Below are 113,119 nucleotides of genomic sequence, written 5' to 3'. Positions count from 1 at the left end.
GCGGCGGCACCCGCGCGGCGCCGAGCCAGCGCACCACAGCCGGCCGACGAGGCATGCCGACGGCTGCGCGCCACGCTGGCACAGGCCATCGCAGGCCAAAACCCGCTGCGGGCCACGGGCACATCCGCCGACGACGCCGACGGTGCCTATGCGCTGCTGCACCAGCGCCACCTGGAACTGCAGCGGCAGATGGAATTGCGCGTCGACGCACTGCGCGACCACCTGCGCCAGACCTTGTCCCAAACCTCCCCGCCGCTGGCGCGGCTGGCCCTGCTCGACACCCTGCTCAACGAGGCCCTGGGCGTGCGCGAACAGCGCCTCTTTGGCGCCTTGCCGCAGTTGCTGGAGCGACGCTTCGCCCTGCGCCAGCAACAGGCCCGGCAGACCGACGATGGCCCGCCACGGGAGGGTTGGCTCGCGGACTTCGTCAAGGAATGGCAGGCGGTGCTGCTGGCCGAACTCGACGCCCGCCTGCAACCCGTCGTGGGGCTTGTCGAAGCCCTGCGCAACCACACTGGAACGCACGCATGAAGATGAACCACCCCATCCTGATACTGGCCTTCGCCATCGGCCTGGCCACCGTGGCCTGGGTCTGCTGGTCGGCCACCAGCGCGCTGGCCGTGGCCATGACCCTGGTCATCGGCGCGGTGTACCTGTTCGGTGCCCTGGAGGTCCGGCGCTTTCGCACGGACACCGCCGCCTTCACCCGCGCACTGGCCAACGTACCCCAACCCCTGGAGGATGTGCAGGCCTGGCTGAACACCCTTCCCGCCTCGCTGCGGCAGACGGTGCGCCTGCGCCTGGAGGGTGAACGCGCCGCCCTGCCCGCGCTGGCGCTCACCCCGTATCTGGTCGGCCTGCTGGTGATGCTGGGCATGCTGGGTACGTTTCTCGGGATGGTGGTCACCTTCCAGGGCGCGGTGCTGGCGCTGGAGAGCTCTGCCGACCTGGCGGCCATGCGCGCGGCGCTGTCCGCGCCCATCAAAGGCCTGGGGCTGTCCTTCGGCACCTCGGTCGCGGGCGTCGCCTCCTCCGCCATGCTGGGCCTCATGGCCGCCATCAGCCGCCGCGAGCGCCTGGCGGCCACCCGCACGCTGGAGTCCCACCTGGCGACCGCTCTGCACCCGTTCTCCCACGCCCACCAGCGGCAGGCCGCCTACGAAGCCCTGCAGCAACAGGCGCGTACGCTGCCCGCCGTGGTGGACAGCCTGCAGGCGCTGGTCGAGCGCATGGACCAGCGCAGCGAGCAGCAGCACACGCAGATGCTGGAACGCCAGAACCTGTTTCACCAGGACGTGGGCCAGGCCTACAACCGGTTGGCCCAGTCGGTGCAGACCTCCCTGCAAGACACGCTGGTGGCCAGCGCACGCGCCGCCAGCGAAAGCCTCAAGCCGGTGGTGGAAACCGCCATGAACCGCGTGGCCCAGGACACGACGCAACTGCATGAACGCACCGTCAACGCGCTGCAGACCCAGCTTGACGGCCTCTGTGCCCGCTGGGCAGAGACGGCCCACGCCACCGCCGAAGGCTGGCGCGGCCACCTGCAGCAGCAGACGCAGGCCCAGCAGACGCTCGTGCAGGAACTGGAACACGCGCTGGAAGCGTTCAGCGGTCGTTTCGAACAACACGCCACCCATTGGCTGACCGACACCCGGGAGGCGCTCGCACAGAGCGCGCAGCAGGCCGCGCAAGCCCACCGCGAGCAGGCCGGGCAGACGCTGGAGCGCATGGCACGCCTGCAGGCCGGCGTCGAAGAGCTGGCCCGATCGCGCATCGAGGCCGAAAGCCGATGGATCTCCAGCCACGACCAGCGTCTCGACGAGATCGCCGCGCTCTGGCGCAACGGCCTGGCGGAACTGCGCAACGACGAAGCCCTGCGCGGACAGGCCGCGGTGGACCGCCTCTCCAGCCTGCAGGCCGAGGTGGCCCAACACCTGGCCGACCTCGGCACCGCGCTGGAAGCCCCCCTCGACCGGCTGCTGCGCACGGCGGCCGAAGTCCCCGAGGCCGCGGCCGGCGTGATCAGCCAGCCGCTCCCGCATCTCGCGGGTGCTGAAGGAGTTCTTCCCTCACACTGACGCGCGCCGCATGGCAACCGTCAGCACTGTTCAACATCCGGGGGACGCCGCTAGGCAAATCCTGCCGTATGGGTTCGTTCAGTCGCCGCTGTTGGCTTCGCTCGCACTACACAAAAGCGCGCTCGGAAAGTACCTTGACGAACTGCACAGCGACAAGCGGTTTGTCGTGACTGTCTACGTGGACGACATCATCATCTCGGGTATGCCTTGCCGGTTTCGTTCGCGCGCGTATCGAGCCGCTGCGCCGTCGCACAAACTCGCCCGTGGTGTCGCACTCGGCGGCACGCGTCGGGATAGCCGCTGCAGACTGGAACGACCTGCGCAGTGCGCTTAGTGCCATACCCCCATCATGCTCCCGAGATGAGTGGGTCCGCACTGGATTCGCGTTGAAGGCCCAAGGCGAAGCATCCGGACAGGCAGAAAGAGCCCATGAGATGTGGCGCGCCTGGAGCGCTGGCGATCCGACCAAGTACCCCGGCGACAAGGCAGTCGCACAGCAATGGGGCAGCTTCCAAAGTGACAAAGAGAACGCCGTGGGTCCAGCGTCAATTTTTCATCTGGCGCAGCGCTACGGTTGGACTCGGCCACAGCTTGACGTTTCGGAGATGTTCACCGCCAGCGCCGCAGCGCCGTCGAATGAACCACCCCCGCATGCAATGTCGATCGTCTTCGCCGATGCCCTTCCTGAGGCTTTCCAGCCGCCTGATGAACTCATCCAAGGACTGCTACCCTGGCAACCTTTTCCCCGTTTTGCAGTTCGACAGGGCAACCGCCGTGGGTTCTGCAGGGGTCTAGTCATGTGCAATCGGTGCATTCATGTGCATGCACTGTGCGCACAAAGGGCAAACAAGTGTGCGTGCAGTGCACCACCCTATAGGGGGTGCACACATGCACATGCCCAGCACTAGGGTTTCATCAAACCCAATGGGTTGCACCCTCCCACAGTCGTGACAGAACTACCATGCGCGCGCGAGGGAGCGAGTCAGCGGCACGAGTTGCGAGCCAGAATCCACATAGGTTCTGCGGTGACTTGCCTCATCGCATCGTTGACCGCTGCCCCCGTCTCTGTAGCCTTAATCTGGGCAGCCCTGGCCTGCGACACGTACACGCGCCGCGAGCAGTCAAGCTGCTCCCACAGTGCGAGTTTCGATTCGACGCGCCCGCCGAAGCTGTTGACCGTCTGCGTCTGCTTCTCGCGCAAACCCGCGTCGAAGGACTGAATCCATTCGGGGTCAGAAGCGGTGGCAAAGGGTGCAGGCACGAGGCTACTCGTCGATGCGCACCCGGCAGCCAACAGTCCGGCGAGCGCGGCCCCCAGAGACTTAACCATGTCGAATCTCCTGAATGTTGCAATGCATCCGAGGCTCTCGCGCGACGATCACTTCTGAATGGTCACCTGAGGCAGAGTGCACGTCAATATGTGCTGGGCGAGCCTGGAAAAGTGCACATCGAGACTCTTCGCCACATCGCGCTCGCCCGGTAACGCGAGCCAAAGCTGTGGAATAGCTGACCTACCTACACCTCCCGTTGCGACGAGCGCAGCGATGTCGTCATAGAAATCCTTTTCGAGGATCGTCGCAGTGAGGAACACCCACTGCATTGAGGGAGCTATCCGTGACTCTTTTTGCTTGGTGAGGAACAGCAGCGACTCGCGGACACTGTTTGCATGGAGCTTCGCACTTCTGAGAGCGTATTCGTGCGAGGACCTGGCTCGAACGTGTCGGGCCACATCCGCGTTCAACTCTACGTTCAACCATTCATCTTCACGCGGCGAGAGGGATGCGATGGCTTGCTCCAGAGCAGTGAATTCGTCCAGCAACTCTCGTGCAAGCTTGCCCGGGTCATCGTGAAGCTTCAGTGTCGGCAGTTTTGAATAGTGACATAGCGCAGGCTGAATGGTCTGCCCTAAAGCACTGCTCATCGCCAAAATGTAAATCGTCGCCGCCCAAACTAGCGGTCGGAACGTTGCAGCGTTGGTGGCGCTGCTTCGCCTCTGGGGGTGCGAGGTGGGAGACTTCATTTGGCGCCGCAGTAGATGCGGAATGATTCAGTTATTTTTTAGAATTTTCAGGCCCACTGGGTCTGGTAATTCAAATTTTTTTGCAGGACCGGCGCGCTACCTCCTGCTCGACTCCGTTACGCGCCGGCTGGGGCGGTGCCCCCCCTCTCTTCGATTCTGCCGGATCGAAGCAACCCCGGGCATCGGGAAATCTTTTCTTGTGCGGCGTGGCAGTGTGCGCTTGGGCGTCTCAGGCCTGGGCAGATGCGCGAACACATCACCTGCGCACCACGAGCCAGCACCCATGCCTCGAAGCACCCTGAACCGGCGCGTCTGCCTACAGATTGCCTACAAGCAGCACCAAAAGAAAAAGCCTGCTACCGATTCGATAGCAGGCTTTCCAGTGTTGGTATGGGGTGGCTGATGGGGCTCGAACCCACGACAACAGGAATCACAATCCTGGACTCTACCAACTGAGCTACAGCCACCGCAAGCTCGCCATTATAGCGTGGTGTTTGCGCTCAGCGCAGGGGCGTTGCCGGCTCGGGCACGAGGATGCGCACCTTGAAGCGTTGCTTGAGTGACTCGAGGTAGGCCTCGTTCTCGGCTGCGGTCCACCACTGGTTGTACTGCTGCACTTCCTGCGCGAGCTGTTGTGCGTTGCGCGTGTCGCGGGGCAGCACCTTGTCGATCTTGATGACGGCGTAGCCCTGGTCACCCAGGCTCACGCCGGTCCAGGCGGGCAAGCCCTTGGGATCGGCGCTCAGCGCGGCGCTCAGCATCTCCTGCGTCAGGCCCTGCGGGTTCTCACGCGACGCCACGACGGCCGCGGCCAGGCCTGCATCGCCACCGTTACCGGCCTTCCAGGCCTCCAGGCGCTTCTCCCCCTCGACGCGGGCGAGCTCGGCCGAACGCTGCACCACCAGGCGCTCGCGCACCTGCTCGCGCACTTCGGCCAGCGGCAGGGTGCGTGCCGCGGCATGCTGCACCACACGGGCGGCGGTGAGTTGGCCAGAGCCGGTGTCGATGGCTTCGGTGTTGCGCTTCTTGTCGATGGCTTCGTCCGAGAACAGGGCCTCCAGCAGGCGCGGGCTGGCCAGAGGGCCCTGGGCACCGGGTTGAGGCTGGCGCTGCACGCCCTTGGCGGTGCGGATGGTGAGCTTGAGGCGGTCGGTTGCGGGTTGCAGGCTGTCGGCCTGTTCATAGACCAGGTTGCTGAAGGTGTCGGCCGCTTCGGCGAACTGGCGCTGCGCTTGCTGCTTGCGCAGGTCGCCTTCGATCTGTGCGCGCACCGACTCGAAGCTGCGCGGCGGCGGGCTCTTGATGTCGTTGAGCTGGATGATGTGGAAACCGAAGTCGCTCTCGACGAGGTCGGATATCTGGCCTTTGCTCATGGAGAACACCGCGTCCTCGAAAGGCTTGACCATGGCGCCGCGGCCGAAATAGTCCAGATCACCGCCATTGGCCGCGGAGCTCGGGTCCTGCGACTCGGCCTTCGCGACCTCGGCAAAGGTGCCCGGGGTCTTGCGCACTTTCTCCAGCAGGGCCTGCGCGCGCTGGCGCACGGTGTCCTTCTGTTCCGGCGTGGCACCGGAAGGCACGGTCAGCAGGATGTGGCTGGCACGGCGCTCCTCGTTGCCGGAGAGCCGGCCCACGTTCTGGTCGTAGTAGGCGCGCAGGTCGGCTTCGTTGACGGTCACGTTCTTTTCCAGAGCGGCCGCATCGAGCACCAGGTACTCGATGTCCATCTGCTCGGGGGCCTGGAAGCTCGCCGTGTGGGCGTTGTAGTAGGACTCGATCTCCGCGTCGGTGGGTTTGACCTGGGCGGCAAAGTCGCGCGCGGCGAACTGCGCCACGCGCACCTCGCGGCGTTCGAAGAAGGCGTTGAGAGACAGGTTGGCCAGTGCCGTCGGCGCGAAACCCGAGGCCAGCAGCCCCATGGAGACCTGGCGCTGCGAAAGATCGGCGCGCACGCCGGCCTCGAAACCCTCGGGCGACAGGCCCTGGCGGGCGAGCAGGGCGCGGTAGGCCTCGACGTCCAGCGAACCGTCGGGACGCCGCAAGGTCGCAATCACCTCGTTCTGTTGCAGCTCACGGGCCAGGCGCTCATTGCTGGTGTAGAGGTGGAAGTTCTGAGCCGCGGCGGCCAGCAGGCGTTCACGCACCAGCCGCTCCAGCGTCGCATAGCGCGCAGCCTCTCCGTCCAGCAGCGCCGCGTCGATGGTGGGCATGGCCTGGCGCAGGCGTTGCGACTCCTGCTGGTGGGCCTGATCCCATTCGGCCTTCTTGATGTCCTTGCCGTCCACCGTGGCCACCGCCACGGAACCTTCGTTGAAGCGGGTATAGCCTTCGATGCCGAACAGCAGGAAGGATGGGATGACCAGGATCGCCAGGAAGCCCATGAGGTACTTCTTGTGATTGCGGATGGAATCGAACATGCGTGAACCCTGCTACTGACGAAACCGGCGGCACGAGGCGCTGCCAGTGGAGACAACAAAAAAGGCGAACCCGGGTTCGCCTTTTCGATGGTGGTGGGTGCTGACGGGGTCGAACCGCCGACCTACGCCTTGTAAGGGCGCCGCTCTACCAACTGAGCTAAGCACCCCATCGGTACATCATCCGGTGACGGCCTCAGTTCAGAGCATCCTTGAGGGCCTTGCCGGGGCGGAACTTCGGAACCTTGGCGGCCTTGATTTTAATCTCGGCGCCGGTGCGGGGGTTGCGGCCCTTGCGAGCGGGGCGCTTGGTCACGGCAAACGAGCCAAAGCCAACCAGCGAAACGGTGCCGCCCTTCTTCAGCGTGGTCCGGATCGCGGTGATGGTGGAATCCAGTGCACGCGTCGCGGCCGCCTTGGAAATATCGGCGTGCTTGGCAATGTGTTCGACGAGTTCTGTTTTGTTCACAAATAGCCCCTCATGAAATGGAATGAATGTTTCGTGATATCGGGTTTTTCCGAGGGCGGCGGGCAGGCCGTGGGCAAAAACCGGATCGCTCTGAACCGAAGGACGCGGCCCACACAGTGAGTGACTCGCGCTGAGTGATTAGACCCACTGGGCACGACCCCTGTCAATACGTCGCAGGTCGCGTCCAGCCTAGGCGGAACAAGAGGCGAGATTCTAGACGCTTTCATTTCCCGCTCCGCCCGCGGCTACAAAATGTCGCAATGCCGTGGCGCGCGCCAGCTCAGGTGGCCACGGCCTGGGCAATGGCGCGCCCGACATCCGACGTGCCCGCGGAGCCTCCGAGGTCCGCCGTGCGCGGTGCACCGCTGCCGGGCTGCAACACCGCTTCGATGGCACGCATCACGGTGTCGTGCGCGTCCCGGTGGCCGAGGAAATCCAGCATCATCGCGCCGCACCAGATCTGTCCTATGGGATTGGCGATGCCCTTGCCGGCGATGTCCGGCGCCGAACCATGCACAGGCTCAAACAGCGATGGATGCATGCGCGTGGGGTTGAGGTTGGCGCTGGGTGCGATGCCGATGGTGCCGGTACAAGCGGGTCCCAGGTCGCTGAGGATGTCGCCAAAGAGGTTGCTGCCCACCACCACATCGAAGAAGTCGGGGCGCTGCACGAAGTGCGCGGTGAGGATGTCGATGTGGAACTTGTCGACCCGCACGTCCGGGTAGTCCTTGGCGATCTCTGCCACGCGCTCGTCCCAGTAGGGCATGGTGATGGCGATGCCGTTGGACTTGGTGGCGCTGGTCAGGTGCTTCTTCGGGCGCGAGCGCGCGGTTTCAAAGGCGTAGCGCAGCACGCGGTCCACGCCGACGCGGGACATCACGGTTTCCTGCAGCACGATCTCGCGTTCGGTGCCGATGAACATGCGTCCGCCCACGCTGGAGTACTCGCCTTCGGTGTTCTCGCGCACGATGACCATGTCGATCTCGCCGGGCACGCGAGGGCTGCCGTCGCGCCGCACCACGGGCGCGGTGACGCCGGGCATGAGGCGTGCAGGCCGCACGTTGACGTACTGGTCGAACTCGCGGCGAAACAGCAGCAGTGAGCCCCAGAGCGAGACATGGTCGGGCACCTTGTCGGGCCAGCCCACTGCGCCAAAGTAGATGGCGTCGTGGCCGCCGATCTGCTCCTTCCAGTTGTCGGGCAGCATCTTGCCGTGACGCTCGAAGTAGTCGCAGCTGGAGAAATCGAAGTGATCGAATTGCAGGTCGAGGCCATGCTTCGAGGCGGCGGCCTCCAGCACGCGCAGGCCCTCGGGCATGACTTCGGTGCCGATGCCGTCCCCGGCGATGACGGCAATGCGGTGCTTGTGGCTCATGGTGACTCCTGGAAAGTGGACAAAAAGGACAAGGCTTCCTGCAACAGGTGCCGCGGCGATTCCTCGGCGATGTAATGGCCGCAGGGCAGGCTCTGGCCCGACACCTGGCTGGCGCGCTCACGCCAGAGAGCCAGCACGTCAAAACAGCGCGCGACGGTGCCGTGCTCCCCCCACAGGACGCGCAGCGGTTGTGCCAGCACGCGACCGGCAGCAACGTCGGCCCGGTCGTGATCGAGGTCGATGCTGGCGCTGGCACGGTAGTCCTCGCAGATCGACGCGGCCGTGCCCGGGATGGCCGCGCAACGGGCGTATTCGGCCAGCGCGGCGGCGTCGAAGGCATCCAGGCCCGCGTGGCGGCTGCCCATCACGCTGCGCACGTAGCGCGCGGGGTCGGACTCGATCAGCACCTCGGGCAAGGGCGGTGGCTGGATCAGGAAGAACCAGTGCCAGTAGGCACGGGCAAAGGCCTCGCCGGTGTGTGCGTACATGGCCAGCGTGGGCGCGATGTCCAGCAGCATGAGACGCCGCACGGCAGCGGCATGGTCCATCGCAAGGCGGTGCGCAACACGGGCGCCACGGTCATGGGCGAGCACGTCGAAACGGGAAAAACCGTATGCAGCCATGACAGCCAGCGCGTCGAGCGCCATCTCGCGCTTGCTGTAGGCGGCGTGCGCCGCGTCGGACGCCGGGCGCGCCGAATCGCCGTAGCCACGCAGGTCCATCAGCACCACGGTGAAGTGCCGCGCGAGTTCGGGAGCGACCCGGTGCCACATGGCCATGCTCTGTGGGTGCCCATGCAAGAGCAGCAGCGGCGGCCCTCCTCCCCCCGCGCGGGTATGCAGCGCCACGCCATCGCGGTGCACGGTGAGAGGCTGGAAGTCGTTCAGCATGGGCGCCAGCATAGCGGCACATGCGGCAATAATTCGTCAATGGATTGCTTCCTTGAAAGAAACAATTGGACCGCCCTGACCTGGAACTTGTGATTGCCGTGCGCCAACACGGCAGCCTTGTGATGGCCGCACGCGCCTTGCGCGTCACGCCATCGGCTGTCACCAAAAGGTTGGCGGCGCTGGAGGCCAGCCTGGGGCTGCGCCTGTTTCAGCGCACCACGCGGCGCGTGAGCCCCACTGCCGAAGGCGAGGTGCTGTGCGAACGGGCGGTGCATCTGCTGCACGCGTTCGACGAGGTACAGGCCGAGCTGCGCGAGCGGCAAGCCGAACCGGCGGGTCCGGTGCGCCTGGCCGCCACCTTCGGTTTCGGCCGGCTCTGGGTCGGCCCGGCGTTGGCGGCGTTCCAGGCACGCCATCCGGGCATCCGCATCCAGTTGCAGCTCACCGAACAATTGCCCGACCTCGCGGTGCAAGGTTTCGATGGCGCCATCTGGCTCTGGAATGCACCGCGCGAGCGCGCGGCCGAGTGGGTGTCGCGCAAACTCGCGGCCAACCAGCGCGTGCTGGTGGCCGCCCCGGGCTATCTGGAGCGGCATGGAACACCCCGTGGCCTGCAAGACCTGGCGATGCATGCCTGTCTGGTGGTGCGGGAGAACGACGGAGGACCGGACCAGCGCTTCGATCACTGGCGCTTGCGCCGAACGGCCGATGCCCAGGTCACGCACGTTCCGGTCAGCGGCCCGCTGTCCAGCAACTCCGGTGAACTCGTGCGCGACTGGTGCCTTGAGGGCCGCGGCATCATGCTGCGCAGCCTGTGGGACATTGCGCCCCATCTGGCGAGCGGAGACCTGGTCCGCGTGCTGCCCGCCTACGCCATGCCAGATGCCGATGTGCACTGGCTCGCACCCTATCAGCCGCGCGTCCCGCGACGCATCCGCCTGTTGGTGGACTTTCTGGCAGAGCGTTTCCGCGGGGAACCGTGGAAGCGCTTCAGCGCGCCGACCGCACCACGAGGCTCACGCCGAACGCAGTGAGCGCCGTGCCGGCAATGGTGGCGGTCGTGATGGGTTCGGAAAACAACACCCAGGCGATCAATGCCGTGCAGGGCGGCACCAGGTACATCAGGCTCGTCACCGAGGCCGCCGCGCCACGCTGGATCAGCATGTAGAGCAGCGAACTGCCACCCAAGGTGAGGCCGAGCACGGACCAGGCCATCGCACCGATGAGCTCGCCATTCCAATGCATGGCTTCGGCCTCCAGCAAGGTCAGCGGCAAGGTGACCAGCAGCGCCGCCATGAGTTGCACCGCGTTGGCGGTGCGCACGTCGCAGGGAGCAACGAAGCGCTTCTGGTACAGCGTGCCCACCGTGATGGCCATCAGCGCCATCACCGCGAACGACAGGTTGAGCCAGTTGGCCTGGTCGCCCGGCCCGCCCGCGCCGAACTTGCGCGAGACCACGAGCACCAGGCCGGCGAACCCCAGCACCAGACCCAGCCACTGGCGGCGCGAAACGCGTGAGCCGGTGCCCGACAACCAGATCGCGGTGAGCACCGGCTGCAGACCGACGATGAGCGCGGAGAGACCCGACCCCATGCCGGCCTTGACCGCCGCCCACACGCCGCCCAGGTAGCCCGCATGCATGAGCACGCCCGTCACCGCGAGGTGCCACCACTGCGCGCGGCTGGCTGGCCATTTCACCCCGGCCAGGACGATCCAGGGCAGGAAGCAGAGGATGGACAGCGCATAACGCACCGCGAGGAACTTCATGGGTGGCGCGTGCGGCATGCCGTAGCGGGCAACGATGAAGCCCGTGCTCCAGATCAGCACGAACACCCAGGGCATGGCGCGCAGCCAGGCGTTGTCTTGCGGGGAGGCGGCCTGGTTCATGGCCGGGCTCAGCGTGCGCGTGCGCGGATCTCGGGCAGCGCCTTCTGCAGGTAATAGACCATGGACCACACGGTCAGCACGGCGGCGGCCCAGATCAGCCAGGTGCCCCAGAGGTGCGTGTCGATCACGCCCAGCACCCGGCCGTCGTAGAGCAGGAAGGGAATCGCGACCATCTGCACCGAGGTCTTGACCTTGCCAAGCATGTGGACCGCCACGCTCTTGGTCGCGCCGATGATGGCCATCCATTCGCGCAGCGAGGAAATGGCGATCTCGCGGCCGATGATGATGAGCGCGACGAACACGTCGGCCCGCTCCAGGTGCACCAGCACCAGCAGGCTGGCACAGACCAGGAACTTGTCGGCCACGGGGTCCAGGAAAGCGCCAAAGGCCGAGGTCTGGTTGAGCCGGCGCGCCAGGTACCCGTCGGCCCAGTCGGTCAGCGCGAAGACGATGAACATCGCCGTGGCGATGAGGTTCTGCCGAGCCGGGCTCACACCTTCCAGGTAGAACACACCCACGATCAGCGGAATGGCCACGATGCGGGCCCAGGTGAGCAGGGTGGGAAGGTTGAAGAACATGATGCCCTGGATTATGCGTTGCCCCGCGCGGCCCCGGCGCCTGCGGGGAATCAGTGCAGCGCGCGGTAGATGGCGTCGGCCAGGTCGGCCGAGATGCCCTCGACCGTGGCCAGGTCTTCGACGCTGGCGGCGGCCACGCCGCGCACGCCGCCAAAGCGTTGCAGGAGGCGCGCACGCTTCTTGGGGCCCACACCGGGAATGTCCTCCAGCCGGCTGCCGCCGGTGCGCACCTTGGCCCGCTGGGCGCGCATGCCGGTGATGGCGAACCGGTGCGCCTCGTCGCGGATCTGGGCGACCAGCATCAGGGCCGCCGAATCGTGCCCCAGGTAGACCTTGTCGCGGCCGTCGGCGAACACCAGTTCCTCCAGGCCGACCTTGCGGCCCTCGCCCTTTTCCACGCCCACAAGGATGGAAAGGTCCAGTCCCAGTTGCCCGAACACCTCGCGCGCCACCGTCACCTGGCCTTTGCCACCGTCGATGAGCACCAGGTCGGGCATGCGTGGACCGCCGGTGGATTCGGCCGTGGGTTCCGGCAGCGGTTCGTCCGCCGCATCGGCGCTCTGCGGCTCCGGCGCCGCCGCCTGGGGCTCCAAGGCGTCCTGCTCGCGCATCGCCTCGGCGATGCGGCCGTAGCGGCGCAGCAGCACCTGGCGCATGGCGGCGTAATCGTCGCCCGGCGTGATGCCTTCGATACGGTAGCGGCGGTACTGGCTGTTCTGCATCTTGTGGCCTTCGAACACCACGCAGGAGGCCTGGGTGGACTCGCCCGCCGTGTGCGAAATGTCGAAGCACTCGATGCGCAGCGCATCGAGCTGGTCATCGGGCAGATTCAGCGCATCGGCCAGCGCGCGCGTACGCGCCTGCTGCGAGCCCTCCTCGGCCAGCAAGCGGGCCAGTGCGATCTCGGCGTTCTTCTGCGCCATCTCCAGCCAGATGCGGCGGTGCTCGCGCGGCTGGTGCACGGCATGCACCCGGGCGCCGGTCTGCGTGGTCAATGCCTCGAGCAGCGCTTTGCCCACCGGATGGCTGGTCACCAGCGTGTGCGGCATGGCCACGCCCAGGTAGTGCTGGGCAATGAAGGCTTCAAGTACCTGCACCGCGACACGCTCGGCGGGATCCACCACCACAGCCTCTTCGGCCAGTGCGTGGTCGATCGCGGTGGCGTCCTCGACGTGTGCCGGAAAGTATGGGCGGTCGCCCAGGTGCCGCCCGCCCCGGACCATGGCCAGGTTCACGCAGGCGCGCCCGCCGTGCACCTTGACGGCCAGCACGTCCACGTCTTTGTCGGAGACGTTGTCCACCGCCTGCTGGTGCAGCACGCGCGAGAGCGCGGTGATCTGGTTGCGCAGTTCGGCCGCCTGCTCGAACGCCAGTTTTTCGGCGTGGGCCATCATGCGCTGCTCCAGGCCGGCCAGCACCGCCTGCGTCTCGCCGCGCAGGAAAGCCTCGGCGTCGGCCACGTCGCGCGCATAGGCCTCGCTGTCGATCAGGTCCACGCAGGGCCCGCTGCAGCGCTTGATCTGGTAGAGCAGGCAAGGGCGCGTGCGGTTGGCGAACACGGTGTCCTCACAGGTGCGCAGGCGAAACACCTTCTGCAGCAGCGTGATGGACTCCTTCACCGCCCAGGCGCTGGGGTAAGGGCCGTAGTAGCTGTGGCGGCGGTCCACCACGCCACGGTAATAAGCCATGCGCGGGAAGGCCTGCGCGGGCGTGGGCACGCGTGCCGCGCCCGCGCGTCCTCCACCCTCGCGCGTGCCGGTGATCTTCAGGTAGGGATAGCTCTTGTCGTCACGGAACAGGATGTTGAACCGCGGGTTGAGCGTCTTGATGAGGTTGTTTTCCAGCAGCAGCGCCTCGGCCTCGGAGCGCACCACCGTGGTCTCCATGCGCGCGATCTTGCCCACCATGTGGCCTATCCGCGTGCCATCGTGGTTCTTCTGGAAGTAGCTCGCCACACGCTTCTTGAGGTTGCGCGCCTTGCCCACATAGAGCAGTTGCCCCTGGGCGTCGAAGTACCGGTACACGCCGGGCAGCGCGGGCAGGGCCGCCACTTCGCTGAGCAACTGGTCGGAGTGAGGGCTGTCGGACATGGGAGCGTATTGTGGCCCGGGCACGTCCGTGCGGGTTTGCGGCAAGATCGCACCCCATGCAAGAGTCCGCCCGCGCACCCGACCACCCCGCCCCCATCCGGCCGTGGGACGTGTTCTGCCACGTGGTGGACAACCTCGGCGACATCGGCGTGTGCTGGCGGCTCTGCGCCGACCTGGCCCGGCGAGGCCAGCAGGTCCGGCTCTGGATCGACCAGCCCGAGCCGCTGCGCTGGATGGCGCCGGGCGCTCTGGAAGGCGACGTGGCGGGCGTGCAGGTGCTGCGCTGGCGCGCGCCGCTGACCGCCGCGCAACTGGCACTGCCACCGGCGGGCGTCTGGATCGAGGCCTTCGGCTGTGAACTGCCGACCGAGTTCGTGCACAGCGACGTGGCACGCCGCACCGGACCGCCGCCGCGCTGGATCAACCTGGAATACCTGAGCGCGGAACCTTACGTCGAACGCTCGCACCTGCTGCCGTCGCCGGTCATGAGCGGTCCGGCACGCGGACGCACCAAGGTCTTCTTCTACCCAGGCTTCACTGGCCGTACCGGCGGCCTGCTCCGCGAGGCCGACCTGGCCAGCCGCCAGGCCGGCTTCAACGCCCACACCTGGCGCGAGCGGATGGGGCTGGCCGACGGCTCGCCACCCGGCGCGCGCTGGGTCAGCCTGTTCTGCTACGAACCCGCCGCCCTTCCCTCCGTACTGGCGCAGGCCGGCCAGGCCGACAGGCCCAGCGAATGGCTGGTCACGCCAGGCCGTGCCTGGCAGGCGGTGCAGGTCGCACAGGCCGGGCAGGCAGCGCCCGGCCCAGCCTGCCGGCTGCACGCCCTGCCCGCCCTGACCCAGCACGACTTCGACCACCTGCTGTGGGCCTGCGACCTGAATTTCGTGCGTGGGGAAGACTCGCTGGTGCGCGCACTCTGGGCCGGACAGCCGTTCGTGTGGCACATCTACCCCCAGCACGACGACGCCCACCACGCCAAGCTGGCGGCCTTTCTGGACTGGCTGGAGGCGCCCGCTTCCCTGAGGGCCTTCCACCTCGCCTGGAACGCCATCGGCACGGCCCGGGCGCACTGGCCTGCGGACGAGACCCTGGCCGATTGGCGCGACTGCACGCTGCGCGCGCGCGCACGCCTGCTGGGGCAGCAGGACCTCGTCAGCCAGTTGCTGGGATGGGTCGCAGAAAGCCCGTAAAATCACGGGTTTTGCGAAATGCCGGTCCCCAGTGCCCGGCCCGTGGGCTGGACAGCAGGCTCACCCTTCGCTCCAGCCCGAACCCGCTGCGGTTCCAACCATTGCTCACACCATGAAAATCGCTCAAGAAATCCGCGCCGGCAACGTGATCATGCACGGCAAGGACCCCATGATCGTCCTGCGCACCGAATACAGCCGTGGAGGCCGCGGCGCTGCCACCGTGCGCATGAAGCTCAAGGGCCTGCTCGGCAACATCGGCACCGAAGTGGTGTTCAAGGCCGACGACAAGATGGACCAGATCATCCTGGACCACAAGGAGTGCACCTACTCCTACTTCGCCGACCCGATGTACGTGTTCATGGACGCCGACTACAACCAGTACGAAGTCGAGGCCGAGAACATGGGCGACGCCCTGAACTACCTCGAAGACAACATGGCCGTCGAAGTCGTGTTCTACGAAGGCAAGGCCATCTCGGTCGAACTGCCGACCAGCGTGGAACGCGAGATTTCCTGGACCGAGCCGGCCGTCAAGGGCGACACCTCGGGCAAGGTGCTCAAGCCCGCCAAGATCGCCACCGGCTTCGAGGTCGCGGTGCCGCTGTTCGTCTCCCAGGGCGATCGCATCGAGATCGACACCCGCACGGGCGAGTACCGCAAGCGCGTCTGAGGCGCCGCACACACCAGGCATGAAAAAAGGCTCCCGTGGGAGCCTTTTTCCGTTTGACCCCACCGCCCTTCCCATGGATCTGCTCAGCCGCATCGCAGACGTCATCATCCCGGTCTTCCTGATCGTGGCCGTAGGCTATGCCTACGCGCGCCGCGAGCAGCCAGACCTCACGGCCTTCAACCGCATCGCGCTGGACGTGCTGGCGCCCATGCTGGTCTATTCGGCGCTCGCGGCAAAGGACTTCGAGATCCAGGCCCACCTCACCTTGCTCGTTGGCGGGGCCGTGGTAATCCTTGCGGGTGGCCTGCTGGCCTGGCCGCTGGCGCTCGCGTGCCGTGTGCAGCCGCGCACCCTGGTACCGGTGGTCATGTTCAACAACTGCGGCAACATGGGCCTGCCGCTGGCGCTGCTGGCCTTCGGTCCCGCGGAACTCGGTGCGGCGGTAGCCCTGTTTGCCGTCAGCATGCTGCTGCACTTTTCCGTCGGAGCCCGCATCACCAGCCAGCGCGCCCGTACGCGCGACCTGATGACCAGCCCGCTGATGATCGCCACCGTGCTCGGCTTTGCCAGCGCATTCACCGAGGTGCGACCGCCCGAAGCACTGCTCTCCGGCATGAAGCTGCTGGGCGACGCCATTCTGCCGCTGATGCTGTTCGCGCTCGGTGCCCGGTTGACGTCCCTCACGCGCGCCGGGCTGGGCCTGGGCCTGCTCGGCGCGCTGGCACGCCCCCTCATCGGACTGGCCATCGGCCTGCCTCTGGCCTGGGCTCTTGGGCTGGAGGGCGTAGCGCGTGGCCAGTTGCTGCTGTTCGCGGCGTTGCCGCCCGCCGTGATGCAGTTCATGCTCGCGGACCGCTACCACCAGGAGCCCGAGAAGGTCGGTGCCATGATCATGCTGGGCAATGCGCTCGCCGTGGTCTTCGTACCCCTGGCCCTGGCCCTGAGTTTCTGACCCCGAACCGGTCAAACCGCCCCAGAAGGAACCCCGATATGGAAGCCACCCAAGACCTCAACGAACGCCGGCTGGCCGATGCCTGGGCCGAACTGCAGGCGCATTCCAACGACGGCCATGCCCTTCAGGCCGACGCCTACCGCCTGGCCTTCGCCGACCCCGAGTTCCTGCTCAGACGCGAGACGCGCGGCATCCGCTTCCAGCTCGAGATGCTCAAGCCGGACCTGGCGCAGCGCGATCTCGGCATCGAGAACACCGTGGTGGTTTTCGGCAGCGCCCGATTTCGCGACACCGCCGAAGCGAGCGAACTGCTGGCCCAGGCGGAGCGCCATGGTGAACCGCATGCCATCGCCCGCGCCCGCACGCTGCTGCGCAACGCCCACCACTACGAAAACGCGCGAGAGTTCGCGCGCATCGTGGCCCGCTACAGCCAGCGCTGTCCTCACGCCGACCAGTTGTTCATCTGCACCGGCGGTGGCCCGGGCATCATGGAAGCCGCCAACCGGGGGGCCCACGACGAGGGGGCGCTCAATGTGGGCCTGAACATCGCCCTGCCCCACGAGCAGTCCGCCAACCCCTACGTGTCACAGGAGCTGAGCTTCAAGTTCCACTACTTCGCGCTGCGCAAGATGCACTTCATGATGCGCGCCAAGGCCCTCGTCGCCTTCCCGGGGGGCTTTGGCACGCTGGACGAACTCTTCGAAGTCATCACGCTGGTGCAGTGCAAGAAGGCCAAGCCGGTGCCCATCGTGCTGTTCGGCAGCGACTACTGGAAGCGCCTCTTCAACCTGGAGGTGCTGGTCGAGGAAGGCACCATCTCGCCCGAAGACCTGAACCTCTTCAAGTACGTGGACGAACCGCAGGCGGCCTGGGCGCACATCGTCCAGTTCTACGACCTGAAGACCTGACCATTCGCCGCGCTTTGCGCGCCCCTGGAGGGCGCGCGCGTCACACCGGCGTGTCCCGCCTGCTCGGGCAACACGACGACGGCTGCATAAGCCGCGTCAGTTCTGCGTCCAACCGCCGCCCAGGGCTTTGTAGAGCGCAACCTGGTTCTGTTGCTGTGCCAGCCGTGTCTGCGCCAGCGCCTGCTGGGTGGCAAACAGCGAGCGTTGCGCGTCCAGCACATCCAGGTAACTGGCGACGCCATTGCGGTAGCGCAGTTCGGCGAGGCGGAAACGATCGGCTTCGGCATCGGCCTGGCGCTGCTGGGCGGCCAGTTGGTCGCCCAGCGTGGCGCTGCCGGCGAGGGCGTCGGCCACTTCGCGAAACGCGGTCTGGATCGTCTTCTCGTACTGCGCCACCGCGATGTCGCGGCCGACCTCGGCCGCGTCCAGGTTGGCGCGGTTGCGCCCCGCATCGAAGATCGGCAGCAAGGCTTGCGGCGCGAGCGTGAAGCCCCACGACCCATCCTTGAAGAGACCAGAGAGTTCCGAACTCGCGGTACCGACGCTGGCGGTCAACGAGATGCGCGGGAAGAAAGCCGCGCGCGCCGCACCGATGTTGGCGTTGGCCGCGATCAGTTGCTGCTCGGCCTGCCGGATGTCGGCACGGCGCGTGAGCAGGTCCGAGGGCAGGCCGGCCGGCACGTCGCGCAGCATGTTGGCGGGCGTTCCCATGGTGGGCACCACACTGGTGTCCTGTGGCACGGCGACCGGCGCCGGCAGCAGGTTCGCCGGCGGCGCCTGCCCCACCAGCAGGGTCAGGGCATTGATGTCGAGCGCACGCTGGCGCCGCTGCTGGGCCAGGGCCACCTGGGCCGCGGCGGCGAGCGATTCGGCCTGGCGCAGGTCCAGCGCGGACGCCGCGCCGTTGTCAAAGCGCAGCTTGCTCAGGCGCAGCGAATCGTCTCGCGTGGCCTGGGTGCGCTGCGTCAAAGCCAGCAGTTCCTCATTGGCCTGCAGGCTGAGCCAGGTGCTGGCAACCGCCGCCACCAGACTGGTCTGGGCGGCGCGCCGGGCCTCCTCGCTGGCGAGGAACTGGGCCAGGGCAGCCTCCTTGAGGCTGGCGATGCGGCCGAAGAAATCGATCTCCCAACTGCTGAGCGCCAGGCCCACGCTGTAGGTGCTGGCAATCCCGCCGGTGCCGTTGGGCTGGCGGTTGCCCGTGGCGGCGGCATTGACGGTAGGGAACTGGTCGGCCTGGCGCACCTGGTACTGCGCGCGCACCTGCTCGATGTTGAGCGTGGCCACGCGCAGGTCGCGGTTGTTGGACAGCGCCAGCGCAATGAGTTCGCGCAGGCGCGCATCGCCCACGAAGTCGGTCCAGGCGATGTCGGCCGCCAGCGGCGTTTGCGGCGCAGCCGAGGATGCCGCCACCGGCCACTGCGCCGCGACCGGCGCCGCCGGCCTTTCGTAGGTGGGGATCAGCGAGCAACCGGCCATCACCGCCAGGGCGATGAGGCCGAGCGGAGCGCGCAGGGTGAACACGAAAGAGCGCTTAGGCATCATTGGAAGAGGCTCCATGACCATGGTGGCGGGCTTGCTCGGCGTCGTGCAGGCGCTGCCGCTCGCTGCCCTTGAAGATGCTGCGGACCACCACAAAGAAAATGGGCACGAACACCACCGCCAGCACGGTGCCGGTGATCATGCCGCCGATCACCCCGGTGCCGATGGCGCGCTGGCTGGCCGATCCGGCGCCGGAGGCGATGGCCAGTGGCAGCACGCCCAGTGTGAAGGCCATGGACGTCATGACGATGGGGCGGAAGCGGATGTGGGCAGCGCCCAGCGCCGCCTCGATCACGCTCTTGCCCTGGGCCTGCAGATCCTTGGCGAACTCGATGATCAGGATGGCGTTCTTGGCTGTCAGGCCGATGATGGTGATCAGCCCCACCTGGAAGTAGACGTCGTTCGAGTAGTTGCGAAGCAGTGTCGCCAGGAGCACGCCGAGCACGCCCAGCGGCACCACCAGGATGACCGAGAGCGGGATGGTCCAGCTTTCATAGAGGGCGGCCAGGCACAGGAACACCGCGAGGATGGCGAAGCCATAGAGCACCAGCGCCTGGGCACCGGCCAGCTTTTCTTCACGCGTCTGACCGGTCCACTCGTAGCCGAAGCCCTGGGGCAATTGCGCCGCCAGCCGCTCCATCTCGGCGATGGCCGCGCCCGTGCTGTAGCCCGGCGCCGCGCTGCCGCTGATGCGCATGGAGGGGTAGCCGTTGTAGCGCACGGTCTGCATGGGCCCGGTGACCCAGTGGGTGCTGGCAAAGGCCGACAGCGGCACCGCCTGGCCCTTGTTGTTCACCACGTTCAGGCGCAGCAGATCGTCGGGCTGCATGCGCGCGGGCGCATCGGCCTGCACCACCACGCGCTGCAGGCGGCCGGCGTTGGGAAAGTCGTTCACGTAGCTGGAGCCCAGTGCCGTACCGATGGCGGCATTGATCACGTCGAAGCCCACACCCAGCGCGTTGGCCTTGTCGCGGTCGATGTCGATCTGCAACTGCGGCGCGTCCTCCAGGCCATCCGGGCGGACCTGCGTGATGACCTTGCTTTGCGAAGCCAGACCCAGCAACTGGTTGCGCGCGGCCAGCAAGGCCTCTCGCCCCTGGCCAGCGCGGTCCTGCAGACGGAAATTGAAGCCCGACGAAGCACCCAGTTCGGGAATGGGTGGAGGACTCAGCGGGTAGATGAAGGCATCGCGGATGCCCGAGAGCGCACCGAAGGCCCGTCCCGCCAGCGCCTCGGCCGAGCTGCCCGGCGCATGCCGTTCGGCCCAGTCCTTGAGCGTCACGAACGCCAGCGCGGCGTTCTGCCCCTGGCCGGAGAAGCTGAAGCCCAGCACGCCGACCATGCTCTGCACCTCGGGCTGCTGCAGGATGAAGCCCTCGACCTTCTTCATCACCTCCAGCGTGCGCTCCTGCGTCGCGCCCGGCGGGAGTTGCACGTTCACCAGCATCGTGCCCTGGTCTTCATTGGGCAGGAAGGAGGTGGGCAGGCGCATGTAGACGACGGCCGCGGCGGCGACGATGGCGAGGTAGACGATCAGCGTGCGACCGGCACGCGGCAGCAACGCGGCGACGCCGCCCTCGTACCGCCTGGCCGTGCGCGTGAACGCGCGGTTGAACCAGCCGAAGAAGCCCTTCTTTTCGTGGTGGTGGCCCGCTTCGACCGGCTTGAGCAGCGTCGCGCACAGCGCTGGCGTGAGCGAGAGCGCCATGAAGGCGGAGAACGCGATCGACACCCCCATCACCGCCGAGAACTGGCGGTAGATGTTGCCCACGGAACCGCTGAAAAAGGCCAGCGGCACGAACACCGAAATCAGCACCACCGTCACGCCGATGATGGCGCCGGAGATCTGGCCCATGGCTTTGCGTGTGGCCTGCAGCGGTGGCAGGCCTTCCTCGCTCATGATGCGCTCGACGTTCTCCACCACCACGATGGCGTCGTCCACCACGATCCCGATCACCAGCACCATGCCGAACATGGTGAGCACGTTGATGGAGAAGCCCATGGCCAGCAGCGTGGCGAAGGTACCCAGCAAGGCCACCGGCACCACGATGGTGGGAATGATGGTGTAGCGGAAGTTCTGCAGGAACAGGAACATCACCAGGAACACCAGCAGCATCGCCTCGCCCAGGGTCTGCGCGACCTGCTGGATGGAGATCTTCACGAAGCGCGAGCTGTCGTAGGGAATCGACCAGCTCATGCCGTGCGGAAAGAAGCGCTCCAGCTCCGTCATCTTCGCGCGCACCGCATTGGCGGTGGCCAGCGCGTTGCCGCTGGGCGAGAGCTGCACGCCGATGCCGGTGGAGGGCTTGCCATTGAGGCGGGCCGAGGTGGCGTAGGCCTGCGCGCCCAGTTCGATGCGCGCCACATCCTTGAGGCGCACTGTCGCGCCGTCGGTGCTGGCGCGCAGCACGATGTTGCCGAACTGCTCGACATTGGCGAGCTGCCCGTTGACCACGACGGTGGCCGAGATGCTCTGGCCGCCCACGTTGGGCAGCGCACCGATCTCACCCGCCGACACCTGTGCGTTCTGCGCCCGGATCGCATTGGTGACGTCGGCCGCGCTCAGGTTGAAACCGAGCAGCTTGGCCGGGTCGATCCAGATCCGCATGGCGCGCTCGGTACCGAAGAGCTGGGCCTGTCCCACACCGGGCAGGCGCTGCAGTTCGGGCACCACGCTGCGCGAAGCGTAGTCACCCAGCGCCACCGGGTCCCAGGCCGGGTCGTCGCTGGAGAGGATGGCAAACAGCAGGAAGTTGCTGCGCGACTTGTCCACGCGCACGCCCTGCTGCGTCACCGCCGCGGGCAAGCGCGGCGTGGCGCGGGACAGCCGGTTCTGCACATCCACCTGCGCCAGATCGGCATTGGTGCCGGTCTCGAAACTCAGCGTGATGCTGCCGGTGCCGTTGGCCTGAGCCACCGATTCCATGTAGATCAGGCCGGGCGAGCCGTTCATCTCCTGCTCGATCACCGACAACACGCTGTCTTCCAGCGTGGCGGCCGACGCCCCCGGGTAGGTGGCGTTGATGATGATGGCCGGCGGTGCCACCGGCGGGTACTGCGCGATCGGCAACTGGGTGATGGACACGCCGCCCATCACCATGATGAAGAGCGCGATCACCCAGGCAAAGATGGGCCTGTCGATAAAGAACTTCGCCATGTCCGGCGCTCCTTAGCTCGACGCACCGGGCGCTGCGGGCGCCGCCGTCGCGCCGGTACCCGGCTGCTGCCAGGGCACCGCCTTCACGGGCGTGCCCGGCGGCATCATCTGCAGCTTCTGGAAGCCATCGACCATCACCTGCTCCCCGGCCTTGAGGCCATCGACGATCACCCACCGGCCATCCTGCTGGCCACCCACCCTGACCTTGCGCTGCGCCACCTTGCCATCGGCGCCAACCACCGACACCGTGTCGCCCTGGGCCGAGCGCGTCACCGCCTGCTGCGGCAAGGCAATGGCATTGCCGGCCTTGGCCTGCTCCAGGCGCACCCGCACATAAAGTCCGGGCAACAGCGTGCCCTTGGGGTTGGGAATCTCCGCGCGCAACGTGATCTGGCCCGTGGTGCTGTCCACCGTCAGGTCCGAGAACAGCAGGCGCCCGGGGCGTTCGTACACACTGCCGTCCTCCAGCACCACCTGCACGCTGGCCGCCTCGCCGCCAGCACCCTTGAGCTGGCCGGCCTCCATGGCCTTGCGAAGCTGGTAGACCTCCGCCGCGGACTGCGTGAAGTTCACGTACATGGGGTTGATCTGCTGGATCACCGCCAGCGGCGTGGCCTCACCCTGTCCGACCAGCGCCCCCTCGGTCACCAGCGCGCGGCCAATGCGACCGGAGATGGGAGCGGTCACGCGCGCATAGCCCAGATTGATGCTGGCCGTCTGCACGGCGGCACGGCCCGCGGCCACATCGGCCTCGGCCTGCTTCTGCGCGGCAACGGCGCTCGCGTACTCCTGCTGGCTGATGGCGTTTTCCTTCACCAGCGGGGCATAGCGCTCCGCCAACGCGGTGGCCTGGGTCAGATTGGCCTGCGAACGGGCCAGGCTGGCCTGAGCACTTTGCAGTGCGGCGGTATACGGCGCGGCGTCGATGCGGAACAGCGACTGGCCCGCCTTGACCTCGCTGCCCTCACGGAACAGGCGCTCCTGCAGGATGCCCGCGGCGCGCGCCCGTACCTGGGCCACGCGGGAAGCCTCCAGGCGGCCAGGCAGTTCGTTCGTGAGCCCGACATCGCCCGGCGCAACGGTGATCACACCCACCTCCGGCGCTGGCATGCCACCACCCGGCGCAGCCGCGGCGGCGGATGGATCGGAGCGGCCACAAGCCGCCAGCAAGGCAGCGAGCGCGAGAACCGAGCAACCCATGAACACGCGGGAACGGTGGCGCGAAGTCGGCGTGCGGCGCACGGTAGGCTCGGGCTTGATGTGGCTCAAGACGGGCATGGGAATCCTTGGGTGAAATGGTTTGTGCGGAGACGGCAAAGCCATGCGGTGGCGCCTGCCGCAAAGCCGCGCAGTATACATACACTCAAGAATGTATGTATAGTCCCGGCATTGGGCCCTGGCTTGTCAGGGTCTTGCCTGCATCCGACGACAGGAGACACCCATTATGGTTCGACGCACCAAGACCGAGGCGCTGGCCACCCGCAACAGCCTGCTCGATGCTGCCGAACATCTGTTTCAGGCGCGTGGCGTCTCGCGCACCTCGCTCAACGACATCGCCACCGAAGCCGGCACCACGCGTGGCGCCATCTACTGGCACTTCAAGGACAAGGCCGACCTCTTCAACGCCATGATGGAGCGCGTCACCATGCCGCTGGAGTGCTCGCTGGCCGACACCGCGCTGGCCACGGACGACCCGCTGCGGGCCTTGCGCGAGTCCATGATGGGGGCATTGCGCCAGACCGCGACCGATGAGCAGACCCGACGGGTGTTCGAGGTGGCCACCCACAAGGTGGAGTACGTGCCTGAAATGCAGGCCGTGCGGGACCGCCATTTGCGCGTGCGCAACGAGTGCATGGCCATGACCCAGGCCGCATTGGGCGAAGCGGTGCGGCGCGAGAAGCTGCCACTGGCCATCCCCCTGCCTGCCGCGGCCCTGGGGTTGCATGTGATCGTGGACGGGCTGATTCAGAACTGGTTGCTGGACCCGGACGCATTCGACCTGGTGCAGTGCGGACGCGAAACCGTGGATACCTACCTTGCAGGACTGGGATTCCGGCATCCAGCCGCGTCCACGGCGACCGAAGCGGCTCCCTCCGACGCCACCGCCTGAAACCTGACCGGCTCAGGGCTGCACGCGGTGAGGCTCCTGCCCCGGGGTACGCAGACGCCAGGCCAGCGGTGAACCCAAGCCCACCAGAGCCCCAACCACCCAGAACACCGCACCCGCACCCACCACCACGCCGGCCGAACCGAACAGCAGCGGCATGACCACACTGGAGCCATTGATCGCCATGGCCCTCATGCCCAGCGCTTCCCCGTGGCGGTGGTGCGGCGTGATCTGGTGCAGGGCACTCATGATCATGGGCTGCACGCACCCCAGCGCCATGCCCAGCAGCACCGACAGCACGCCCATGGTCCAGGCCGTAAGAGCCAGCGGGTAAATGGAGAACAGCGCAGCGGTGCTCACCATTGCGGTGCCGATCACCTGCGACTCGCGCAACCGCGCAGCCAGCCAGGGCATGAGCAATCGGATGGCGGTGGCCGCCAGCGCGAAGCCGCCCAGGATGGTACCGATGGCGGTCGCGCTGAGGCCGCGCTCATGGCCGAGCACAGGGACCATGAAGGTATGCACATCCCAGCAGGACGAGAGCATCCAGTTGATGGCCATGAGCTGCCTGAAGCTCTTGTCCCGCAACAGGTTCCACGAGGAACCACTGGCCTGGCGCAGTTCCGGCGCCACGGGTTCGTGCTCCACGGTGCGCCGCACCCAGAACCAGGCCAGCGACGGCAGCAGGGCCAGCAGCACGAAGGCGCTGCGAAAGCCGAAGGCGTCGATCATGATGCCGGTGACGAAGGGCCCGAGAAAGTTGGAGATCGACGGGCCCAGCGCCATCCAGCTGAACACCTGGCGCAAGGCCATGGGGTCGCGCGCCATGCGCCCGACATGGCGTTGCAGGGCGATCATGGCCAGGCCGGTGGCCGCACCACAGGTCAGGGCCGTGACGCACAGGACGGGAAACACCGGGAACGCCACCGACAGCGCCGCGCCCAGTGTGGCGACCCCGACGGAGATGGCCACTGGTTTGCGCAGGCCACGGCGGTCTGCATAGCGGCCGGCAGGCAGTCCCAGAAACACCGGTGCAAGCGCGAAGAGCGCCAGCAGGAGGCCGACCGCCACAGGGCCATAGCCTTCGCGCAGCGCCAGCAGGGGAGCCGCGAGGCGAAAGCCGGTCATGCAGGCGTGCAGGCTGATCTGGGCCCCGATCAGTTTCACCAGTTGGGTCTGCATGCCGGGCATGCCCTCAGGTTTCGCCGCGGTCGGCCGGGTCCAGCGGCAACAGCGTGCTGGCCTGGTCCTGCGGCAGCGCCTCCACCGTCTTGAGCGCGCGGCCCATGGCGCGGCTGCGGGTCTCGGCGGCATCGAGCGTGTTGAGCACGGTCTGCGTCTGGCTCTTGACGCGGGCGAGCACATCGCCGAACTTGGCGAACTCGGTCTTGACCGCGCCCAGAACCTGCCAGACCTCGCTGGAGCGCTTCTCCAGCGCCAGCGTGCGAAAACCCATCTGCAACGAGTTGAGCATGGCCATCAGGGTGGTCGGGCCGGCCAGCGTGACGCGGTGCTCGCGCTGCAGGAACTCCACCAGCCCGGGCCGCCGCAGCACCTCGGCGTACAGACCCTCGGTGGGCAGGAAGAGGATGGCAAAGTCGGTGGTGTGCGGCGGTTCGAGGTACTTCTCCGCCATGGACTTGGCCTCCAGCCGGATGCGCTGTTCCAGCGCCCGGCCCGCAGCGTCCGCGGCCTCCGCGTCGGCACGCTGTTGTGCGTCGAGCAGGCGTTCGTAGTCCTCGTTGGGAAACTTGGCATCGATGGGCAGCCAGCACGGGGCGCCATCCTCGCCTCGGCCCGGCAGCTTCACCGCGAAGTCGACCGCGTTTCGGCTACCCGGACGCGTGCTGACCTGGGCCGCGTACTGGTCGGGCGCGAACACCTGCTCCAGCAGAGCCGCCAGCTGCGCTTCGCCGAACATGCCACGCGTCTTGACGTTGGTGAGCAGGTGCTTGAGGTCGCCGACACCCTGCGCGAGCGTCTGCATCTCCCCCAGCCCCTTGTGAACCTGTTCCAGCCGATCGGCCACCTGCTTGAAACTCTCGCCCAGGCGCGCCTGCAGCGTGCTCTGGAGCTTCTCGTCCACGGTGGCGCGCATCTCGTCGAGCTTGGCGGCATTGCCCTGCTGCAGTTGCTGGAGTTGCGCGTCCAGCGTGGTGCGGATTTCCGCGAGGCGGCGTGCATTGCTCTCGGCCATGTCCTGCAACTGGCGCGTCAAGGTGTCACCCAGGGTGCCGCGCAGCAGAACCAGCTGCTGCGCAAAACCGTCGAGCTGGGCATTCTGGGTGCGCGTGGTCTCCGCCGACTGGCCAGTGATCGTCTCCTGGAAAGTCGCCAGGGTCTGCTGCATCTCCCTGCGGCCGTCCCGGGAGGACTCGCCGATCTCACGCCGCAGCTCACTCTCCACCCGCTCCATGCGCTGGCCTTGCTGTTGCAACTGCGCGAGCAGCAGTTGCCGGTGCGCGAGCGCGTCCGCATCCACCGGCGCGCGCCGCAGCAGCAGCCACAGCAGCAAGCCCAGGATGAGCAGGAGCAGCGAGAGCAGCACCCATGGGAGCAGGGTCGGACCGTCCATGTCGCGCTCAGCCCTTCTGGAGCACCTGGGGGTTGAGCGGCGTGAGCGCGCGACCCTCGGTCAGGTAGGCGATCACGTTGTCCGCCGCCAGCATGGCCATGGCCTTGCGGGTGGCCATCGTGGCACTGGCGATGTGGGGCGTGAGCACCACATTGGTCAAGTCCAGCAGGTCTGGATGCACCCGGGGTTCGCCTTCGAACACATCCAGGCCTGCGGCAGCGATGCGCCTCTCTCGCAAGGCCTGCGCCAGTGCGGCGTCGTCGACGATGCCGCCGCGTGCAATGTTGACCAGCGTGGCGGTGGGCTTCATGCATGCCAACTCCGCCGCGCCGATGGCGTGGTGCGATTCCGCGCTGTAGGGCAGCACCAGGATCAGGTGGTCGGCAGTGCGCAGCAGTTCGTCCTTCTCCACGTAGCGGGCCTTGCAGTCGGCCTCGGTGGCCGCATCCAGCCGCGAGCGGTTGTGGTAGATCACCTGCATGCCGAACCCGTGAGCGCCACGCCGCGCAATGGCTTGACCTATGCGGCCCATGCCGAGAATGCCCAACGTGCTGCCGTGCACCTCGGCACCGGCAAACATGTCCAGGCTCCAGCGGTTCCATTGCCCGGCGCGCAGGAAATGCTCGCTCTCGGTCAGGCGGCGCGCGGTCGCCAGAATCAGCGCGAAGCCGAAGTCCGCCGTGGTTTCGGTCAGCACGTCGGGGGTGTTGGTGGCCAGCACGCCTGCGGCGGTGATGGCCGGCATGTCGAAGTTGTTGTAGCCCACCGCGATGTTGGCAACCATGCGCAACTGCGGGCAGGCGGCGAGCAGCGTCGCGTCCACCCGCTCCGACCCCGTGGTGAGCACAGCGTCCTTGCCCTGCAACTGTGCCATCAACTCCTGCGGGCTGTACACCGCATCGGTTTCGTTCATGGTCACGTCGGCATGCGCCTGCAGGTGCGCCACGACCTCCGGGAACACGGTGCGGGCGATCAGGACAGCGGGGCGCTGGCGGGTCATGGGTGTCTCCTTGTCCGTGGGTCAGATAAACCAGATCCAGGTCACGACCGCGAACAGCGGCAGCAGGATGCCGAATGACCAGAGCATGTAGCCAAAGAAGCTGGGCATGCGCACGCCCCGGTCTTCGGCGATGGCCTTGACCATCAGGTTGGGCGCATTGCCGATGTACGTGTTGGCGCCCATGAACACGGCGCCCGCCGAAATCGCCACCAGCGTGGGCGCCATCGCGGTCATGAGCACCTGCGGGTCGCCGCCTGCGGTGTTGAAGAACACCAGGTAGGTCGGCGCGTTGTCCAGAAAGGAACTGAGCGCACCGGTGATCCAGAAGTACATGGCCGGGTTGGGCGAGCCATCGGTGTTGGTCACCGCGCGCACCACCGTGCCGAACGGACCGTCCACACCGGCCTTGAGCATGGCGATCACCGGAATGATCGTGAGGAAAATGGCGGCAAACAGCTTGGCCACCTCCTGCATGGGCCCCCAGCCGAACTGGTTGTTGTCGTGCACGGACGGCGGCGTGACGCGCAGTGAAGCCAGCGTGACGGCCACCAGGCCGGCATCGCGCAGCAGGCTGGGCAAGGCCACTTCCGTGCCCCACAGATTGAACACGACGGACGACTTCCACAGCCCGCTCATCAGCACCAGCCCCACCACCACGGCCAGCAGCACGAAGTTGATGCCGCCGTCAAAGCCGACGCGCGCGCTGTCGGGTGTTGGGTCGGCCGCACGGACCTCGCCCTGGCTGCGGTAGAGCCAGCTGTCGATCAGGAAGAAGATCAGCAGCAGGGCTCCGACGATGAAGCCCGTCTTGAGGTAGAGGTTCTCCAGCGTCCAGAAGAAGTCCACGCCCTTGAGAAAGCCCAGGAACAGCGGCGGATCTCCCAGGGGCGTCAGCGCGCCACCCGCGTTGGACACGATGAAGATGAAGAACACCACCACGTGCACCTGGTGCTTGCGGTTGTCGTTGGCGCGGATCAGGGGACGGATGAGCAGCATCGAGGCGCCCGTGGTGCCCATGAAGCTGGCCAGCACGGCGCCGATGCCCAGCAGGCCGGTGTTGAGCAGGGGGCTGCCATGCAGGTTGCCGCGCACATAGATGCCGCCTGCAACGGTGAAGAGCGCGGTCAGAAGAATGATGAACGGGATGTACTCGGCCACCATGGCATGGACCACACTGGTCCAGGTCAGGCCGGGCCCCAGGAGCACGGCAAAAGGCAGCAGGAAGGCGAGCGCCCAGGCGGCGGACACCTTGCCGAAATGGTGGTGCCAGAAGATCGGTGCCACCAAGGGCAGCAGCGCGATCGACAGCAGCACCCCCGCAAAAGGCACCCCCCACCACACTGAGAGCTGGCTGCCATCGAGATCGGCTGCCTGCGCCAACCCGGGCAACAGTGCCATGACCAGCACCAGCCATGGCACGGTTCGGAATTTCATGCTTGTCTCCTGAGACCCCCGCAGACCGGGGACAACACGGTGTTCGGAATTCGGAACGGGTTCAGACAGCCAACAGTTCGACCTCGAACAGCAGCGTCGCATTCGGCGGAATCACGCCACCGGCGCCGCGCGCACCGTAACCGAGCGCCGCCGGGATCACCAGGCGCCTCGTGCCGCCCACGGCCATGCCCTGCACGCCCTCGTCCCAGCCACGGATCACATGGCCTGCGCCCAGGGCGAACTCGAACGGTTGGCCTCGGTCCTTGCTGGAATCGAACTTGGCGCCTTGCACACCGTCGTTGTAGAGCCAGCCGGTGTAATGCACCTGCACCGGGCGACCGGCCCGGGCCTGTTCGCCTTGGCCCATCACGGTGTCTTCGTATTGCAGGCCGCTGGGGGTGGTGATCATGGGAACTCCTGGTTATCTGAAAAGGAAATGCAAAAAAAAGAGGCTGCGATTATTCCAGCCACTGCGTGAACGAGGCGACGGGCTCGCGCGGCGTGTGAAAGCCGTTGACGGCCTCGTCGGGGTCGGCATAACCCAGCGACATGCCGCAGACGAGCATCTCGTTGTCGCCAGCGCCGATGTGCGGCAGGATGATGCTGGCGTACCCGTTCCAGGCCGCCTGCGGGCAGGTGTGCAGACCATGGGCACGAGCCGCCACCATGATGTTCTGCATGAACATGCCGTAGTCCATCAGGGAACCGCGTCCCATCACCCGGTCGATCGTGAACATCAGCCCGACCGGTGCATCGAAGAAGCGGAAGTTGCGCTGGTGCTGGGCATGCATGCGGTCCTTGTCGCCCTTGGTGATGCCAAGCAGGCCATAGAGGCCCCAGCCATTCTCGCGGCGGCGATCCACGTAGGGGCTGATCCACTTCTCCGGGTAGTAGTCGTACGCCTCCTTGTACTGCGCGGCCAGCGACGGGTCGGCCCGCAGTGCATCGTGCGCCGTGCAGACCTTGTCCACCAGCGCGTCGCGGCTGCGGCCTTGCAGCACGTAGACCTTCCAGGGCTGCGTGTTCGTGCCCGAGGGCGCGCGGCTGGCTACCGCCAGCAAGTGCTCCAGCGTTGCGCGTGGCACCGGCCGGGGCAGGAAGGCACGCACCGACATGCGGCTGGTGATGGCGGCCTCCACGCTGGCGGTATCGATCGCAGGCAACTCGGTCTGGGGGTTCAAGGTCATCGGAGCGTCTCCAGGACAGATTTGAGAGAGTCGGGCAGCGGCAAGGGACGGCGGCTGTCACGCCCGACATACACATGCACGAAATGGCCACACGCGGCGCAGAATTCCTCGCCCTCGGCGAACAGGCCGACTTCGTAGCGCACGCTGGAAGTCCCCAGGTGCGACACCCTCAGGCCGGCCTGAACAGTTTGCGGGAACGCCAGCGGCGCGAAGTAGTTGCACTGCGTCTCGATCACCAGGCCGATCACCGACCCTGCATGGATGTCCAGCACACCCTGCTCGATCAGGAACGCATTGACCGCCGTGTCGAACCAGCTGTAGTACACCACGTTGTTCACGTGCCCGTAGACGTCGTTGTCGCTCCAGCGGGTGCCGATAGGGCGAAACACCCGGTAGTGGCCACGCGGCTGGGCGCTCGGACGCGGGGAACGGGTGACGGTATTCATGCGCCGGCATTGTGCCAGCGCGCCCAACTGTCCAGCGCCGCGCGGTAGGTGTTCACCTGCACTTGTACGGTCGCCTCCAGGTCGTGGCCATAGCCGCCGCCCATGGCGAAAACCAGCGGCAACCGCCTGTGCAAGGCCCAGTCCATCACGCGCCGATCCCGCGCTGCAAGGCCCTCGAAGCTGAGCTTGAGGCGCCCCAGCCGATCCCCTTCATGCGGGTCTGCACCCGCCAGGTAGAGCACAAGATCCGGTTCAAAGCGCTGTTCCAGCGTCTGCAGGGCGGACTCCAGCGCCTCCAAATAGTCACCGTCCGTACAACCATCGGCCAATTCCACGTCCAGATCGCTGGGCTCCTTGCGGAAAGGAAAGTTCTTGGCTCCATGCAGGGACAGCGTGAAGACCGAATCGTCCTCCGCAAAAATGCGCGCCGTCCCGTTGCCCTGATGCACATCCAGGTCCACGATCGCCACCCGGAGACGCTCTCCCCGGGAGGCTTGTTCCGCCTGCATCAACCGGGCAGCCACCGCGAAATCATTGAATACGCAGAAACCACTGCCCTTGTCCGCGTAGGCGTGGTGCGTACCACCGGCCAGGTTGGCCGACAGGCCGGCTCGCGCATGCATCACGCTGCGGCACGCCTGCAGCGTGGCGCCTACCGAACGCCTCGCCCGCTCGGCCATGGCGGGGCTCCAGGGGAACCCGATCTCGCGCTGCGCGGCAGCGGACAGGGTGCCGCGCATCACTGCGTCGACATAGGCCGGGGAATGCACCAGCGTGAGTTCCTCATGGGAAGCGGGCAATGCCTCGCACAACCTCACCACAGGCAGCTCCGCGGCCAGCCGTTCACGCAACCGGGCGTACTTGGCCATGGGAAACCGATGGCCCTCGGGCAAAGGCAGGACGAAATGGTCGGCGTAGAAGGCTTGCACGGCAATGGGAGTCAGGGAGCCGACTGGGGAGGAAATGGATTGTCCTTGGGAGCCCTTTCCGCTGCCTGGCCCTCGGGTTTTAGGAGCGCCCATCTAGAATGTTGCATCGCAACAAAAAAGGCTTGCAAGCCCCTTCAGCTTCCCTATAATCGAGGCCATGTTGCAGTGCAGCAAAGAGAACGAGAACAACAGCGTCCAGACAGCGCGGTGTTCCCAGCAGCCCTCAACTACAACCCATCCGCATTCTCAAAATTCAGGAGTATGAATATGTTGACCGCTGAACAAATCGTTGCCGCCCAGAAAGCCAACATCGAAACCCTTTTCGGCCTGACCCAGAAGGCCTTTGAAGGCGTGGAAAAGCTGGTGGAACTCAACGTGCAGGCCACCAAGGCCGCACTGTCCGAGTCCGCCAACAGCGCCCAGGCCATCCTGAGCGTGAAGGACGCGCAAGAACTTCTGGCCCTGCAAGCTTCCCTGCTTCAGCCGCTGGCCGAGAAGACCGTGGCCTACAACCGCCATCTGTATGACATCGCCTCCGGCACCGGCGCCGAGTTCAGCAAGGCCGCCGAAGCGCAGGCCAGCGACACCCAGAAGAAATTCCTGGCTGTCGTGGACAACGCCGCCAAGAACGCGCCTGCCGGCTCCGAAACCGCCGTGGCCGTGATGAAGAGCGCTGTCTCTGCCGCCAACAACGCCATCGAATCGGTGCAGAAGGCCGTCAAGCAAGCCACCGAAATGGCCGAAGCCAACTTCAACACCGTGGCGACCTCCGCCGTCAACGCGACCAAGACCACTGCCAAGAAGCGCTGAACATCGCCGCGATCACACCGTTGATCGGGTTGTGCGGCACAGCGCCGCACAGCGTCTCTAGCATCAAAACCGGTTTTTCTGGTTGTCTCCTCGGGTCCTTTTCGAAATTCGGTTTCATCGGACCCCTTAAGCCCTCTCTGCAAAGCGAGGGCTTTTTTTATGCGACGACCCGTCCTGGCCTGAGTGGCGTGGCTGGTCCCCAGCGCGGTGCGAGATCCTGCCTAGCGCTGGGTGGCACGCAACCGCTACCGCCTGTTTGGCAGATCCGTCCATTGCATGCTCCCGCCCCAGCGGACAGCCCACCGCTTTCTCGACTGAGGGCAGCGTGCTCAGGACACTGGCACGCGCCGCGCGAGTTGCGCACGCAGTTGCGGCAGCGCCGCCTGCATGGCCGCCCTGCCAGCCTCTATGGAGCGCTTGCGCGCCGCGAAATCGGCGCTGCCCACCCCGCTGAGTGCGGGACGCACCACCACATCGGCCGTCGACAGCTCGTGCCGGTTGATGCTCTGCCCCATGATGGCAAAGGTCTGCAGCAGCACCTGCAAGCTGCCAGAGGCGGCATTGCCCTCGGGCACGCTGGAGATGTCGATGGCCAGCACCACTTCGGCCCCCATGTCGCGAGCTTGGCGCACAGGCACTGGAGCGACCAGACCGCCATCGACGTACTCGCGCCCAGAGATGCCCACCGGCGCGAACACGCCCGGCACGGCGCTCGAAGCCCGCACCGCCTGCGCCGTGTCGCCACGGCGGAACAACACGCCCTGCCCTGTGGCCAAGTCGGTCGCCAGCACCCCCAGGGGCAGGGACATGTTTTCCAGCAGCTTGCCGTGCACCGCCTGGCGAACGTAGCGCGCGAGCGCCTCTCCGCGCAGCAGACCTCGACCCAGGATGGGCAGACTCCAGTCGGTCAGCATGGCCTCGTCGATCCCCAGCGCGGCCGCCTCAAGCTGGGCGGCGGATTGCCCGCTGGCATAGAGCGCAGCCACCAGGCTGCCCGCCGATGTACCCACGACGAGGTCGGGCCGGATGCCATTCTGCTCCAGCACCTGGATGACGCCCACGTGGGCAAAGCCGCGCGCCGCACCACCGCCCAGCGCCAAGCCCAGGCGCGGTGCGCGCGTGTGCACTTCGGGAGAGACGGCCGGCGGTGTCACCGCCGGAGAAACCGGTACGTCAGGCGGTGGCGGCGTGTGCGGTGAGGTGGAGCAGGCCGTCAGCAGAACCACCAGGAAAGCAGCGGCCAGATGGGCCCATGTCTTATTAAGAACCATTCGCGTTTGTGTTAGCATCCCTGGAGAATTATCCCTGCCGTGCCCCCTCGGATTCTGGCGCGTACAACTCTCCACGCTTTTTTCATTTGCCCTCAAAAGGATTGTCATGAACCAGTTCTCCAAGCTCTCGCAAGTGGTGCTGGCCATCGCGGCCACGCTCGGGGCCCATGCCGCGGCCACTGCGCAGGACAAGGTGCTCAACCTCTACTCTGCCCGTCACTACCAGACCGATGAGGTGATGTACGAGACCTTCACCAAGACCACCGGCATCAAGATCAACCGCGTGGACGCGGACGATGCCGGGATTGTGGCGCGCCTGCGCGCCGAAGGCTCGGCATCGCCGGCAGACGTGGTGCTGATGGTGGATGCCGCTCGTCTGGCGGTGGCGGATGCACAAGGCCTGTTCCAGCCGATCAAATCGGCCAAGCTGGATGCGGCCATCCCGGCCAACCTGCGCGCCGACGCGACCGCCGATGGCGTGACCTGGACCGGTTTCTCCACCCGCGCCCGCGTCATCGTGTACGACCCCATGCGCGTGAAGCCGGAAGACGTGGCCACCTACGAACAACTGGCCGACCCCAAGCTCAAGGGCATGGTGTGCACCCGCTCTGGCTCGCACCCCTATAACCTGTCGCTCTTCGCCACCGTGGTGGAGCGTCTGGGCGATGCCAAGGGAGAAGCCTGGCTCAAGGGTGTTGTGGACAACATGGCGCGCGCGCCCAAGGGCGGCGACACCGACCAGATCAAGGGCGTGGCCTCGGGCGAATGCGGCGTGGCACTGACCAACACCTACTACTTCGCGCGCCTCATCAAGTCCAACAAGCCGGAAGATCGCGCCGTGGTTGAGAAAGTGCGGGTGGTATTCCCGAACCAGGCCACCAGCGGCACGCATGTGAACATCGCCGGGGCGGCCGTGGCGAAGTACGCCAAGAACCGCGACAACGCGGTGCAGTTCATGGAGTTCCTGTCCAGCCCCTACGCCCAGGACTACTTCGCCAACGGCAACAACGAGTTCCCCGCCGCCAAGGGACTCAAGGCCGACAACCCGGCCATCAAGGCCATGGGCGGCGACCACTTCAAGGCCGAAACCGTGCCGCTGGGCGTGGTGGCCAAGAACCTGACCAAGGTCCAGCAGATGCTGGACCGCGTCGGGTACAAGTGATCTCCCCCCCGCGCCGCGCCTGCGGCGCGTCACCCCCCCAGGGGGGCGGCATCTGCGGCCCGGCAAAGCCGGTTCCGCGATGCCCTGGGCTGGGAAGCGCCACCTCTCCGGCGCGCGGGGGATCAGAACACCTGTGGGACGTGGATTTCGCCGGGCACCTGGTGGCGGCGGTAGCCTTCGTGCCGCACGCGCTCAGGCAAGGTGATGGCCGGTCGTTCGACCTCGGTGTAGGGCATCTGCTGCAGCAGGTGGTGGATGCAGTTCAGGCGTGCCTTCTTCTTGTCATCGGCAGGCACCACCCACCAGGGCGCCTCTGCGATATGGGTACGCTCGAGCATGACTTCCTTGGCCTGGGTATAGAGCTCCCAGCGGCGACGGCTCTCCAGGTCCATGGGACTGAGTTTCCATTGCTTGAGAGGATCGTGGATGCGGCCGAGGAATCGCAGGTGCTGCTCCTCGTCCGAGATCGAGAACCAGTACTTCAGCAACTGGATGCCTGAGCGCACCAGCATGCGTTCGAACTCGGGCACGGAGCGGAAGAACTCCTCGTACTGCTCGTCGTTGCAGAAGCCCATCACGCGCTCGACGCCAGCGCGGTTGTACCAACTGCGGTCGAACAGCACCATCTCACCCGCAGCGGGCAGGTGCGCCGCATAGCGCTGAAAGTACCACTGGGTGCGCTCGCGGTCGTTGGGCGCGGGCAATGCCGCCACGCGGCACACGCGCGGGTTCAGCCGCTGGGTGATGCGCTTGATCACCCCGCCTTTGCCGGCAGCGTCGCGGCCCTCGAACACGATCACCACCTTGTGCCCGGTGGCCACCACCCAGTCCTGCAGTTTCACCAACTCAGCCTGCAGGCGGAACAGCTCACGGAAGTACAACTGCCGCTGCGCCCTGTGCTGCTCATGCGCCTGGGCATCCGGGGTCGCCGGGACCAACAGGTCCACATGGCGATCCTCCAGTTCCATTTCCAACTCTTCGTCGTACCCGTCCATCAGGTCATCGTGAATACGGCGCATCCATTCGTCCCGCGAATCGATCATGAATGAGGCCTCCATGCTCTGAACAAGCCCACGAGCCTAGGAAGACTGCGTGACAGTGACGTGACAACACCATGTCGCATAATTCGCGCTGAGTTGACGTTTACGTCAACGTAAATCCTTCATTCACCTGAGGAACACTCCATGGACATTCAAGGCAAGGTTTTCATCGTCACCGGCGGCGCGTCCGGCCTGGGCGAAGGCACGGCGCGCATGCTCGCGGCCAGCGGCGGCAAGGTCGTGATCGCCGACATGCAGGTGGACAAGGGCGAAGCCGTGGCCCGCGACATCGGCGGTGCCTTCGTCAAGTGCGATGTCAGCAGTGAGGCCGACGGCCAGGCCGTGGTCGCCAAGGCCGTCTCCATGGGCAAGCTGATGGGCCTGGTGAACTGCGCGGGCATCGCGCCGGCAGAGAAGACCGTGGGCAAGAACGGTGCGCACAACCTGGGCGTGTACACCAAAACCATCATGGTCAATCTGGTGGGCAGTTTCAACATGATCCGCCTGGCCGCCGAAGCCATGAGCAAGAACGACCCCGAACCGACCGGCGAACGGGGTGTGATGATCTCCACCGCCAGCGTGGCCGCCTACGACGGCCAGATCGGCCAGGCCGCCTATGCGGCCTCCAAGGGTGGCGTGGTCGGCATGACACTGCCCATCGCGCGAGATCTGGCCCGCAGCGGTATCCGCAACATGACCATCGCCCCCGGCATCTTCGGTACGCCCATGCTGTTTGGCATGCCGCAGGAGGTGCAGGACGCCCTCGCTGCCAGTGTCCCCTTCCCCAGCCGCCTCGGCACGCCCGCCGACTACGCGAAGCTGGCCAAACACATCATCGAGAACGACATGCTCAACGGCGAGGTGATCCGGCTGGACGGTGCCATCCGGCTGGCACCGAAGTAAGCCAACCGCGTCGTGACCGCGCCCCGGTCGCCCGGCTTCCCTGGATGAACGACACTTCACCGATGAAGCCGCACATGAAACGTCTTGCGTGGATCGCCCTGCTGGGTCTGCTGGGAGCCTGCGGCGCACCGCTCCCCGTCGTGCAGCAGCCTGAAGGGGCCTCGGGCTATACCGCAAAGCCGGGCTGGACCTTCGAGCGGCAAGCCGTCGCTGCGGCCCATCCGCTGGCCGCCGAGGCGGGGGTGGGCATTCTGCGCGCCGGCGGCAGTGCGGTGGATGCAGCGATCGCGGTGCAGATGGTGCTCACCCTGGTGGAGCCGCAGTCCAGCGGTATCGGTGGCGGGGCGTTTCTGCTGCATTTCGACGGCCAACGCGTACAGGCCTTTGACGGCCGCGAGACCGCGCCGGCAGGTGTTGACGAGAACCTCTTTCTCGATGCTCGCGGTCAACCACGGCCCTTCATGGAGGCCGTGGCCAGCGGGAGTTCTGTGGGGGTTCCAGGGGCGGTGATGATGCTGGCCATGGCGCACAGACAACACGGCAGGCTGCCATGGGCGCGGTTGTTCGAGCCCGCTATCGCCCTCGCCGAAAGCGGCTTTCCAGTGAGCCCGCGCCTGCACACGCTGTTGCGCGAGGAAAGTGCCCGGCTCCGCATGGACCCCGTCGCGGCGGCGTATTTCTACCAGGCCGATGGGCAGCCCCATCCGGTAGGCCACCTGCTGCGCAACCCGGAGTTGGCGCTGGTGCTTCGCAACCTGGCCGTCCAAGGCCCCATCGCCTTCTACGAAGGCCCGGTGGCGCGCGCCATGGTGGACAAGGTGCAGAACCACCCTACCCTGCCCGGTCGGCTCAGCCTGGAAGACCTGAAGCGGTACCAGCCGCGTGAGCGCGATGCCCTGTGCCACGATCAGGTGATCGCGCAGCGCGCCCTGCGGCTGTGCGGCTTCCCGCCGCCCAGTTCGGGCGCGCTGGCCATCGGGCAGATTCTCGGCCTGCTGGCCCGTACGCCCCAGGCTGCCGCCCCATTGGTGCAAGGCCTGCCGACCACCGATTGGCTGCACAGCTACGCCGAAGCCTCGCGCCTGGCCTTTGCCGACCGCGCGCAGTACGTGGCCGACCCGGACTTCGTGCCGCCGCCCGCCGGCCGCTGGCTCAGCCTGCTGGAGCCAAGCTACCTCGACGAGCGCGCGCGGCTCATGGGCCCTGCCCGCATGCGCGACGCGCCCGCCGGTGTGCCAGATGGCCAGCCCTTGGCGTGGGCGCCCATGCCGGCGCAGGAAGAGCATGGCACCAGCCATATCAGCATCGTCGATGCCCAGGGCCATGCGCTGGCCATGACGACCACCATCGAGTCGGCCTTTGGCGCGCGGCTGATGGTGAACACCGACCCTCGAAGGGGCGGCGGTTTCATGCTGAACAACCAGCTCACCGACTTCAGCTTTTCGCCGCGTGATGCCCAGGGCCGGCCGGTGGCCAACCGGGTCGAAGCCGGCAAGCGGCCCCGCTCATCCATGTCGCCCACGCTGGTGTTCGACCGGACCACCGGCACGCCCCTGCTGAGCACAGGCAGTCCGGGCGGCGCGCTGATCATCCACTACACCGCCAAGACATTGCTGGGCACGCTGCAGTGGGGACTGACGCCCCAGGAGGCCATCGATCTGCCCAACTTCGGCACGCTGGGCGGCCCGCTGCTGCTGGAGCAGGGCCGCTTCCCGCCGAGCACTGTGCAGGCCTTGCGGCAGCGGGGCCACACCGTCAGCGAACTGCCCATGCCCAGCGGGTTGCAGGCACTCATGCGCAGGGCCGAGGGCCGCGGCGCGGTCTGGTCCGGTGGCGCCGATCCGCGACGGGAAGGCGTTGTGCAGGGCAACTGATCCCGTCCCGTGGCCAGCGGAACGCATCGGTCAGAATACCCTGGTGGCGATCCCCCAGACCTTCATCCAGGAACTGCTCAACCGCGTGGACGTGGTCGACGTGGTGGGCCGCTACGTACAGCTCAGGAAGGGCGGCGCCAACCTGATGGGCCTGTGCCCCTTCCACGGCGAAAAATCCCCTTCATTCAGCGTGAGCCCAAGCAAGCAGTTCTACCACTGCTTTGGCTGTGGCGCGAACGGCAACGCCATCGGCTTCCTCATGGAGCATGCCGGCATGAGCTTCATCGAAGCGGTGAAGGATCTGGCGCAACAGGCCGGCATGCAGGTTCCCGAGGACGAGGCCTCGCCGCAGGACCGGGAACGCGCAGCGCGCCAGCGCGAGAAGCAGGTCACCCTGACGGACGTGCTTGAGAAAGCGGCCGCGGCGTACATCAAACACCTCAAAGGCTCGCCACGCGCGGTCGACTACCTCAAGGGCCGGGGTCTCTCTGGGCAAATCGCCAAGACCTTCGGGCTGGGCTATGCGCCGGAGGGATGGCGCTCGCTGGCCAGCGTGTTTCCCGACTACCAGGACCCGCTGCTGGTGGAGTCGGGCATGGTGATCGAGCACGAAGACGAGAAAGGCTCTGACGGACAGGCCCGCCGCTACGACCGTTTTCGCGACCGCATCATGTTTCCCATCCGCAATGTCAAGGGCGAGTGCATCGGCTTTGGCGGCCGGGTGCTGGACAAGGGCGAACCCAAGTACCTGAACTCACCCGAAACGCCCGTGTTCAGCAAGGGCCGGGAGCTCTACGGCCTGTTCGAAGCCCGCACCGCCATTCGCGTGGCCGGCTACGCGCTCGTGACCGAGGGTTACATGGACGTGGTAGCCCTGGCACAACTCGGCTTTGCCAACGCCGTGGCCACGCTGGGCACCGCGTGCACGCCCGACCACGTGCAAAAGCTCTTTCGATTCACCGATGCGGTGGTGTTCAGTTTCGATGGTGATGCCGCAGGCAGGCGCGCCGCACGCAAGGCTCTGGACGCCGCGTTGCCCCTGGCCACCGACACGCGCAGCGTGAAGTTCCTCTTCCTCCCGACCGAGCACGATCCGGACAGCTTCATCCGCGCCCATGGCGAGGCCGCGTTCGCGCAGTTCGTCAAGGAAGCTCTTCCCCTCTCCCGCTTCCTGGTCGAATCCGCCGGCGCCGACTGCGACCTCTCCACCGCCGAAGGCCGCGCGCGCATGGCCGCCCAGGCACGGCCGCTCTGGAGTGCTCTGCCCGACGGCGCACTCAAACGCCAGTTGCTTGGCGAGCTGGCGGACGCCGTTGACCTGGACACCCAGGACCTCGAGCAACTCTGGCAACAACCCACACGCGGCGGCACCCGTTCGCAGCCTGCGGAGACCAACCGGCATCGACCCCGGGAACGCGAGCGCGGCCCGGATGCGCCGCCCGTCCGCCGCACCGTGTCCCCCAGCGGGCGGCGCTCGGGTGGCAGCGGCCATCGACGGGGCGTGGCCAGCCGGGCCGATCGCGCCGTGGGCCTGCTGCTGGCCAATGCCCAGGCGTGGGATCAACTGTCCGCCGACGACCATGCGCTGCTGGCACACCTGGATGCACCGCACGGGCCGGTGTTCGCTTGGCTGGAAACACAACTGCACGAGCATGGACCCCAACCCTGGGCCGCTCTGCGCGAGGCCCTGCGCGGCCATGCGCACGAGGCCTTTGCCTGCGCCCAGGCAGAGCCGGTGGCACTGGCGGGAGACGCCGAAGACGAGGCGCTGGAACTCCAGGAAGTGATGACGCGGCTGCGCATCGAGCACCTCAAAACCCAGGAAAGCGAGGCCATTGCCCGCGCCGCGGAAGACCCCGGGCAACTGGCCCGCTACCGGGATCTGCAGGCGCTGCGCAAGGCCCTGGAGCACAAAATAGGCGGCCCTGCGGTATAATCCACGGCTTTGCACCGCAAGCGCGACAGCAGCACCTCCGGCACGGCCCGGCCCTCACGCACAGGGCTATATGGACACCTCTCCTGGCCACCTCGGTAGCCCCCCAGGGCACCGGCGGAACCCCGCAAGGACTGCACACCAAATGTTCGCCCCCACAGCTTGCAGGCCCGCTTTTTCCGGCAAGAAGCGGGTGTCGTGCCAGACAAGATCCCCGGAGCGGTCCGCCCAGCGCGGCCTTCTGGCGTCTTGCGTGTGATCTGCCGGTTCCTGTTCGACATTTTTTTGAGGTCCTCATGCCCGCGAAGAAATCCAGTACGCCCGCCGTGTCCAGCGCCAAGACAGCCCAGAAGGCCAGCGCCCGTGGTGCCGCCGCCGCACCGGCCAAGCCCCCGAAGAAAGCCCCCGCTGTGACCCAGAAAACCCCTGTCAAGGCTGCCCCGAAGGCCGCTGCCCCCAAGAAGACCACCAGCAAGACCAAGCCCGAGGCGGCCGACACCGAATTGCTGGACGAAACCCCGGCCAAGAAGAAAGCCGGCCGCCCGGCCAAGGCTGCCGCACCGGCAACCGCCGACAAACCCGCCGCCAAGCGAGGCCGCAAACCGAAGGCCGATGCCAAAGGCAAGGGCAAAGCCGATGCGGACCTGGACGACGACGCGGACCTGAGCGACATCGAGGACGATCTGGCTGGCGAGGAAACGGAAGCCGAAGCGGTCGATACCTCCGCCTCGCAGGTGACCGAAAAGGTCAAACCCCTGCGCATGAAGATCAGCAAGGCCAAGGAACGCGCGCTGATGAAGGAGTTCGGGCTGGACGAGACCATCCTGTCCGAAGAAGAAGCCCGCAACCGCCGGGAGCGCCTCAAGACCCTGATCAAGCTGGGCAAGACGCGCGGCTACCTGACGCACGGCGAGATCAACGACCACCTGCCCGACAAGCTGGTGGAAGCCGAGACGCTGGAAGTGGTGGTCTCGCTGCTCAACGACATGGGCGTGGCCGTCTACGAGCAGACACCCGACGCCGAGACCCTGCTCCTGAACAACACCGGACCGACCGCCGCTACCGAGGAAGAGGCGGAAGAGGAAGCCGAAGCCGCCCTGTCCACGGTGGACAGCGAGTTCGGCCGCACGACCGATCCGGTGCGCATGTACATGCGCGAGATGGGCACCGTGGAACTGCTGACGCGCGAGGGTGAGATCGAGATCGCCAAGCGCATCGAAGGCGGCCTCAACGACATGATGGCCGCCATCAGCGAGAGCCCGGCAACGATCGCCGAGATCCTCGCGATGTCCGAGGATATCCGTGAGGGCAAGGTCGTGATCTCCACCGTGGTGGATGGATTTTCCGATGCCGACGAGGCCGACGACTACGTGGCCGAGGAAGACTTCGACGACTACGACGAAGCCGACGACGACGACGGCAAGGGTGGCTCCAAGGCACTCACGCGCAAGCTGGAGGAACTCAAGCGCGAGGCGCTGTCGCGCTTCGACACCATGCGCGTGCAGTTCGAGAAGCTGCACAAGACCTACGACAAGGAAGGCTACGGCAGCCCGACCTACCTGAAGACGCAGAAGGCGATCACCGAGACGCTCATGTCGATCCGCTTCACCGCGAAGGCGATCGAGAAGCTGTGCGGTACGTTGCGCAGCCAGGTCGACGAGGTGCGCAAGAAGGAGCGCGAGCTGCGCCGCATCATCGTCGACAAGTGCGGCATGCCGCAGGAGAAGTTCATTGCCGAGTTCCCGGTCAACCTGCTCAACCTGAAATGGGTGGAGAAGCAGGCGGCCGCCGGCAAGGCCTGGAGCGTGGTGATGGAACGCAACATCCCGCCGATCCAGGAACTGCAGCAAGGCCTGATCGACATCCAGAGCAGCGTGGTCGTGCCGCTCACCCATCTCAAGGACATCCACAAGCGGATGAACGAGGGCGAGGCGACTTCACGCGATGCGAAGAAGGAGATGATCGAGGCCAACCTGCGCCTGGTGATCTCCATCGCGAAGAAGTACACCAACCGCGGCCTGCAGTTCCTGGATCTGATCCAGGAGGGCAACATCGGTCTGATGAAGGCGGTGGACAAGTTCGAATACCGCCGTGGCTACAAGTTCTCGACCTACGCCACTTGGTGGATCCGCCAGGCCATCACGCGCTCGATCGCCGACCAGGCGCGCACCATCCGGATTCCGGTGCACATGATCGAGACCATCAACAAGATGAACCGCATCAGCCGCCAGCATCTGCAGGAGTTCGGCTTCGAGCCCGATGCGTCCATCCTGGCCGAAAAGATGGAGATGCCCGAGGACAAGATCCGCAAGATCATGAAGATCGCGAAGGAGCCGATCTCGATGGAAACCCCCATCGGTGACGACGACGATTCGCACCTGGGCGACTTCATCGAGGATCAGGCCAATACCGCCCCCATCGAGGCGGCCATGCAGGCTGGCCTGCGCGAAGTGGTCAAGGAGATCCTGGACAGCCTCACGCCGCGCGAAGCCAAGGTGCTGCGCATGCGCTTCGGCATCGAGATGTCCACCGACCACACGCTGGAAGAAGTGGGCAAGCAGTTCGATGTGACGCGTGAACGCATTCGGCAGATCGAGAGCAAGGCGGTGCGCAAGCTCAAGCACCCGAGCCGTTCGGACAAGCTGCGCAGCTTCATCGATACGCTGTAAGCACGGCACTGCGCCGCGCTGGGCGGCGTCACATGCGGCCACATGCGAAGAGGGAGCCTCATGGCTCCCTCTTGCTTTTTCTCGCTACCGCACCCCCAGCATCCAGCCTTCCAACTCGGCCACGCCACGCTCCATCGAACTCAGCGGTGGATCGAAACAGGACGGCAAGGCGCCGCGCTCAGCCATGTCGGCCATCCAGCGCGCGGTGGCGTACGCATCGTGCTCGTCGCTGTCGCGCGGGCCCTGCGGATACCGCCTGCGAAACAACGCGGGGTGCACCTCGACGACCACCGGTCGGTCCGGCGGCAGGCGCCAGCCGTCGAAAGGCCAGAAGTGAATGCCCTCGCCCACTTCGTCGCGCAACCACTTGAGCCAAGGAATGCCCGCGTGGGCTGCCTTGGCCACGGCACCGTGCGTACCGAACAGAAAGACGCTGCGGGCCGCAGGCGTCCACCGTTCGGTCAACCGAAGTCCGTCACCGTGCGCGGCTGCGGTCGGGATCGCCCCGCGCTGTCGCTGCAAACGCCTTCGCAGGGAATCCACCACCACACGCTCCTGGTGGGTAGGCCAGTACGTGGTGAAGTTGTTCAGAAAGGCGGGCCAGGCCTTGAGCTGGTGCTGACCAAAGTGTGAGAGCGGCATGGAAAAGCCATGCCCAATGCCGGCCAGGAAACGGTTACCGCGCCGCGCCTCGTTTCGCAGGCATTCCGCCACCTCGCGGCGATTCCAGAAGGCTGCCCCGCCCTGCACATTGAGAGCCGGGCTCTGCCAGCACTGGGCGCCTTGGGCTCCGGGAAATGCCGCAAACACCTGCAGCCCGCGCAGGCGTGTGAGAGCGGTCTGGGCCCCCGAATAGTCGATGCCGATGAAACAGTCAAACATGGCCTTCGCCCCTCTCGGGCGCCAGCGACGCCCGGTCGATGAGTGCATGCAGCCGGCGAGCCGCTGCCGAGCGCAGCCCCGGCTCGCCCAGCCGCAGGAGGTCCAGCAAGGCGAGCATTTCGTGGAGCTTTTCATCCTGCAAGGCGGCGTAAGGCGCACTGGGGTGCAGCGGCTCCACCCCTTCCCCTTGCGCCGGACCCTGCGGATGCGGCCAGACCCAGGCGTCCGCGCCGCCCCCCACCTCGGGAAGACCCAATGCCTGAACCACCGCCATCACACCCAGGCCGGTGGGCACCCCAGGCCCGCCGGGCTGGCGCACGGCGGCGAAGGCGTAGCGCGCGCCGTGCACGGCGAACTCGGCCAGATGGGCCTCATGCGCACGCACGGGGTTGTCGTCTGCCGCACCGGCATCGTGGACCGACCCTGGGCGCACCGGCGAGCGACGCGCGCGCCTGGGGCGCACCCCTACGTGGTAAGCCGTGCCGGGCTCGCTCAAGAGGGCCGACTCCGGAGCCTGCACCGCCGGCCAACCCGCGGCGGGCTCCATCAGCAGCCCCGCCTGCAACCCACGTTTCACGCAGGCATGGACTTCGGATGCGCTCAGGCCGAGCTCCTGCGCGAGACTGGCATAGGTCCAGCGCCGGCCCGCGCAGGCAATCAGTTTCAGGGATACCAGAAGGTCTTGAGGTTTGAGCTGCATTGAATTCTGTATTCTTAAATCAAGAATACAGAATGTACGCAATCATCAGACAACTGGCAAGCAGAATTGTTTTGGATCATGGTTCATGTCACGAATAGTGGGTTCTCGATCAGTGAACATTACCACACCATGCGCGACACATGTCCCTCCTGCGTCAATCCTTCGGCCAGCGCGTACGCGAACTGCGCCTGGCAGCCGGCCTGAAGCAGGACGAGTTCGCCGACCGCTGCGGTTTTGCGCGTTCCTACATGTCGCGCATCGAGACGGGAGGTGCCAACCCCTCCCTGGATGCGATCGAGGTGCTGGCCGCCGCGCTGCGGGTCTCCGTCCGCGACCTCTTCCCTCCCGCCTGATTCAGGCGGCTTCCAGCGCCATCACCGCCGTCGCGGTGTTCGAGATCGGGATGTGGTAGTTGGTGTGCAGACGCCGCACACGAGGCCCGGCGGCGGTGAGCGCGCCGCGCATGGCCAGCCACTGGAGCAACTCCACGCCCTGGGTACCGGCTTTCTCCACGATCTCGTGGCTGCTGAACTGCGTGGCCCATTCTGGGTTGCTCTCCAGGCTGTCCAGGAACTGCAGGTCGAACGCCTTGTTGATGAAGCCCGCGCGTTCGCCATCGAGCTGGTGGGACAGCCCGCCCGAGGCGATCACCGCCACCTTCTTGTCGCTGTCCCAGTTGCAGATGGCTTCGCCCACCGCCTTGCCCATGGCGTAGACGCGCGAGGCCTTGGGCAAGGGAAACTGCACCGTGTTGATGCACACCGGCACCACGCTCACCGGGCAATCGCCGTCCGGCCAGAACAGTTTGAGCGGCAGCGTACAGGCATGGTCGACCAGCATTTCCTGGCAACTCACGATGTCGAACTCTTTCTCCACCAGCGCGTCGATGAGGTGCCAGGACAGCGCCGGCTCTCCCTTGAAAGGCGGCAGCGTGGGAATGCCCCAACCCTCATCAGCGTTGTGGTACTCGGCGGCGGCGCCGATGGCGAAGGTCGGCATCTTGTCCAGGAAGAAGTTCAGGCCGTGGTCGTTGTAGAACATGACCACCACATCCGGCTTCTCGCGGCCCAGCCACTCGCGTATGGGCGGAAAACCGTCGAAAAAAGGTTTCCAGTACGGGTCCTGCTGCAGTCCCTTGTGGATGGCGCCGCCGATGGCGGGAATATGGGAAGTGCCGAGGCCGCCGATGAGTGTTGCCATGGTGTGGGTGCTCCGTGGTGTGGGGGTTATTGCAGATTGGCGGCCACCAGCTTGGCCTTGAACTGCTCCTTGGTCAGGCCGGTCTGCTGTGCACCGATGTCCTGCATGTCGAGCTTGAAGATGCCGGCGAACTTGGCCAGGTAGTAGGCGTTGCCGCCGGCCGCGAGCAGTTGCAGCACATTGCGCGAACGGATGGCGGCGGCCTGCTGTTCGTTCAGGCCATAGCGGCGCATATAGCCCTCCTCGTCGGCGAGGAAGGCATTGCGGTTGACCTCCTCGTTGAACGAGAAACACATCTTGTTGAGGGCATATCCCTTGCGGGCCTGTTCACCGTCAAACAGCACAGTGCCAGGGATGGGCGTCTGAGAAGGATTCATGGGCGTCTCCGTGAGGTGGAATGGCCTCAGTATTCCCAACCCATTGCCAAAGATAAACAGATGAATAATCATCAGACACATGAGCAAATTCGATTGGTCAGATCTGGACGCCCGTCTGTTGCAACTCCTCGTGGCGGTGGTGGAAACCGGCTCGGTCACCGGAGCCGCACAGCGACTGGGTGTCACGCAGTCGGCGGTGAGCCACCTGCTGGACAAGCTGCGGGGCATCACCGGGGATGCCCTCTTCGTGCGCAGTGGGCGTGGCATCGTGGCCACTGCACGCGCGGAAGCCCTGGCGGTGCGCGCCCGCGAACTGCTGGGCGACCTGGAGCGCTTCGCGCGCTCGGGGGCCTTCGCTCCCGCGCAGTGGCAGGCCACGTTCACCATCGCTGCGAACGACTTTCAGCGCGACCTGCTGTTGCCCAGCCTTCTGAGCAGGCTGCGCGAGCAGGCCCCTGGCGTGGCCCTGCGTGTGGTGCCTTCGAACATCCCGTCGCTCGACATGCTGCGCCATGAGCACTGCCAACTGGCCATCACCCCGCGCCCGCCAGACGGAGGCGACATTGTCCAGAAGCGCCTGTTCGAGGACCGCTACCGCGTGTTCTACGACCCGGGAAGTCGCGAGCCCCCTCGCACCAGGGCCGAGTACCTCGCCGCGGACCACGCCACCGTGGTCTATGAGCCCCGGCGGGCACTGGACATCGACCAGCACCTGCTCGCGCACGGCGTGCACCGCCGCTTCGCGGTCATGGTGCCGGGCTTCGCGGGACTGCCACCCTTTCTACTGGGCAGCAAGCTGCTGGCCACCGCGCCTGGCCTGTGGCAGCGCTCGCCGCTGATGCGGGGACTGGCCAGCGCGCGGGTGCCCGTGCCCTGCCCGACCATGCCGATGTACATGGTGTGGCACCTGCGCCATCAGCACGACCCGGCCCACCAGTGGCTGCGCACGCAGCTCGAGGCCGTGGCACAGCCACTGCGCGGGCTCAGCCAGGCAACGGCAGGCTCACGCTGACGGCCAGTCCCGGGTACGCATTGCGCACGGCGAAGGTGCCGCCGTGGGCTTGCGCAACCAGCCGGCACAGGTACAAGCCCAGGCCCACGCCACCCGCGCTGCGGGTGCGGGCCGCGTCCGGACGGAAGAAGGGCTGAGCCAGCTGGGGCAACTGGTCCTCGGGCACACCGGGGCCGTGGTCACGCACCTCTATCTGCACGCCGCGTCTCGCGCCGGCCTCCTCGAGCCGGATGTGCAGTTCAACCGGATGAGGCGCGGCGGCGCTGTGACGCAGCGCGTTGTCCAGCAGATTGCGCAACAGCAGGCGCACGCGCACGCGGTCCACTGACAGCACCGGCAGGTCGGGTGCGATGTCGAGCCGGACGCCACGGGCGGGCGGCTGCGTGATGGCCAGTTCGTCGATCACTTCTCGCGCCAGCGTCCCGAGCCCCGTGGACTCGCGGTGCAAGGCCTGGTGGCGCCCCGCCAGGCGTTCGCTCTCCAGCAGATCGCTGATCAAGCGAGCCATGTCGCCCAGATCCCTGAGCAAGGCCTCGCGCTGTGCCAACACGTCGCCGGTCTCCGGCAGCAGCTCGGTATTGAGCCGGGCACGGGTGAGCGGACTGCGCAGCTCGTGGCTGATGGCCAGCAGCAGCGCGCGCTGGGCTTCCAGCATCTGGGCAATGTCGCGCCCCATGGTGTTGATGGTGCCGGCCAGCTGGCCCAGTTCGTCGGGTCCTTGCGGATGACGCACTGGAATGGGTTGGCCGAACTCGCCGGCCCCGAACCGCTGCGCCCCCTGGCGGATGTCGTCCAGCGGACGCAGCAGATGCCGCACATACAGGTAGGCCAGCAACGTGAGTGTGAACAGGATGGCCAGCGCGTAGCCGATGATTTTCGGGCGACGCTCGAAGGTGTCTTCATGGATGCCGAACTCGATGCGGTGACCGTCCGCGGTCGTGCGGCTCAGCAGCAGGTTCCAGTCGCGCCCGTCGCCACCTTCAAGGCCGGCACGCTCACGCCTCCAGTGCGGCCGCTCCTGCCCTGGGTGAGAACGCCAGTTCACCACCGGTCCGCTGATGTCCACCGTGACCGGCAGCCGCTGCGTGAGCGCGCGCGCCTTTTCCACATCCGGCACGCCACCAGCGGAGATGTCCGCTGCCAGACGGTCCACATAGTCCATGAGCAAAGGGCGCGCCGCCTCGCGCCAGCCCACGGAAAACGCCTTCTGGGCTCCACTGATGAAAGTGAAGGCCATGCCCATGGCCAGCAGCAGGAACACCAGCACCAGGCGCAGCTTGAGCGAGCACCGCAGCGCAGCAAGCGCACGGCGGTACCAAGGCGTCGCCGGCACCGTGCTCATGGCGCTTCACGCCGCAGGGCCAACGAATAGCCAGCGTTGCGCAGCGTCTTGATGCAGTCCAGCGGCTCCAGCTTGCGCCGCAAACGGCTCACCACGATGTCCACGGCGCGGGTATAGAGCTCGGCATCGTGGCCGCGCAACTGGTTGAGGATGTCGTCGCGGCTGAACACGCGCCCGGGCTCGCGCGCCAACAGATGCAGCAGCTCGAACTCGGTGCCCGTGAGATCGACCACCTCGCCCTGGCGCGTCACGCTGCGGCGAGCCGGATCCAGCGTGAGGCCTTCGAACACCAGCACATCCGGGGCGGCCGGCACGGCCGAAGGACCGTTCTGACCGCGGTGCCGCCGCAGCACGGTCTGTATGCGCGCCACCAGTTCACGCGGCTCAAAGGGCTTGGGCAGGTAGTCGTCCGCACCGAGCTCCAGTCCCACCACGCGGTCCATCACGTCGCCACGCGCGGTCAGCATCACCACGGGAATGTCGCTTTCCTTGCGGATGGTGCGGCACAGCTCGAAGCCGTCCATCTCCGGCAGCATCACGTCCAGGATGGCCACGTCAAAGCCCCCGCCGCGCAGCCGCGCCAGCCCTTCACTGGGCTTGAGCGCATGGGTGAGCGCCAGCTCGAACCGCTGGAAATAGGTCGCCAGCGGAGGACCCAGCTGTTCGTCGTCGTCAATCAGCAGGACACGGTGCATGCGGCATTCTCACACCATCGCACCACCGTCCGGGCGGCTCAGCGCACGGTGGCGCAGGATGAGCCGGCGCAGGCGTTGCTGGGACGCGCGGTCCAGGGCATCGAAGCGATCGGCCACCGACAGGATGGCTGGCAACGTGAGCACCGCCGCGGCCGGCTGGCGCCGTGAAAGCCGGGCCCACAGGCCCAGCGCGTGTTCGCGGTCGAAGCGGGGGCCCCACACCAGGGCCAGCAGTTCGTCGTGCGGATCATCGGCCTGCGCCAGCAGCGCAGGCCCATGCTCACGCAAGGGACGCCCGATGGGCTCCAGCATCATGGACATGGCCACCCCGACCGGCTCAGCCGCGCGAGAACCAGCCATGGCGCTTGGACAGTCGCTCGCGCACCTCGGCCTGCTGGGTGGGGTTGAGGCTGTCGTAAAAGTCGGCCAGCGCGGTGATGACCTCGGGGCTGGTGACCTGCACCACACGGGTCTTCTCGTCGAGCAGGCTCAGGGCCCGGGCGCGGTCGAACTTGTCACCCGCCACCAGTGCGCCCATTTCGGCGCGCGGATTCGTGGTCTGGCCGATGAGCGCGGTGCGCTGCGCCTGCACCTTGTCGGCCAGCACGCCCAGTTTCTGTTGCTGCTCGGCGTTGAGGTCGAGCTTGCGTGTGATGCGATCCACCACCTTGCCACGGATCTCGGCCGCGCGCTCCGCGCTCATGGGGCCGGACTCGTGGTGACCGCGCGACGAGCAAGCGGCCAGGCCGCCGATGGCGATGGAGATGCCGGTGAAGGCCATGAGGGAGCGCTTGATCCAGGGTTTCATGACGGTGTCCTTTGTGAAGAGGGGTTGAACATGTCCGTCATGGTGCCGCGGCCTCTCTCAGCCGGGGTTTCGACGCGGTTTCGGTTTTTTTCGGTTTGTTTCAGCCCCCGCCGAACGAACCCGGGCCAGGTAGTCCTGCACGTGCTCACCCAGGCGCTCGGCCACCATGCGCGCGATGCGTGGCAGCGCGCGCCCCGCGCTCACGGCCACGCCCACCGTCTGCGGCTGCGCGCTGCGGTCCTTGAGCGGCACGAACCGCAACTGCCCGGCGAGGATCTCCGGCCCCGCGTCCAGCTCGGAGGTGAGCGCGACATGGCTGCCACTGCGCACCAGGCTTTTGACGAGCTGCAAGGAGTTGGTCACCAGCGGTGGCCGCGCTTCCTGCAGCAGCCAGTTGTGGCGACGCTCCAGATAACGGCGGATCGCCAGCACGCGGCTCTGCGCCGCCAGCGGCCAGGCAGCGACGTCCTTGAAAGTGGCATGCGGCTCGCCCGCCAACGGATGGGAAGGAGCAACCACGCAGCCCAGCGGCAGGTCTGCACTGGTCACCAGATGCAGTTCGCGCGAGGGCTTGAGGTTGAAGGCCACGGCGATGTCCACCTCTCCCGCGCGAAGGTGCTGCACCGCCTCGTCGGTGCTGACGATCTCCACTTCCAGCACGATGCCAGGGTGTTCGCTGGCCACCGCCTGCACGAACTCGGGCAGCAGACCATTGACGTGGCTGTCCATCGCGGCCAGCCGCAACTGCCCCTGGCTGACACCTTGCAGGTGCTTGATGTCGGAGAGTGTGCGGTTGAGATCGGCCTTCCAGCGCAGCGACAGCGCCAGCAGCAGTTCGCCAGCGGCCGTCAGCCGCATGCCGCGCGGCTGGCGTTCGAACAGGGGCACGCCCAGATCCTCTTCCAGCAGCAGGATGTGCCGGTCGATGGCGGACGCGGAGATCGACACCTCGCGCGCGGCCGCCTGCACCGAACCCAGTTGCGCGACCGCCGACACGTAGCGCAGCGCCTTGGGATGCAAGAGGTTGTTGAGCTTGCTCATCCGTTCTGAAAATTGGAATGGAACGTGGCGAATTATGCGATGGACAGCAACGCAATGGCGACGCACACTGCGGCCGAAATGAACACCTCGCGGACCCCGCCACTGAACTGGAGCGCCTTCGCCGCGCTGGACCGGGAAGCCTTTTCCCGGCACCTGGCCTCGGTGGTGGAACACGCCCCATGGGTGGCGCAGCGCGCCTGGGCGCGGCGGCCCTTTGCCGACTGGCAGGCCCTGTTCGAGGCGATGTCGGCCGAGATCCAGAGCGCGAGCGACGCCGAACAACTGGGCTTGCTGCGCGGCCACCCGGAGCTCGCGGGCCAGGAAGCGCGCGCCGGCACCATGACGCCGGATTCGCAAGGCGAACAGGGCCGCCTGGGCCTGCTCGCCCTGGATGCGGAGACGGTGCAGCGCATAGACACCCTCAACCAGCGCTACCGCTCGCGCTTTGGATTCCCGTTCATCGTGGCGCTGCGCCTGCACCCCTCTCTGGCGTCGGTGCTGCAGGCCTTCGACGAGCGCTCGCGCCACGACCCCGACACCGAACGCCGGGAAGCCCTGCACCAGGTCTGCGAAGTGATGCGCGGACGCCTGGCGCACGCCGTGGCCACCGCGCTGCCCACCACCGATTCCCCGTCCGCCCCCCCGCCCGCCCATCACCTCGCAGGAAACCCGTCATGAACCTCCTCCGCCGCGCCTCCCTGGCCGTCGCAGCCGCCACGCTGCTGCCCCTCCTGGTCACCACCCCATCTGTCGCGCAGGCCCAGGCCTGGCCGCAGAAGCCGATCCGCATCGTCGTCACCTTCTCGCCCGGCGGCTCGTCCGACATCGTGGCCCGCCTGCTGCAGCCAGGCCTGCAGGAAAAGCTCGGCCAGACCGTGATCGTGGAAAACAAGCCTGGTGCGGGCAGCACCATCGGCGCCGCCGAGGTGGCGCGCGCCGCGCCCGACGGCTATACCCTGCTGCTGTCCAATACCGCGCCCATGAGCATTTCGCCGTTCATGATGGACAAGGCCCCCTACGATCCGGTCAAGAGCTTCACCCATGTCGCCTACATCGGCTCGGTGCCCAATGTCTTCGTGGTCCACCCCTCGGTTCCGGCACGCACCATGCCCGACCTGGTCAAGTGGATCAACGCGCAGTCCAAGCCGGTGAACTACGGCTCCGGCGGCGTGGGCTCGATCGGACACATCGTCGGCGAAATGTTCAAGCAGCAGTACAAGCTCAACATGGAACACGTGCCTTACAAAGGTTCGTCGCCGATGCACAACGACCTGCTGGGCGGCACGCTGCAGTTCGCCGTGGACACCCTCACCCAGAACGTGCCCTACATGAAAGACGGCAAGCTCGTCGGCCTGGCCATCACCTCGCGCAGCCGCGCGGCCATGTCGCCGGACGTGCCCACCGTGGTGGAGGCGGGCTATCCCAAGCTGGTGGCGGAGAACTTCCTTGGCATCTCGGCGCCCGCCGGCGTGCCGCGCGAGGTGGTCGACAAGGTGCACAAAGCCATGGCAGAGGTGGTGGCCCGGCCCGACGTGGCCAAACGCCTGGCCGACCTGGGCGTGGTGCCCGAAGCGATGACGCCGGCCGAGTTCACCCGCTTCGTCACCGACCAGGTGACAGAATGGGCGCCCGCCGTGAAAGCCTCCGGCGCGCGCCTGAACTGAAAGGAACCCTCATCATGAGCAGCGGCGGACTCTCCATCCATTGTGTGGACGTGGCCAGCGGCCGGGTCGCCGAAGGCCTGCAGGTGCGCGTGCTGCGCCTGGATGCCACCGGCCAGCCGCAGGAGCCGGCCCTGGCCGAGGGCCGTGTGGGTCCCACCGGGGTGTTTCAGCATCCGGCGCTCATGAGCGAGGCGATCACGGCTGGCGGCTACGAGGTGCGTTTCGCCGTGGGCGACTTCTACCGCAGCCAGGGGGCCCAGGTGCCCTCTCCCGCCTTCCTTGAAGCCGTGCCCTACCGCTTTCACATCGCCGACGCGCGCCAGCACTACCACCTGCCATTCAAGTTCACGGCCTGGGGCTTCTCCCTGTTCCGCGGCGGCGCCTGACGGGCCTTAGTACGTCTCCGTGTCGACTTCGCGGTTCGACTGCTCGGCGTAGCGGTTGCCGCTCACCGTGCGCTGGTTGATCAAGGCGTCCAGGCGGGCCAGCACGTCCGCGCTGAGCTTCACGCCATCCGCACCGAGGTTCTCGCGCAGGTGGTCCTCGCGCGAGGTGCCCGGAATCGGCAGGATGTCATCGCCCTGGTGCAGCAGCCAGGCGATGGCCAGTTGCGCCGGGGTACAACCCACCTCGCGCGCGATCGCCTGGTAGGGCGGCAGCAGCCTGAGGTTGGCCGCGTGGTTCTCCGGCGTGAAGCGCGGCATGGTGCGGCGGATGTCCTTGGCGTCCAGGGTGGCGAGGTCGATCTCGCCGCAGAGGAACCCTCGCGCCACCGGGCTGAAGGCCACGAAGGCCACGCCCAGCTCGCGGCAGGCCTGCAGCACCGCGATCTCGGGGTTGCGCGTCCACAGCGAATACTCGGTCTGCACGGCGGTGATGGGGTGCTCCGCGTGCGCCTTGCGCAAGGTGGCCGCCGAGACTTCGGAAAGGCCGATGCTGCGGATCTTGCCCGCACGGATCAGGTCGGCCAGCGCACCCACGCTCTCCTCCACCGGCACCTGCTTGTCCCAGCGGTGCAGGTAGTAGAGATCGATCACGTCGGTCTGCAGGCGCTTGAGCGCGGCCTCGCAAGTGGCGCGCAGAGTCTCGGGTCGGCCATCGATCACACGCACCAGCTTGCCGTCGCCCGCCACGTCCACGCCCTGCATGCCGCATTTGCTCGCCAGCGTGAAGCGGCTGCGGTGTGCGGAGAGCGTCTTGCCGACCAGCGTCTCGCTGGCTCCGAAACCGTACAAGGCAGCGGTGTCGAAGTGGGTCACGCCCTGGTCCAGCGCGCTGAGCAGCAGCCGCTGCGCATCCGCCGGTGGGATGGGTGCCCCGTAGGCGTGGCAGATGTTCATGCAGCCCAGGCCGATGGCCGAGACCTGGAAGGGGCCCAGTTGGCGTTGTTGCATTCGAAACTCCCGAAGTTCAAGGAAACGCCGCCGCCAGAGCACCCCGGCGGCACACGCCTTCCCGGGGAGCAGCGGTGGAGCGCGGGACTTACTTCAGCTGCTGCTCCAGCTTGTGCAACACCTCGTAGCAGGCGAACACCTTGGCCACGCTGGAGTTGGGCTCACGGCCTTCGCGGATGGCGGCGAAGAACTCACGGTCCTGCAGCTCGATGCCGTTCATGCTCACATCCACCTGGGACACATCGATCTTCTCGTCTTTGCCGGTGTACAGGTCGTCGTAGCGTGCGATGTAGGTCGCGGTGTCGCCGATGTAGCGGAAGAAGGTGCCCAGCGGACCGTCGTTGTTGAAGCTCAGGCTGAGCGTGCAGATGGCGCCGTTGGCGGCCTTGAGCTGGATGCTCATGTCCATGGCGATACCCAGCACCGGGTGGATCGGCCCCTGCACGGCGTTGGCCTGCACGATGGGGCTGTTGGCCTGGTAGGCGAACAGGTCCACGGTGTGCGCGGCGTGGTGCCACAGCAGGTGATCGGTCCAGCTTCTCGCCTGGCCCAGCGCGTTGGTGTTGGTGCGGCGGAAGAAGTAGGTCTGCACATCCATCTGCTGGATGTTGAATTTGCCGGCCTCGATCTGCTTGCGCACGTACTGGTGGCTGGGGTTGAAGCGGCGGGTGTGGCCGCACATGGCCACCAGACCGGTCTTCTTCTGTAGCGCCACCACGTCCTGCGCGCCCTTGAGGCTGTCGGCCAGGGGGATCTCCACCTGCACATGCTTGCCGGCGTTCAGGCAGGCGATCGTCTGCTCGGCGTGCATCTGCGTCGGCGTGCAGAGGATGACGGCGTCCAGCTCCTTGAGGGCGAGCGACTCGGCCAGGTCGGTGGTGACGTGGTCGATGCCGTACTTGGCGGCCACTTCCTTGGTCTTGTCGAGCTCACGCCCGATCAGCGAGATCACCTCGACGCCGTCGATGTTCTTGATGCCGTCCAGGTGCTTGACGCCGAAAGCGCCGGCACCGGCGAGTGCGACTTTGATGGTTTTGCTCATGAGGATTCTCCTGTTCAGGCCGAACGGGTGTGGTTGCGAAGGGTCAGGTGTTTTCTAGGATGAGGTGGCCGACGGCGGTATTGCTTGCAGGCACGTGGTAGAAGCGGTGCGCCACCTTGGGTGGCTTGCCCCCGGCGACATCGTCCATCGCGCCGCGCGCGATCAGCCACATCACGAGCTCGATGCCTTCGCTGCCCGCTTCGCGCACGTAGTCGATGTGCGGGATGTCGGCGGCGGCCTCGGGGTTGTCGATGAGCTTGTCGAGGAAGGCGTTGTCAAAGGCCTTGTTGATCAAGCCGGCGCGCGGTCCCTGGAGCTGGTGGCTCATGCCGCCGGTGCCCCAGATCTGCACATTGAGGTCCTTGTCGAAGCTGTCCACCGCCTTGCGGATCGCCTTGCCCAGGTTGTAGCAGCGCCGGCCGCTGGGCACGGGGTACTGCACCACGTTGACCGCGAACGGGATCACCGGGCATGGCCAGGCCTCGGGTTGGCCGCACATCAGCGACAGCGGCACGGTCAAGCCGTGGTCCACGTCCATCTTGTTGACGATGGTGAGGTCGAAGTCCTGCTGGATCACCGACTGCGCGATGTGCGAGGCCAGTTCGGGGTGGCCGTACACCTTGGGCACGGGGCGCGGGCCCCAGCCTTCGTCGGCGGGCTGGTACTCGGCCGCCGTGCCGATGGCGAAGGTCGGGATCATCTCCAGGCTGAACGCCGTCGCATGGTCGTTGAAGACCAGGAAGATCACATCGGGCTTGTGGTCCTTCATCCACTGCTTGGAGAAGTCGTAACCCTTGAAGACCGGCTGCCAGTAGGCCTCCTGCGTCTTGCCGAGGTCCAGCGCCGCGCCGATGGCGGGCACGTGCGAGGTGTAGACGGATGCGGTAATGCGTGCCATGGTCAGTTGCCCTTGTTCTTGCCGGCGGCGCCCTGCGGCTGGCGGTGCGCCTGGGCATCGCCGTCTTCGCCGATCACGCGGTTGCCTTCGGCCGAGCGGCCGCCCGCGATCATCATGTTGCGGTATTCCTCCTCGGTCATGCCCGTCATGGAGCCGGCCATCTGCTGGAAGCTCTTGCCGTCGGTGGCACCGATCTTGGCCAGGAAATAGATGTTGCCGCCCAGGCGAATGCACCAGTTGAGGTCGCGCGCGAGGACGGCCTGCTTCTGCTCTTCAGACATCGGCCACTGGTCCAGGTAGGCGCGCTCGTCGGCCTTGAACTTCTCGCGGTTCTCGGCCTTCATGAGGCTCATGCAGAACTGGTTGAGCCAGTAGCCCATGCGGCTCTGCTCGGCGTCGAAAATGGTCGTGCCGGGCACGTCCAGGTACGGTTTCTCAAGAGCCATGATCAGGCCTCCCGCCGGGCCGCCCCAAGGGCGGTCTGCTCCCCCTTGGGGGGCTGCGAATACACGAAGTGATGAGCGTGGGGGTTCATTGCTGCTCCTCGGGCCAGTACAGGCGCATGGGGTTGTCCACCAGCAGCTTCTTCTGCAGCGCCGGCGTGGTCGCGACATGCGGGATGAAGTCAACCAGCAGCCCGTCGTCGGGCATGTGGTCCTTCAGGTTCGGGTGCGGCCAGTCGGTGCCCCAGAGCACGCGATCGGGGAACTCCTCGACCACGCGGCGCGCGAAGGGCACCACGTCGCGGTAGGCGGCCTGCTCGCCGTCCAGCGCCTTGGGGCCGGTCACGCTCAGGCGCTCGGGGCAGCTCACCTTGCTCCAGACGTTCTGGTGCTCGCGCATGAATTTCAGGAAGAGCTCGAACTCGGGTCCGTCCACCGGCTTGCTCACATCGGGACGGCCCATGTGGTCCACCACCACGGTGGTGGGCAGGCTGGTGAAGAAGTCCCACAACTCGGGCAGGTCCACCGCCTCGAAGTAGATCACCACGTGCCAGCCCAGCTTGGCGATGCGGCCGGCGATCTCCATCAGCTCGTCCTTGGGCGTGAAGTCGACCAGTCGTTTGACGAAGTTGAAGCGCACGCCACGCACACCGGCGTCGTGCAGTTCCTGCAGTTCCTGGTCGGTGATGCTGCGGCGCACGGTGGCCACGCCACGCGCCTTGCCACCGGAGGCACGGCAGGCATCCACCATGGCGCGGTTGTCGGCACCGTGGCAGGTGGCCTGCACGACCACGTTGCGGGCGAAGCCCAGGTGGTCGCGCAGCGCGAAGAGCTGCTGCTTGCTCGCGTCGCAGGGCGTGTACTTGCGCTCGGGCGCATAGGGGAACTCGTCGCCGGGGCCGAAGACGTGGCAATGCGCGTCCACGCTGCCGGGCGGCAGCTGGAAGCGCGGCTTGCTCGGACCGTTGTACCAGTCCAGCCAGCCCGGGGTTTTCTCAAACTTCATGCGTTGGTGCTCCAGGTATGCCGTTCGCCCTGCGCCTGTCGGAAGGTTCACCCATGGGGCGAGGGCTTCGACGGGCTTGGCGAACGGGGTCAGTCGATGTATTTCAGTCCCGCGGCGGCCAGCGGCTCGCGCATCTTGTACATGTCCAAGCCCAGCACGCCGCTGGCCAGCTTGGCGCGCTTCTCGCCTTCGTTGGCCTCGCGCGCGCGGGCGGCTTCCAGCGTCTTCTGCACCAGCGCGCGCGGCACCACCACCACGCCGTCGTCGTCGGCGACCACGGCATCGCCGGGGTTGACGATCATGCCGGCGCACACCACCGGGATGTTGACCGAGCCCAGCGTGGCCTTGATGGTGCCCTTGCTGCTGATGGCCTTGCTCCACACCGGGAAGTTCATCTCGGTGAGCGTCTTCACGTCGCGCACCCCTGCGTCGATGATGAGAGCGCGTGCGCCCCGGGCCTGGAAGGACGTGGCCAGCAGGTCGCCGAAGTAGCCGTCGGTGCACTCCGCGGTGATGGCCGCGACCACCACGTCACCGGGCTGGATCTGCTCGGCCGCGACGTGCATCATCCAGTTGTCGCCGGGGTGCAGCAGCACCGTGACCGCCGTTCCGGAGATCTGCGCGCCGGCATAGATAGGACGCATGTAGGGCTTGAGCAGGCCCACGCGGCCCATGGCCTCGTGCACCGTGGCCGAGCCCAGGGCGGCCAGCGCGTCGGTGGCCGCGCGGTCGGCGCGGGTGATGTTGCGGTAGACAACGCCAAGTTCGTACATGAAAAGACTCCTTACAGGCCCTTGGCCTTGAGACGCGCATCCAGGCGCGGGAAGACGCGGCGCACATTGCCTTCGTAGATCTGGTGCTTGTCGTCCGCACTCAGGATCTTCGACGCCTCGATGTAGCGCTTGGTGTCGTCGTAGTAGTGCCCCGTCGTGGGGTCGATGCCGCGCACCGCACCGATCATCTCGGAAGCAAACAGCACGTTCTTCACCGGGATCACGGTATTGAGCAGGTCGATGCCCGGCTGGTGGTAGACGCAGGTGTCGAAGAAGATGTTGTTGAGCACGTGCTCGTCGAGCAGGGGCTTCTTCATCTCCTGGGCCAGGCCACGGAAGCGGCCCCAGTGGTAGGGCACCGCGCCGCCACCGTGCGGAATCAGGAACTTCAGCGTCGGGAAGTCCTTGAACAGATCACCCTGGATGCACTGCATGAAGGCCGTGGTGTCGGCGTTGAGGTAGTGCGCGCCGGTGGTGTGGAAGCAGGCATTGCAGCTGGTGCTGACGTGGATCATCGCCGGCAGGTCGTACTCCGCCATCTTCTCGTAGATGGGATACCAGTGCCTGTCGGTCAGCGGCGGGCTGTTCCAGTGGCCGCCAGAGGGATCGGGGTTGAGGTTGATGCCGACCGCGCCGTACTCCTTGACGCACTTCTCCAGCTCGGGAATGCAGGTCTTGGGGTCCACGCCCGGGCTCTGCGGCAGCATCGCCACCGGCACGAAGTTGTCGGGAAACAGCGTGGAGACGCGGTAGCAGAGTTCGTTGCAAATGGCGGCCCAGGTGCTGGAGACGTTGAAGTCGCCGATGTGGTGGGCCATGAAGCTGGCGCGCGGCGAGAACAGCGTGATGTCGCTGCCCCGCTCCTTCATCAGGCGCAACTGGTTGGTCTCGATGGACTCGCGCAGTTCGTCGTCGCTGATCTTGAGATCGGCCGCCCTGGGCATGGCCGCAGGGTCCTTGATGCCGGCGATCTGCTGGTTGCGCCAGTTCTCCAGCGCCTTGGGGGCCGTGGTGTAGTGACCGTGGCAATCGATGATGAGGCTCATGCGTTCTCCTGGGTGTGATTCTGGGATGCGGGCTCCATGCCCTGACGGCGTTTGGCCTCGTCGGCCTGCGGCGAAGCCATGAAGTCCAGCATGGCGGCCACGGCGTCGGCCTGGCCGGTGGCCACGGGCACGCCGGCTGAAAACGTGGTGACGATCTGGATGGACGGCGGCAGCGCCCCCACCACCGTGATGCCGGGGACATGCAGCAGCTCGCTGAGCTGCTGGAAACCGAGTTCGACCTCGCCGCGCGCCACCAGCGAGCCCACCGGCACGCCGGGCGGTGCCTGCACCATGCGCGGCGCGATCTGCTCGGCAATGCCCCAGCGCTCGAACAGCCGGGCCAGCGCCACGCCGCTGGGGCCAGTGGAATAGCTGATGCTGCGCGCGGCCAGCACGGCTTCACGCACCGACGCTTCCGAAGACAAGTCGGGCAGCGCGGCACCTTGCTGCACCGCCACAGCCACGCCCGAACGCACCAGGTCCACCCGGCTGCCCACGCGCAGATGGCCGCCGGCAATGAGCTTGTCGATCGCGTCCGAGGCCAGGATCACCACGTCGAAGGGTTCGCCGGCCTGAACGCGCTTGGCCGCGTCCACACCACCCACCGATTCGATGTTCACCGCGGTGCCCGGCGCAAGCCGGCCGTAGCCGGCCACCAGTTCGGCCAGCACCTGGCGCGTGGCCATGGACGAGATTCCGCGGATTTCCTGGGACATGGGACCTCTGTGTCGGATGGAAAACGGGCATTGTGAAGCGACACCAGCCTGATGAAAAGTCACATGGCAGGCTATCAGCTAGAACAAAAAAACATAACTGACTATGATCGCCCTCTTCATGGACCTGAAGCAGATCGAGTACTTCGTGCGCGTTGCCGAACTGGGCAGCTTTACCCGGGCGGCGGTGGCACTGAACGTGGCGCAACCCGCGCTCTCCCGCCAGGTGCGCCTGCTGGAGGTGGAACTGCGCCAGAACCTGCTGGTACGCAACGGTCGGGGCGCCACGCCCACGGAGGCCGGCAAGCTGCTGCTGGCGCATGGCCGCGGCATCCTGCACCAGGTGGAGCGCGCCCGTGAAGAGCTGGGCCGGGTGCGCGGTGCGCTGGCCGGCCACGTCGCCATGGGCCTGCCGCCCAGCCTGGCGCGCGTGCTGGCGGTGCCGCTCACACGCGCCTTCCGCCGCCAGTTGCCAGAAGCCAGCCTGTCCATCAGTGAAGGCCTCTCGGCCACCATGCAGGAATGGCTGGCCACCGGCCGGCTGGACATTGCCGTGCTCTACAACGCCCGGCCCGCGCCCGACCTGGAGATCCACCCGCTGTACGACGAGGACCTGATGCTGGTGGAGCCGCGCCCGCCGGGCCTGCCCGAAGACCCCCCTCCGCCACCGGTCCCGCTGCGGAACGTGGCGCGCCTGCCGCTGGTGATTCCCAGCCGGCCCAACGCAATCCGCATGCACGTCGAAGCGGAGATGGCCAACATCGGCTGCCGGCCGACAGTGGCCCTGGAAATCGACGGGGTGTCCGCCATCCTGGACCTGGTGGCCGACGGTGCCGGCGCCGCCCTGCTCTCGCGCAACGCGGTCGCCAGCTCGATCCGGCCGTCGGCCTACCGCATGCGACCCGTCAGCGACCCGCCGCTGCGCACCCGCCTGTGCCTGGCCGTGAGTTCGCAGCGCCCCGCCACGCTGACCCAGCAGGCCACGCTGGCGCTGATCCGCAGCACGCTGGAGCAGCTCAACGCCCGTTGACCCGCACGTACGCGCTCAAGCGGCGCTGCGGCCCTGGCCGTCACTGCTTCTGGATGCCCGCACGCTCGATCACGCGGCTCCAGCGCTGAATGTCCCCAACCAGCAGCGCCTGGGTCTGCTCGGGCGTGGACGAACGTGGGTCGATGTTGAGTTCGCGCAGTTTTTTCTGCACCTCGGCATCGGCCACGGACGCGGCGATCTCGCGCTGCAGGCGGTCCACCACCGCGCGCGGCGTCTTCGCGGGAACCGCCAGCGCATTCCAGGACGAAGCCAGGAAACCACCGACGCCGGCCTCGGCCGCCGTGGGCACGTCGGGCAGCACCGTCGAGCGCTTCTCGCTGGCCACAGCCAGGGCCTTGAGCGCACCGCCCCGGATCTGCGCCAGCACGGGCGCCAGGATCTCCACGCCGACGTCGACCTGCCGGCCACGCAAGGCACCGATGAGGTTGGGCGTGCCGTTGAACGGCACGATCTGGCCATCGATGTCGGCACTGCTCTTGAACAGCTCGGCAGCGAGGTGCTGGGTGCTGCCGATGTTGATGCTGCCGATGTTGAGGCGGCCCGGGTTGGCCTTGGCGTAGGCCAGCAGTTCGGCAAAGGTCTTGAACGGCGCCTCGGGGTGCGCGACCACGGCGATGTCGAAGAAACCGAGCGTGGACACCGGCGTGAAGTCCTTGACGGTATCGAACGGCAGCGACTTGAACAGGCTGGCGGTGACGGCCGTTCCGTTGGACATCAGGAACAGACTGTGGCCGTCGGGTTCCGCGCGGGCCACGCTCTCGGCAGCCACCACGCCACCGGCGCCAGGGCGGTTCTCGATCACCACCGGCTGACCCAGGCGCTCGCCCAGTCGGGCCGCGACGATGCGCGCCGTGAGGTCGCCCACGCCACCGGCGGCAAACGGCACCACGATGCGCAGGCCTTTGGAAGGAAAGACGGCTTGCTGCGCCTGCGCGGGACCGGCAAGCACCGCGCCGATTGAAATGGCAGCTCCAAGCAGGCTGCGGCGAGGCAGGTTCATAGACGCAGGACAAACAAGGTGATGGATGGGAAAGCCACCAGGATGGCGGTGCGGATCATGTCGCTGGCCACGAAAGGCATGACGGCACGGTAGGTCTGCGTGATGGGCACGTCCTTGGCCATCGAGTTGATGACGAACAGGTTCATGCCCACCGGCGGCGTGATCAGCCCGACCTCCACCACGATCAGCACCAGGATGCCGAACCAGATGGCGAACTCCTCGGGCGGCAGGCCAAAGTCCAGCGCGGTCACGATGGGGAAAAACACCGGGATGGTGAGCAGGATCATGGACAGGGAATCCATGAAACAGCCCAGGATGATGTACAGCACCAGGATGGCCACCAGCACCAGCCAGGGGTTCAGGCCGGAACCCGCCACCAGTTGCGCCGCTTCCTGCGGCAACTGCGACAGCGCGAGGAAGGTGTTGTAGAGGCCGGCACCGAGAACGATCATGAAGATCATGCCGGTGGCGACGGCGGTCCCCATCACGGCGCCCATCAGCGTCTTGCGGTTCAGGCCGCCACCCACCCAGGCGGCAATACCCGTGCCGAAAGCACCCACGGCCGCACCCTCGGTGGGCGTGAATACGCCGGTGTAAATACCGCCGACGACCACCATAAAGATCACCAGAACCGGCCAGACCTTGGCCGTGGCCACCCACCGCTCTTTCATTGGCAGGGGCTTCATGCTGCCCACGTCCTGGGGCTTGAGCCTGGCATAGATGGCCAGAACGATCATGTAGCCGATGGCGGCCAGGATGCCGGGAACGAACGCCGCCAGGAAGAGCTTGGCGATGTTCTGTTCCGTCAGGATGGCATAGATCACCAGCACCACCGATGGCGGGATCAGGATACCCAGCGTGCCACCCGCTGCCAGCGTTGCAGTGGAAATGCCACCGGCATAGCCCGCGCGCTTGAGTTCGGGCAGGGCCACCTGTCCCATGGTGGCCGCCGTCGCCAGAGAGGACCCGCAGATGGCGCCGAACCCGGCACACGCACCCACCGCGGCCATGGCCACACCCCCTTTGCGGTGCCCGATCCAGGCCTCGGCCGCCTTGAACAGCGCCTGCGACAAACCACCCAGCGCGGCAAACTGCCCCATCAACAGAAACAGCGGAATCACCGAAAGGTTGTAGTTGGAGAACGTGCTGTAGGAAATCTGCTTGAGCTGATTCAGGATGGGATCGGCGCTGCCATAGATGAGCCAGGCCCCGCCGAGCCCGCACACCAGCATGGACAAGCCAATCGGCACACGGATGAAGATGAGCAACAGCATGATCGGAAACGACCATGCGGCGAGTTCAACGCCAGACATCAGTGGCCTCCTTCGTTGGCTTGAACGGACCAGCCGGCCGGTTCGGATGCGAGACCCAGTTCAGTCAACGTCTTGGCGATGTAGCTGAGGCAGCCGATGACCGCCCCCACCAGACACAGCGCATAGGCCCACCAGATCGGCATGAGCAGGATGAAGGTGGTCTCCAGGTACTCCTTCTTCTCCAGCATGCCTTCATAGAGCTTCCAGGTCATCACCAGCCAGACCACCAGCATCAACACGTCGCTCACGATGTTGACCGTCTTGCGGGCGGCAGGGGGCATGTAGCTGTACAGCAGATCCACGGTGGCATGCCCGCCGCGGAGGTAACACCAGGGCAGGAAGAAGAACACGGCAACGGCCGTCCCCACCTCCACCAATTCGAAGTCCCCGGGCACCGGGCCCAGGCCGATGCCGATCAGCGCACGTCCTGACACGCTCGCGACGACCATGAGCGTCAGGGCACACAGCACGATGCCTCCGACAAGCGCCGACCACCAGGCCAGCCGGTACACAAAACCAATCATTTCGCGCTCTTTCAGAAAGAAGTCCCAAAACACCGACCCGAATTGTCCACCATCATCTACTTCTGCCTCACAAAAAATGGCCGCCCCCTCGGGGACGGCCATGGATGGATGGAATCCGAGCGCTCAGCGAGCGTACTTGGCGATCAGGGCCCGCGCCTCGGAGGCGAGTTTGGCACCATCGACACCCTTGCCTTTCATCTCGTTGATCCAGTCGGTTTCCACGGTGGCGGCGGTTCGGCGCCAGCGCTGTGTCTCCGCGGCGTCCAGCGCGACGATGTTGTTCTTGGCCTTCTCCGCGATCTCCCTGCCCGCCTTGTCGCCTTCGTCCATCGCCCTGCCAAACATGGCCGCGGCCTCGATGCCCGAATTGGCGTCGATCACCTTTTTCAGGTCCGCCGGCAGCTTGTCGTACGACGCCCTGTTCATGGCAAATGCGAAGGTCTGTGTGTAGAGCCCCTGAGCACCCGCGAACGTCGTGTGGTTCTTCACCAGTTCCGTCACCTTCAGCGAGGGCGTGACTTCCCAGGGAATGGTGGTGCCATCGATCACGCCCTTGGACAAGGCCTCGGTCACCGCGGGCACCGGCATGCCAACGGGCGTGGCACCCAGCTTGGTCAGCATGTTGTTGATGATGCGCGAGCCGCCGCGGATCTTCATGCCGCGCAGGCTCTCCAGTCCGGTCACCGGTGTCTTGGTGTGGAACAGGCCGGGACCATGGGTGTGCACCGCTATCAGCTTCACGTCCTTGAACTCGTCGGCAGCGAACTTGTCGACGTACTCCTGAAAGGCGCGCGAGGATTGTTCGGCCGATCCGCTCATGAAAGGCAGTTCGAACACTTCGGACTTGTTGAAGCGCCCCGGCGTGTAACCCAGCACGGTCCAGGTCAGGTCCACGACGCCGTCACGCGCCTGGTCGAACAGTTGCGGCGGCGCGCCGCCCAGTTGCATCGCGTGAAAGAGCTGCACCTTGATGCGGCCGCCGGAATCGGCCTCGACCTTCTGCGCCCAGGGCACCAGGGCCTTGGCGGGGATGGTGGCCTGCGGCGGCAGCATCTGGTGCAACCGCAGCGTGACCACCTGCTGCGCCATGGCGTTGCCGGTTGCCGCGGCAAGCGCCACGGCACCCAAGGCGCACAGAGTGGTACGGCGTTTGAAAAGGCTCATGCTTGTCTCCATTCTTGGGTGGGTTCCGGTCCTTGGGCGTGCGGGCGAGCCTGGAAGCCGGATGTAGGAAGAAACGCCATGCCCACACAGGGAAACGCTGGGTCGTGCCGGACAAGGCTCAGGCGTGCTCGGCGCGCCATGCGGTGTCCAGCGTGATGCTGCCCTCCACGCGGGACACGCAGGCGCAGATGCGCCGGTTGTCCCTCTTTTCCTCGGTGCTCAGAAACACGTCGCGGTGGTCGATACGGCCTTCCAGCCCCAGCACGTCCAGCGCGCACAGGCCGCATTCGCCGCGGCGGCAATCGCTCATCACCTCGATGCCAGCGGCCTCCAGCACCTCCAGCAGAGGTTGATCGGCGGGTACCTCCAGGCGGACCCGGTGGCGCGGCAACTCGACCTTGAAGCCGGTGCTCTGCAGCCGGCCGCCGCTGCCAAAGGTCTCGAAGCGCAGGCTGGGCAAGGGCCGGCCTGCAGCGAGCCAGTGCGAGCGCACCGCGTCCAGCAGCCCTGCGGGGCCGCACACGTAGGCCTGCGCACTAGGCGGCAGCGCGTCGATCTCCGCCGCCAGGTCCAGCCGTTCGCCGCGCGAGGAAACACAGGTGCTCAAGGCATCGCCCAGCAGCTCACGCAGCGTCTCGCCATAGGCCAGTTCGCTCTCGCTGCGCGCCGCATACAAGAGCCGCACCTGGTGACCGCGACGTGACAGGGCCTGCGCCATGGAGACCATGGGCGTGATGCCGATGCCGCCGGCCACCAGCAAGGTGGCAGGGGCCATGAAACCCAGCGGAAAGTGGTTCTGCGGCGTGCCCACCTCGATCGCGTCGCCTACACGCAACTGCCACATGGCGCGCGAGCCGCCGTGGCCATCGTCCAGCCGCTTCACCGCAATGCGGTAACCGGCCACCTCGTCGGGCGAACCCACCAGCGAATAGCTGCGCACCTGTCCGCGCCCGCCCACCTCCAGCCGCACCTGCAGGTGCGCGCCAGGCGACCAACGCTCGGTCGCCCCTTCGAGCGGCGACAGGATGAACTCACGCACCGTGGGAGTCAGGTCACGCAGACCGACCACCGACGCGCCGTGCCAGGAAAGCGTACTTTTCATGGGAAGAAGAAAAAGGAGAGAAAGGCCGGGGAGCGGCGCGAAGAGAGCATGTCCACTACCTCCGCCGAATGAGCTTGAGCGCCGGCATGGCTCCGGGCGCATGCACCGTGGCAGGACCGGCCAGCACATCGCGCAGGTTGCGTTGGGCCAGGCGCGAGTGCTCACGCATGATGGCTTCAGCGCGCGCACCTTCGCGCCGCTCGATGGCATCGAGCACCTGGCGGTGCTGGTCCTGTGCGACGACGAGCATGTCTCGCGCCCGGCTGGAATGTGCCTGCACCACCACGAAACCGGAAGGCGATGCAAAAGGCAGGGTCAGCACCTTTTCCAACTGGCGAAGAATGGTGGGGCTTTCGGCCATCTCCCAGACCAGCGTATGGAACTGGCTGTTGAACGACACGTAGGCGGTGAAGCCCTCGTCGTTGAGCGCGGGCGCCGCCAGCACTTCGTCAAGCCGGTCCAGGCAACGCCGCGCCTCGGCCAGCACCACGCCGGGCGCGCCTCGCTCGGCCGCCAACCGGGCGAGCAGGCCTTCCAGCGTGCCGCGCAACTCGATCGCATCGGCGATATCGCGCTCGGAAAACGTCTGCACCACATAGCCGCCGTTGGGCAGCGCCTGCAACAGGCCCTCCTGTTCAAGCCGCATGAGGGCGGCCCGGATGGGCGTGCGCGAGACGCCCAGGCGTTCGACGATGGCCAGTTCGGCGATGCGCGAACCACCGGCCAGTTCGCCGGACAGGATCAGCTCGCGCAGTTGCAGCAGCGCGCGCACCTGCGCGCTCTCCGTCCCGGAACTCTCGCTGGACGGCGTGGACACGGCAGGGGTCTGCGACATGCTCAGCCGGCCCTGCGAATGGGGATGACGGTGGCGCCAGGCCGCTCCTGCTCCACCAGCTTGTCGATCAGGCGGCGCGCCCACATCGCACCCGCGTCGATGTTGAGGTTGTAGAAGCGGTGGTCGGGGTGTTCTTCGATCGCCCTCTGCTGCGCCTCCAGCACCAGCTCGTCCTCGCGGAAGATGCTGGCCACCCCTTCGCGCAGCTGGTGCGTCAGGCGCTGCTCTTCCAGGCAGTAGTTGCGCGCAAAAGCCCAGAAGTACAGGCAGCTGTTGCCCGTCTCGGGCGTGATGGTGTTGAGCACGTAGCCGTTGACGCCCTGGCTGCGATCGCCCTGCGGAGCGCCACTGCCGGCAGGGGCCACGCCCACGTCGATCGCCACCGTGCACGGCGCCTCGAACCGGATGATCTGCCAGCGGTCCACCGGACCGCTGTAGCCGCGCGCCTGGCGGATCTGTCCGGCCCAGAACGGTGGCGCCTCGATGTTCTCCATCCAGCGCGTGACGGTGGCGGTGCGCTCGCCGTGGGTGGCCTGGAAGGGGGCCTCGGCCACCGCGCGGTTGCCGATGCTGCTGCCGTGCACGAAGGTCTCGTGCGTCAGGTCCATGAGGTTGTCCACCACCAGGCGGTAGTCGCACTTCACCCGGATCATCTTGCCGTCGGCCGCCCAGGCCGGGTCGTGGTTCCAGTGCAGGTCGGGCACCAGCGCGGGATCGGCCAACGCGGGATCGCCGGGCCAGATCCAGACAAAGCGGTGCTTCTCCACCACCGGAAACGACCGCACGCAGGCCGTGGGGTTGAGCGTCTCCTGGCTGGGCATGTGGGTGCAGCGCCCCTCGGCGTTGAAGACCAGGCCGTGGTAACCGCAGACCAGTTCGTCGCCTTCGAGCCGCCCCATGGACAGCGGCAGCAGGCGGTGCCAGCAAGCGTCCTCCAGCGCCGCCACCGCGCCATCGGTCTGCCGGTACAGCACAAGCTTCTGGTTGCAGATGGTGCGCGCCAGGAGACTGCGCCCCACCTCGACGTCGTAGGCGGCGGCGTACCAAGCGTTGAGCGGGAAATGCAATGGCGTGGTGTTCATGGGATACGCACTGTATACATAAACTCCGAATTTTCAAGACTTTAAGCCAATAATTGGGGTTTTCCATAGGTTTATGTATTCATGAAAGACTGGCAAAGTACTTTCGATACCCCGTCCACCCCTTCACAGGATCTCTACATGACCCAGCGCACCCGCCCCCCCTTCCGGGCCGACCACGTCGGCAGCTTCCTGCGTCCCGCCTACCTGCTGGAGGCCCGCGAGAAAAAGGCGAAGGGGGAGATCAGCCCGGCCCAATTGCGCGAGGTGGAAGACCGTGCCATCACCGAGATCGTGAAGTTCCAGGCCGACGTCGGCCTGCAGTCCATCACCGACGGCGAATTCCGCCGCACCTATTTCCACATCGACTTCCTGGAGCAGCTGGGCGGCGTGAAGACCGACATCCCGGTGACCATCCGCAAGCCGGACGGCACGGAGGAACTCGCGCCGCCGGTCATTCGCGTCATCGACAAGGTGCGCCACGCGAAAAACATCCAGCTCGCCGACTTCGAGTACCTCAAAGCCCAGGTCGCGGCACTCGGCCTGCCCGCGCTCACCCCCAAGGTCACCATCCCCTCGCCCACCATGCTGCACTTCCGGGGTGGCCGCGCGGGCATCAGCAAGGAGGCCTATCCCGAGCTGGACCCGGCCTTCTACGACGACGTGGCCAAGGCCTACGGCGAGGAACTGCAGAGCCTGGCCAACGCCGGCTGCACCTACGTGCAGATGGACGACACCAACATGGCCTACCTGTGCGACGAGCGCATGCGCGAGGCCGCCCGCCAGCGCGGCGACGACCCCAATGAGCTGCCGCACCGCTACGCGAACTTCATCAACAAGGTGGTGGCCCACAAGCCCGCCGGCATGACGCTGGCCATGCACCTGTGCCGGGGCAATTTCAAGAGCACGCACGCCGCCGCCGGCAACTACGAGCCGGTGGCCGAGGCCCTGCTCTCGGAAATGAAGCTGGACGCCTTCTTCCTCGAATACGACGACGACCGCTCCGGCGATTTCCGCCCGCTGCGCTACCTGGGCAAGGACAAGATCGTCGTGCTGGGCCTGGTCACCACCAAGTTCGGCCAGCTCGAAAGCAAGGACGACCTGAAACGCCGCATCGACGAAGCCGCGAAGTACGCACCGCTGGAGCAGATGTGCCTGTCGCCCCAGTGCGGCTTCTCCAGCACCGTGCACGGCAACAACATCGCCGTGGAAGACCAGCGCAGGAAACTGGCCCTGGTGGTGGAGACGGCCCACGAAGTCTGGGGATAAGGGAAGCCGATGACCATCGGCGCCATGCCTTCGCCGCTGCATTTCCATTTCGACTTCATCTCGCCGTACGGCTACCTGGCCTCCTTGCGCATCGAATCGCTGGCCGCTCGCCATGGACGCCGCGTGGAATGGCACGCCATGCTGCTGGGCGTCTCGGTGCTCAAGGTCATGGGCCTCAAGCCCCTGATGGAAACCCCGCTCAAGGGGGACTACATCGCGCGCGACGTGCCGCGCTGCGCGCGCGAAGCCGGCGTGGTGCTCGGCCGCACGCCCGGCGCGGCGGTGATGAACCCGCTGCCTTCGGCGCGCGCCTTTGCCTGGGTGCGACGGCACCACCCCGCGCAGGCCGCGGCGACCGCACACGCCATCTACCAGGCGTACTGGGGCGAAGGCCGCGACCTCTCCACACCGCAGGCACTGCAGGCCATCGACGTTCCTGGCGGGCCCTCTGGCCACGCACTGGCCGATGCCGCGGGCAGCGATGAGGCCGCCGCGCTGCTGCGCGCCGACGTGGAGGCGTCTTTGCAAGCCGGTGTGTTCGGCTCACCCACCGTGGTGGTGGACGGCGAGATGTTCTGGGGCCTGGACAAGCTCGACCAACTCGACCGCTGGCTCACACGCGGCGGCTGGTGAGGCCTGGCGCCGCGCTCAGCCAAAACGCAGCACCACCTCCACCGCGATGGCCGCCAGGCTGGCGCGCAGGCGCTCGGCCAGGGCCTCGTCCCCCGCACCCTCCAGCACCACCTCCGCGCGCTGGCGCCCGCCCTGCTCGCTCGCCCTCACCTGCGCGCGACGATCCGGCGCGGTTTCGGCCAGCAGTTCGCGCAGCTTGATCTCGATCGCACGCAGGCGCAGATCCGGCTTGAACACCTTGCCAATGGCGGTCATGGGCAGGGCATCGAGCACCACCACACGGCGTGGACAAGCCGGGCGTTCGTAGACCGTGGGTGCCACCGCGGCCAGCAAGGCCTGGGCATCGACGTCGGCACCGGGCTTGAGGGTGACGAACGCCACCGGCAGTTCGCCCGCGTAGGCATCGGGTTCGGCGACCACCGCGCACAGGGCCACCGCCGGATGGGCGAGAAACGCGTCCTCGACCAGGCCGGGGTCGATGTTGTGCGAACCCCGAATGATCACGTCCTTGGCGCGGCCGGTCACATGGACGCGACCGGCCTCGTCCAGATGGCCCAGGTCGCCAGAGACGATCCAGCCCGACTCGAACATGCCGGCATCGCGGGACGCATCGGTGTAGCCCGGGCTCACATGCGGTCCGCGCAGCACCAGCACACCGGTCTCGCCAGCGGCGCAACGTTCGTGCAGCCTCGCCGAGCCATCGCGCCATCGCACCGCGTGCACCTCGGTGTACGGCAGGCGCAGACCCGCCGAGCCGGGCGTGCGTGGACCGCGCAAGGGTTCGATGCTCACCAGCCCCGCACATTCGGTCATGCCCAGGATGTTGCGCACGGCAATGCCCGTGGCCGCTTCGAAGCGCTGCGCCAGTTCGGCCGGCAGCGGCGAACCGCCTGTGTAAGCCGCCCGGACGCTGCGCACGTCCGCATCCAGCGGAACCCCCAGCAGGGTGGCCAGCACGGTGGGCACACAGGCCAGGTGCGTCACCTGCTCGCGTTCGCAGAAGCGCCAGTAGGCGCGCACGAACGCGGTGTTGCGCATGCCTGAAAGCGTGGGCAGCACCTGGCGCGCGCCTATGGCCAGCAGCGCCAGGCCGTAGACGAATGCCCCCGCGACGTGGAACAGCGGGAAGCCGTTGATTTCGACCGCGCGCTCGTCCATGTCGTAGAAGGCGTGCGCAAACCAGGCCGTGTGCGCCTCGTTGCCCTGCGTGTGCTGCGCCAGCTTGGGCGCGCCGGTGGTGCCGCCCGTGTGAAACAACGCCACCACCCGGTCGGGATCCAGATCAGGCTCGAACCCCAGCGTTTCCGACTGCTGCGCCAGCAGCTCCTGCAGCACCGGCACGCCTTCGGCCAGCATCTCGCCGGCACGTATCTGCAACAGCGGCAGCGGGTGCAGAGCGCGCACCTGCTCCGCCACCGGCCAGACCGCCAGTTCGTCGCTGGGGCCGAGAGCCACCAGCAGCCTGGCGTTGGACGCCCGCAGCAGGCTGGCGATGTGCCCTGGCTGCAGCAGGTAGTTGATCGGGCAGACCCGGCCCGCCAGTTGCGCGCCCCAGAGGACCATGTGCGCCTCGGGCGTGTTCGGCGCCAGCAAGGCCACGGTATCGCCTGGCCCCACGCCCATGGCGCGAAACAGGTTGGCGGCGCGGTGGACGCCAGCCAGAAAAGTGCGGTACGTGATGCGCCGCGGCGGCGTATCCAGCGCGGCGTCGGGCAGAAAAGTGAAGGCTTCGCGCTCGGCAAAACGATGCGCAGCCGCGCGGATCAGCGCATACGGACTGCGGTGCGGAGCCACCTCTTCGCGCCCGGTGAGCTCCAGGCGCTCGATGTCGGCAAGCGAAGCGAAGGCCTGCATGGCCCGCCCCTCAGGCGGCGCCCAGCCCGAGCAGGCGCACCGCGTTGCCCTTGAGAATGCCGGGCATCACCTCGGGTTTGAAACCAGCCACCTCGAAGTCCTTCATCCAGCGCTCCGGCGTGATCAGCGGGTAGTCGCTGCCAAACAGCACGCGGTCCTTGAGCAGCGTGTTGGCGTACTGCACGAGTTGCTTGGGAAAGTACTTCGGGCTCCAGCCAGAGAGATCGATCCAGACGTTGGGCTTGTGCGTGGCCACGCTGAGCGCCTCGTCCTGCCAGGGGAAGCTGGGGTGCGCCATCACGATCTGCATGTCGGGGAAATCAATGGCCACGTCGTCCAGGTGCATGGGGTTGCTGTACTCCAGCCGCAGGCCGCCGCCGCAGCGCATGCCCGAACCGATGCCGCTGTGCCCGGTGTGGAAGATGGCCGGCAGCTTGTGCGCGTTGATCACCTCGTAGATCGGCCAGGCCATGCGGTCGTAAGGGTGGTAACCCTGCACCGTGGGGTGGAACTTGAAACCCTTGACCCCTTCTTCCCGGATCAGCCGCTCGGCTTCGCGCGCCCCCATCTTGCCCTTGTGCGGATCGATGCTGGCAAAGGCCATCATCATGTCGCTGTTCTCGCGCGCCGCCTGTGCGATCTCCTCGTTCGGGATGCGGCGGCGCCCCAGTTGGGACTCGCTGTCCACCGTGAACATGACCAGGCCGATCTTTCGCTCGCGGTAGTAGGCGATGGTCTCCGCAATGGTGGGCCGACGGTTGCTGCCGAAGTACTTGTCGGCCGCACGGTCGTACTCCTCGCCGTAGTTGTCGAATGGATTCCGGCAACTCACTTCCGCGTGGGTGTGGATGTCGATAGCGACGAGATTCTGGTGGTCCATGGATGTCTCCGTTGATCGGACCCTAGGGTAAACACGGGGGTCCGGTGTGGGGGTTCGGGCTTGTTTTGGTTATTGTTTATAACAATAATGCCGACCTACATCAAGCACTCCTCATTGTCCCCATGTCCACCCATTCCAATGACATCCGCCTGAGTCTGCAAGGGGCTTCGTCCGAGATCGCGGTCATCGCACTCAACCGCCCCACCAAGCGCAACGCGCTCAACGACGGGCTGGTTCTGGGTATCCGGGACATCTTCCAGAACCTGCCCGGCAGCGTGCGTGCCGCGGTCATCCATGGCGAGGGCGAGCACTTCTGCGCCGGCCTGGATCTCTCCGAACTCAGCGAACGCGACGCCGGCCAGGGCCTGATGCATTCGCGCATGTGGCATGCGGCACTGGACTGCGTGCAACACGGCCCGGTGCCGGTGGTGGCGGCCATGCATGGCGCGGTGGTGGGCGGCGGACTGGAGCTGGCCAGTGCCTGTCACATCCGCGTGACGGACGAGTCCAGCTTCTTTGCGCTGCCCGAGGGCACGCGCGGCATCTTCGTCGGCGGCGGCGGTTCCGTGCGCATTCCGCGCCTGATCGGCGCCGCGCGCATGACCGACATGATGCTCACCGGCCGCGTCTACAAGGCCGCCGAGGCCGAGCGCATCGGCCTGGCCCAGTACCTGGTGCCCACGGGCACCGCCCTGGACAAAGCTCTGGAACTGGCCACCCGCATCGCCAGCAATGCACCACTGACCAACTACGCGCTGATGCACGCGCTGCCGCGCATCGCCGAACAACCGGCCGACCAGGGCTTCTTCACCGAAGCGTTGATGGCGGCCATCGTGCAGAACGCGCCCGAGGCGAAGGCGCGGGTGCGTGATTTCCTGGAAGGCCGCGCGGCCAAAGTGAAAAAGGAGTGAGGGTACCCCCGCGCCGCCTTCGGCCTCCCTCCCCCGGGGAGCGATGCCGGCGGTCCGACGGAACCGGTTGCGCATCCCTGGCGGGTGCAAGTACGCCGACACACCTGCGCTTTGCGCCCCTTGCTCATCGTCAGACAACCCACACATGCCGGAGACAGAATGACTGCAGCGAAGTACCGTCCCTTGAAGTTCGGCGTCACACGGGCCGTGCTGCGTGACGGCCCCGAGGGTGTGCACTACCTGCGGGCCGCGCAGGACTTGCCAGCCTTCCCCGAGCGCATCACCGACCGGCTGGTGCACTGGGCCCGGACGCGCCCGGAGCAGACCTTGTTCGCCCGGCGCGCGAAGCAGGCGGACGGGAGCACGGGCGATTGGCAGCACATCAGCTTCGCCCAGGCGCTGGACGCGGCGCGGCGCATCGGCCAGGGTCTGCTGGACCGTGGACTGTCTGTCGAACGGCCGGTGCTGATCCTGAGCGAGAACGACCTGGAACATGCGCTGCTGGCGCTGGGCTGCATCTACGCGGGCATTGCCTACTGCCCGACGTCGCCGGCCTACTCGCTGATCAGCCAGGACTTCGACAAGCTGCACCATGTGGTGAAGACGTTGACGCCGGGCCTGGTGTTCGCCGCCGATGCGCAGCGCTATGGCCGCGCCATGCTCGCCACGCTGGACGAGAACGTGGAGCTGGTCACCACCTCCGGCACCGTGCCGGGCCGGGCCACCACGTCCTTTGCATCGCTGCTGGCCACCCAGGCAACGCCTGCCGTGGACGCGGCCATGGCCGCCACGGGCCCGGACACCATCACCAAGTTCCTATTCACCTCGGGCTCGACCAAGATGCCCAAGGCGGTGATCAACACCCAGCACATGTGGTGCGCCAACCAGCAGCAGATGACCGAGTCCATGCCGGTGCTGCAGGAGCAGCCTCTGGTGCTGGTGGACTGGCTGCCGTGGAACCATACCTTTGGCGGCAACCACAACTTCGGCATGGTGCTCTACCACGGTGGAACGCTGTACATCGACGACGGCAAGCCCACGCCCGCGCTCATGGGTGAGACGCTGCGCAACCTGCGTGAGATCGCACCCACGGTGTACTTCAACGTGCCCACCGGTTTCGAGGCCATCGCCAACGCGATGAAGACCGACGACGCACTGCGCAAGACGCTGCTCTCGCGCGTGAAGATGTTCTTCTACGCTGGCGCGGCCCTGGCCCAGCCGGTCTGGGACGCGCTGCACGCCGTGCAGGAGCAGGAGATCGGCGAGCGCATCGTGATGGGCACGGGCCTGGGCATGACCGAGTCAGGCCCCTTCGGCATCTTCGTCACCAGCCCGGATGTGCGCGCGGGCGACCTGGGTCTGCCCACGCCGGGCCTGGAACTCAAGCTGGTGGACATCGACGGCAAGACCGAGGTGCGCTACAAGGGGCCCAACATCACGCCGGGCTACTGGCGCATGCCAGCCGAGACCGCCGACTCCTTCGACGAGGAAGGTTTCTTCAAGACCGGCGACGCGGTGAAGTGGATCGACGAGACCGACATCCACCAGGGCCTGAAGTTCGACGGCCGCATCGCCGAGGACTTCAAGCTGGCCACCGGCACCTTCGTGAGCGTGGGTCCGATGCGCGCCAAGATCATCGCCGCTGGCGCACCCTACATCCAGGACGTGGTGCTCACCGGGTTGAACATGAAGGAGGTCGGTGCCATGGTCTTCCCCACGCCGGCGGTGCGCGCGCTCAGCGGGCTGCCGCCGGAAGCCTCCATGCACGACGTGCTCAACGCCGCGCCGGTGCTCGCGCACTTCCAGGGCGTGGTCAACGAACTGGCCCGAACCGCCACCGGCAGCGCCAGCCGCATTGCGCGCCTGTGCCTGCTGGCCGACCCGCCCACCATCGACCGCGGCGAAATCACCGACAAGGGCTCCATCAACCAGCGCGCCGTGCTCAGCCACCGCGCGGAGACCGTGGCGCATCTGCACGACGACTCGCTGCACGCGATCATCAAACCCGAGTAAAGACACGATATGGCTTCCCGAGGATTCTTCAACGCCTTCGCCGACGTCTGGCTGCTGGACGGCGTGCGCACGCCGATGGTGGACTATTGCGGTGCGCTGGGCCATATCTCTCCCACCGACCTGGGCATCAAGGCCGCGCGCGCAGCGCTCGAACGTGCCGGCGTTCCAGGCGAGCATATTGGCTCGGTGATCACCGGCAACATGGCACCGGGCGACTTCGACCAGTTCTTCCTGCCGCGCCACATCGGCCTGTACGCGGGCGTGCCGGTGGAAGTGCCGGCCATCATGGCGCAACGCATCTGCGGTACGGGTTTCGAACTGTTCCGGCAGGCGGGCGAGCAGATCCAGGGCGGTGCCTGCGAAGCGGCGCTGGTGGTGGGCACGGAGAGCATGACGCGCAACCCGATCGCGGCGTTCGACCACCGCACCGGCTTCAAGCTGGGTGCGCCGGTGGGCTTCAAGGACTACATGTGGGAAGCGCTCAAGGACCCGGCGGCCGGCATCAACATGATCCAGACCGCCGAGAACCTGGCGAAGAAGTACGGCATCACCCGCGAAGCGGTGGACGAATTCGCCAGCGCCTCCTTCGCCAAGGCCGTGGCCGCACAGGAGAGCGGCTTCCTGGCCGGTGAGATCGTGCCGGTGGTCAGTGAGAAATTCGAGCTCGAAGGCTACAAGGCCCGCGGCATCCGGCTGCAGGGCAAGGTGACGGAAGTGGCCACGGACACCCACCCGCGCACCTCGCCGGTGGAGGTGCTGGCCAAGCTGAAACCGGTGTTCGACGGCGGGGTGCAGACCGGTGGCAACAGTTCCGCGCTGGTGGACGCCGCAGCGGCCTGCGTGGTCAGCTCGGGTACCTACGCCAAAGCCCAGGGCAAGAAGGCGCTGGCGCGCGTGGTCGCTGCCGCGGCGGTCGGCGTGCCGCCCGAGATCATGGGCATAGGCCCGGCGCCGGCCATCCGCCTGTTGCTCGATCGCACCGGCTTGCGGCTGGACGACATCGCCCGCATCGAGGTCAATGAAGCCCAGGGCGCGCAGACACTGGCCGTGGCCAGGGAACTGGGCATGGACCTGGCCCGCCTGAATGTCAACGGCGGCGCGATTGCCCTGGGCCACCCGCTGGCGGCCACCGGCGTGCGCCTGACCCTCACGCTGGCGCGCGAACTGCAGCGCAGCGGCGCCCGGTACGGCATCTCCAGCGCCTGCGTCGGCGGCGGACAGGGCATGGCCCTTCTCATTGAAAACACCCAGGCCTGAAAGGACCACATTCATGAACATCCAAGGACAAGCGGCGCTGGTCACCGGCGGCGGATCGGGACTCGGTGAAGCCACCGCCCGCGAACTCGCGCGCCAGGGCGCCAAGGTGGCCGTGCTCGACGTGAACCTGGACAACGCCAGGCGCGTGGCGGCCGACATCGGCGGCGCCGCCTTCGCCTGCGACATCACCAACACCGAGAGCCTGCAGGCCGCACTGGATGCCGCCACGGCCGTGCATGGGCCGGCCCGCATCCTGATGAACATCGCCGGCATCGGCACGGCCAAGCGCGTGGTGGGCAAGGACGGCAGCGCCGCGCCGCTGGAGGATTTCGCCAAGGTCATCAACGTCAACCTGGTCGGCACCTACAACGCCAGCCGGCTGTTCGCCGCGGCCTGCGCCAAGCTCGACCCGCTGGCCGATGGCGAGCGCGGCGTGATGGTCTTCACCGCCAGCGTGGCGGCTTTCGATGGCCAGGTGGGCCAGCAGGCTTACAGCGCCTCCAAGGGCGGGCTGGTGGGCATGACGCTGCCCATGGCACGCGACCTGGCGCAGCACGGCATCCGTGTCTGCACCATCGCGCCCGGCCTGTTCGCCACGCCGCTGATGAAGCAGTTGCCGGAAGCGGTGCAGCAGTCGCTGGCGGCGAGCATCCCCTTCCCGCCGCGCCTGGGCAAGCCCGAGGAGTTCGCGCAACTGGCGGCCCACATCGTGACCAACACCCACCTCAACGGCGAGGTGATTCGCCTGGACGGCGCCCTGCGCATGGCCCCACGATGAGCAAAGTGGTTGTCTACGAGGTGGAAGTGATGTTCGGGGACTGCGATCCCGCCGGCATCGTCTTCTTCCCGAACTTCTCCAAGTGGATGGACGCGTCTTCGCTGAATTTTTTCGTGAAGTGCGGCGTTCCGCCCTGGCGCGAACTCGTGAAAACGCGCGGCATCGTGGGAACCCCTCTGCTGGAAATCCACACCAAGTTCATGCGACCGGCCACGTACGGCGAGCGCCTCCAGGTGCACACCAGCGTGACCGAGTGGCGCGAGAAAGTGTTCATGCACAGGCACGTGGTCCAGCGCGGTGACGACGTGCTGTGCGAAGGCACCGAGACCCGTGCGTTCGTGATCCACCCGCCAGAGGCGCCTGACCGCATCAAGGCCATCCCGGTGCCCGAGGACATCAAGGCCCTCTGTTCCTGAAACCGTTTCCCACCCGCCCTTTCCACCAACCCCAGAAGGAGACACCATGAAAGCAGCCAAAACCCTCGTCGCCATCGCCATCACGGCACTTGGCAGCACCGCCGCGCTGGCCGACATCAACATCGGCGTGAGCCTCTCGCTCACCGGCCCCGGCTCCGGCCTGGGCATTCCGATGCAGAACCAGTTCAAGCTTTTCCCGCAGACCATCGCAGGCGAGAAGGTGAACCTCATCATCCTCGACGATGCGAGCGACCCAGGCAAGGGTGCCGCCAACGCGCGGCGCTTCGTGACCGAGGACAAGGTCGACCTGATCATCGGCTCCTGCCTCACCCCGGTGGCCGCGGCCATCACACCGGTGGCCACCGAGGCCAAGACGGTGCAGTTGGCGGCATCCCCGGTCGGCTCGCCTCCCGGCGCCGATCAATGGCTGTTCCGCCTGCCGCAAGGCAACGACGTGATGGCCCATGCCATGGTCGAGCACATGAAGAAGCAGGGCATCAAGACCATCGGCTTCCTTGGCTACACCGATGCCTATGGCGAACTGTGGCTCAAGGCCATCACGCCGGCTGCCGAGAAGGCCGGCATGAAGGTGGTGGCGGTCGAACGCTTCGCCCGCACCGACACCAGCGTGACGCCACAGGCGCTCAAGCTCAGCTCGGCCAACCCGGATGCGATTCTGGTCGTCGCTTCTGGCTCGGGTGCCGCGATGCCGCACAAGGCGATCGTGGAGCGCGGCTACAAAGGCAAGATCTACCAGACGCACGCCGCGGCCACGCCCGATCTGGTGCGCATCGGTGGCAAGGACGTGGAAGGCTCCTACGTGGTGTCCGGCCCGGCCGTGATCGCCGAGCAGTTGCCCGACAGCCATCCCTCCAAGAAGCTGGCCGTGGACTTCGTCACCCAGTACGAAAAGCTGGTCGGCCCGGGTTCTCGCAACCAGTTCGCCGGCCACAGCTACGACGCGGCCATTGCCCTCGCCAAGGCCGTGCCGATCGCCCTGAAGAACGGCAAGCCCGGCACGCCGGAGTTCCGCGCCGGATTGCGCGACGCCTTCGAAACCATGGGCCGCACGGTCTTCGCGCACGGCGTGATGAACTGGACCAAGGACGACCACTGGGGCTACACGAACGAAACCGGCGTGATGCTCAAGGTGGTTGACGGCAAGTTCAAGGTGGACTGATTCGGAGTTCCCCCAGCGCCGCTGCCGCGGCTTCCCCCCTTTGCGGCGCGTCTTTGGCGCTTCGAGGGGGGAAGGCACCTGGGGCCGGTTCCGCCGGCCCCGGGTGTCCCTGGTTTCAGCGTGCCTGCGTTTGAGGTTTTTTTGAGCGCTTCCTTTTCTCGCTAAGGCTCCATATGGATTTCTCGATCGCCAGCATCCTGGCGCTGGATGGCCTCACCAACGGCGCGGTGTATGCGCTGCTGGGGCTGGCCATTGTCCTGGTGTTCACCGTCACCCGGATCATCTTCATTCCCCAGGGTGAGTTCGTGGCCTACGGCGCGCTCACCCTGGCCATATTCCAGACCGGCAAGGTGCCCGGCACCGTGTGGCTCCTGCTGCTCTTGTCGGTGCTGGCCGCGCTGATGGAGCTTGCGGAGCGCTGGCAGCACCAGCGCAACGCACTGCTCGCCACCAAGGCCGCGGGCCGTCTGCTGATCGCGCCGCTGGCGGTTTCGGTGGTGGCCATCTGGGCCGCGCCCCAGCAGTTTCCGCTGGTGGTACAGGCCGCACTCAGCGTGCTCGTGGTCACCGCGTATGGCCCTCTGGTCTACCGTGTGGCCTACCAGTCGCTGGAAAGCTCCACACCCCTGGTGTTGCTCATCGTCTCGGTGGGTGTGCATTTCGCCATGACCGGCCTGGGCCTGCTTTTCTTCGGAGCCGAAGGCTTCCGCAACCCGTCCTTCTGGGATGAACGCTTCCAAGTCGGCCCTGTCATGCTGTCCGGGCAGACCCTCATCACCGCGCTGGCCACGGTGGCCCTCATCGTGATGCTGTGGCTGTATTTCGAGCGCTCGCTGCGCGGCAAGGCCCTGCGGGCGATCGCGGTCAACCGCACCGGCGCGCGCCTGATGGGCATTTCCTCCCAGGCCTCGGGCCAGTTCACCATGACCATGGCGGCCTTCATCGGCGCCCTCTCGGGCCTGCTCATCGGCCCGACCACCACGGTGTTCTACGACTCGGGCTTCCTGATCGGTCTTAAGGGCTTCGTGGCCGCCGTCGCGGCCGGCCTCTCCAGCTACCCCGGCGCACTGATCGCCGCCATGGGTGTGGGCGTGATCGAGGCCTTCGGCTCCTTCTGGGCCAGCGCCTTCAAGGAAGTCATCGTGTTCACGCTCATTCTTCCGGTCCTGCTGTTCCGCTCGCTGCGCAGCAAGCATTCCGACGAGGACCACTGACATGCCCAAGAACCAAACCCTCGGCCTGCTGATCCTGGCCGCCGCGATCCCGCTGATCGCCGTGCTGCCGCTGCCCGATTTCTGGATCACCCAGCTCAACTACATCGGCATGTACAGCATGACCGTGCTCGGCCTGATCCTGCTCACCGGCGTGGGCGGCCTTACCTCGTTCGGGCAGGCGGCCTTCGTGGGCATCGGCGCCTACACCACGGCCTGGCTCACGCTCAACACCGGCATGTCGCCCTGGCTGACGCTGTTCGTCGGCCTGGGCCTCACGGCGGGCAGCGCGCTGCTGGTGGGCCTGCTCACGCTGCGCATGTCCGGCCACTACCTGCCGCTGGCCACCATCGCCTGGGGCCTCTCGCTCTATTACCTGATGGGCAACCTCGACGCACTGGGCAAGTACGACGGCCTGCTGGGCATCCAGAGCCTGTCCATCGGCGACTTCGACATCGGCCAGGGGCGCGCCTTCTTCGTGTTGACCTGGGCCATCCTGCTGGCCTTCGTGGCGGCCTTGCTGCACCTGCTGGACTCGCGGGCCGGCCGCGCCATCCGGTCGCTCAAGAGCGGCTCTCAGATGGCCGAGGCCATGGGCATCAGCACCTTCCGCTACAAGGTCACCATCTTCGTGCTGGCCGCGCTGTTCGCCTCGGTGGCGGGCTGGCTGCTCGCGCACTTCCAGCGCACCGTCAACCCGTCGGCCTTCGGCTTGAAGATGGGCATCGAGTACCTGTTCATGGCGGTGATCGGCGGCGTCGGCTACGTCTGGGGCGCCATCGTCGGCGCCGGCCTGATCCGCGTGCTGGAAGACCAGCTGCAGGTGCTGCTGCCCAGGCTGATCGGCACCAGCGGCAGCTACGAGGTGATCGTCTTCGGCATCGCGCTGGTGGTGGTGCTCAAGTACCTGCCGGACGGGCTGTGGTCCCTGGTTGGCCGGCACCGGCCACCGCGTCCGCGCAAGGTCGACTGGCAGGATGCCCCGGCACTGCCTGAGCGGGCCCGCCCGGCGCGCGGCGAGCTCGTGCTCGATGTGCGCAAGGCGCGCATGCAGTTCGGTGGACTGGTCGCCGTCAACGACGTGAGTTTCCAGATCCGCGCCGGCCAGATCGTCGGCCTGATCGGTCCCAACGGGGCGGGCAAGTCGACCACCTTCAACCTCATCACCGGCGTGCTGCCCGCCACCGCGGGCGAGGTGCACTTCCAGAACGAGAACATCGTGGGCAAACCCTCGCGCGAGATTGCCCGCATGGGACTCGCGCGCACCTTTCAGCACGTGAAGATGATCCCGGACATGACGGTGCTGGAGAACGTGGCCCTGGGCGCCTACACGCGCGGCCGCAAGGGTGTGCTGCCCGCCATGCTGCGCACCAACCGCGCCGAGGAGCGCCAGCTCTTTCGCGAGGCCCAGCGCCAGCTCGAACGCATCGGCATGGGCGAGTACCTGCACGAACAGGCCGGCAATCTGGCCATGGGCCCGCAGCGCCTCATGGAAATCGCACGGGCCCTGTGCGCGGACCCCACGCTGCTGCTGCTCGACGAGCCCGCCGCCGGCCTGCGCCACAAGGAGAAGCAGGCCCTGGCCGATGTGCTGCGCCAGCTTCGCAACGAAGGTATGAGCATCCTGCTCGTCGAGCACGACATGGACCTGGTGATGCAGATCTGCGACCACCTGGTGGTGATGGAGTTCGGCACGCTGCTCACGCAAGGGCCGCCCGCGCAGGTGCAACAGGATCCGAAGGTGCGCGCCGCCTACCTTGGAACAGAACACTGACGAGGCACCAGACATGAGCAACCCCATTCTCCAGGTCAAGGGCCTGCGGGCAGGCTACGGCCGCGCCGAGGTGCTGCACGGCATCGACCTCCAGGCACAACCCGGCGGCGTGATCACCGTCATCGGCCCCAATGGCGCCGGCAAGTCCACGCTGCTGAACACGCTCATGGGCGTGCTGCCCGGGCAAGGCGTGATCGAGTTCCGCGGCCAGGACATCAACACGCTCACGCTGGAAGAACGCGTGATGAACGGCATGGCGCTGGTGCCAGAGAAACGCGAGCTGTTCGGCACCATGCCGGTGGAAGACAACCTGCTGCTGGGGGGCTTCCGCCAGATGCGGCTGGGCAACAGCCGCTGGCGCAGCCGCCTCGACGAGGTGTACACCATCTTCCCACGCCTCAAGGAGCGGAGCACCCAACTCGCCGGCACGCTCTCTGGCGGCGAGCGCCAGATGCTGGCGGTGGGCCGCGCGCTCATGTCGGGCCCGGACCTGCTCATGCTCGACGAACCCAGCCTGGGTCTGGCGCCACTGATCGTGCGCGAGATCTTCGCCATCATCGAGCGCCTGCGCCAGACCGGCGTGACCATCGTGCTGGTGGAGCAGAACGCCCGCGCCGCCTTGCAGGTGGCCGACCACGGCTATGTGCTGGAGATGGGTGAACTCAGCGCGCAGGGGCCGGCCAGCGAGCTCGCCAACGACCCGCGCGTGATCGAGACCTACCTGGGCACGTCGCGCCAGGCCGCCTGAGCCACCAGATGTATCCGTCAAGGGGATTCGCCATGCAGACCTCTGCCGCTACCACCCGCCTGGGCATCGCCACCACGCTGGGCCTGCTTCTGGCGGCCTGCGCCACCCCGCCATCGCCGCCGGCAGCGCCGGCCCAGCTCTCCGCGGCCACGGGCGCCAGCCTGCGCCAGTGCGAAGCACTGGCGGGCCAGTTCCGGCATGCGCAGACCGTGATCGATTCCGCGGCGCCGGCGCCAGCCGGGGCGCTGCAACTGGCGGGCCAGCCGGTGGCGGCACACTGCCTCGTCAAGGGCCGCATGCAGCCGCGCAAAGGCAGCGACGGGCGCGACTACGCCATCGGCTTCGAGATGCGCCTGCCCCAGACCTGGAACGGGCGCTTCTATTACCAGGGCAACGGCGGCCTGGATGGCTCGGTGCGCCCGGCCGAGGGCGCGCTGGGCGGCGGCCCGCTCACCGGGGCACTGGTGCAAGGCTTCGCCGTGATCAGCTCCGACGCCGGCCACACCGGCGCACAGACGCCCTACTTCGGACTCGAACCGCAAGCCCGTCTGGACTACGGCTACCAGGCCGTGGCCCAGCTCACGCCGATGGCCAAGGCGCTGATCGCGAGCGCCTACGGCAAGGCACCGGACCGGTCTTACATCGGTGGCTGCTCCAACGGCGGACGGCACGCCATGGTGGCCGCGAGCCGGCTGGGGGCCGAATACGACGGCTACCTCATAGGCGCCCCCGGCTACCGCCTGCCCAACGCGGCGCTCGCCCAGCTCTGGGGCGCGCAGCGCTGGGCGCCACTGGCCACGCCAGGCGCAACGGTGAAGCACCCGCTGAACCCGAACGCGAACATCCCGGACCTGGCCAGCGCGCTCAGCCCGGCGGAGCGCCAGACCGTGGCACGCGCCATCCTGGGCCGCTGCGATGCGCTCGATGGCCTCTCCGACGGCCAGGTGCAGGCCACGCAGGCCTGCCAGGCTGCCTTTGACGTGGTGCGCGACGTGCCGACCTGCAGCGGCGCACGCGACGGCAGTTGCCTCACGCCGGCACAGAAGAGCACGCTGGCGCAGGTGCAGGCCGGCGGCAAGACCGCCAGCGGCCGAACCATCTACAGCGCTTTCCCGCACGACATCGGCATTGCCGGAGCCAACTGGGCCACCTGGAAATTCGTCAACGCCGTGGCGCTGGACCCGCTGTCGGTGGGCACCGTGTTCACCGCGCCGCCGGCCGCGCCGGTCAACTTCGCCAGCGCCGACATCGACGCGCTGCTCCCCGCCATCTCGGCCACCACGGAGACCTACCGCGAATCGGGCCTTTCGCTCATGAGCCCGCCCGGCCACGAACAACCGGACAACCTGCTGCCGCTGCGCGCGCGCGGGGCCAAGATGGTGCTGTACCACGGCGTGAGCGACGCCATCTTCTCCGCCGAGGACACGCGCCAGTGGCTGGAGCGAGTGAACCGCTCGCAAGGCGGACGGGCGAGCGACTTCGCACGCTACTTCCCGGTACCGGGCATGAACCACTGCAGCGGCGGTCCTGCCACCGATCAGTTCGATCTGCTCACGCCGCTGGTGAAGTGGGTCGAGCAAGGCGTGCCGCCCCAGGCCGTCACCGCCAGCGCACGCGGCGCAGGCAACGCCGGCGGCACCAACCCCGAACTGCCCGCGGACTGGTCCGCCTCCCGCACCCGTCCGCTGTGCGCCTACCCCACGGTGGCGCACTACAACGGCTCGGGCCCCATCGAATCCGCATCCAGCTTCACCTGCCGCTGAGTCCCCTGCCATGAACGCCTACCAACCCCGCGCCAGCGAGCACGCCCATGTGCTGTTCGACGTGCTGCGCGCCCGGGATACCCTGGCCACCCTGCCCGCTCTGGCCGAACACGCCGACACCGATCTGCTGACACAGGTCATCGAGGAAGCCGGCAAATTCGTCGGTGAAGTCGTGGCACCGCTCAACCGCGAGGGCGACGAAGTGGGCGCGCAGTGGAAGGACGGCAGCGTCACCATGCCGCCAGGCTTCCGGGACGCCTACCAGGCCTTCTGGCAGGCCGGCTGGCCCTCGCTGTCCAGCGCGCCGCAGGACGGTGGCCAAGGCCTGCCGGCGGTGATGGAGGCGGTGCTCTACGAGATGCTCAGCGCCGCCAACCACGGCTGGACCATGGCGCCGGGCCTGCTGCACGGTGCCTACGAATGCCTGCGCCACCATGGCAGTGAAGCCATCCGGGCGCGCTACCTGGGCAAGCTGGGCAGCGGCGAATGGCTGGCCACCATGTGCCTGACCGAGCCGCACGCCGGCAGCGACCTTGGCCTGGTCCGCACGCGCGCCACGCCGCGGCCCGATGGCCGCTACACCCTCAACGGCACCAAGATCTTCATCTCCGGCGGCGAGCACGACCTGTCCGACAACATCGTGCACCTGGTCCTGGCCCGCCTGCCCGACGCGCCGCCCGGGCCCAAGGGCCTGTCGCTGTTCGTGCTGGCCAAATTCGACGAGCATGGCCAGCGCAGCGCCGTGCACTGCGACCGCATCGAGGAGAAGATGGGCCTGCACGGCAGCCCCACCTGCGTGATGCGTTTCGACGACGCCGTGGCAGAGCTCGTGGGCGAGCCCGGCAAGGGCCTGAACGCCATGTTCGTGATGATGAACGCGGCGCGCCTGCACGTGGGTCTGCAAGGCATCGGCCTGCTGGATGCCGCATGGCAGAAGGCCTGTGCCTATGCGCAGGAGCGGCGGCAGATGCGCGCCCCCGGCAGCCGGGAAGCCGCGGACCTGATCGCCCTGCACCCGGCCATGCAGCGCATCCTGCGCACGCAGCAGGCCTGGATCGCGACCGGCCGCGTGGTGGCGTACCGCACCGCGCTCGAACTCGACGTGCTGAAGCACCACCCCGACGCCACCCGGCGCGAAGCCGCCGCGCGCTGGTGCAGCCTGGTCACGCCGGTGCTCAAGGCCGCCTGGACCGAACAGGCCTTCACCGGCGCCAGCGCCTGCCTGCAGGTTTTCGGTGGCCATGGCTATGTGCGCGAATGGGGCATCGAGCAGCACGTGCGCGATGCCCGCGTGGCCATGATCTACGAAGGCACGAACGAGATCCAGGCGATCGACCTGCTGCTGCGCAAGACACTGCCCGACGGCGCGGTCGCCCTGCTCGCGCTGCTCGACGAGCTGCATGCCGACCTCGACGGCCTACCCCACGCGGCTCGGGCACAGGATGCGCTGCGCGGTTTCGGCAGCTTCGTGCGGGAACGCCTGCTGCCCGGCACCCGGGCGGCGGACGCGCCGGCCGACCGCGCCCACTGGCTGGCCGACGATTTCCTGCGCGCCTGCGCCCTGCTGCTCATGGCCTGGGCCGCCACGCGCCTCACGGCCTGCGCCCGGGACGACGAGGCGTCCGCCGCCTTCTGGCGCTTTGTCTGGCCGGAGTTCGGCATGCGCCTGAACCTGCTCGACGCCACGCTCGACGGTGCCTGAACCCCGCATACTCAGACCATGCCCGACCTCTCTGCCGCCAACGCCCTGCGCCGCCCACGCGGCCCTCGCAAACGCCCCGCGCCGCGCCTGGCCACACCGGCGCCGGACACCGGCGGCACGCCGGCCGCCGAGGCACCCGAGGTCGACACCAGCTACCTGCAAACCCTGCTGGGCTACAACGCCAGGCGGGCTGCGCTGGCGGTGATCGCCGTGTTCCTGCGGCGCATGGCGCCCTACGACCTGCGACCGGTGGACTTCTCGGTGCTCTCCGTCGTGGCCTACAACCCCGGCGTCACCTCACGCCAGATCTGCGCCACCCTGGACATCCTGCCACCCAACCTGGTGGGCATGATCAAGAGCCTGCACAAGCGCGGCCTGATCCTGCGCAAACCCCATCCCACCGACCGTCGCGCCCAGGGCCTGCACCTCTCCGCCGCCGGGCAGCGGCTCTACCGCGAGGCCCAGGCCACGGCCACCGAACTGGAACAAGGCGTCGCCCATGGCCTGAACGCCGACGAAGTCCAGACCCTCATCACCTTGCTGCGCCGCGTTTACCAGCGCTGAAGAACCGCTCCGCACGCCCAAGGTCCAGCGCAATCAGGACAAATCCCGATCCTTGGCCTTTGCACCACATTGCTGCACCGCACGCAGCCAGCAAACTGGTAGCGCGCCGGTTTCCTGCCTATAGTGCCTGAGCCTCAGAGGCCACGCCAGGAGACCGCGCATGAGTGCCAAGGACAACGCCGCCGTGATCCAGTTGCTCGATCTGCTGGAGTCACGCTACGCCATGCGCATCATCTGGGCCCTGAGCGATGGCCATCCCCAGACCTTCCGCCTGCTGCAGGACAGCGTGGGCGGCGTCACGCCCAACACGCTCAACACCCGCATCAAGGAACTGCGCGCGGCGCACCTGGTGGACCACCACGGGGGCAGCGGCTACCGTCTCACCACGCAGGGGGCGGATCTGGCCCGCCGGCTGGCCGAGATACAGCCCTTCGCCGGCAAATGGTCGCAGCAGCAGGCCCGCAGCGGGACCGGGCGTCTCGGCGGGACATAGAATCACCCCCCGGGATCGCCGCCGCAAGGCCTGCTCCCGCACGCGAGCCCAGCCGCACCCCGGCGCCGGCAGCCGGGACGCCCCGGCCGCAGACCTGCCCCCCTTGAAGTCGGCCAGACCGGCCCCAACTGACGTCAACGGCCAGCCTGGCCAACGATTTCACGCCACCACAGAACCATGAGTCAGACGCCCCCCCAGAACGAGCAACCCGACCAGAACCCGCCCATGAGCGCGGAAGAACAACTGGCCGCCGAGGCCGCCAGCGAGGCCGATGCACAAGCCGCCCTGCAGCAGGAGTTGGCGACCCTCAAGGCCCAGAACGCCGACCTGGCCGACCAGTTCCTGCGCGCCAAGGCCGAAGCCGAAAACGCCCGCCGCCGCGCCGAGGAAGAGATCGCCAAGGTGCGCAAGTTCGCGGTGGAAAGCTTTGCCGAAAGCATGCTGGCCGTGGCGGACAGCCTGGAAGCCGGCCTGGCGGTGCAGGAGGCCACGAGCGAGCAATTGCGCGAAGGTTCGCAAGCCACGCTGCGCCAGCTCAAGAGCGCGCTGGAGCGCCACAAGGTGCTGGAAATCAACCCCGCCGCCGCAAGCCGCTTCGACCCGCACCAGCACCAGGCCATCAGCATGGTGCCGGCCGACCAGGAAGCCAACACCGTGGTGACGGTGCTGCAGAAGGGCTACCTGATCGCCGACCGGGTGCTGCGCCCCGCGCTGGTGACCGTGGCCGCGCCGCGCTGAGAAACCCAGGGCCAAGGGTTGGCTGCGACACCCCACGCTCCACACCCAACCCCCTTGAAATCCCCAGACTTATCCACACCTCTTCAACAGTTCAACTTACCTCTCTCGGAGTCACAACATGGGACGAATCATTGGCATTGACCTGGGCACGACCAACAGCTGCGTGTCCATCATGGAAGGCAACACCACCAAGGTGATCGAGAACGCCGAAGGCGCGCGCACCACGCCCTCCATCGTCGCCTACCAGGAAGACGGTGAGGTGCTGGTCGGTGCTTCCGCCAAGCGCCAGGCGGTGACCAACCCCAAGAACACGCTGTACGCGATCAAGCGCCTGATCGGCCGCAAGTTCACCGAAAAGGAAGTGCAGAAGGACATCAACCTGATGCCCTACTCCATCGTGGCGGCCGATAACGGTGACGCCTGGGTGGAGGTGCGCGGCAAGCAGATCTCCGCCCAGCAGGTCAGCGCCGACATCCTGCGCAAGATGAAGAAGACCGCCGAGGACTACCTGGGCGAGGCCGTGACCGAGGCCGTGATCACCGTGCCGGCCTACTTCAACGACGCCCAGCGCCAGGCCACCAAGGACGCCGGCCGCATCGCGGGCCTGGACGTCAAGCGCATCATCAACGAGCCCACCGCCGCGGCCCTGGCCTTCGGCCTGGACAAGCAGGAAAAGGGTGACCGCAAGATCGCCGTGTACGACCTGGGCGGTGGCACGTTCGACGTGTCCATCATCGAAATCGCCGACGTCGATGGCGAGAAGCAGTTCGAGGTGCTCTCCACCAACGGCGACACCTTCCTGGGCGGCGAAGATTTCGACCAGCGCATCATCGACCACATCATTGCCGAGTTCAAGAAGGAACAAGGCGTGGACCTGAGCAAGGACGTGCTGGCCCTGCAGCGCCTGAAGGAAGCGGCCGAGAAGGCCAAGATCGAGCTGTCCTCGTCCGCCGCCACCGACATCAACCTGCCCTACATCACCGCCGACGCCTCGGGTCCGAAGCACCTGAACATCAAGCTCACGCGCGCCAAGCTCGAAGCCCTGGTGGAAGAACTGATCGAACGCACCATCGCGCCCTGCCGCACGGCCATCAAGGACGCCGGCATCAGCGTGTCCGACATCCACGACGTGATCCTGGTCGGTGGAATGACGCGCATGCCCAAGGTGCAGGAAAAGGTCAAGGAGTTCTTCGGCAAGGACCCGCGCAAGGACGTCAACCCCGACGAAGCCGTGGCCGTGGGCGCCGCCATCCAGGGCCAGGTGCTTTCGGGTGACCGCAAGGACGTGCTGCTGCTGGACGTGACGCCGCTCTCGCTGGGCATCGAGACCATGGGTGGCGTGATGACCAAGATGATCCAGAAGAACACCACCATCCCGACCAAGTTCAGCCAGGTGTTCTCCACCGCCGAGGACAACCAGCCGGCGGTGACCATCAAGGTGTTCCAGGGTGAGCGCGAGATCGCCTCGGGCAACAAGCTGCTGGGCGAATTCAACCTCGAAGGCATCCCGGCTTCGCCGCGCGGCATGCCGCAGATCGAAGTGACCTTCGACATCGACGCCAACGGCATCCTGCACGTGGGCGCCAAGGACAAGGGCACCGGCAAGGAAAACAAGATCACCATCAAGGCGAATTCCGGCCTCTCCGAGGCCGAGATCCAGCAGATGGTCAAGGACGCCGAGCTCAACGCGGCCGAGGACAAGAAGAAGGTCGAGTTGGTGCAGGCCCGCAACCAGGCCGAAGCCATGGTGCACAGCGTGAAGAAGTCGCTGGGCGAGCATGGCGACAAGCTGGAGGCGGCCGAGAAGGACGCCATCGAAGCCGCGATCAAGGACCTGGAAGAAGCCGCCAAGGGCGACGACAAGGAAGCGATCGAAGGCAAGACCGAGGCGCTGATGACGGCCAGCCAGAAGCTGGGCGAGAAGGTGTACGCCGCCTCGCAGGCCGAACAGGCCGCCGCTGCTGGCGGCGCCGACACCACGGCGCAGGCAGGCGGCAAGCCGACCGACGACGACGTGGTCGACGCCGAAGTCAAGGAAGTGAAGAAGGGTTGAGCGAACGGCGTTCAGCGTTCGGCGTGCGGAACTACCGCGAACTCGTCGCCTGGCAAGTGTCTTTTGCGCTTGCCAGGCGCATCTACGAGATCACGGAGGCTTTTCCGCGCAACGAAATGTTCGGTCTGACATCGCAGCTCAGGCGCGCGGCGGTCTCGATTCCGAGCAACCTCGCCGAAGGCGCGGGTCGTTCGACTCGAAAGGAGTTCGCGCATTTCGTCACCATGGCGCGCGGGTCGCTCAACGAGATGGAAACGCAAGTTCTGCTGGCAAAGGAATTGGGATTCGTCCAAGGGGCTGACGACCTGGCGCTGGATATTGAACGCTTGTTCGCACTGCTCAACGGACTTCGCAACTCGCTCAACGCACAACGCATAACTCAAAACGACCATGGCTAAACGCGACTACTACGAAGTACTCGGTGTTCCCAAGAACGCCTCGGACGACGAGATCAAGAAGGCGTATCGCAAGCTCGCGATGAAGCACCACCCTGACCGCAACCAGGGTGATGCGGCCAAGGCGGCGGAAGAGAAATTCAAGGAGGCCAAGGAGGCCTACGAGATGCTCTCCGATCCGCAGAAGAAGGCCGCCTACGACCAGTATGGCCATGCTGGCGTGGACCCCAACATGCGGGGCGGCCCGGGCGGGGCCGAGGGCTTCGGCGGCTTCAGCGATGCGTTCGGCGACATCTTTGGCGACATCTTCGGCGGAGCGCGCGGTCAGCGCGGTGGCCGCCAGGTCTACCGGGGTGCCGACCTCTCCTACGCAATGGAGATCTCGCTGGAAGAAGCCGCCGCCGGCAAGGAGACGCAGATCCGCATCCCTTCCTGGGACGACTGCGAAACCTGCAAGGGCACGGGCGCCAAGCCCGGTACCAGCGTCAAGACCTGCACGACCTGCCATGGCCAGGGCGTGGTGCAGATGCGCCAGGGCTTCTTCAGCGTACAGCAGACCTGCCCGCACTGCCACGGCAGCGGCAAGATCATCCCCGAGCCCTGCACCACCTGCCAGGGCCAGGGCAAGATCAAGCGCCAGAAGACACTGGAGATCAAGATTCCCGCGGGCATCGACGATGGCCAGCGCATCCGCAGCACCGGCAACGGCGAACCGGGCCAGAACGGCGGCCCTTCGGGCGACCTCTACATCGAGGTGCGCCTGCGCAAGCACGACATCTTCGAGCGCGAAGGCGATGACCTGCACTGCCAGGTGCCGGTGAGCATGACCACTGCGGCGCTGGGCGGCGAGATCGACGTGCCCACGCTGCAGGGCAAGGCCACGATCGACCTGCCCGAGGGCACGCAGAGCGGCAAGACCTTCCGGCTGCGCGGCAAGGGCATCAAGGGTGTGCGCTCGAGCTACCCGGGCGACCTCTACTGCCATGTGGCGGTGGAAACGCCGGTGAAGCTCACCGAGCACCAGCGCAAGCTGCTCAAGGAGCTCGACGAGTCGTTCCGCAAGGGCGGCCACAAGCACAGCCCTAACGACAAGGGCTGGTTCGAGAAGGCCAAGTCCTTCTTCAGCTGATCGCGCGCCCAGGCGCCCGGGACCATGGCGACGAAGAGCGACCGGCACAAGCCCGACGACCCGCTGCTGGACGTCAAGCTGCTGCGCTTCTTCGATGCGCTCTACACCTTGCGGCGCCTCGGCCGCGTGGCCGAGCAACTGGGCCAGAGCCCGCCGACGGTGAGCATCTGGCTGTCGCACCTGCGCACCGCCCTGCAGGACCCGCTGTTCGTGCGCACCGCCACCGGCATGCAGCCCACGCCGCGTGCCGATGCCCTGATCGGCACGGTGCGCGAAGCGCTGGCGGCGATCCGCAGCCTGAGCGAGGAGCCTCCCGACTTCAACCCCGCGCAGGACGCACGTGGCTTTCGCCTGTGCATGTCCGATGGCGGCATGCTCACTTTGCTGCCGCAGTTGCTGGCCCACATGCGCGTGCATGCGCCGCAGGTGCGGCTGGAAGCGATCAAGATCAGCCCGCAGACCGCCGCGCAACTGGAGTCCGGCGAGGCCGATCTGGCCGTGGGGCTGGTGCCTGACCTGGACAAGGGCTTCTACCAGCAGGCCTTGTTCGACCAGGTCTGGGTCTGTCTGGTCAACCCGGAGCACCCACGCCTGCGCAATACCCTGGACCGTCAGGCCTACATGCGCGAAGGCCACGTCAACATCGTCTATGGCACCGGCCACCGCATGCTCGATGCCGCCCTGGAGCGTGCCCAGGTCACGCGCCAGGTGTTCCTGGAAATGCCGGTCTACATGGGCATCCCGGCCATCGTCTCCTCCAGCGACCTGATCGCCACCATGCCCAGCCGCACCGGGCATGCCCTGGCACGCAGCTCCGGCCTGAGCCTCTTTCCCTGCCCCATCCCCGTGCCGCCCTTCACCGTGAAGCAGTACTGGCACGAGCGCTACCACCACGACCCGGGCCTGCGCTGGCTGCGGTCGGTGGTGCAGTCGCTGTTCCTCGAACGCGCCGCGCGCGCGGAGTCGCCTCCTTCGGTCTGAGAAGGCCCGAGGTCCGGAGGGCGGCCAGCAAGTTTGCATTTCGCAAACTTGCTGTTTGCCTTTTTTGCCTTCTGTATTGAATACCCCCTTCCTAGAATGAAAAACAACCCCGTGAACACACAATCATTCGAGGAGCAACATGAGGGTATTGGTCACAGGAGGCAGCGGCTTCCTGGGTGCCTGGATCGTCCGGCATCTGATGGAAGCGGGTCATGAACCGCTGGTCTTCGACATCGTGGGCGAACGCGGCAAGGTCGCCGAGATCGCCGGTGCGCGCGCAGCGCGCGACCTCGTCTGGGTGGTGGGCGACATTCGCCGCCAGCAGGACGTGGCCATGGCGGCCCAGACCTGCGACGCCATCATCCACCTGGCCGGGGTGCTGACACCGGCCTGCCAGAACAACCCCGTGCGTGGCGCGGAGATCAACCTCATCGGCACGCTCAACGTGTTCGAGGTCGCGCGCCAGCAGGGCTTGGCCTCGGTGGTGTACGCCAGCACGGCCGGCGTGTTCGGTAGCGAAGACGCGCAGCACCCCCGGCCCGAAACGCACTACGGCGCCTTCAAGCTGGCCACCGAGGGTTCGGCGCGCGCCTATTGGCGCGATGCAGGGATCGCCAGCGTGGGATTCCGTCCCTTCGTGGTGTATGGCCCCGGCCGCGACGGCGGTCTGAGCGCCGGCCCCAGCCTGGCCTGCCATGCCGCCGCACGCGGCGAGCCGTATGTGGTGCCCTTCAGCGGCGACTGCGGCATGGTCTATGTGGAAGACGCGGCCGCGCTGTTCGTGCGGGCCGCGACCTCGCCCACCCAGGGAGCCCATGTGTTCAACCTGGTGGGTGACACGGTGTCCATGACCGAGGTGGTCGACACGCTCAAGGCCATCGTGCCGCAGGCGCGCCTGTCGATCGATGGCCCTCCGATGCCGATCGCCGCGGGCCAGTCCGACGCCGAGCTGGACGTGCATTTCCCGGGGCGCCCGCGCACCTCGCTCGCCGAGGGCCTCGCGGCCACCGTTCGTTTCTACCAGGCCCAGTTCGCCGAAGGCGTGGCCGCTTCACCCGCAGGACAGACCGCATGAGCGATGCAAGATTGAAGGACCGCGTGGCCGTGGTGGCCGGCGCGGCAGGCGGGATCGGCCGCGAGATTGCTCAGCGCCTGGCGCGCGATGGCGCGCGGCTGGTGCTGCTCGATCTCAACCCGTCGGCGCTGGATGCGCTGGCGCGGCAATTGCCGGGCGCCACCGCGCTGCAGGCCGACCTGACCGACGAAGGCGCGGTGAGCGCCGCGATGGCACAGGCCGAGCAGGTCCATGGCCGCCTGGACGTGCTGGTGCACAGCGTGGGCGTCACCGGCCCCTCGCTGCCGGTGCATGAGTACCCCGTGGCCGAATGGCACCGCACGCTGGCGATCAATCTGCACAGCGCGTTTCTGTGTGGCCGTGCCGTGGTGCCGGCGATGCTGCGCAACGGCTATGGCCGCATCGTGAACATCGCCTCCATCGCCGGCAAGGAGGGCAACGCCCAGCAGAGCGCGTACTCGGTGGCCAAGGCCGGCGTGATCGCGCTGACCAAGTCCATGGGCAAGGAACTGGCGACCACGCCGGTGCGCGTCAATGCGATCGCGCCGGCCGTCATCCGCACGCCGCTGATCGACCAGATGACACCGGAACTGCTGGCCACGGTGCTGGGCAAGATTCCCATGGGCCGCCCGGGCGAGCCCGAAGAAGTGGCGCACCTGGCCGCCTGGCTGTGTTCGCCCGAATGCTCCTTCTCGACCGGGTCGACCTTCGACCTCTCGGGCGGGCGCGCCACGTACTGAGCAAGTCGCCGCCGGCGCCTGGCGCGCGGGCGTTTTCATGCGCAGGCCTGAGAGGGCCTGTGCCCACCCTCGGGGTCTGACCAAAGCAAGCCCCGGTTCACCTACCAGAGGAGCCAACATGAGCAACAACAACCCCAGCGCTTCGGCGCTCAACCGCCGCCATTTCCTGCGCGCCAGCGGCGCGGCAGCCGTGGTCGCTGGTGGCACCACGGCCCTGGTGCCGGCGGCCATGGCACAGAACGTGGTCAAACTCAAGGCCGTGATCCAGCACCGCAACGGCGAGTCCTACAAGAAGTGGGCCTGGCTGCAGGAGCAGGTCAAGACCCGCACCCAGGGCCGCGTGGAGATCGAGACCACCACCATCGGCGAACTGGGCCTGGGCGGCACCGAGATGCTGCGCGTGCTCAAGTCCGGTGTGATCGACATGGCCGAGATCCTGCCGGGCTACGTGGCCGGTGACTTCCCGCTGATCGAAGCCTGCGACCTGCCCGGCATCTCGACCAGCTTCACACAGTCGCGCAAGCTCTACGACGCCTGGACCGAAAACGTCGTGAGCAAGAACGAGTCCATCATGGGTGGCAAGATCGTGGGCTCGTTCTGCTGGTCCACCATGTTCATGTACACCAAGTTCCCGCTGGCCAAGCTGGACGACTTCAAGGGCAAGAAGATCCGCGTGTTCGCCCCGGCGCAGGCACGCTTCCTGACGGCACTGGGCGCCGAGCCGGTGAGCATGACCACGGCCGACGTCTACCCCTCGCTGCAGCGCGGCGTGATCGATGGCGCCATCACCGGCACCGAGCACGTCAAGGCCAGCAGCCTGTGGGAAGTCACCAAGTACATGACCAACGTCAACATCCCGCCCATGGGTTCGTACGTGGTGATCGGCACGCGTGGCCTGGCCAAGGTGCCGGCGGAGTTCCGCAGCGTCTTCACCGACGTCTACAAGGAGTTCAGCGACCTGGGCTGGAAGCTGGGCAGCGACAACGACCAGCTGGGCTTTGCCTACGCACTGGAAAAAGGCATGGTCCTGACCAAGGAAACCAAGCCCGAATTCGTGCCGCAGCTCACCAAGATCTCCTCCGAGGACATCGTGCCCTGGTGGGCCGGCCGCGCAGGCCCGCGCGCCAAGCCGCTGTTCAACGAGTTCCTCTCGCCCATCGTCGGCTACAAGCTGAGCTGATCGGGCTGGCCCGGCGCAGGCCGGGCTTGCAGAGGGTGGCAGCTCCGCGAGGAGCGCGCCACCTTTTGGCCATTCCAACGACAAGAGGTTGTCCGTGCGCATCTTCCACACCGCTCTCATACAGCTGGCCAGGGCCATGGCCTGGATCAGCGGCCTGCTGTTTCTCCTGCTGGCCTTCTACATGACCGGCGACGCCCTCAGCCGCACCCTGGGTGGCCCTTTCACCGGCGTGTCCGACCAGATCGCATCCTTCTGCCTGTCGCTGGGTGCCACCTGGGCCCTGGCGCACGGCGTCGTGGCAGGCACGCACGTGCGCTCGGACGTGCTGCTGCCGCTGCTGCCACGCCCCGTCAAGCGCTGGTTCGGCGTGTGCGCGCTCGCCGGCCTGACCGTGTTCGCCTGGCTGCTCGCCTACTCCAGCTACCTGCTCACGATGGAGTCCTACGAGATGGGCTCGACCGTGCCGCAATCCATCATCGAGATGCACCTCTACATTCCGCAGGCCATCTCTTCCTTCGGCTTCATCATCTTCGCGGTCACCTCGCTGGTGGCCACGGTGATCGCGATAGCCAACCCCGAACCCATCGCCGAAGAGGGAGGCATCTGACATGGCCGCCATCGTCTCCACCACACTGATCGCGCTGATCGGATGTTTCCTGCTGAGCTTTCACATCGCCAGTTCGCTGGGCCTGACGGCGGCCATCGCCGGCGCGCTGCACATCGGCGAGATCTGGGGCTTCTTCGGCCAGATCCCCTGGAACAACATCAGCAACAGCGGCATGATCGTGGTGCCGCTGTTCATCCTCATGGGTGAGCTGCTGCTGCGCAGTGGCGTGACCGAAGAGCTCTACGCCATCCTGAGCAAGTGGATGGGCCGGGTACCTGGCGGCCTGCTGCACACCAACGTGCTGGCCAGCGGCCTGTTCGCCTCCATCTGCGGCTCCAGCGTGGCCACCACCTCCACCATCGGCGCCGTGGCCCTGCCCGAGATGCGCCGGCACGGCTACGACGAGAAGCTCGCCATGGGCTCGATCACCGCAGGCGGCACGCTGGGCATCCTGATCCCGCCCAGCGTGATCATGATCATCTACGCCATCATGGCCGAGGTGTCGATCGCCCAGCTCTACATGGCTGGCATCGTGCCGGGTCTGCTGATGATGGCGACCTTCATGCTGGTCATCTTCATCGCGGCGCTGATCTCGCCGCAACGCGCGCCCAAGATCGAAACCCGCTACAGCTGGTCCGAGCGCATCCGCGGCCTGACCGCCGTGCTGCCGGTGCTGTTCCTGCTCGGCATGGTGATGGGCACCATCTACGCGGGCGTGGCCACGCCCACCGAGGCGGCGGGCTTCGGCTCCGTGGGCGCCTTCCTGCTCGCGCTGCTCAAGGGCCGGGTGAACCTGCGCATGCTGCGCGACACCTTCCTGGCCACGGCGTCGACCACCAGCATGGTGCTGTTGGTCGTGGTCAGCGCCTTCCTGCTGCAGTTCGTGCTCTCGCTGGGCGGCGTGCCGGCCGCGATCTCCAACTGGATCGGCGGCCTGGGCCTGACGCAGATGGAGCTGATCCTGATCATCGCGCTGATCTACATCCTGCTGGGCATGTTCATGGAGAGCATGGCCATGATCGTCTGCACCCTGCCCATCCTGCTGCCCATCCTGCATGCGGCCCAAGTGGACCTGGTGTGGTTCGGCATCCTGGCGGTGATCCTGGTCGAGCTGTCGCTGATCACGCCGCCGGTGGGGATGAACCTGTTCGTGATGCACGGCCTGCGCACCCGCATGGATGGCCCGCGCGCGGGGCCGCTTACCGAGGTCTTCGCCAGCAGCGCGCCTTTCGTGCTCGCCATGCTGTTGGTGCTGGGCCTGATCATGGCCTACCCCGAGATCGCCACCGGCCTGGTCTCGCACATGCGGCAGTAATGGCCAGACAGGAGACCTGATACCCATGTTCCCGAGTTTTGAAGGACAGTGCGCCGTGATCACCGGCGGCGCCAGTGGCATTGGCAAGGAAACGGCGCTGGTGCTGGCCGAGCGTGGTGCCTCCGTTCTGGTGCTGGCGGACCGCCAGCAGGAGGCGGCCGAGCAGGCCGCCGCCGAGATCGAGCAGGCCACGGGCCGGCGCTGCCTGCCCGCGCGGCTGGACGTGGCCGATCCGGCGTCGGTGGAGGCGCTGTTCCAGTTCGTCACCGCGGAGTGCGGCGACCTGCACATTCTGGTCAACGGCGCAGGCGTCTGCCCGTACCTGCCGATCGAGGAAGTGGATGCCGAACGCTGGGACCGCACGGTGGACATCAACCTGCGCGGCTCCTTTCTCTGCGCACGCGAAGCCTTCAAGCGGATGAAGCCGCGGCGCTTCGGCAAGATCGTCAACATCGCCTCGGTCGCCGCGCGCATCGGCGGCCTGGCTTCGGGCGTGGACTATGTGGCGTCCAAGGGTGGCGTGGTCTCCATGACCTACTCCTTCGCCAAGGCGGGCACGCCGTTCGGCATCAACGTCAACGGCGTCGCACCGGGCGTGATCGCCACCCCGCTGAGCGCGGCGCAGGAATACCCACCCGGCACCATCATCGGCCAGGCGCGCGACGTGGCCAACGTGATCGCCTTTCTCGCCAGCGAGGACGCGCGCCACGTGCAGGGCTGCACCATCGATGTGACCGGCGGGCTCTACATGCACTGAGCGGCATGGGCAGGCGCACCGAACCTGCCCATGCGTGACGGGCTTACCGCAGTGGCGACACGCCCGTGGGCAGCGCGATGGTCGAGACCATGTCGGTGGTCAGGAAGGACGGCCCGCCCTTGGGCGGCCAGATGCCCTGAGCCACCGCGTCGGCGCGCGCCTTGGAGCGCGCGTCCAGCGTCGGGTAGGCCCAGATGTTGGTGAAGCGCGGCACGCCATCGAGCGCGACCATGGCCACCACGCAGGGCGAGAGCTTTTCGCGCGGCGGCACATACTGCTCCCAGAGGTCGATGGTGGCCTGCGTGCCGCCCGGCTTGATGCCGTAGGTGCGGATCTCGTAGACCGGACCGCTGATACCGGACTCGGCACTGGGCCTCACCGGCTTCATCCAGGGAAAGCCGCGGTAGCTGTGCTGCTCCAGGCGCTGGTAGATCTCACCGCAGCCGAAGGGGCTGGCACTGAGCTGCGTGCGCTGGCGTTCGGCCTCCAGCGCCGCCAGTGTCGAAAAGCCCCGCAGCACGATCATCTGGTTGAGCACACCGATGTCGGTGAACCAGCAGGCCAGCAGTTCGCCGCCGGCCTCGGGCGCGGCGCAAAAGGCTTGCGCGTTCTGGGCTGCGGTGGCTGCGGTGCCGAAAGGCAGGGTCAGGGTAGCGAGTTCGTAGTACATGAGGTCCTTGTGAAGAGAAGGGGTCAGAGAGACGGGGACATGCCGGCGGCATGGTGGGCAGCGATGAAGCCGAAGGTCATGGCCGGCCCCAGCGTGATGCCGCCACTGGGGTAGTTGCCTCCCATCACGCTGCTCTGGTCGGCGCCGCTGGCGTAGAGGCCGGCAATGGGCACGCCCTGCGCATCGAGCACGCGGGCATGGGCATCGGTGCGCAGGCCCGCGAACGTGCCCAGGCTGCCCGGTACCACCTGCACCGCATAGAAGGGGCCGCGCTGCAGCGGGGCCATGCAGGGGTTGGGCCAGCCGCGCTCGCGCGCGTAGGCCGCGTCGCCCTGCATGCGGTTGTAGGGGGTCTCGCCCTTGGCGAAATCCTCGTCACGCCCGCCCTGGGCCTGCGCGTTGTAGCGCGCCACGGTGCGCTCCAGGGCCGCGGCGTCGATGCCACAGGCCGCGGCCAGCTGCGCCAGGCTGCGGCCGCGCCGCAGGTAGCCGTTGCGCAGCCAGGGTCGCAATGAAAACGGCGCGGGCTTGGCCGCACCGAGACCGTAGCGGCGGATGAAGGCGTGGTCGCACACCAGCCAGGCCTGGGCGGTTTCGCCCGCCGGCGTGGCGCGCAGCAGGGCCTGCATGAAGTCGTGGTACGACTCGGCCTCGTTGACAAAGCGCAGGCCATCGCTTCTCACGGCGATCAGTCCGGGCTTGGCCCGGTCGATGAGGTGTGGGAAATGGCAGAGGCTGCCGTCGGTGCGCGGCACCCGCGACACCGGCGCCAATGCCGCGGCCTGCACCAAGTCGTGCGACACCGGCGCACCCGCGGCCTCACCCAGGCGCAGCCCGTCGCCGGTGTTGCCGCGCGCCGCGGCCGACCAGTGGCACTGGCCTGTGGGGTCGTGCGGCAGCAAGGCTTTCTTGCGTTCGGGATCGTGCGGAAAACCACCGCAGGCCAGCAGCACCCCATGGCGCGCGTGCACCTCCAGCGGCCCCTGCGGCGTCTCCAGCACCGCACCGCTCACGCCGACGCCTTCGGCCCCTTCACGGGTCAACAGGCGGCTGGCGGGGCTGCGGGTGCGCAGATCCACCCCTGCTTCAGCGGCCGACGCCAGCAGAGCGCCGGCCAGCGCGTTGCCATTGACCAGCCGCATGCTGCGCCCGTGCAGCAGGCGGTCGCGCGCCAGCGCCAGCACGCGGCGGGCCACGTAAGCGAACGACGCCGGCGAGCGCAGCGCATTGATGTAGTGGCGCAACTCGGCGCCAGACGCGATGCCCATGCCCCACAGCGTGGTCTCGGGCAATGGGGGTTCGAGGTCCGCCATGCGCGCGCCCAGGCGACGGCCATCGAAGGGCGCGGCGCACACCGAACGGCCACCCTCGCGCGCGTGGGGCGAGCGGCCGTGGAAGTCCGGAATCGCGTTGCCGTCGATGAAGCGCAGCGCGGTGCGCGTGCGGAAGAACTCGATCATGCGCGGCCCGTTCTCCAGGTAGGCCCGTGCACGCGCCTCGTCGAAACGTTCACCCAGCTCGTGGCGCAGGTAGCCCAGCGGCTCTTCCAGCGGCTCCTGGATGCCGGCCTCGACCGCCAGCGGATTGCGTGGAATCCACATCCAGCCGCCGGACCACGCGGTGGTGCCGCCCAGCCGCGCCTGCTTCTCGGCCACCACCACCGACAGCCCCAGGCGTGCGGCGGTCACGGCCGCGGACAGGCCGCCGGCCCCGGAGCCGATCACCAGCAAGTCGCAATGGAGGGGAGAGGAAGAAGCTGGAGACCGGTCGGATGGCATGCGCGGGTGGCGCGCCCTCAGGGCGCGTAGATGGGCTGGCGGCCCGTCACCTGCGAGGAGGTGGCGGCACCCGCCGTGAGGTTGAAGAAAGGCGAAGCCCCGCTGGCGGCGGCCAGTTGCTGGGCGGTGGAAAGCAGTTCGGGCGCGAGCGCCTGCATGCGCTCGGTGGTGAAGCGCACAGTGGGGCCAGCGATGGTGAGCACGCCGATCGCGGGCTGGCCGGTAAAGCGCACCGGCGCGGAGATGGCCGACAGGCCCAGGGTGTAGGTGTCCACGGTCAGGCTGTAGCCGCGTTCACGGGTCTCGCGCACCGCTTCCATCGCGGCCTGCAAGGTGGGCGGCGCGTTGGGGCCGAACTGTTCTGGCAGGCCCAGGCCCTGTCGGGCCAGCAGGGCCAGGGCGTCGTCGTCGCTCAGCGTGGACAACCAGGCCCAGCCCGAAGACGAGCAGGACAGCCGGGCATCGCTGCCCATGTCCGGGTCGTAGCGCAGGCCTTGGCGCGCCCCCTGAGCGCGGGCCACCCAGGTGAGACGCTCGCCATCGATGACCGACAGGCGCGCCAGTTCGCCCGAGACTTCGGCCAGGCGGTTGAGCAGCGGCTGCGCGATGTCCACGATGCCGCTGTTGCCCAGGTAGGACAGGCCCATGCTCACCAGCTTGGTGGTGAGCAGGTAGTCGCCATGGCCGCGCGCCTGGCGGACGTAGCCCAGACGGACCAGATCGGCCAGCAGGCGGTGCACGGCGCTGCGTGGGATGTTGAGCCGGTCGGCAATGGCCGCCAGTTCCATGCCCTCGCCTTGCTGCGACAGCAGTTCGAGGATGCCAAGGGTTCGTTCAAGGACGCCGTTCATGTGAGGTTCCCGGTGGTGGCTGCGGAAAACCTCGAACAGTACAGGAAACGCGGCCTCTCCCCGGACAACCGGCCTGCGGTGCGCGCCACGTGTGCCGCCGCCGCAGGGGCTGCTGAGCCACGATCGCGCGGGCATTTGGGTAGACAGCATGAGGAGTTCGGACAGGGTTGAACGGACACGTAGGGTAAGGAGCGGCGGCAGTGTACCGCATAAATGGAATCATATTCCGAAATTGAATCTTGTTCAGAATTTAAGTATGATGTGCACCATCCGTCCATTCAACCGAAGAACCCTGCCGCATGAACCCGCAGACCCTGAGCGGCGCGACGCGCCTGCACTACATCGTTGGCGACCCCATCGCCCAGGTGAAATCCCCCGCCGGCGTGAGCCAGGCCTTCGCGGAGCGCGGCCATCAGGCGGTCTGCGTGCCGGCCCACGTGGCGCCCCAGGACCTGGCCGCGTGGGCGCGCGGCGTCTCGCTGGCGCAGAACGTGGACGGCATCATCGTCACCGTGCCGCACAAGTTCGCCTGTGTACCGCTGTGCGCCAGCCTCTCGGAGCGGGCGTCGTTCCTCGGCGCGGTCAACACCCTGCGCCGCAACCCGGACGGCACCTGGCACGGCGACATGTTCGACGGCCTGGGCTTCGTGCAGGCCATGCGGGCCCAGCAGTGCGAACCCGCGGGCCGCAAGGTGCTGCTGGTGGGCGCGGGCGGCGCGGGCTCTGCCATCGCCCACGCGCTGGTCATGGCCGACGTGAGCGAACTGGCGCTGCACGACCCCGACGTGCGCCGCCGCGACGGTCTGATCGCGCGCCTGGCCAGCCTGGGCCGGGGTGAGGTGCGCGTGGGCAACGCCGACCCACGCGGCTTCGACATCGTCATCAACGCCTCACCCATCGGCATGCGCGAGGGTGACCCCTACCCGCTGGACGTGGACCTCCTGCAACCCCGCATGTTCTGCGGCTGCGTGATCACCGCGCCGGCCATCACCCCTTTCATTGCCGCCGCCCGCGCCAAGAAGTGCGCCACCCTCACCGGCACCGACATGTTCCTGCAGGTGCGCGGCCTGATGGTGGACTTCCTGCTCGGCGCCTGAGCGCCGCGCTTGCCCCGCACTTTCCTTCAGCCCATTCCTTCTGCCCATGAACGTTCTTGAATCCCTGGACGCCCTGCCCGCCGACGCCGGCTTCGACATCGCCGTGGTGGGCGCCGGCGGCGCCGGCATGGCCGCCGCGCTGGTCGCCGCCATCGAGGGCCGCCGCGTGCTGCTGGTCGAGCGCACCGGCCACGTGGGCGGCACCACCGCCTGGTCGGCCGGCACCTCCTGGGTTCCCGGCACCCACCACGCCGCGCAGGTCAATCCCGACGACACCCTGGAGGCGGCCGCACGCTACCTCACCAACGCCATCGGCGAACGCACGCCGGCCAGCCTGCGCCAGGCCTTCCTGGACAAGGGCGGCGAGGCCATCCGCTTCCTGGAGGCGCACTCCGAAGTGCGTTTCCGGCCCTACCCCAAACACCCGGACTACATCTCCGACCTGGGTGGCTCCACACTCAACGGCCGCGCACTCGACCCCCTGCCTTTCGACGGTCGCAAGCTGGGCCGGCTGTTCCGGCTGGTGCGCCCGCCCATCCCGGAGTTCACCGTGCTCGGCGGCATGATGGTGGACCGCACCGACATCAACCACCTGCTCGCGCTCACGCGCTCCATGGCCTCCTTCCGGCACTCGCTGCGCATCCTGCTGCGCCACGCGAGCGACCGCCTGCGCTACCCGCGCGGCACCCGGCTGGTGATGGGCAATGCCCTGGTGGCACGCCTGCTGTATTCGCTGTCCCGGCATCCCAACGTGACCCTGCTGCTCAACACCGGCGTGGAGCGCTTCGAGCACGAGCGCGCCGAGGGTGTGAAGGGTCTGGTGCTGGCCGCGGGTTCGCGGCGGCGCCGCGTCGCGGTGGCACAGGGCGTCGTCATGGCCAGCGGCGGCTTCAACCGCCACCCGCACCTGCGCCTGAAGATGCTGCCCGGCGCCAACATCGACTGGTGCCCTGGCGCGCCCGGCCACACCGGTGAACTCCATGGACTGGCGCAGGCCGTGGGCGCGACCCTCGGCCAGGGCGGCCTGAGCCATGCGTTCTGGGCGCCGGTGTCCCTGCGGCGCCGTGCCGACGGCAGCACCGCCGTGTTTCCCCACTTCGTGATGGACCGCGCCAAGCCCGGCATGCTGACCGTGAACAAGGCCGGCGAGCGTTTCGTCAACGAGAGCACGTCCTACCACCTGTTCGGCCTGGCCATGCAGGCCACCGCCAGCGTGCCGGCCTACCTGGTCTGCGATGCGGCCGCGCTGCGGCGGTACGGCATCGGCATGGTGCGCCCGGGCGCCGGCCCGCGAGACCTGGCCCCCTTCCTGGCCGATGGCTACCTCACGCGCGGCGAAACGCTGGACGAGCTCGCCCAGCAACTGGGCATCGACGCCACCGGCCTCAAGGCCAGCGTGGCCCGCATGAACCAGCACGCCGAAACCGGCACCGACCCCGACTTCCATCGCGGCGAAACCGCCTACCAGCACAACATTGGCGATGCCGCCCTGGGGACACGCAACCCCAATCTGGGCCGCCTCGACACCGCACCCTACTACGCCGTGCGCCTCTATCCGGGCGATATCGGCTCGGCCACCGGCTTCGTCACCGACGGCGATGCCCGCGTGCTGGACGACAGCGGCCAGCCCATTCCGGGCCTGTACGCGGTGGGCAACGACATGCACTCCATCATGGGCGGCGTCTACACCGCGCCCGGCATCACCGTGGGACCGGGCCAGGTGTTCGGCTACCTCGCGGCGAAGCACGCCAGCGCGCGCGGCGGCTGAGCCATCGGCCGTGCGGCCGCGCCGGGCTATGGCGGTCATTGAAGCAATCGAATTCACAGCACCGCTTGCTTTGGACAGACTCGTGTGTCTGTCCAACGCCCGAACGCACCGCCATGGCCGAACTGATCCTGCGCCAAGTCCGCCCCGCCTGGTCCCAGCTCCAGCAGCTTGAGCTGCCGCCGCACGCCCTGCGCAACGCGCTGCTGTCCCTGGCGGCGGGCACGCTGGGCATGGCCGGCCTGGCGGCGGCTTCCACCTTCTGGGAGCCCACCCAGGCGTGGTGGCTGGCGGTCGAAGGCGGCAGCGCCCTGGTGGCCGGGGTGCAGGCCTCGCTGCTGGCGGCGGTGGCCACGGCGGTGGGCGCCATGCCGGTCTTCGTGGTACAGCGCGTGAGCAAGCGGCAGGAATCGGCCTTCATGGCTTTCTCGGCCGGCGTGATGCTGGCAGCCGCCATCTTCGCGCTGCTGCTGCCTTCCCTGGACGCCAGCCGCGCCCTGCTGGGCGAGGGTGGCGGCAGCGCGCTGCTCACCGGCCTGGGGCTGGCGCTGGGCATGGGCCTGATGCTGGGCATGGACCGGGCATTGCCGCACGAACACGCCGTGCTGCCACCGGCCGCACACGGCCACGCGCACACCGGTGCGCCCAGCGACCCGGCCTCGCGGCGCGCGTGGCTGATGGTGCTGGCCCTGATGATCCACAACCTGCCCGAAGGCCTGGCCGTGGGCGCGGCCTATGCCGGCCCCGCCGACGCAGACACGGTGCGCGACGGCGCGGCGGTGGCGCTGGCCATCGGCCTGCAGAACATGCCCGAGGGCCTGATCGTGGCCATGGCACTGCGCACGCTCGGCCTGGGTGCCGGCCGCGCCTGGGGCGTGGCCGCGCTGACCGGCCTGGCCGAGCCGCTGGGCGCGATGCTGGGCATCTGGGTGCTGGGCAGCACGCCCGCGCTCTACCCGCTGGGCCTGGCACTGGCCGCCGGGGCCATGATCTTCGTGGTGAGCCACGAGATCATCCCCGAGACCCACCGCGAAGGCTTCGAGGGCGCGGCCAGCGCCACGCTGCTGGCCGGCTTCATCTTCATGATCTGGCTCGACGCCGTGACCTGAACACCCCCCAAAACAGGGGAGGAATGGCGCCTGCGCACTTGAGCGCCTGCGGCTTGTACCGTATGCTGGCCCGCACCGGAGGGACTCAGCATGATCGAGTGGGCGGAGAGGTTCTTGAAGCTGCTGCCGATCGCAGCGGATACCCTGGCGCCGGGCAAGCGCAAGGAAGTCCTGACCCGCCTGGGCTGCCATGCGGTCTTCCACGACATCCGCAAGAACCATCACCTCAAGCGGGCGCTGCGGCTCTCGTGGGCCTCCGCGGCGCAAGCCGTCGTGAATGCGGCCGAAGCCGATGCCAGGAGCCGGGCAGAGCCTGCGTTGCGCCGCCAGCTCGATGCCTTCGTGCCTGTGTTCGATGCGGCCATGAAGGACCTCACCGCCAAGGCCTGCGACCTGAAAACCGAAAACGACCTCCCCGACTCGGTCATCGACGGCTTCATCCTTCATTTCATCGAAGGCATGCCCGGGCACCTGGCTTTCAACGGGGGCGACGAGGCCAAGGACCACGTCACGAAGCGCTTCCTGGACGACCTGCGCCGCGCCACCTGCGCTCCCGATGAGCTGCCCGTGCTGGTGGTCGCCCGGGCCCGGGCTGGCGTGAGCAAGGGCGGCGATACCGCCCGTTCCTTCGGCACGCTGATGTTCGACGACTTTGCCCGCATCATCCAGGACCCGGGCGCGTACCCCGAGGCGCGCGCCAGCTTCGAGCAACTGCAGTACCAGATCCACAAAGACCTGAGCCGGTTGAACCTGGACATCAGCCGGCAACTCGCGCAGCTCGTCGCGGGTGTGGACGAGAAGCTGGACCAGGCGCTCGCGCGCCAGCCCGCGGACTGGCTCGCCAACCGCATCGAGATCCAGTTCGTCCAACTGGCCGCGGCCATGGAGGAACACGCCAGGTACCTGCGCCAGCTCAAGGAAAGCCAGGAGCACAACTTCCAGGACCTGCGCGACCGCTTCGACAAGGCCAATGCGCGCGCGAACCTGCTGCAGTCATCACCGGCATCCAGCCTCTACGACCCCCTGAACCAGACGCCGGCCACGGACAGGACGCGGATCATCCACTACTGCCTGTTCGACGACCAGTCCCGCTTCAACGACATCAAGCAAGCCTTCTTCCGTGTGCTGGACAACCTGCAAACCGAGACGCCGCTGGACATCTATCCGTGGCTGGTGCGCGCCATCGAGGAGCGGGAACGGCAGAACAGCGGCTACCTGCACAACGCGGTGCAGTCGCTTTACGGCAAGCAGCACATCGGTTCGGTGCTGGAGATCACAGGCAGCCTCGGGGCCAGCATCGCGGGCGAACAGCGCTTTGTCGACAGGCTCTGCAGCCTGGGCTGGGATGCCGCTTCGGACGTGGGCCAGGGCGTCGATCTCGAACTGACCGACGACCCGGTCAGGCGCGCCAAGGCGGCTGGGCGCGGCGCATTTCCCCTGACGGTGGAGACCCGGCTGGCGCTCTCGGCGCTGATGGAAGACAAGCACCTGGCCGTGCTGCTGCGCACCCCCCGCTCCGAGGTGTCCACGCCGGTGGCCGCTTTCCTGGGTTTTCTGGAAAAAAGAGGTGTGGCGGTCGATCAGGCAGAGGCCGATGACATCGACGCGGCCTGGGTGCTGCGGTACCTGCAGAAACTGTTGGGCATCGCCCCCACGTACATCGAGAACCCGTACCCCAAGCTGGAACATTTCTCGGTGGACGATGCTGCGCGCTACCACGGCCGCGAGCACGAGTGCCAACTGGCCCGCGATGCGCTGGCGCGGCGCAGCGCGGCAGGCCGCAGCGCGGTCCTGGGCGTACGTGGCCCCAGTGGCTGCGGCAAGTCCTCGTTCGTGCAGGCGCGCCTGGTGGCCTCCCTGCTCAAAGAAGGCCACAGGCACCTCACGCTGCGCCGGACCGACATGCTGGGCAGCGACGGAGAAACCGTGGCGGCGGCCAGAAAGCTCTGCGAGCAGATGCGCACGGTGCTCGGTCTCCCAGCAGAAGAGGAGGTGTCCACCTTCTTCCGGGGACCCTCTCACCTGGTTGTCGCCAGTTGCTGCCAACTCCTGGACCAGATGCACCGCAAGGCAGGCCATCCCGCGGTGGTGGTCTGCCTGGACCAGTTCGAGGAGATCGTGGACGACCTCGCGGACGATCGCTCCGTGCCCGAGTGGCGTGCGCTGCTGGGCATTGTCGATCACCTCGCCGCCATGCCCGGGGTGTGCATCGTCTTCACACTGGAGGACAGCCGTTTCGACAAACTGGCCTCCAGCGTGGGCGCGAGCGTGCTGGCGCAAGCCGACTGGATCCGGCTTGAAGACCCGGGTGAGCTGCCTCTGTTCCTGCGCACCGTGGTGGAGGAACCGCTGCGCCAGGCAGGTTTCGAACTCGACGCGGACATCGTCACGCGGCTGGTGGACGAATCCATCGAGCTGGACCAGAGCAACGGCGACATCGGGTCCCCGCTGCCCCTGCTGTCGCTGAAGATGCACAACCTCTTCCGGCAGATCCGGGCACAGGGGCTGGACGGTGACCCGAAGGCGCCGCTGCGCATCGGGGCCGGTGACCTCAGCGGCGCTTCCCTCTCCATCGCCGACGAAATCGAGGCACTGGCGGAAGAAGCCTGGATGCGCGCAAACGCCGAAGACGAGGACATCGGCCATTTCCTGCGGCCGCTGGTGCGGCTGTCCACCAGCGACGCGCTGGGCGCACGGACCAACATCGTGCTGGGCGCGGTCAGCACGCGCGAGTTCGCGGCCGAAAGGAAGCTGGACAGGCAGTTCAACAAACTGCGTCTGCTGGTGCCTGCGGCCAACGGCTTGCGACTGGTGCACGAGAGCGTGATCCACCGCTGGAAACGGGCCGCGCAGTGGTTCGCCGAAACCCGCGAAGAACTCGCCCGCGAGGCCGATCTGCGCAAGGAGGCCGAGGACTGGCATGCGCGAGGTCGTCCGCCCGTCACCGATGCACAGCGTGACCGGCTGGACGCGGCGGTGAAGGTGCTGCACGCGCACATCCGCAACTGGGCCACGGACCAGCCCCTGGACCTGCCCGATGCCGAACGCCATCTCTGTGCGTACGCCTGCGCGCTCTTCGATCTTTCCGAAACCCCGCTGGCACCGGTACCGAACTCCCGCCACCAGTGGCTGCACATCCACCTGGCGGCGTCCTTCGGACGGCTGGAGCTGCTGCGCCGCTTCGCCGCCCTGGCACCGGAAGCGATCGAAAAGGAAATCAGTCACAGGCGCCGGGCCTTGCACTGCGCCGCGTTCTCGCAGGCCGGCGCGGTGGCGCTGCTGCTGGAACAGCATGCCGACGTGCGGGCGGTGGACACCAGCGGCGCGACGGCCCTGGACATCGCCACCTACGTGCAGCGCGAGGACATCGTCGATCTCCTGCTGGCCGCCATCCCCGATGGCGCGGCAGACCTGTTTCCCGGCTTTCCGCTCACCATGGCGGCGATGGTGGGCCACACCCGGCTGGCCGCCAAGCTGGAACACAAGGGGTTCCGGCACGCCCCGCGTGCAGCCGACGGCTGGGCGCCGCTGCACACGGCGGCAGAGAACGGCGATCTGGAGGCCTTCCGCTATTTCCTCGCACGCGGCGACGCGACGCTGGAAAACAAGGACAAGTTCACCCCGATCGACATCGCGGCGTCCAATGGCCACTGGAAACTGATCCATGAGGCGCTGCCGTATCCCGGCGTTGCCGATCTGCTGGCCGGCAAGCGCTCGAACGGCGCCACGACGCTGATGCATGCGGCTTTCCAGAAGCGCTACAAGACCATCGAGATGCTGCTGCCGTTCAGCGATCCGAATGCCACGCTCGACCAGGAAGGCAGCTTCGACGGATTCACCGCCTTGCATTGCGCGCTGAACGCCTTCGACAAGGACCGGGAGAACGCCTCCCAACGGCTGCGCCTGCACACCGCGCGCACGGTGGAGGCGCTGCTGTCGTCCACGCGAACCGACGTGCTGATCCGTGCCAAGGACAAGAGCGCCTTCGAGATGGCCCGGGGCCTGCCCGCTACCCAGGAGGCGATCCTTGCGCATCCTTCTTTCGATCCACTGCGCCCGATGGCCAGCGGCTGGTCCGAACTGATGCGCGCGGCGAACGAGGGTGACCAGGCGCAGGTGATGCGCCTGCTCGAACGCACCAGGGACCGCACCCTCATCGACCACGTGTCCGAAGACGGCAAGTCGCTCGCGCTCCTGCTGCTGCAGAACAACATGGGGCATCTGGTGAGGCCGATGATCAAGGCCGGCGAGGTGGATCCGTGGCGGCCCGCGCCGTCCTACCCGGGCCTGCTCATGGCGTCGGATACCGAGGCCACGCAGGACATCCACCAGTGGGTCATCGACCGCATCCCCGACCAGATCCCGGCAGAGATCACCATCTATGTGCTGAACCAGCTCATCTACCGGGACGCTCCCCATGACACGGCGCAGCGGCTTGCCAAGCTGGTCCTCGCGCACACCGACGCCAGCGATCCGCGCCGGCTGTCCGCCAGCATGGTCACCGCAGCGCGCTTTGGCCAGCTCGGCATCTTCGACCTGCTGCAGGAGCACGGCGTGGTGCCCGATCTCCCCGACGGCTGGGGCAGGCACATCATGGACCTGGCCAGCGAGACCTTGCGCGACCAGTTGCTCGCACGAGCCCGACGACTGTCCTGACACACCCGACACCATGAACCACTACCACCCCGACGACCCAGGCTGGCAACCGCTGGACGACCCGGCTCTGGAGGCGCTGCTGCAGCCCGAGGGCTGGCACGCGCGCTTCAGCCCAGACGTGACGCTGCATGCACGCAGCTTGCCGTTCTACCCCGGCCACCGGCTGGTGATGGCGCGCTGCCCGCACTGGCTTCCCGCGAACGCCGCGCTCTACTGGCTGCTGGCACCGGACCAAACCTCCTACCGGCTCAATGGCGTGTCTCCACCCATTCACGAGGCCAATGCCCAATCGGCGCAACGGCTCACCGAGGAGCTGGCGCCGGCCTACCTGTGTTTTTTCGGCTTTTTCGTGCGCGGAGAGGAAGGCCCCTTCTACATCATCGATTCGCTCGACGCCCCGCTCCTGCCGCTGCATCTGCGCCAGCAGGACGAAGACCGTGATCCGCAACAGGCCAGGGAAAGGAGCGCGCTGCGGCGTATCTTCCAGGGCGTGCGCACGTTCGGAACCGATGAGAACGGGCACGTCCGGCTCTCCGCCCTGGTCTACTACAGCAACGCGGTGTTTGTCGCCGACTTCCTGGTGCAGGCCAGCGGCATGGTGGAAATGCAGAATGACAACCCGCTCATTGCCGACCTGAGCACCCGCATCGATGCCCCACTGACGCTGCACGCCAGTTGCCTGCCGGACCAGGCTGAGCCTCCCCACCAGGTGCACTGAACCGGCCAACGCGACGCGTAAGATCGCCGCATGAGCGTTCACATCCGATTCCTCGGCGGGGCCGGCACCGTCACCGGCTCCAAGTACCTGGTGGAGCACGAAGGGCAAAGCCTGCTCGTGGACTGCGGGCTGTTCCAGGGCTACAAGCAGCTTCGCCTGCGCAACCGGGACCCGCTGCCGGTGCTGCCCAACCACATTGGCGCCATCGTGCTCACGCACGCGCACCTGGACCACAGCGGCTACCTGCCGCTGCTGGCCAAGGAAGGGTTTCACGGCAAGGTGTGGAGCACGCCGGCCACGCGCGACCTCGCTCAGATCCTGCTGCCCGACAGCGGCCACATCCAGGAAGAAGACGCGGCGTACGCCAACCGCAAGGGCTTCTCGCGGCACTCGCCGGCCTTGCCGCTCTACACCGAGGAGGATGCGCGCCGCAGCCTCAAGCTGTTCCGCACCGTGCCCATGCGCCAGGCGTTCGAGCCACTGCGCGGCTGGCAGGCCCGCTTCTCGGGCGCGGGGCATATCCTGGGTGCGGCCAGCCTGTTGCTCACCGTGGGCGGACAACGCCTGCTCTTCTCGGGCGACCTGGGCCGCCCCGACGACGCCCTCATGCTGCCACCGGATCCGCCGCCTGCGGCCGACGTGGTGGTCTGCGAATCGACCTATGGCGACCGCGAGCATCCCACCGAAGACCTGCTGGCCGAACTCGGTCCCGCGCTGCAACGCGTGTCCGCACGCGGCGGCACGGTGGTGGTGCCGGTGTTCGCGGTCGGCCGCGCGCAGGCTTTGCTGTACGCCATCGCGCAGCTCAAGCAAAGCGGCGCGCTGCCGCGTGCGCTGCCGGTGTACCTCGACAGTCCCATGGCCATACACAGCACCGAGCTGTTCCACCAGCACCTGGGCGAGCACCGGCTCGACGCCGCACAGTGCCGCGAGATGGGCGCGGTGGCCCGCATGGTGCAGACGCCAGACGAGTCCAAGGCGATTGCGCGGCAGCACGGCCCCAAGGTCATCCTCGCGGCCAGCGGCATGGCCACCGGCGGACGCGTGCTGCACCACCTCGCCCTGTACCTGGGCGACCACCGCAACATGGTGGTGCTCACCGGCTACCAGGCACCCGGCACGCGCGGCGCCACGCTCGCCAGCGGCGGCAGGTCGCTGCGCATCCACGGGCAGGATCTGCCGGTGCGAGCCGAAATCGTGCAGCTCACCTCCGCCTCGGCCCACGCCGACGCCAACCAGCTCATGGCCTGGCTGCGCGCCCTGCCCAGCGCACCGCGCCGCGTGTTCGTCACGCACGGCGACATGGCCGCCGCGGACGCGCTGCGCCACCGCATCGAGACCGAGCTGCACTGGCCGGCGATGGTGCCGGAGCATGGCAGTACGTGGTGAAAGAGGGCT

General features: G+C 67.1%; 104 protein-coding genes and 2 tRNA genes (1 of these 106 cut by a window edge). 53 read left to right on the top strand and 53 right to left on the bottom strand.

Annotation, left to right across the window (positions count from 1 at the left end):
- From KIT53_RS02745 to KIT53_RS20250, 3 genes are all read left to right on the top strand, one after another.
- On the top strand, positions 1 to 531 hold the 3' portion of the coding sequence (locus KIT53_RS02745) for a DUF3348 family protein (protein ID WP_297747267.1). Its footprint begins 159 nt before the window's first position; only the last 531 of its 690 coding nucleotides appear in the window; the start codon falls outside the window, past its left edge; its stop codon occupies positions 529 to 531.
- Complete coding sequence (locus KIT53_RS02740; protein WP_297747264.1) at positions 528 to 2,078, top strand: DUF802 domain-containing protein; 1,551 nt, start codon at positions 528 to 530, stop codon at positions 2,076 to 2,078. The genes KIT53_RS02745 and KIT53_RS02740 overlap by 4 nt, the downstream gene beginning before the upstream one ends.
- A gap of 263 nt (positions 2,079 to 2,341) precedes the next feature.
- A complete protein-coding gene (locus KIT53_RS20250) occupies positions 2,342 to 2,986 on the top strand; it encodes a PriCT-2 domain-containing protein (protein ID WP_366521887.1) in 645 nt (214 codons plus the stop codon).
- Between the two features lie 74 nt (positions 2,987 to 3,060).
- On the opposite strand, the gene KIT53_RS02735 is transcribed toward KIT53_RS20250, so the two are convergent.
- From KIT53_RS02735 to KIT53_RS02700, 8 genes are all read right to left on the bottom strand, one after another.
- Complete coding sequence (locus KIT53_RS02735; RefSeq protein ID WP_297747262.1) at positions 3,061 to 3,408, bottom strand: hypothetical protein; 348 nt, start codon at positions 3,406 to 3,408, stop codon at positions 3,061 to 3,063.
- A gap of 48 nt (positions 3,409 to 3,456) precedes the next feature.
- Positions 3,457 to 4,098 (bottom strand): hypothetical protein, encoded by a 642-nt coding sequence (locus KIT53_RS02730; protein ID WP_297747259.1) that lies wholly within the window; start codon positions 4,096 to 4,098, stop codon positions 3,457 to 3,459.
- A 391-nt stretch (positions 4,099 to 4,489) separates the two neighbouring features.
- Positions 4,490 to 4,565, bottom strand: a tRNA-His gene (locus KIT53_RS02725).
- Positions 4,566 to 4,598: 33 nt separating this feature from the next.
- Entirely contained in the window at positions 4,599 to 6,515 is a 1,917-nt protein-coding gene (locus KIT53_RS02720) for a SurA N-terminal domain-containing protein (protein ID WP_297747256.1), read from the bottom strand.
- 91 nt (positions 6,516 to 6,606) lie between these two features.
- Positions 6,607 to 6,682: transfer RNA gene (locus tag KIT53_RS02715), tRNA-Val, on the bottom strand.
- Between the two features lie 26 nt (positions 6,683 to 6,708).
- Positions 6,709 to 6,981: an HU family DNA-binding protein gene (locus KIT53_RS02710; protein WP_066158910.1), complete on the bottom strand. Its 273-nt coding sequence runs from the start codon at positions 6,979 to 6,981 to the stop codon at positions 6,709 to 6,711.
- Positions 6,982 to 7,261: 280 nt separating this feature from the next.
- The gene (locus KIT53_RS02705; RefSeq protein ID WP_297747252.1) at positions 7,262 to 8,356 is read right to left on the bottom strand and encodes a tartrate dehydrogenase; all 1,095 of its coding nucleotides are present in this window, start codon (positions 8,354 to 8,356) and stop codon (positions 7,262 to 7,264) included.
- Positions 8,353 to 9,246, bottom strand: coding sequence for an alpha/beta hydrolase (locus KIT53_RS02700; protein WP_297747249.1), 894 nt, complete (start codon positions 9,244 to 9,246; stop codon positions 8,353 to 8,355). The genes KIT53_RS02705 and KIT53_RS02700 overlap by 4 nt, the downstream gene beginning before the upstream one ends.
- A gap of 65 nt (positions 9,247 to 9,311) precedes the next feature.
- On the opposite strand from KIT53_RS02700, the gene KIT53_RS02695 reads away from it, so the two are divergent.
- Positions 9,312 to 10,280 (top strand): LysR family transcriptional regulator, encoded by a 969-nt coding sequence (locus KIT53_RS02695; RefSeq protein ID WP_297747246.1) that lies wholly within the window; start codon positions 9,312 to 9,314, stop codon positions 10,278 to 10,280.
- Here the strand turns inward: KIT53_RS02695 and KIT53_RS02690 are convergent.
- The 3 genes from KIT53_RS02690 to uvrC are packed head-to-tail and all read right to left on the bottom strand — an operon-like array spanning position 10,237 to position 13,801.
- Complete coding sequence (locus tag KIT53_RS02690) at positions 10,237 to 11,133, bottom strand: DMT family transporter (RefSeq protein ID WP_297747243.1); 897 nt, start codon at positions 11,131 to 11,133, stop codon at positions 10,237 to 10,239. The genes KIT53_RS02695 and KIT53_RS02690 overlap by 44 nt on opposite strands.
- A gap of 8 nt (positions 11,134 to 11,141) precedes the next feature.
- A complete protein-coding gene (gene pgsA, locus KIT53_RS02685) occupies positions 11,142 to 11,711 on the bottom strand; it encodes a CDP-diacylglycerol--glycerol-3-phosphate 3-phosphatidyltransferase (RefSeq protein WP_297747240.1) in 570 nt (189 codons plus the stop codon).
- A 50-nt stretch (positions 11,712 to 11,761) separates the two neighbouring features.
- Positions 11,762 to 13,801 (bottom strand): excinuclease ABC subunit UvrC, encoded by a 2,040-nt coding sequence (uvrC, locus tag KIT53_RS02680; protein ID WP_297747237.1) that lies wholly within the window; start codon positions 13,799 to 13,801, stop codon positions 11,762 to 11,764.
- A gap of 56 nt (positions 13,802 to 13,857) precedes the next feature.
- Between uvrC and earP the strand changes: the two genes are divergently transcribed.
- The 4 genes from earP to KIT53_RS02660 all read left to right on the top strand — a co-directional run bounded on the left by earP (position 13,858) and on the right by KIT53_RS02660 (position 17,521).
- Positions 13,858 to 14,994, top strand: a complete 1,137-nt coding sequence (gene earP / locus KIT53_RS02675) for an elongation factor P maturation arginine rhamnosyltransferase EarP (protein ID WP_297747234.1) — start codon at positions 13,858 to 13,860, stop codon at positions 14,992 to 14,994.
- Between the two features lie 112 nt (positions 14,995 to 15,106).
- Positions 15,107 to 15,661: an elongation factor P gene (gene efp, locus KIT53_RS02670; RefSeq protein ID WP_297747231.1), complete on the top strand. Its 555-nt coding sequence runs from the start codon at positions 15,107 to 15,109 to the stop codon at positions 15,659 to 15,661.
- 73 nt (positions 15,662 to 15,734) lie between these two features.
- Positions 15,735 to 16,613, top strand: a complete 879-nt coding sequence (locus KIT53_RS02665) for an AEC family transporter (protein WP_297747228.1) — start codon at positions 15,735 to 15,737, stop codon at positions 16,611 to 16,613.
- Positions 16,614 to 16,651: 38 nt separating this feature from the next.
- On the top strand, positions 16,652 to 17,521 hold the full coding sequence (locus KIT53_RS02660; protein WP_297747225.1) for a TIGR00730 family Rossman fold protein: 870 nt from the start codon (positions 16,652 to 16,654) through the stop codon (positions 17,519 to 17,521).
- 96 nt (positions 17,522 to 17,617) lie between these two features.
- Here KIT53_RS02660 and KIT53_RS02655 read toward each other — a convergent pair whose 3' ends face one another.
- Genes KIT53_RS02655 through KIT53_RS02645 form a run of 3 tightly spaced genes read right to left on the bottom strand, consistent with a single transcriptional unit; the run spans position 17,618 to position 23,417 of the window.
- Positions 17,618 to 19,060, bottom strand: a complete 1,443-nt coding sequence (locus KIT53_RS02655) for an efflux transporter outer membrane subunit (RefSeq protein WP_297747222.1) — start codon at positions 19,058 to 19,060, stop codon at positions 17,618 to 17,620.
- Positions 19,053 to 22,217 (bottom strand): efflux RND transporter permease subunit, encoded by a 3,165-nt coding sequence (locus KIT53_RS02650; protein ID WP_297747219.1) that lies wholly within the window; start codon positions 22,215 to 22,217, stop codon positions 19,053 to 19,055. Before KIT53_RS02650 ends, KIT53_RS02655 begins: the two co-directional genes overlap by 8 nt.
- 12 nt (positions 22,218 to 22,229) lie before the next feature.
- The gene (locus KIT53_RS02645) at positions 22,230 to 23,417 is read right to left on the bottom strand and encodes an efflux RND transporter periplasmic adaptor subunit (RefSeq protein WP_297747969.1); all 1,188 of its coding nucleotides are present in this window, start codon (positions 23,415 to 23,417) and stop codon (positions 22,230 to 22,232) included.
- A gap of 244 nt (positions 23,418 to 23,661) precedes the next feature.
- On the opposite strand from KIT53_RS02645, the gene KIT53_RS02640 reads away from it, so the two are divergent.
- On the top strand, positions 23,662 to 24,327 hold the full coding sequence (locus tag KIT53_RS02640; RefSeq protein WP_297747216.1) for a TetR family transcriptional regulator: 666 nt from the start codon (positions 23,662 to 23,664) through the stop codon (positions 24,325 to 24,327).
- Between the two features lie 12 nt (positions 24,328 to 24,339).
- On the opposite strand, the gene KIT53_RS02635 is transcribed toward KIT53_RS02640, so the two are convergent.
- The 8 genes from KIT53_RS02635 to KIT53_RS02600 form a co-directional block, all read right to left on the bottom strand.
- Complete coding sequence (locus KIT53_RS02635) at positions 24,340 to 25,506, bottom strand: MFS transporter (RefSeq protein ID WP_297747210.1); 1,167 nt, start codon at positions 25,504 to 25,506, stop codon at positions 24,340 to 24,342.
- Between the two features lie 13 nt (positions 25,507 to 25,519).
- The gene (gene rmuC, locus KIT53_RS02630) at positions 25,520 to 26,899 is read right to left on the bottom strand and encodes a DNA recombination protein RmuC (protein ID WP_297747207.1); all 1,380 of its coding nucleotides are present in this window, start codon (positions 26,897 to 26,899) and stop codon (positions 25,520 to 25,522) included.
- A gap of 7 nt (positions 26,900 to 26,906) precedes the next feature.
- Positions 26,907 to 27,899 (bottom strand): D-glycerate dehydrogenase, encoded by a 993-nt coding sequence (locus tag KIT53_RS02625; protein ID WP_297747204.1) that lies wholly within the window; start codon positions 27,897 to 27,899, stop codon positions 26,907 to 26,909.
- A gap of 21 nt (positions 27,900 to 27,920) precedes the next feature.
- Positions 27,921 to 29,333, bottom strand: a complete 1,413-nt coding sequence (locus tag KIT53_RS02620) for a sodium:proton antiporter (RefSeq protein ID WP_297747201.1) — start codon at positions 29,331 to 29,333, stop codon at positions 27,921 to 27,923.
- 61 nt (positions 29,334 to 29,394) lie between these two features.
- Positions 29,395 to 29,742 (bottom strand): FKBP-type peptidyl-prolyl cis-trans isomerase, encoded by a 348-nt coding sequence (locus KIT53_RS02615; protein ID WP_297747198.1) that lies wholly within the window; start codon positions 29,740 to 29,742, stop codon positions 29,395 to 29,397.
- A gap of 49 nt (positions 29,743 to 29,791) precedes the next feature.
- Positions 29,792 to 30,520: a nitroreductase gene (locus tag KIT53_RS02610; RefSeq protein ID WP_297747194.1), complete on the bottom strand. Its 729-nt coding sequence runs from the start codon at positions 30,518 to 30,520 to the stop codon at positions 29,792 to 29,794.
- Positions 30,517 to 30,966: a thioesterase family protein gene (locus tag KIT53_RS02605; protein WP_297747191.1), complete on the bottom strand. Its 450-nt coding sequence runs from the start codon at positions 30,964 to 30,966 to the stop codon at positions 30,517 to 30,519. Before KIT53_RS02605 ends, KIT53_RS02610 begins: the two co-directional genes overlap by 4 nt.
- On the bottom strand, positions 30,963 to 31,895 hold the full coding sequence (locus KIT53_RS02600) for a histone deacetylase (protein WP_297747188.1): 933 nt from the start codon (positions 31,893 to 31,895) through the stop codon (positions 30,963 to 30,965). The genes KIT53_RS02605 and KIT53_RS02600 overlap by 4 nt, the downstream gene beginning before the upstream one ends.
- A 267-nt stretch (positions 31,896 to 32,162) precedes the next feature.
- Between KIT53_RS02600 and phaP the strand changes: the two genes are divergently transcribed.
- On the top strand, positions 32,163 to 32,705 hold the full coding sequence (gene phaP / locus KIT53_RS02595; protein ID WP_297747185.1) for a TIGR01841 family phasin: 543 nt from the start codon (positions 32,163 to 32,165) through the stop codon (positions 32,703 to 32,705).
- 329 nt (positions 32,706 to 33,034) lie between these two features.
- On the opposite strand, the gene KIT53_RS02590 is transcribed toward phaP, so the two are convergent.
- On the bottom strand, positions 33,035 to 33,976 hold the full coding sequence (locus KIT53_RS02590) for a patatin-like phospholipase family protein (RefSeq protein ID WP_297747183.1): 942 nt from the start codon (positions 33,974 to 33,976) through the stop codon (positions 33,035 to 33,037).
- Positions 33,977 to 34,082: 106 nt separating this feature from the next.
- On the opposite strand from KIT53_RS02590, the gene KIT53_RS02585 reads away from it, so the two are divergent.
- Positions 34,083 to 35,138, top strand: coding sequence for an extracellular solute-binding protein (locus KIT53_RS02585; RefSeq protein WP_297747180.1), 1,056 nt, complete (start codon positions 34,083 to 34,085; stop codon positions 35,136 to 35,138).
- Positions 35,139 to 35,260: 122 nt separating this feature from the next.
- On the opposite strand, the gene ppk2 is transcribed toward KIT53_RS02585, so the two are convergent.
- The gene (gene ppk2, locus KIT53_RS02580; protein WP_297747177.1) at positions 35,261 to 36,181 is read right to left on the bottom strand and encodes a polyphosphate kinase 2; all 921 of its coding nucleotides are present in this window, start codon (positions 36,179 to 36,181) and stop codon (positions 35,261 to 35,263) included.
- 141 nt (positions 36,182 to 36,322) lie between these two features.
- Between ppk2 and KIT53_RS02575 the strand changes: the two genes are divergently transcribed.
- The 4 genes from KIT53_RS02575 (at position 36,323) to rpoD (ending at position 43,557) form a co-directional block, all read left to right on the top strand.
- Positions 36,323 to 37,081, top strand: coding sequence for a 3-hydroxyacyl-CoA dehydrogenase (locus KIT53_RS02575; protein WP_297747174.1), 759 nt, complete (start codon positions 36,323 to 36,325; stop codon positions 37,079 to 37,081).
- A 74-nt stretch (positions 37,082 to 37,155) separates the two neighbouring features.
- Entirely contained in the window at positions 37,156 to 38,955 is a 1,800-nt protein-coding gene (locus tag KIT53_RS02570) for a gamma-glutamyltransferase family protein (protein WP_297747171.1), read from the top strand.
- A gap of 43 nt (positions 38,956 to 38,998) precedes the next feature.
- Positions 38,999 to 40,891 carry a DNA primase gene (gene dnaG / locus KIT53_RS02565; protein WP_297747167.1) on the top strand — a complete coding sequence of 631 codons (1,893 nt, stop codon included), beginning with the start codon at positions 38,999 to 39,001 and terminating at the stop codon, positions 40,889 to 40,891.
- Positions 40,892 to 41,184: 293 nt separating this feature from the next.
- The gene (gene rpoD, locus KIT53_RS02560) at positions 41,185 to 43,557 is read left to right on the top strand and encodes an RNA polymerase sigma factor RpoD (RefSeq protein ID WP_297747164.1); all 2,373 of its coding nucleotides are present in this window, start codon (positions 41,185 to 41,187) and stop codon (positions 43,555 to 43,557) included.
- An 84-nt stretch (positions 43,558 to 43,641) separates the two neighbouring features.
- On the opposite strand, the gene KIT53_RS02555 is transcribed toward rpoD, so the two are convergent.
- Together KIT53_RS02555 and KIT53_RS02550 are read right to left on the bottom strand one after the other, a co-directional pair.
- Positions 43,642 to 44,439, bottom strand: a complete 798-nt coding sequence (locus tag KIT53_RS02555; protein ID WP_297747161.1) for a hypothetical protein — start codon at positions 44,437 to 44,439, stop codon at positions 43,642 to 43,644.
- Positions 44,432 to 45,139, bottom strand: a complete 708-nt coding sequence (locus KIT53_RS02550; RefSeq protein ID WP_297747157.1) for a hypothetical protein — start codon at positions 45,137 to 45,139, stop codon at positions 44,432 to 44,434. Before KIT53_RS02550 ends, KIT53_RS02555 begins: the two co-directional genes overlap by 8 nt.
- Positions 45,140 to 45,279: 140 nt before the next feature.
- On the opposite strand from KIT53_RS02550, the gene KIT53_RS02545 reads away from it, so the two are divergent.
- Positions 45,280 to 45,492, top strand: a complete 213-nt coding sequence (locus tag KIT53_RS02545) for a helix-turn-helix transcriptional regulator (protein WP_297747155.1) — start codon at positions 45,280 to 45,282, stop codon at positions 45,490 to 45,492.
- A gap of 1 nt (position 45,493) precedes the next feature.
- Here the strand turns inward: KIT53_RS02545 and KIT53_RS02540 are convergent, their stop codons facing one another.
- Positions 45,494 to 46,339, bottom strand: coding sequence for a class III extradiol dioxygenase family protein (locus KIT53_RS02540; RefSeq protein ID WP_297747153.1), 846 nt, complete (start codon positions 46,337 to 46,339; stop codon positions 45,494 to 45,496).
- 26 nt (positions 46,340 to 46,365) lie between these two features.
- Positions 46,366 to 46,716 carry a protocatechuate 4,5-dioxygenase subunit alpha gene (locus KIT53_RS02535; RefSeq protein ID WP_297747150.1) on the bottom strand — a complete coding sequence of 117 codons (351 nt, stop codon included), beginning with the start codon at positions 46,714 to 46,716 and terminating at the stop codon, positions 46,366 to 46,368.
- Between the two features lie 79 nt (positions 46,717 to 46,795).
- On the opposite strand from KIT53_RS02535, the gene KIT53_RS02530 reads away from it, so the two are divergent.
- Entirely contained in the window at positions 46,796 to 47,728 is a 933-nt protein-coding gene (locus tag KIT53_RS02530) for a LysR family transcriptional regulator (RefSeq protein WP_297747147.1), read from the top strand.
- Here KIT53_RS02530 and KIT53_RS02525 read toward each other — a convergent pair.
- From KIT53_RS02525 to KIT53_RS02505, 5 genes are read right to left on the bottom strand one after another with little or no spacing between them, the layout of a single operon-like run.
- Positions 47,700 to 49,070, bottom strand: coding sequence for a HAMP domain-containing sensor histidine kinase (locus KIT53_RS02525; RefSeq protein ID WP_297747143.1), 1,371 nt, complete (start codon positions 49,068 to 49,070; stop codon positions 47,700 to 47,702). The two genes, KIT53_RS02530 and KIT53_RS02525, sit on opposite strands and share 29 nt — an antisense overlap.
- On the bottom strand, positions 49,067 to 49,765 hold the full coding sequence (locus KIT53_RS02520; protein ID WP_297747140.1) for a response regulator transcription factor: 699 nt from the start codon (positions 49,763 to 49,765) through the stop codon (positions 49,067 to 49,069). The genes KIT53_RS02525 and KIT53_RS02520 overlap by 4 nt, the downstream gene beginning before the upstream one ends.
- Before the next feature lie 9 nt (positions 49,766 to 49,774).
- Positions 49,775 to 50,125 (bottom strand): hypothetical protein, encoded by a 351-nt coding sequence (locus KIT53_RS02515; protein WP_297747137.1) that lies wholly within the window; start codon positions 50,123 to 50,125, stop codon positions 49,775 to 49,777.
- Positions 50,103 to 50,573 (bottom strand): Spy/CpxP family protein refolding chaperone, encoded by a 471-nt coding sequence (locus tag KIT53_RS02510; RefSeq protein WP_297747134.1) that lies wholly within the window; start codon positions 50,571 to 50,573, stop codon positions 50,103 to 50,105. The genes KIT53_RS02515 and KIT53_RS02510 overlap by 23 nt, the downstream gene beginning before the upstream one ends.
- 57 nt (positions 50,574 to 50,630) lie before the next feature.
- Positions 50,631 to 51,614, bottom strand: coding sequence for a LysR family transcriptional regulator (locus KIT53_RS02505; RefSeq protein WP_297747131.1), 984 nt, complete (start codon positions 51,612 to 51,614; stop codon positions 50,631 to 50,633).
- Between the two features lie 78 nt (positions 51,615 to 51,692).
- Between KIT53_RS02505 and uraD the strand changes: the two genes are divergently transcribed.
- From uraD to KIT53_RS02490, 3 genes are read left to right on the top strand one after another with little or no spacing between them, the layout of a single operon-like run.
- The gene (uraD, locus tag KIT53_RS02500; protein ID WP_297747128.1) at positions 51,693 to 52,292 is read left to right on the top strand and encodes a 2-oxo-4-hydroxy-4-carboxy-5-ureidoimidazoline decarboxylase; all 600 of its coding nucleotides are present in this window, start codon (positions 51,693 to 51,695) and stop codon (positions 52,290 to 52,292) included.
- Positions 52,289 to 53,278, top strand: a complete 990-nt coding sequence (locus tag KIT53_RS02495; protein ID WP_297747125.1) for a tripartite tricarboxylate transporter substrate binding protein — start codon at positions 52,289 to 52,291, stop codon at positions 53,276 to 53,278. Before uraD ends, KIT53_RS02495 begins: the two co-directional genes overlap by 4 nt.
- 14 nt (positions 53,279 to 53,292) lie before the next feature.
- Positions 53,293 to 53,664 (top strand): hydroxyisourate hydrolase, encoded by a 372-nt coding sequence (locus KIT53_RS02490; RefSeq protein ID WP_297747122.1) that lies wholly within the window; start codon positions 53,293 to 53,295, stop codon positions 53,662 to 53,664.
- 6 nt (positions 53,665 to 53,670) lie between these two features.
- Here the strand turns inward: KIT53_RS02490 and KIT53_RS02485 are convergent, their stop codons facing one another.
- From KIT53_RS02485 to KIT53_RS02450, 8 genes are all read right to left on the bottom strand, one after another.
- On the bottom strand, positions 53,671 to 54,672 hold the full coding sequence (locus KIT53_RS02485; RefSeq protein ID WP_297747120.1) for an aldo/keto reductase: 1,002 nt from the start codon (positions 54,670 to 54,672) through the stop codon (positions 53,671 to 53,673).
- 88 nt (positions 54,673 to 54,760) lie between these two features.
- Entirely contained in the window at positions 54,761 to 55,714 is a 954-nt protein-coding gene (locus KIT53_RS02480) for a Gfo/Idh/MocA family oxidoreductase (protein WP_297747118.1), read from the bottom strand.
- A 43-nt stretch (positions 55,715 to 55,757) separates the two neighbouring features.
- The gene (locus KIT53_RS02475; protein WP_297747116.1) at positions 55,758 to 56,612 is read right to left on the bottom strand and encodes a class III extradiol dioxygenase subunit beta; all 855 of its coding nucleotides are present in this window, start codon (positions 56,610 to 56,612) and stop codon (positions 55,758 to 55,760) included.
- A 2-nt stretch (positions 56,613 to 56,614) separates the two neighbouring features.
- Complete coding sequence (gene ligA, locus KIT53_RS02470; protein ID WP_297747114.1) at positions 56,615 to 57,058, bottom strand: protocatechuate 4,5-dioxygenase subunit alpha; 444 nt, start codon at positions 57,056 to 57,058, stop codon at positions 56,615 to 56,617.
- A gap of 85 nt (positions 57,059 to 57,143) precedes the next feature.
- The gene (locus KIT53_RS02465; protein ID WP_297747112.1) at positions 57,144 to 58,061 is read right to left on the bottom strand and encodes an amidohydrolase family protein; all 918 of its coding nucleotides are present in this window, start codon (positions 58,059 to 58,061) and stop codon (positions 57,144 to 57,146) included.
- An 89-nt stretch (positions 58,062 to 58,150) separates the two neighbouring features.
- Positions 58,151 to 58,834 (bottom strand): 4-carboxy-4-hydroxy-2-oxoadipate aldolase/oxaloacetate decarboxylase, encoded by a 684-nt coding sequence (gene ligK / locus KIT53_RS02460; protein ID WP_297747110.1) that lies wholly within the window; start codon positions 58,832 to 58,834, stop codon positions 58,151 to 58,153.
- A gap of 11 nt (positions 58,835 to 58,845) precedes the next feature.
- The gene (locus KIT53_RS02455) at positions 58,846 to 59,880 is read right to left on the bottom strand and encodes an amidohydrolase family protein (protein ID WP_297747108.1); all 1,035 of its coding nucleotides are present in this window, start codon (positions 59,878 to 59,880) and stop codon (positions 58,846 to 58,848) included.
- Positions 59,877 to 60,596 carry a substrate-binding domain-containing protein gene (locus tag KIT53_RS02450; RefSeq protein ID WP_297747104.1) on the bottom strand — a complete coding sequence of 240 codons (720 nt, stop codon included), beginning with the start codon at positions 60,594 to 60,596 and terminating at the stop codon, positions 59,877 to 59,879. Before KIT53_RS02450 ends, KIT53_RS02455 begins: the two co-directional genes overlap by 4 nt.
- Positions 60,597 to 60,714: 118 nt before the next feature.
- On the opposite strand from KIT53_RS02450, the gene KIT53_RS02445 reads away from it, so the two are divergent.
- The gene (locus KIT53_RS02445; RefSeq protein ID WP_297747101.1) at positions 60,715 to 61,623 is read left to right on the top strand and encodes a LysR substrate-binding domain-containing protein; all 909 of its coding nucleotides are present in this window, start codon (positions 60,715 to 60,717) and stop codon (positions 61,621 to 61,623) included.
- A gap of 40 nt (positions 61,624 to 61,663) precedes the next feature.
- Here KIT53_RS02445 and KIT53_RS02440 read toward each other — a convergent pair whose 3' ends face one another.
- From KIT53_RS02440 to KIT53_RS02410, 7 genes are all read right to left on the bottom strand, one after another.
- Entirely contained in the window at positions 61,664 to 62,644 is a 981-nt protein-coding gene (locus KIT53_RS02440; RefSeq protein WP_297747097.1) for a tripartite tricarboxylate transporter substrate binding protein, read from the bottom strand.
- Positions 62,641 to 63,957, bottom strand: a complete 1,317-nt coding sequence (locus KIT53_RS02435) for a TRAP transporter large permease (RefSeq protein WP_297747094.1) — start codon at positions 63,955 to 63,957, stop codon at positions 62,641 to 62,643. Before KIT53_RS02435 ends, KIT53_RS02440 begins: the two co-directional genes overlap by 4 nt.
- Entirely contained in the window at positions 63,957 to 64,481 is a 525-nt protein-coding gene (locus KIT53_RS02430; RefSeq protein WP_297747091.1) for a TRAP transporter small permease, read from the bottom strand. Before KIT53_RS02430 ends, KIT53_RS02435 begins: the two co-directional genes overlap by 1 nt.
- Positions 64,482 to 64,604: 123 nt before the next feature.
- Positions 64,605 to 65,645 carry a TRAP transporter substrate-binding protein gene (locus tag KIT53_RS02425; RefSeq protein ID WP_297747088.1) on the bottom strand — a complete coding sequence of 347 codons (1,041 nt, stop codon included), beginning with the start codon at positions 65,643 to 65,645 and terminating at the stop codon, positions 64,605 to 64,607.
- Positions 65,646 to 65,763: 118 nt separating this feature from the next.
- On the bottom strand, positions 65,764 to 66,747 hold the full coding sequence (locus KIT53_RS02420; protein WP_297747085.1) for a PDR/VanB family oxidoreductase: 984 nt from the start codon (positions 66,745 to 66,747) through the stop codon (positions 65,764 to 65,766).
- Between the two features lie 55 nt (positions 66,748 to 66,802).
- Positions 66,803 to 67,582 carry a GntR family transcriptional regulator gene (locus tag KIT53_RS02415; RefSeq protein ID WP_297747081.1) on the bottom strand — a complete coding sequence of 260 codons (780 nt, stop codon included), beginning with the start codon at positions 67,580 to 67,582 and terminating at the stop codon, positions 66,803 to 66,805.
- A 2-nt stretch (positions 67,583 to 67,584) separates the two neighbouring features.
- On the bottom strand, positions 67,585 to 68,664 hold the full coding sequence (locus KIT53_RS02410; RefSeq protein ID WP_297747079.1) for an aromatic ring-hydroxylating dioxygenase subunit alpha: 1,080 nt from the start codon (positions 68,662 to 68,664) through the stop codon (positions 67,585 to 67,587).
- 138 nt (positions 68,665 to 68,802) lie between these two features.
- On the opposite strand from KIT53_RS02410, the gene KIT53_RS02405 reads away from it, so the two are divergent.
- Together KIT53_RS02405 and KIT53_RS02400 are read left to right on the top strand one after the other, a co-directional pair.
- Complete coding sequence (locus tag KIT53_RS02405) at positions 68,803 to 69,930, top strand: 5-methyltetrahydropteroyltriglutamate--homocysteine S-methyltransferase (RefSeq protein ID WP_297747076.1); 1,128 nt, start codon at positions 68,803 to 68,805, stop codon at positions 69,928 to 69,930.
- Positions 69,931 to 69,954: 24 nt separating this feature from the next.
- On the top strand, positions 69,955 to 70,563 hold the full coding sequence (locus KIT53_RS02400) for a 2-hydroxychromene-2-carboxylate isomerase (RefSeq protein ID WP_297747073.1): 609 nt from the start codon (positions 69,955 to 69,957) through the stop codon (positions 70,561 to 70,563).
- 15 nt (positions 70,564 to 70,578) lie between these two features.
- On the opposite strand, the gene KIT53_RS02395 is transcribed toward KIT53_RS02400, so the two are convergent.
- Positions 70,579 to 72,417 (bottom strand): AMP-binding protein, encoded by a 1,839-nt coding sequence (locus KIT53_RS02395; RefSeq protein WP_297747070.1) that lies wholly within the window; start codon positions 72,415 to 72,417, stop codon positions 70,579 to 70,581.
- 10 nt (positions 72,418 to 72,427) lie between these two features.
- Positions 72,428 to 73,297 (bottom strand): amidohydrolase family protein, encoded by an 870-nt coding sequence (locus tag KIT53_RS02390; protein ID WP_297747067.1) that lies wholly within the window; start codon positions 73,295 to 73,297, stop codon positions 72,428 to 72,430.
- 122 nt (positions 73,298 to 73,419) lie between these two features.
- Here KIT53_RS02390 and KIT53_RS02385 point away from each other — a divergent pair, with 122 nt between their 5' ends.
- The 24 genes from KIT53_RS02385 (at position 73,420) to KIT53_RS02270 (ending at position 99,077) form a co-directional block, all read left to right on the top strand.
- Positions 73,420 to 74,208, top strand: coding sequence for a crotonase/enoyl-CoA hydratase family protein (locus KIT53_RS02385; RefSeq protein WP_297747064.1), 789 nt, complete (start codon positions 73,420 to 73,422; stop codon positions 74,206 to 74,208).
- A gap of 159 nt (positions 74,209 to 74,367) precedes the next feature.
- A complete protein-coding gene (locus KIT53_RS02380; RefSeq protein WP_297747061.1) occupies positions 74,368 to 76,221 on the top strand; it encodes a feruloyl-CoA synthase in 1,854 nt (617 codons plus the stop codon).
- A 9-nt stretch (positions 76,222 to 76,230) separates the two neighbouring features.
- The gene (locus tag KIT53_RS02375) at positions 76,231 to 77,478 is read left to right on the top strand and encodes a thiolase family protein (protein WP_297747058.1); all 1,248 of its coding nucleotides are present in this window, start codon (positions 76,231 to 76,233) and stop codon (positions 77,476 to 77,478) included.
- A gap of 13 nt (positions 77,479 to 77,491) precedes the next feature.
- Positions 77,492 to 78,256 (top strand): SDR family NAD(P)-dependent oxidoreductase, encoded by a 765-nt coding sequence (locus KIT53_RS02370; protein WP_297747055.1) that lies wholly within the window; start codon positions 77,492 to 77,494, stop codon positions 78,254 to 78,256.
- Positions 78,253 to 78,672, top strand: coding sequence for an acyl-CoA thioesterase (locus KIT53_RS02365; RefSeq protein ID WP_297747052.1), 420 nt, complete (start codon positions 78,253 to 78,255; stop codon positions 78,670 to 78,672). Before KIT53_RS02370 ends, KIT53_RS02365 begins: the two co-directional genes overlap by 4 nt.
- Positions 78,673 to 78,718: 46 nt before the next feature.
- Positions 78,719 to 79,852 carry an ABC transporter substrate-binding protein gene (locus tag KIT53_RS02360; protein ID WP_297747049.1) on the top strand — a complete coding sequence of 378 codons (1,134 nt, stop codon included), beginning with the start codon at positions 78,719 to 78,721 and terminating at the stop codon, positions 79,850 to 79,852.
- 173 nt (positions 79,853 to 80,025) lie between these two features.
- Positions 80,026 to 81,066: a branched-chain amino acid ABC transporter permease gene (locus KIT53_RS02355; protein ID WP_297747046.1), complete on the top strand. Its 1,041-nt coding sequence runs from the start codon at positions 80,026 to 80,028 to the stop codon at positions 81,064 to 81,066.
- A gap of 1 nt (position 81,067) precedes the next feature.
- Positions 81,068 to 82,837 (top strand): branched-chain amino acid ABC transporter ATP-binding protein/permease, encoded by a 1,770-nt coding sequence (locus KIT53_RS02350; RefSeq protein ID WP_297747043.1) that lies wholly within the window; start codon positions 81,068 to 81,070, stop codon positions 82,835 to 82,837.
- A gap of 13 nt (positions 82,838 to 82,850) precedes the next feature.
- Positions 82,851 to 83,585 carry an ABC transporter ATP-binding protein gene (locus KIT53_RS02345; protein ID WP_297747040.1) on the top strand — a complete coding sequence of 245 codons (735 nt, stop codon included), beginning with the start codon at positions 82,851 to 82,853 and terminating at the stop codon, positions 83,583 to 83,585.
- A 32-nt stretch (positions 83,586 to 83,617) separates the two neighbouring features.
- Positions 83,618 to 85,348 carry a tannase/feruloyl esterase family alpha/beta hydrolase gene (locus KIT53_RS02340; protein WP_297747037.1) on the top strand — a complete coding sequence of 577 codons (1,731 nt, stop codon included), beginning with the start codon at positions 83,618 to 83,620 and terminating at the stop codon, positions 85,346 to 85,348.
- A 10-nt stretch (positions 85,349 to 85,358) separates the two neighbouring features.
- The gene (locus KIT53_RS02335) at positions 85,359 to 87,050 is read left to right on the top strand and encodes an acyl-CoA dehydrogenase family protein (RefSeq protein WP_297747034.1); all 1,692 of its coding nucleotides are present in this window, start codon (positions 85,359 to 85,361) and stop codon (positions 87,048 to 87,050) included.
- Positions 87,051 to 87,068: 18 nt separating this feature from the next.
- Complete coding sequence (locus KIT53_RS02330) at positions 87,069 to 87,614, top strand: MarR family winged helix-turn-helix transcriptional regulator (RefSeq protein ID WP_297747031.1); 546 nt, start codon at positions 87,069 to 87,071, stop codon at positions 87,612 to 87,614.
- A 160-nt stretch (positions 87,615 to 87,774) separates the two neighbouring features.
- On the top strand, positions 87,775 to 88,107 hold the full coding sequence (locus KIT53_RS02325; RefSeq protein ID WP_297747028.1) for a winged helix-turn-helix transcriptional regulator: 333 nt from the start codon (positions 87,775 to 87,777) through the stop codon (positions 88,105 to 88,107).
- Between the two features lie 177 nt (positions 88,108 to 88,284).
- Complete coding sequence (grpE, locus tag KIT53_RS02320; protein ID WP_297747025.1) at positions 88,285 to 88,845, top strand: nucleotide exchange factor GrpE; 561 nt, start codon at positions 88,285 to 88,287, stop codon at positions 88,843 to 88,845.
- A gap of 118 nt (positions 88,846 to 88,963) precedes the next feature.
- On the top strand, positions 88,964 to 90,898 hold the full coding sequence (dnaK, locus tag KIT53_RS02315) for a molecular chaperone DnaK (RefSeq protein WP_297747022.1): 1,935 nt from the start codon (positions 88,964 to 88,966) through the stop codon (positions 90,896 to 90,898).
- The gene (locus KIT53_RS02310) at positions 90,895 to 91,296 is read left to right on the top strand and encodes a four helix bundle protein (RefSeq protein ID WP_297747019.1); all 402 of its coding nucleotides are present in this window, start codon (positions 90,895 to 90,897) and stop codon (positions 91,294 to 91,296) included. The genes dnaK and KIT53_RS02310 overlap by 4 nt, the downstream gene beginning before the upstream one ends.
- Positions 91,289 to 92,422: a molecular chaperone DnaJ gene (gene dnaJ, locus KIT53_RS02305; protein ID WP_297747016.1), complete on the top strand. Its 1,134-nt coding sequence runs from the start codon at positions 91,289 to 91,291 to the stop codon at positions 92,420 to 92,422. Before KIT53_RS02310 ends, dnaJ begins: the two co-directional genes overlap by 8 nt.
- A gap of 24 nt (positions 92,423 to 92,446) precedes the next feature.
- Positions 92,447 to 93,403: a LysR family transcriptional regulator gene (locus KIT53_RS02300; RefSeq protein ID WP_297747012.1), complete on the top strand. Its 957-nt coding sequence runs from the start codon at positions 92,447 to 92,449 to the stop codon at positions 93,401 to 93,403.
- Between the two features lie 139 nt (positions 93,404 to 93,542).
- On the top strand, positions 93,543 to 94,478 hold the full coding sequence (locus KIT53_RS02295) for an NAD(P)-dependent oxidoreductase (protein WP_297747009.1): 936 nt from the start codon (positions 93,543 to 93,545) through the stop codon (positions 94,476 to 94,478).
- Complete coding sequence (locus KIT53_RS02290; RefSeq protein ID WP_297747006.1) at positions 94,475 to 95,218, top strand: SDR family NAD(P)-dependent oxidoreductase; 744 nt, start codon at positions 94,475 to 94,477, stop codon at positions 95,216 to 95,218. The genes KIT53_RS02295 and KIT53_RS02290 overlap by 4 nt, the downstream gene beginning before the upstream one ends.
- 118 nt (positions 95,219 to 95,336) lie before the next feature.
- Complete coding sequence (dctP, locus tag KIT53_RS02285) at positions 95,337 to 96,398, top strand: TRAP transporter substrate-binding protein DctP (protein ID WP_297747003.1); 1,062 nt, start codon at positions 95,337 to 95,339, stop codon at positions 96,396 to 96,398.
- A gap of 94 nt (positions 96,399 to 96,492) precedes the next feature.
- On the top strand, positions 96,493 to 97,005 hold the full coding sequence (locus KIT53_RS02280) for a TRAP transporter small permease subunit (protein ID WP_297747000.1): 513 nt from the start codon (positions 96,493 to 96,495) through the stop codon (positions 97,003 to 97,005).
- Position 97,006: 1 nt separating this feature from the next.
- Positions 97,007 to 98,320, top strand: coding sequence for a TRAP transporter large permease (locus KIT53_RS02275; RefSeq protein ID WP_297746996.1), 1,314 nt, complete (start codon positions 97,007 to 97,009; stop codon positions 98,318 to 98,320).
- Between the two features lie 25 nt (positions 98,321 to 98,345).
- On the top strand, positions 98,346 to 99,077 hold the full coding sequence (locus tag KIT53_RS02270; protein ID WP_297746993.1) for an SDR family NAD(P)-dependent oxidoreductase: 732 nt from the start codon (positions 98,346 to 98,348) through the stop codon (positions 99,075 to 99,077).
- Between the two features lie 43 nt (positions 99,078 to 99,120).
- On the opposite strand, the gene KIT53_RS02265 is transcribed toward KIT53_RS02270, so the two are convergent.
- The 3 genes from KIT53_RS02265 to KIT53_RS02255 are packed head-to-tail and all read right to left on the bottom strand — an operon-like array spanning position 99,121 to position 102,376.
- On the bottom strand, positions 99,121 to 99,747 hold the full coding sequence (locus KIT53_RS02265; RefSeq protein WP_297746990.1) for an NIPSNAP family protein: 627 nt from the start codon (positions 99,745 to 99,747) through the stop codon (positions 99,121 to 99,123).
- A 23-nt stretch (positions 99,748 to 99,770) separates the two neighbouring features.
- Entirely contained in the window at positions 99,771 to 101,525 is a 1,755-nt protein-coding gene (locus KIT53_RS02260; RefSeq protein ID WP_297746987.1) for an FAD-dependent oxidoreductase, read from the bottom strand.
- A gap of 17 nt (positions 101,526 to 101,542) precedes the next feature.
- A complete protein-coding gene (locus KIT53_RS02255; protein ID WP_297746984.1) occupies positions 101,543 to 102,376 on the bottom strand; it encodes an IclR family transcriptional regulator in 834 nt (277 codons plus the stop codon).
- Between the two features lie 299 nt (positions 102,377 to 102,675).
- Between KIT53_RS02255 and KIT53_RS02250 the strand changes: the two genes are divergently transcribed.
- From KIT53_RS02250 to KIT53_RS02225, 6 genes are all read left to right on the top strand, one after another.
- Positions 102,676 to 103,473, top strand: a complete 798-nt coding sequence (locus KIT53_RS02250; RefSeq protein WP_297746981.1) for a shikimate dehydrogenase — start codon at positions 102,676 to 102,678, stop codon at positions 103,471 to 103,473.
- 46 nt (positions 103,474 to 103,519) lie between these two features.
- Positions 103,520 to 105,241, top strand: coding sequence for an FAD-dependent oxidoreductase (locus KIT53_RS02245; protein WP_297746978.1), 1,722 nt, complete (start codon positions 103,520 to 103,522; stop codon positions 105,239 to 105,241).
- A 113-nt stretch (positions 105,242 to 105,354) separates the two neighbouring features.
- Positions 105,355 to 106,347: a ZIP family metal transporter gene (locus tag KIT53_RS02240; protein ID WP_297746975.1), complete on the top strand. Its 993-nt coding sequence runs from the start codon at positions 105,355 to 105,357 to the stop codon at positions 106,345 to 106,347.
- A 114-nt stretch (positions 106,348 to 106,461) separates the two neighbouring features.
- On the top strand, positions 106,462 to 111,003 hold the full coding sequence (locus tag KIT53_RS02235) for an ankyrin repeat domain-containing protein (protein ID WP_297746971.1): 4,542 nt from the start codon (positions 106,462 to 106,464) through the stop codon (positions 111,001 to 111,003).
- 13 nt (positions 111,004 to 111,016) lie between these two features.
- Complete coding sequence (locus tag KIT53_RS02230) at positions 111,017 to 111,721, top strand: hypothetical protein (RefSeq protein ID WP_297746967.1); 705 nt, start codon at positions 111,017 to 111,019, stop codon at positions 111,719 to 111,721.
- 30 nt (positions 111,722 to 111,751) lie between these two features.
- Positions 111,752 to 113,110: an MBL fold metallo-hydrolase gene (locus tag KIT53_RS02225; protein WP_297746964.1), complete on the top strand. Its 1,359-nt coding sequence runs from the start codon at positions 111,752 to 111,754 to the stop codon at positions 113,108 to 113,110.
- Positions 113,111 to 113,119: the final 9 nt, after the last annotated feature.

It is taken from the genome of Hydrogenophaga sp., assembly GCF_026125785.1.
GTDB lineage: Bacteria > Pseudomonadota > Gammaproteobacteria > Burkholderiales > Burkholderiaceae_C > Hydrogenophaga.
This window is presented reverse-complemented; position numbering and strand designations above follow the sequence as displayed.

Coding starts and splice junctions, on each gene's coding strand:
- dnaJ (WP_297747016.1), top strand. CDS start 91,289: ATGGCTAAACGCGACTACTACGAAGTACTCGGTGTTCCCAAGAACGCC.
- KIT53_RS02445 (WP_297747101.1), top strand. CDS start 60,715: ATGGACCTGAAGCAGATCGAGTACTTCGTGCGCGTTGCCGAACTGGGC.
- KIT53_RS02380 (WP_297747061.1), top strand. CDS start 74,368: ATGACTGCAGCGAAGTACCGTCCCTTGAAGTTCGGCGTCACACGGGCC.
- KIT53_RS02375 (WP_297747058.1), top strand. CDS start 76,231: ATGGCTTCCCGAGGATTCTTCAACGCCTTCGCCGACGTCTGGCTGCTG.
- ppk2 (WP_297747177.1), bottom strand. CDS start 36,181: ATGATCGATTCGCGGGACGAATGGATGCGCCGTATTCACGATGACCTG.
- KIT53_RS02585 (WP_297747180.1), top strand. CDS start 34,083: ATGAACCAGTTCTCCAAGCTCTCGCAAGTGGTGCTGGCCATCGCGGCC.
- KIT53_RS02335 (WP_297747034.1), top strand. CDS start 85,359: ATGAACGCCTACCAACCCCGCGCCAGCGAGCACGCCCATGTGCTGTTC.
- dnaK (WP_297747022.1), top strand. CDS start 88,964: ATGGGACGAATCATTGGCATTGACCTGGGCACGACCAACAGCTGCGTG.
- KIT53_RS02730 (WP_297747259.1), bottom strand. CDS start 4,098: ATGAAGTCTCCCACCTCGCACCCCCAGAGGCGAAGCAGCGCCACCAAC.
- KIT53_RS02250 (WP_297746981.1), top strand. CDS start 102,676: ATGAACCCGCAGACCCTGAGCGGCGCGACGCGCCTGCACTACATCGTT.
- rmuC (WP_297747207.1), bottom strand. CDS start 26,899: ATGGACGGTCCGACCCTGCTCCCATGGGTGCTGCTCTCGCTGCTCCTG.
- KIT53_RS02530 (WP_297747147.1), top strand. CDS start 46,796: ATGAGCAAATTCGATTGGTCAGATCTGGACGCCCGTCTGTTGCAACTC.
- KIT53_RS02605 (WP_297747191.1), bottom strand. CDS start 30,966: ATGAATACCGTCACCCGTTCCCCGCGTCCGAGCGCCCAGCCGCGTGGC.
- KIT53_RS02505 (WP_297747131.1), bottom strand. CDS start 51,614: ATGAGCAAGCTCAACAACCTCTTGCATCCCAAGGCGCTGCGCTACGTG.
- KIT53_RS02495 (WP_297747125.1), top strand. CDS start 52,289: ATGAACCTCCTCCGCCGCGCCTCCCTGGCCGTCGCAGCCGCCACGCTG.
- KIT53_RS02360 (WP_297747049.1), top strand. CDS start 78,719: ATGAAAGCAGCCAAAACCCTCGTCGCCATCGCCATCACGGCACTTGGC.
- rpoD (WP_297747164.1), top strand. CDS start 41,185: ATGCCCGCGAAGAAATCCAGTACGCCCGCCGTGTCCAGCGCCAAGACA.
- KIT53_RS02610 (WP_297747194.1), bottom strand. CDS start 30,520: ATGACCTTGAACCCCCAGACCGAGTTGCCTGCGATCGATACCGCCAGC.
- KIT53_RS02345 (WP_297747040.1), top strand. CDS start 82,851: ATGAGCAACCCCATTCTCCAGGTCAAGGGCCTGCGGGCAGGCTACGGC.
- KIT53_RS02550 (WP_297747157.1), bottom strand. CDS start 45,139: ATGCAGCTCAAACCTCAAGACCTTCTGGTATCCCTGAAACTGATTGCC.
- ligK (WP_297747110.1), bottom strand. CDS start 58,834: ATGTACGAACTTGGCGTTGTCTACCGCAACATCACCCGCGCCGACCGC.
- KIT53_RS02405 (WP_297747076.1), top strand. CDS start 68,803: ATGACCCAGCGCACCCGCCCCCCCTTCCGGGCCGACCACGTCGGCAGC.
- KIT53_RS02720 (WP_297747256.1), bottom strand. CDS start 6,515: ATGTTCGATTCCATCCGCAATCACAAGAAGTACCTCATGGGCTTCCTG.
- dctP (WP_297747003.1), top strand. CDS start 95,337: ATGAGCAACAACAACCCCAGCGCTTCGGCGCTCAACCGCCGCCATTTC.
- KIT53_RS02355 (WP_297747046.1), top strand. CDS start 80,026: ATGGATTTCTCGATCGCCAGCATCCTGGCGCTGGATGGCCTCACCAAC.
- KIT53_RS02450 (WP_297747104.1), bottom strand. CDS start 60,596: ATGTCCCAGGAAATCCGCGGAATCTCGTCCATGGCCACGCGCCAGGTG.
- KIT53_RS02350 (WP_297747043.1), top strand. CDS start 81,068: ATGCCCAAGAACCAAACCCTCGGCCTGCTGATCCTGGCCGCCGCGATC.
- KIT53_RS02230 (WP_297746967.1), top strand. CDS start 111,017: ATGAACCACTACCACCCCGACGACCCAGGCTGGCAACCGCTGGACGAC.
- KIT53_RS02400 (WP_297747073.1), top strand. CDS start 69,955: ATGCCTTCGCCGCTGCATTTCCATTTCGACTTCATCTCGCCGTACGGC.
- KIT53_RS02265 (WP_297746990.1), bottom strand. CDS start 99,747: ATGTACTACGAACTCGCTACCCTGACCCTGCCTTTCGGCACCGCAGCC.
- KIT53_RS02590 (WP_297747183.1), bottom strand. CDS start 33,976: ATGGTTCTTAATAAGACATGGGCCCATCTGGCCGCTGCTTTCCTGGTG.
- KIT53_RS02700 (WP_297747249.1), bottom strand. CDS start 9,246: ATGCTGAACGACTTCCAGCCTCTCACCGTGCACCGCGATGGCGTGGCG.
- KIT53_RS02365 (WP_297747052.1), top strand. CDS start 78,253: ATGAGCAAAGTGGTTGTCTACGAGGTGGAAGTGATGTTCGGGGACTGC.
- KIT53_RS02520 (WP_297747140.1), bottom strand. CDS start 49,765: ATGCACCGTGTCCTGCTGATTGACGACGACGAACAGCTGGGTCCTCCG.
- KIT53_RS02665 (WP_297747228.1), top strand. CDS start 15,735: ATGGATCTGCTCAGCCGCATCGCAGACGTCATCATCCCGGTCTTCCTG.
- KIT53_RS02440 (WP_297747097.1), bottom strand. CDS start 62,644: ATGAACCTGCCTCGCCGCAGCCTGCTTGGAGCTGCCATTTCAATCGGC.
- KIT53_RS02270 (WP_297746993.1), top strand. CDS start 98,346: ATGTTCCCGAGTTTTGAAGGACAGTGCGCCGTGATCACCGGCGGCGCC.
- KIT53_RS02430 (WP_297747091.1), bottom strand. CDS start 64,481: ATGATTGGTTTTGTGTACCGGCTGGCCTGGTGGTCGGCGCTTGTCGGA.
- pgsA (WP_297747240.1), bottom strand. CDS start 11,711: ATGTTCTTCAACCTTCCCACCCTGCTCACCTGGGCCCGCATCGTGGCC.
- uvrC (WP_297747237.1), bottom strand. CDS start 13,801: ATGTCCGACAGCCCTCACTCCGACCAGTTGCTCAGCGAAGTGGCGGCC.
- KIT53_RS02655 (WP_297747222.1), bottom strand. CDS start 19,060: ATGCCTAAGCGCTCTTTCGTGTTCACCCTGCGCGCTCCGCTCGGCCTC.
- KIT53_RS02385 (WP_297747064.1), top strand. CDS start 73,420: ATGTCCACCCATTCCAATGACATCCGCCTGAGTCTGCAAGGGGCTTCG.
- KIT53_RS02555 (WP_297747161.1), bottom strand. CDS start 44,439: ATGTTTGACTGTTTCATCGGCATCGACTATTCGGGGGCCCAGACCGCT.
- KIT53_RS02635 (WP_297747210.1), bottom strand. CDS start 25,506: ATGCAGACCCAACTGGTGAAACTGATCGGGGCCCAGATCAGCCTGCAC.
- KIT53_RS02515 (WP_297747137.1), bottom strand. CDS start 50,125: ATGGCTGGTTCTCGCGCGGCTGAGCCGGTCGGGGTGGCCATGTCCATG.
- earP (WP_297747234.1), top strand. CDS start 13,858: ATGCAAGAGTCCGCCCGCGCACCCGACCACCCCGCCCCCATCCGGCCG.
- KIT53_RS02475 (WP_297747116.1), bottom strand. CDS start 56,612: ATGGCACGCATTACCGCATCCGTCTACACCTCGCACGTGCCCGCCATC.
- KIT53_RS02535 (WP_297747150.1), bottom strand. CDS start 46,716: ATGAATCCTTCTCAGACGCCCATCCCTGGCACTGTGCTGTTTGACGGT.
- KIT53_RS02410 (WP_297747079.1), bottom strand. CDS start 68,664: ATGAACACCACGCCATTGCATTTCCCGCTCAACGCTTGGTACGCCGCC.
- KIT53_RS02510 (WP_297747134.1), bottom strand. CDS start 50,573: ATGAAACCCTGGATCAAGCGCTCCCTCATGGCCTTCACCGGCATCTCC.
- grpE (WP_297747025.1), top strand. CDS start 88,285: ATGAGTCAGACGCCCCCCCAGAACGAGCAACCCGACCAGAACCCGCCC.
- KIT53_RS02490 (WP_297747122.1), top strand. CDS start 53,293: ATGAGCAGCGGCGGACTCTCCATCCATTGTGTGGACGTGGCCAGCGGC.
- KIT53_RS02615 (WP_297747198.1), bottom strand. CDS start 29,742: ATGATCACCACCCCCAGCGGCCTGCAATACGAAGACACCGTGATGGGC.
- KIT53_RS02275 (WP_297746996.1), top strand. CDS start 97,007: ATGGCCGCCATCGTCTCCACCACACTGATCGCGCTGATCGGATGTTTC.
- KIT53_RS02300 (WP_297747012.1), top strand. CDS start 92,447: ATGGCGACGAAGAGCGACCGGCACAAGCCCGACGACCCGCTGCTGGAC.
- KIT53_RS02240 (WP_297746975.1), top strand. CDS start 105,355: ATGGCCGAACTGATCCTGCGCCAAGTCCGCCCCGCCTGGTCCCAGCTC.
- KIT53_RS02465 (WP_297747112.1), bottom strand. CDS start 58,061: ATGAAGTTTGAGAAAACCCCGGGCTGGCTGGACTGGTACAACGGTCCG.
- KIT53_RS02370 (WP_297747055.1), top strand. CDS start 77,492: ATGAACATCCAAGGACAAGCGGCGCTGGTCACCGGCGGCGGATCGGGA.
- KIT53_RS02480 (WP_297747118.1), bottom strand. CDS start 55,714: ATGAGCAAAACCATCAAAGTCGCACTCGCCGGTGCCGGCGCTTTCGGC.
- KIT53_RS02390 (WP_297747067.1), bottom strand. CDS start 73,297: ATGGACCACCAGAATCTCGTCGCTATCGACATCCACACCCACGCGGAA.
- KIT53_RS02650 (WP_297747219.1), bottom strand. CDS start 22,217: ATGGCGAAGTTCTTTATCGACAGGCCCATCTTTGCCTGGGTGATCGCG.
- KIT53_RS02420 (WP_297747085.1), bottom strand. CDS start 66,747: ATGAAAAGTACGCTTTCCTGGCACGGCGCGTCGGTGGTCGGTCTGCGT.
- KIT53_RS02540 (WP_297747153.1), bottom strand. CDS start 46,339: ATGGCAACACTCATCGGCGGCCTCGGCACTTCCCATATTCCCGCCATC.
- KIT53_RS02395 (WP_297747070.1), bottom strand. CDS start 72,417: ATGCAGGCCTTCGCTTCGCTTGCCGACATCGAGCGCCTGGAGCTCACC.
- efp (WP_297747231.1), top strand. CDS start 15,107: ATGAAAATCGCTCAAGAAATCCGCGCCGGCAACGTGATCATGCACGGC.
- KIT53_RS02660 (WP_297747225.1), top strand. CDS start 16,652: ATGGAAGCCACCCAAGACCTCAACGAACGCCGGCTGGCCGATGCCTGG.
- KIT53_RS02225 (WP_297746964.1), top strand. CDS start 111,752: ATGAGCGTTCACATCCGATTCCTCGGCGGGGCCGGCACCGTCACCGGC.
- KIT53_RS02575 (WP_297747174.1), top strand. CDS start 36,323: ATGGACATTCAAGGCAAGGTTTTCATCGTCACCGGCGGCGCGTCCGGC.
- ligA (WP_297747114.1), bottom strand. CDS start 57,058: ATGGCTCTTGAGAAACCGTACCTGGACGTGCCCGGCACGACCATTTTC.
- KIT53_RS02570 (WP_297747171.1), top strand. CDS start 37,156: ATGAAACGTCTTGCGTGGATCGCCCTGCTGGGTCTGCTGGGAGCCTGC.
- KIT53_RS02620 (WP_297747201.1), bottom strand. CDS start 29,333: ATGAAATTCCGAACCGTGCCATGGCTGGTGCTGGTCATGGCACTGTTG.
- KIT53_RS02545 (WP_297747155.1), top strand. CDS start 45,280: ATGTCCCTCCTGCGTCAATCCTTCGGCCAGCGCGTACGCGAACTGCGC.
- KIT53_RS02330 (WP_297747031.1), top strand. CDS start 87,069: ATGCCCGACCTCTCTGCCGCCAACGCCCTGCGCCGCCCACGCGGCCCT.
- KIT53_RS02640 (WP_297747216.1), top strand. CDS start 23,662: ATGGTTCGACGCACCAAGACCGAGGCGCTGGCCACCCGCAACAGCCTG.
- KIT53_RS02705 (WP_297747252.1), bottom strand. CDS start 8,356: ATGAGCCACAAGCACCGCATTGCCGTCATCGCCGGGGACGGCATCGGC.
- KIT53_RS02245 (WP_297746978.1), top strand. CDS start 103,520: ATGAACGTTCTTGAATCCCTGGACGCCCTGCCCGCCGACGCCGGCTTC.
- KIT53_RS02415 (WP_297747081.1), bottom strand. CDS start 67,582: ATGTCGCAGACCCCTGCCGTGTCCACGCCGTCCAGCGAGAGTTCCGGG.
- KIT53_RS02340 (WP_297747037.1), top strand. CDS start 83,618: ATGCAGACCTCTGCCGCTACCACCCGCCTGGGCATCGCCACCACGCTG.
- KIT53_RS02255 (WP_297746984.1), bottom strand. CDS start 102,376: ATGAACGGCGTCCTTGAACGAACCCTTGGCATCCTCGAACTGCTGTCG.
- KIT53_RS02645 (WP_297747969.1), bottom strand. CDS start 23,417: ATGGGTTGCTCGGTTCTCGCGCTCGCTGCCTTGCTGGCGGCTTGTGGC.
- KIT53_RS02525 (WP_297747143.1), bottom strand. CDS start 49,070: ATGAGCACGGTGCCGGCGACGCCTTGGTACCGCCGTGCGCTTGCTGCG.
- phaP (WP_297747185.1), top strand. CDS start 32,163: ATGTTGACCGCTGAACAAATCGTTGCCGCCCAGAAAGCCAACATCGAA.
- KIT53_RS02690 (WP_297747243.1), bottom strand. CDS start 11,133: ATGAACCAGGCCGCCTCCCCGCAAGACAACGCCTGGCTGCGCGCCATG.
- uraD (WP_297747128.1), top strand. CDS start 51,693: ATGAACACCTCGCGGACCCCGCCACTGAACTGGAGCGCCTTCGCCGCG.
- KIT53_RS02625 (WP_297747204.1), bottom strand. CDS start 27,899: ATGACCCGCCAGCGCCCCGCTGTCCTGATCGCCCGCACCGTGTTCCCG.
- KIT53_RS02425 (WP_297747088.1), bottom strand. CDS start 65,645: ATGAGCCTTTTCAAACGCCGTACCACTCTGTGCGCCTTGGGTGCCGTG.
- KIT53_RS02740 (WP_297747264.1), top strand. CDS start 528: ATGAAGATGAACCACCCCATCCTGATACTGGCCTTCGCCATCGGCCTG.
- KIT53_RS02455 (WP_297747108.1), bottom strand. CDS start 59,880: ATGAGCCTCATCATCGATTGCCACGGTCACTACACCACGGCCCCCAAG.
- KIT53_RS02290 (WP_297747006.1), top strand. CDS start 94,475: ATGAGCGATGCAAGATTGAAGGACCGCGTGGCCGTGGTGGCCGGCGCG.
- KIT53_RS02485 (WP_297747120.1), bottom strand. CDS start 54,672: ATGCAACAACGCCAACTGGGCCCCTTCCAGGTCTCGGCCATCGGCCTG.
- KIT53_RS02735 (WP_297747262.1), bottom strand. CDS start 3,408: ATGGTTAAGTCTCTGGGGGCCGCGCTCGCCGGACTGTTGGCTGCCGGG.
- KIT53_RS02435 (WP_297747094.1), bottom strand. CDS start 63,957: ATGTCTGGCGTTGAACTCGCCGCATGGTCGTTTCCGATCATGCTGTTG.
- KIT53_RS02295 (WP_297747009.1), top strand. CDS start 93,543: ATGAGGGTATTGGTCACAGGAGGCAGCGGCTTCCTGGGTGCCTGGATC.
- KIT53_RS02325 (WP_297747028.1), top strand. CDS start 87,775: ATGAGTGCCAAGGACAACGCCGCCGTGATCCAGTTGCTCGATCTGCTG.
- KIT53_RS02260 (WP_297746987.1), bottom strand. CDS start 101,525: ATGCCATCCGACCGGTCTCCAGCTTCTTCCTCTCCCCTCCATTGCGAC.